The 94,563-nt window shown below is 47.3% G+C and carries 81 protein-coding genes, 1 tRNA gene, 1 rRNA gene, 1 other RNA gene and 2 riboswitches; of the genes, 17 read left to right on the top strand and 67 right to left on the bottom strand.

Annotated elements, in window-relative coordinates; genetic code table 11:
* The 8 genes from KB559_RS20970 to KB559_RS20935 all read right to left on the bottom strand — a co-directional run.
* A 16S ribosomal RNA gene (locus tag KB559_RS20970) occupies window positions 1-342 on the bottom strand; the annotation flags it as partial.
* A gap of 258 nt (window positions 343-600) precedes the next feature.
* On the bottom strand, window positions 601-864 hold the full coding sequence (locus KB559_RS20965) for a pro-sigmaK processing inhibitor BofA family protein (RefSeq protein WP_211024747.1): 264 nt from the start codon (window positions 862-864) through the stop codon (window positions 601-603).
* Between the two features lie 27 nt (window positions 865-891).
* The gene (locus tag KB559_RS20960; RefSeq protein ID WP_247681996.1) at window positions 892-1,170 is read right to left on the bottom strand and encodes a DUF2508 family protein; all 279 of its coding nucleotides are present in this window, start codon (window positions 1,168-1,170) and stop codon (window positions 892-894) included.
* A gap of 143 nt (window positions 1,171-1,313) precedes the next feature.
* Window positions 1,314-1,913 carry a recombination mediator RecR gene (gene recR / locus KB559_RS20955; RefSeq protein WP_211024745.1) on the bottom strand — a complete coding sequence of 200 codons (600 nt, stop codon included), beginning with the start codon at window positions 1,911-1,913 and terminating at the stop codon, window positions 1,314-1,316.
* Window positions 1,914-1,939: 26 nt separating this feature from the next.
* The gene (locus KB559_RS20950) at window positions 1,940-2,251 is read right to left on the bottom strand and encodes a YbaB/EbfC family nucleoid-associated protein (protein WP_211024743.1); all 312 of its coding nucleotides are present in this window, start codon (window positions 2,249-2,251) and stop codon (window positions 1,940-1,942) included.
* A gap of 69 nt (window positions 2,252-2,320) precedes the next feature.
* Complete coding sequence (dnaX, locus tag KB559_RS20945) at window positions 2,321-4,087, bottom strand: DNA polymerase III subunit gamma/tau (RefSeq protein WP_211024756.1); 1,767 nt, start codon at window positions 4,085-4,087, stop codon at window positions 2,321-2,323.
* A 221-nt stretch (window positions 4,088-4,308) separates the two neighbouring features.
* Window positions 4,309-4,576: signal recognition particle sRNA large type (ffs, locus tag KB559_RS20940), an RNA gene on the bottom strand.
* A 76-nt stretch (window positions 4,577-4,652) separates the two neighbouring features.
* Complete coding sequence (locus KB559_RS20935; RefSeq protein ID WP_211024741.1) at window positions 4,653-5,819, bottom strand: hypothetical protein; 1,167 nt, start codon at window positions 5,817-5,819, stop codon at window positions 4,653-4,655.
* A gap of 146 nt (window positions 5,820-5,965) precedes the next feature.
* Here KB559_RS20935 and KB559_RS20930 point away from each other — a divergent pair, with 146 nt between their 5' ends.
* Entirely contained in the window at window positions 5,966-7,225 is a 1,260-nt protein-coding gene (locus KB559_RS20930) for a stalk domain-containing protein (RefSeq protein WP_247681995.1), read from the top strand.
* A gap of 71 nt (window positions 7,226-7,296) precedes the next feature.
* Here the strand turns inward: KB559_RS20930 and rpmE are convergent, their stop codons facing one another.
* From rpmE to rpoE, 8 genes are all read right to left on the bottom strand, one after another.
* Window positions 7,297-7,494 carry a 50S ribosomal protein L31 gene (gene rpmE, locus KB559_RS20925; RefSeq protein ID WP_211024737.1) on the bottom strand — a complete coding sequence of 66 codons (198 nt, stop codon included), beginning with the start codon at window positions 7,492-7,494 and terminating at the stop codon, window positions 7,297-7,299.
* A gap of 128 nt (window positions 7,495-7,622) precedes the next feature.
* The gene (locus KB559_RS20920; protein WP_211024735.1) at window positions 7,623-8,891 is read right to left on the bottom strand and encodes a radical SAM family protein; all 1,269 of its coding nucleotides are present in this window, start codon (window positions 8,889-8,891) and stop codon (window positions 7,623-7,625) included.
* 29 nt (window positions 8,892-8,920) lie between these two features.
* Window positions 8,921-10,276 carry a transcription termination factor Rho gene (gene rho / locus KB559_RS20915; protein ID WP_211024732.1) on the bottom strand — a complete coding sequence of 452 codons (1,356 nt, stop codon included), beginning with the start codon at window positions 10,274-10,276 and terminating at the stop codon, window positions 8,921-8,923.
* A gap of 142 nt (window positions 10,277-10,418) precedes the next feature.
* Window positions 10,419-11,672, bottom strand: coding sequence for a UDP-N-acetylglucosamine 1-carboxyvinyltransferase (locus tag KB559_RS20910; protein WP_211024730.1), 1,254 nt, complete (start codon window positions 11,670-11,672; stop codon window positions 10,419-10,421).
* A 176-nt stretch (window positions 11,673-11,848) separates the two neighbouring features.
* On the bottom strand, window positions 11,849-12,703 hold the full coding sequence (gene fba / locus KB559_RS20905; protein WP_211024728.1) for a class II fructose-1,6-bisphosphate aldolase: 855 nt from the start codon (window positions 12,701-12,703) through the stop codon (window positions 11,849-11,851).
* A gap of 218 nt (window positions 12,704-12,921) precedes the next feature.
* Entirely contained in the window at window positions 12,922-13,299 is a 378-nt protein-coding gene (locus KB559_RS20900) for a response regulator (RefSeq protein ID WP_280520402.1), read from the bottom strand.
* 162 nt (window positions 13,300-13,461) lie between these two features.
* On the bottom strand, window positions 13,462-15,063 hold the full coding sequence (locus KB559_RS20895) for a CTP synthase (RefSeq protein ID WP_211024724.1): 1,602 nt from the start codon (window positions 15,061-15,063) through the stop codon (window positions 13,462-13,464).
* A gap of 252 nt (window positions 15,064-15,315) precedes the next feature.
* Window positions 15,316-15,876, bottom strand: a complete 561-nt coding sequence (gene rpoE / locus KB559_RS20890; RefSeq protein WP_211024722.1) for a DNA-directed RNA polymerase subunit delta — start codon at window positions 15,874-15,876, stop codon at window positions 15,316-15,318.
* Between the two features lie 434 nt (window positions 15,877-16,310).
* Here rpoE and KB559_RS20885 point away from each other — a divergent pair, with 434 nt between their 5' ends.
* Window positions 16,311-17,477 carry a S8 family peptidase gene (locus KB559_RS20885; RefSeq protein WP_211024720.1) on the top strand — a complete coding sequence of 389 codons (1,167 nt, stop codon included), beginning with the start codon at window positions 16,311-16,313 and terminating at the stop codon, window positions 17,475-17,477.
* A gap of 55 nt (window positions 17,478-17,532) precedes the next feature.
* Here the strand turns inward: KB559_RS20885 and argS are convergent, their stop codons facing one another.
* From argS to KB559_RS20855, 6 genes are all read right to left on the bottom strand, one after another.
* Window positions 17,533-19,212 (bottom strand): arginine--tRNA ligase, encoded by a 1,680-nt coding sequence (argS, locus tag KB559_RS20880; protein WP_211024718.1) that lies wholly within the window; start codon window positions 19,210-19,212, stop codon window positions 17,533-17,535.
* A 3-nt stretch (window positions 19,213-19,215) separates the two neighbouring features.
* Complete coding sequence (locus KB559_RS20875) at window positions 19,216-19,635, bottom strand: YwiB family protein (protein WP_211024716.1); 420 nt, start codon at window positions 19,633-19,635, stop codon at window positions 19,216-19,218.
* Window positions 19,636-20,045: 410 nt separating this feature from the next.
* The gene (locus KB559_RS20870) at window positions 20,046-21,218 is read right to left on the bottom strand and encodes a beta propeller repeat protein (protein ID WP_211024713.1); all 1,173 of its coding nucleotides are present in this window, start codon (window positions 21,216-21,218) and stop codon (window positions 20,046-20,048) included.
* Window positions 21,219-21,372: 154 nt separating this feature from the next.
* Window positions 21,373-22,242 carry an agmatinase gene (gene speB / locus KB559_RS20865; RefSeq protein ID WP_211024711.1) on the bottom strand — a complete coding sequence of 290 codons (870 nt, stop codon included), beginning with the start codon at window positions 22,240-22,242 and terminating at the stop codon, window positions 21,373-21,375.
* A gap of 15 nt (window positions 22,243-22,257) precedes the next feature.
* Window positions 22,258-23,085 (bottom strand): polyamine aminopropyltransferase, encoded by an 828-nt coding sequence (speE, locus tag KB559_RS20860; protein WP_211024709.1) that lies wholly within the window; start codon window positions 23,083-23,085, stop codon window positions 22,258-22,260.
* A 184-nt stretch (window positions 23,086-23,269) separates the two neighbouring features.
* On the bottom strand, window positions 23,270-24,310 hold the full coding sequence (locus tag KB559_RS20855) for an NAD(P)/FAD-dependent oxidoreductase (RefSeq protein WP_211024708.1): 1,041 nt from the start codon (window positions 24,308-24,310) through the stop codon (window positions 23,270-23,272).
* A 400-nt stretch (window positions 24,311-24,710) separates the two neighbouring features.
* On the opposite strand from KB559_RS20855, the gene KB559_RS20850 reads away from it, so the two are divergent.
* Window positions 24,711-26,768 (top strand): transglycosylase domain-containing protein, encoded by a 2,058-nt coding sequence (locus KB559_RS20850; RefSeq protein WP_211024706.1) that lies wholly within the window; start codon window positions 24,711-24,713, stop codon window positions 26,766-26,768.
* A 441-nt stretch (window positions 26,769-27,209) separates the two neighbouring features.
* Window positions 27,210-27,887, top strand: a complete 678-nt coding sequence (locus KB559_RS20845; protein ID WP_211024704.1) for a DNA-3-methyladenine glycosylase — start codon at window positions 27,210-27,212, stop codon at window positions 27,885-27,887.
* A gap of 35 nt (window positions 27,888-27,922) precedes the next feature.
* On the opposite strand, the gene KB559_RS20840 is transcribed toward KB559_RS20845, so the two are convergent.
* The 17 genes from KB559_RS20840 to KB559_RS20760 form a co-directional block, all read right to left on the bottom strand.
* Window positions 27,923-28,987: a protein-glutamate methylesterase/protein-glutamine glutaminase gene (locus KB559_RS20840; protein WP_211024702.1), complete on the bottom strand. Its 1,065-nt coding sequence runs from the start codon at window positions 28,985-28,987 to the stop codon at window positions 27,923-27,925.
* A 33-nt stretch (window positions 28,988-29,020) separates the two neighbouring features.
* Window positions 29,021-29,815, bottom strand: coding sequence for a CheR family methyltransferase (locus KB559_RS20835; protein ID WP_211024700.1), 795 nt, complete (start codon window positions 29,813-29,815; stop codon window positions 29,021-29,023).
* Window positions 29,816-29,837: 22 nt separating this feature from the next.
* Complete coding sequence (locus KB559_RS20830) at window positions 29,838-31,907, bottom strand: chemotaxis protein CheA (RefSeq protein ID WP_211024698.1); 2,070 nt, start codon at window positions 31,905-31,907, stop codon at window positions 29,838-29,840.
* Window positions 31,908-31,921: 14 nt separating this feature from the next.
* Window positions 31,922-32,350 (bottom strand): chemotaxis protein CheW, encoded by a 429-nt coding sequence (locus KB559_RS20825; RefSeq protein WP_211024696.1) that lies wholly within the window; start codon window positions 32,348-32,350, stop codon window positions 31,922-31,924.
* Between the two features lie 23 nt (window positions 32,351-32,373).
* Window positions 32,374-34,332, bottom strand: coding sequence for a methyl-accepting chemotaxis protein (locus KB559_RS20820; RefSeq protein WP_211024694.1), 1,959 nt, complete (start codon window positions 34,330-34,332; stop codon window positions 32,374-32,376).
* A gap of 43 nt (window positions 34,333-34,375) precedes the next feature.
* Window positions 34,376-35,953 carry a methyl-accepting chemotaxis protein gene (locus KB559_RS20815; RefSeq protein ID WP_247681994.1) on the bottom strand — a complete coding sequence of 526 codons (1,578 nt, stop codon included), beginning with the start codon at window positions 35,951-35,953 and terminating at the stop codon, window positions 34,376-34,378.
* Window positions 35,954-36,116: 163 nt separating this feature from the next.
* Entirely contained in the window at window positions 36,117-36,479 is a 363-nt protein-coding gene (locus tag KB559_RS20810; protein ID WP_211024690.1) for a response regulator, read from the bottom strand.
* Between the two features lie 11 nt (window positions 36,480-36,490).
* Window positions 36,491-36,943 carry a chemotaxis protein CheX gene (locus tag KB559_RS20805; RefSeq protein WP_211024688.1) on the bottom strand — a complete coding sequence of 151 codons (453 nt, stop codon included), beginning with the start codon at window positions 36,941-36,943 and terminating at the stop codon, window positions 36,491-36,493.
* Between the two features lie 301 nt (window positions 36,944-37,244).
* Complete coding sequence (locus tag KB559_RS20800; RefSeq protein WP_211024686.1) at window positions 37,245-38,078, bottom strand: carbohydrate ABC transporter permease; 834 nt, start codon at window positions 38,076-38,078, stop codon at window positions 37,245-37,247.
* Entirely contained in the window at window positions 38,075-38,956 is an 882-nt protein-coding gene (locus tag KB559_RS20795) for a carbohydrate ABC transporter permease (protein WP_211024684.1), read from the bottom strand. The genes KB559_RS20800 and KB559_RS20795 overlap by 4 nt, the downstream gene beginning before the upstream one ends.
* A gap of 95 nt (window positions 38,957-39,051) precedes the next feature.
* A complete protein-coding gene (locus KB559_RS20790; RefSeq protein ID WP_211024682.1) occupies window positions 39,052-40,347 on the bottom strand; it encodes an ABC transporter substrate-binding protein in 1,296 nt (431 codons plus the stop codon).
* Window positions 40,348-40,541: 194 nt separating this feature from the next.
* Entirely contained in the window at window positions 40,542-42,065 is a 1,524-nt protein-coding gene (locus KB559_RS20785) for a glycoside hydrolase family 31 protein (RefSeq protein ID WP_211024680.1), read from the bottom strand.
* Window positions 42,066-42,151: 86 nt separating this feature from the next.
* Entirely contained in the window at window positions 42,152-42,439 is a 288-nt protein-coding gene (locus KB559_RS20780; protein WP_211024678.1) for a helix-turn-helix domain-containing protein, read from the bottom strand.
* Window positions 42,406-43,725, bottom strand: a complete 1,320-nt coding sequence (locus KB559_RS20775) for a response regulator (RefSeq protein WP_211024675.1) — start codon at window positions 43,723-43,725, stop codon at window positions 42,406-42,408. The genes KB559_RS20780 and KB559_RS20775 overlap by 34 nt, the downstream gene beginning before the upstream one ends.
* Before the next feature lies 1 nt (window position 43,726).
* Window positions 43,727-45,496: a sensor histidine kinase gene (locus tag KB559_RS25515; RefSeq protein ID WP_211024673.1), complete on the bottom strand. Its 1,770-nt coding sequence runs from the start codon at window positions 45,494-45,496 to the stop codon at window positions 43,727-43,729.
* 128 nt (window positions 45,497-45,624) lie between these two features.
* On the bottom strand, window positions 45,625-46,290 hold the full coding sequence (locus KB559_RS20765; RefSeq protein ID WP_211024671.1) for a response regulator transcription factor: 666 nt from the start codon (window positions 46,288-46,290) through the stop codon (window positions 45,625-45,627).
* A gap of 32 nt (window positions 46,291-46,322) precedes the next feature.
* On the bottom strand, window positions 46,323-49,064 hold the full coding sequence (locus KB559_RS20760) for a PAS domain-containing sensor histidine kinase (protein WP_211024669.1): 2,742 nt from the start codon (window positions 49,062-49,064) through the stop codon (window positions 46,323-46,325).
* Window positions 49,065-49,314: 250 nt separating this feature from the next.
* On the opposite strand from KB559_RS20760, the gene KB559_RS20755 reads away from it, so the two are divergent.
* The 3 genes from KB559_RS20755 to KB559_RS20745 all read left to right on the top strand — a co-directional run bounded on the left by KB559_RS20755 (window position 49,315) and on the right by KB559_RS20745 (window position 53,587).
* Window positions 49,315-49,698, top strand: a complete 384-nt coding sequence (locus tag KB559_RS20755; protein WP_211024667.1) for an ArsR/SmtB family transcription factor — start codon at window positions 49,315-49,317, stop codon at window positions 49,696-49,698.
* A complete protein-coding gene (locus KB559_RS20750) occupies window positions 49,691-51,976 on the top strand; it encodes a heavy metal translocating P-type ATPase (protein ID WP_211024665.1) in 2,286 nt (761 codons plus the stop codon). Before KB559_RS20755 ends, KB559_RS20750 begins: the two co-directional genes overlap by 8 nt.
* A gap of 453 nt (window positions 51,977-52,429) precedes the next feature.
* Entirely contained in the window at window positions 52,430-53,587 is a 1,158-nt protein-coding gene (locus tag KB559_RS20745) for a copper amine oxidase N-terminal domain-containing protein (RefSeq protein ID WP_211024663.1), read from the top strand.
* 97 nt (window positions 53,588-53,684) lie between these two features.
* On the opposite strand, the gene KB559_RS20740 is transcribed toward KB559_RS20745, so the two are convergent.
* Window positions 53,685-54,209, bottom strand: coding sequence for a YwhD family protein (locus tag KB559_RS20740; protein ID WP_211024661.1), 525 nt, complete (start codon window positions 54,207-54,209; stop codon window positions 53,685-53,687).
* 189 nt (window positions 54,210-54,398) lie between these two features.
* Here KB559_RS20740 and KB559_RS20735 point away from each other — a divergent pair, with 189 nt between their 5' ends.
* From KB559_RS20735 to KB559_RS20710, 6 genes are all read left to right on the top strand, one after another.
* Entirely contained in the window at window positions 54,399-56,396 is a 1,998-nt protein-coding gene (locus KB559_RS20735) for a M1 family metallopeptidase (RefSeq protein ID WP_211024659.1), read from the top strand.
* Window positions 56,397-56,463: 67 nt separating this feature from the next.
* On the top strand, window positions 56,464-57,294 hold the full coding sequence (locus KB559_RS20730; protein ID WP_211024657.1) for a hypothetical protein: 831 nt from the start codon (window positions 56,464-56,466) through the stop codon (window positions 57,292-57,294).
* 221 nt (window positions 57,295-57,515) lie between these two features.
* Window positions 57,516-57,650: riboswitch (cyclic di-AMP (ydaO/yuaA leader) on the top strand.
* 2 nt (window positions 57,651-57,652) lie between these two features.
* Window positions 57,653-58,144: a C40 family peptidase gene (locus KB559_RS20725; protein WP_211024655.1), complete on the top strand. Its 492-nt coding sequence runs from the start codon at window positions 57,653-57,655 to the stop codon at window positions 58,142-58,144.
* Between the two features lie 262 nt (window positions 58,145-58,406).
* A riboswitch (cyclic di-AMP (ydaO/yuaA leader) is annotated at window positions 58,407-58,543 on the top strand.
* Between the two features lie 4 nt (window positions 58,544-58,547).
* Window positions 58,548-59,021: a C40 family peptidase gene (locus KB559_RS20720; RefSeq protein ID WP_244861681.1), complete on the top strand. Its 474-nt coding sequence runs from the start codon at window positions 58,548-58,550 to the stop codon at window positions 59,019-59,021.
* 404 nt (window positions 59,022-59,425) lie between these two features.
* Window positions 59,426-59,929, top strand: coding sequence for a GNAT family N-acetyltransferase (locus tag KB559_RS20715; protein WP_211024652.1), 504 nt, complete (start codon window positions 59,426-59,428; stop codon window positions 59,927-59,929).
* A 162-nt stretch (window positions 59,930-60,091) separates the two neighbouring features.
* Complete coding sequence (locus tag KB559_RS20710) at window positions 60,092-60,454, top strand: c-type cytochrome (protein WP_211024650.1); 363 nt, start codon at window positions 60,092-60,094, stop codon at window positions 60,452-60,454.
* Between the two features lie 103 nt (window positions 60,455-60,557).
* On the opposite strand, the gene KB559_RS20705 is transcribed toward KB559_RS20710, so the two are convergent.
* Together KB559_RS20705 and KB559_RS20700 are read right to left on the bottom strand one after the other, a co-directional pair.
* Window positions 60,558-60,857 carry a 4a-hydroxytetrahydrobiopterin dehydratase gene (locus tag KB559_RS20705; protein ID WP_211024648.1) on the bottom strand — a complete coding sequence of 100 codons (300 nt, stop codon included), beginning with the start codon at window positions 60,855-60,857 and terminating at the stop codon, window positions 60,558-60,560.
* Between the two features lie 236 nt (window positions 60,858-61,093).
* Complete coding sequence (locus KB559_RS20700) at window positions 61,094-61,387, bottom strand: hypothetical protein (protein ID WP_211024752.1); 294 nt, start codon at window positions 61,385-61,387, stop codon at window positions 61,094-61,096.
* Window positions 61,388-61,584: 197 nt separating this feature from the next.
* On the opposite strand from KB559_RS20700, the gene motA reads away from it, so the two are divergent.
* Together motA and motB are read left to right on the top strand one after the other, a co-directional pair.
* The gene (gene motA / locus KB559_RS20695) at window positions 61,585-62,388 is read left to right on the top strand and encodes a flagellar motor stator protein MotA (protein WP_211024646.1); all 804 of its coding nucleotides are present in this window, start codon (window positions 61,585-61,587) and stop codon (window positions 62,386-62,388) included.
* Complete coding sequence (motB, locus tag KB559_RS20690) at window positions 62,372-63,178, top strand: flagellar motor protein MotB (protein ID WP_211024644.1); 807 nt, start codon at window positions 62,372-62,374, stop codon at window positions 63,176-63,178. Before motA ends, motB begins: the two co-directional genes overlap by 17 nt.
* A gap of 72 nt (window positions 63,179-63,250) precedes the next feature.
* Here motB and rluF read toward each other — a convergent pair whose 3' ends face one another.
* Together rluF and KB559_RS20680 are read right to left on the bottom strand one after the other, a co-directional pair.
* The gene (rluF, locus tag KB559_RS20685) at window positions 63,251-63,955 is read right to left on the bottom strand and encodes a 23S rRNA pseudouridine(2604) synthase RluF (RefSeq protein ID WP_211024642.1); all 705 of its coding nucleotides are present in this window, start codon (window positions 63,953-63,955) and stop codon (window positions 63,251-63,253) included.
* 20 nt (window positions 63,956-63,975) lie between these two features.
* Window positions 63,976-65,868 carry an ATP-binding protein gene (locus tag KB559_RS20680; RefSeq protein ID WP_211024640.1) on the bottom strand — a complete coding sequence of 631 codons (1,893 nt, stop codon included), beginning with the start codon at window positions 65,866-65,868 and terminating at the stop codon, window positions 63,976-63,978.
* A 332-nt stretch (window positions 65,869-66,200) separates the two neighbouring features.
* Here KB559_RS20680 and tadA point away from each other — a divergent pair, with 332 nt between their 5' ends.
* Entirely contained in the window at window positions 66,201-66,695 is a 495-nt protein-coding gene (tadA, locus tag KB559_RS20675) for a tRNA adenosine(34) deaminase TadA (protein ID WP_211024638.1), read from the top strand.
* A gap of 122 nt (window positions 66,696-66,817) precedes the next feature.
* On the opposite strand, the gene KB559_RS20670 is transcribed toward tadA, so the two are convergent.
* The 14 genes from KB559_RS20670 to KB559_RS20605 all read right to left on the bottom strand — a co-directional run bounded on the left by KB559_RS20670 (window position 66,818) and on the right by KB559_RS20605 (window position 84,022).
* Window positions 66,818-67,891 (bottom strand): DUF6612 family protein, encoded by a 1,074-nt coding sequence (locus KB559_RS20670; RefSeq protein ID WP_211024636.1) that lies wholly within the window; start codon window positions 67,889-67,891, stop codon window positions 66,818-66,820.
* Between the two features lie 97 nt (window positions 67,892-67,988).
* A complete protein-coding gene (locus KB559_RS20665; protein WP_247681992.1) occupies window positions 67,989-68,963 on the bottom strand; it encodes a YitT family protein in 975 nt (324 codons plus the stop codon).
* A 149-nt stretch (window positions 68,964-69,112) separates the two neighbouring features.
* Complete coding sequence (locus KB559_RS20660; protein WP_211024634.1) at window positions 69,113-69,265, bottom strand: small acid-soluble spore protein P; 153 nt, start codon at window positions 69,263-69,265, stop codon at window positions 69,113-69,115.
* A 542-nt stretch (window positions 69,266-69,807) separates the two neighbouring features.
* Window positions 69,808-71,553: a DUF2326 domain-containing protein gene (locus KB559_RS20655; protein ID WP_211024632.1), complete on the bottom strand. Its 1,746-nt coding sequence runs from the start codon at window positions 71,551-71,553 to the stop codon at window positions 69,808-69,810.
* The gene (locus KB559_RS20650; protein WP_247681991.1) at window positions 71,550-71,957 is read right to left on the bottom strand and encodes a hypothetical protein; all 408 of its coding nucleotides are present in this window, start codon (window positions 71,955-71,957) and stop codon (window positions 71,550-71,552) included. Before KB559_RS20650 ends, KB559_RS20655 begins: the two co-directional genes overlap by 4 nt.
* Window positions 71,958-71,962: 5 nt before the next feature.
* A complete protein-coding gene (locus KB559_RS20645; RefSeq protein WP_211024629.1) occupies window positions 71,963-73,426 on the bottom strand; it encodes a metallophosphoesterase family protein in 1,464 nt (487 codons plus the stop codon).
* A gap of 405 nt (window positions 73,427-73,831) precedes the next feature.
* Window positions 73,832-74,056, bottom strand: a complete 225-nt coding sequence (locus KB559_RS20640; protein ID WP_211024626.1) for a hypothetical protein — start codon at window positions 74,054-74,056, stop codon at window positions 73,832-73,834.
* A gap of 17 nt (window positions 74,057-74,073) precedes the next feature.
* Entirely contained in the window at window positions 74,074-74,394 is a 321-nt protein-coding gene (locus KB559_RS20635) for a hypothetical protein (RefSeq protein WP_211024624.1), read from the bottom strand.
* A 25-nt stretch (window positions 74,395-74,419) separates the two neighbouring features.
* Window positions 74,420-75,109: a hypothetical protein gene (locus KB559_RS20630; protein WP_211024622.1), complete on the bottom strand. Its 690-nt coding sequence runs from the start codon at window positions 75,107-75,109 to the stop codon at window positions 74,420-74,422.
* 42 nt (window positions 75,110-75,151) lie between these two features.
* The gene (locus tag KB559_RS20625) at window positions 75,152-75,799 is read right to left on the bottom strand and encodes a hypothetical protein (RefSeq protein ID WP_211024620.1); all 648 of its coding nucleotides are present in this window, start codon (window positions 75,797-75,799) and stop codon (window positions 75,152-75,154) included.
* A 303-nt stretch (window positions 75,800-76,102) separates the two neighbouring features.
* On the bottom strand, window positions 76,103-78,172 hold the full coding sequence (locus KB559_RS20620) for a DEAD/DEAH box helicase family protein (protein WP_211024618.1): 2,070 nt from the start codon (window positions 78,170-78,172) through the stop codon (window positions 76,103-76,105).
* Window positions 78,165-78,368: a hypothetical protein gene (locus KB559_RS20615; protein ID WP_211024616.1), complete on the bottom strand. Its 204-nt coding sequence runs from the start codon at window positions 78,366-78,368 to the stop codon at window positions 78,165-78,167. The genes KB559_RS20620 and KB559_RS20615 overlap by 8 nt, the downstream gene beginning before the upstream one ends.
* A gap of 330 nt (window positions 78,369-78,698) precedes the next feature.
* Complete coding sequence (locus KB559_RS20610; RefSeq protein WP_211024614.1) at window positions 78,699-81,746, bottom strand: hypothetical protein; 3,048 nt, start codon at window positions 81,744-81,746, stop codon at window positions 78,699-78,701.
* A gap of 1,778 nt (window positions 81,747-83,524) precedes the next feature.
* A complete protein-coding gene (locus KB559_RS20605; protein WP_211024612.1) occupies window positions 83,525-84,022 on the bottom strand; it encodes a hypothetical protein in 498 nt (165 codons plus the stop codon).
* Window positions 84,023-84,157: 135 nt separating this feature from the next.
* Here KB559_RS20605 and KB559_RS20600 point away from each other — a divergent pair, with 135 nt between their 5' ends.
* Window positions 84,158-84,517, top strand: a complete 360-nt coding sequence (locus KB559_RS20600) for a helix-turn-helix domain-containing protein (protein WP_211024610.1) — start codon at window positions 84,158-84,160, stop codon at window positions 84,515-84,517.
* Between the two features lie 147 nt (window positions 84,518-84,664).
* Here the strand turns inward: KB559_RS20600 and KB559_RS20595 are convergent, their stop codons facing one another.
* The 9 genes from KB559_RS20595 to KB559_RS20555 form a co-directional block, all read right to left on the bottom strand.
* Window positions 84,665-85,717, bottom strand: a complete 1,053-nt coding sequence (locus KB559_RS20595; RefSeq protein ID WP_211024608.1) for a tyrosine-type recombinase/integrase — start codon at window positions 85,715-85,717, stop codon at window positions 84,665-84,667.
* Between the two features lie 133 nt (window positions 85,718-85,850).
* Window positions 85,851-85,939 (bottom strand) — tRNA-Ser (locus tag KB559_RS20590).
* A 62-nt stretch (window positions 85,940-86,001) separates the two neighbouring features.
* Window positions 86,002-87,285, bottom strand: coding sequence for a serine--tRNA ligase (gene serS / locus KB559_RS20585; RefSeq protein ID WP_211024606.1), 1,284 nt, complete (start codon window positions 87,283-87,285; stop codon window positions 86,002-86,004).
* A gap of 148 nt (window positions 87,286-87,433) precedes the next feature.
* Complete coding sequence (pdxT, locus tag KB559_RS20580) at window positions 87,434-88,018, bottom strand: pyridoxal 5'-phosphate synthase glutaminase subunit PdxT (protein WP_211024604.1); 585 nt, start codon at window positions 88,016-88,018, stop codon at window positions 87,434-87,436.
* A gap of 70 nt (window positions 88,019-88,088) precedes the next feature.
* Window positions 88,089-88,970 (bottom strand): pyridoxal 5'-phosphate synthase lyase subunit PdxS, encoded by an 882-nt coding sequence (pdxS, locus tag KB559_RS20575; protein ID WP_211024602.1) that lies wholly within the window; start codon window positions 88,968-88,970, stop codon window positions 88,089-88,091.
* Between the two features lie 86 nt (window positions 88,971-89,056).
* Window positions 89,057-90,478, bottom strand: coding sequence for a D-alanyl-D-alanine carboxypeptidase family protein (locus KB559_RS20570; RefSeq protein WP_211024600.1), 1,422 nt, complete (start codon window positions 90,476-90,478; stop codon window positions 89,057-89,059).
* Window positions 90,479-90,616: 138 nt separating this feature from the next.
* Window positions 90,617-92,074: an IMP dehydrogenase gene (gene guaB, locus KB559_RS20565; protein ID WP_211024598.1), complete on the bottom strand. Its 1,458-nt coding sequence runs from the start codon at window positions 92,072-92,074 to the stop codon at window positions 90,617-90,619.
* Window positions 92,075-92,403: 329 nt separating this feature from the next.
* The gene (gene clpP, locus KB559_RS20560; RefSeq protein WP_211024596.1) at window positions 92,404-93,000 is read right to left on the bottom strand and encodes an ATP-dependent Clp endopeptidase proteolytic subunit ClpP; all 597 of its coding nucleotides are present in this window, start codon (window positions 92,998-93,000) and stop codon (window positions 92,404-92,406) included.
* A 17-nt stretch (window positions 93,001-93,017) separates the two neighbouring features.
* Complete coding sequence (locus tag KB559_RS20555) at window positions 93,018-93,818, bottom strand: RNA polymerase sigma factor (RefSeq protein ID WP_211024594.1); 801 nt, start codon at window positions 93,816-93,818, stop codon at window positions 93,018-93,020.
* Window positions 93,819-94,563 lie beyond the last annotated feature (745 nt).

Below are 94,563 nucleotides of genomic sequence, written 5' to 3'. Positions count from 1 at the left end.
CCGTGTCTCAGTCCCAGTGTGGCCGTTCACCCTCTCAGGTCGGCTACGCATCGTCGCCTTGGTGAGCCGTTACCCCACCAACTAGCTAATGCGCCGCAGGCCCATCCGTAAGTGACAGATTGCTCCGTCTTTCATTATTCCACCATGCGATGAAATAAATTATCCGGTATTAGCTACCGTTTCCGGTAGTTATCCCAGTCTTACGGGCAGGTTGCCTACGTGTTACTCACCCGTCCGCCGCTAACCATCAGGAGTGCAAGCACTCCATCAAGTCCGCTCGACTTGCATGTATTAGGCACGCCGCCAGCGTTCGTCCTGAGCCAGGATCAAACTCTCCAATAAAGTGTTTGACTTGCTCATTTTGAAACTGACGAGAAAATTAATTCTCTATTTAATACTCACTCGTTGTTCAGTTTTCAAAGATCAACTTCGTTTATTTCGTCGCCATTTTGTCTCAGCAGCGACCTTTATAATATATCATGTGCTTGCTTTCAAAGTCAAGGCTTTTTTTATTTTAATTTATTTCGTTGTATCCGTAAGCACTTGTCCATCGAAGAAGCGATTTATAATGTACCATATAAAACAAACAGGAGTCAACTGTCATATCATGGTTAATTTTAACCCAAGCAACAGCCCTACACCTGGCAGCCCTAAAACAAGTACCGTAGCTATGGTCGCCGGGTTAAGCGGAATATACACTTCCGTCATTAAACCGGAGAAATTCACTACATAGATCCCCAATGCAGCAAGGACAATATGCAGACCTAATCGGGTAAGCCATGCGAAGCCAAGCCGCCTTGAGACAGCAATATACAGTAATAAGAGCAAAGAAACGACCAATATTCCTGTCAGCACGATTTTCACGCCTTACGCACACCTTTCTTTTCACAATTAAAAATAAGGTCCGTACTTAAAGACATCCCATTCTACTTTCGCCTGCTTAGCCATCTTCAATTGAATCTGATATCTGCGCTCCGCCGCTTCCAGCAAATAAATCGCCACATCCACCTCATCATCTCCAAGCGCCTCTTGAAAAGCCCAGCTGGCCCTTTCCCACTCCGCACGAGCTCTGCAAATCTCTTTATAAAGATACTCTTTGTATTCCTGCTCTTGATCAGACTGCCGGGATGACTTCGTCCGATTTTCGAGCCGGGCTCCCCATATCTTCAATTGTCGCTCGCCCCCTCCATCCGATTTATTAATGTGTATCGGGGAAAGGACAAACTTAGAACTCTCGGTTGGCGATTAAAAGAGAAAAAGAACCCCGAGCCGCATTCCTGCGATTCAGGGTTCTTCCAATATCACTTCATAATTTAATGCAGTTCACGCCGTCCTTCCAACGCTTTAGAAAGCGTCACTTCATCTGCATACTCCAGATCGCCGCCGACAGGCAAGCCGTGCGCAATCCGGGTCACTCGAAGCTCGAACGGTTTCACTAACCTTGAAATATACATGGCCGTAGCCTCCCCCTCAATATTCGGGTTCGTGGCCAAAATAAGTTCTTTCACTCGTTCATCACTCAAACGGTTCAACAGTTCCTTCAGCCGGATATCGTCCGGACCAAGACCTTCCATGGGAGAGATCGCTCCCTGAAGCACATGATAATAGCCATCGAACTCTTTCGTCCGCTCCATCGCAACCAAATCCTTGGACTCCTGCACTACACAGATGACGGAAGGATCGCGCGTTTTGTCCTGACAAATCCGGCACGGGTCCGTATCCGTAATATTGCAACAGACGGAGCAGTAATGAAGATTGCGTTTCACGCTGACCAAAGCCTTGGCAAAATCGATGACATCATCCTCTTTCATGCGCAGCACATGAAACGCCAGCCTTGCGGCCGTCTTCGGACCGATACCGGGCAAGCGAGTAAACGCGTCGATCAGCTTTGCGATCGGTTCGGGATAATACAATGGGAGTGTTCTCCTTCAGTCTAAAATTAGAACAGGCCTGGAATTTTCATTCCGCCCGTAAATTTGCCCATATCTTGATTAGCGAGTTCTTCCGCTTTATTAAGCGCGTCGTTTACGGCAGTAAGCACCAGATCTTGAAGCATTTCAATATCATCCGGATCAACGACTTCCGGTTTAATCGTCAGAGACAGCACTTTTTTATGTCCATTAACTTCAACCGTTACAACACCGCCGCCCGCGCTGCCTTCGATTTTCTTGTCGCCCAGCTCTTCCTGTGCTTTGAGCATTTGTTCCTGCATCTTTTTCACTTGTTTCATCATTTGGTTCATATTGTTCACTAGGCCCACATCTCCTTAAATAGTGTTTGCATTCATTATAATCGTTCAGCACCAAATCAAAAAGCCGTTTTACTCCTTGATGACTACAAGGTCTTCGCCAAACAGCTGAAGGGCTTCATCAACCCACGGCTCTTTGCTTCCTCCCCCCGTATCCTCGGGAGGCGGTTCAAGCTCAAAAGGCTCACTCGTTGATTTGGCGGCCCCTTGTATCGCTTCATTCCAATCCTTCAGCATCATCGTTACCAGACGACATGGATGCCCCAATTGACGCTCCATAACCTGCTCGATCAGCTGTTTATTGGCCGGTTTTTCAGTCGTTTCGCGGTGAATGTCGTTCTTAAAAGCAACCAACACCGCATCCTCCGATACGGAAACGGGTTCCCCGTTCACAAACCAGGCATGAATGGTCACTTTCGCGTCCTTCACCGCCTGCAAAATCTGGTTCCACTTCCCCTGAACCGCCATAAACTCCTGGCTGTTCCGCTGTGCAACGTACCGGTCCAATCCCGAAGGAAGCTTGGCTGCGGAAGAGATCCTAGGTGCCTGACTTCGAGTCGCGGGACGTCCGCCGGAATTACCCGACCGGTCCGCTCCCGCAGAGCCCAATCCACCCTGGAGCGCCTGTTCCAGCTTACGTTCCAACTCGGCGAGTTGTCCTCTAAGCTGCTGTACTTCAGAAGCGGAGGCTCCTGCAGCATGGGCCGGGTTTTCCTGACTCTGTGTGACAGATTCGCGTACCGAACCGTCCTCCTTCGGCAGGCTGCACAACTTGAGCAGAGCTACTTCGAACAAGGTTTGGGGTTGAGCCGCATACTTCATTTCGGTTTGGTAATGATTCAGCGTGTCGATAATCCGAAACAATTGGGACCGGGAAAATAGTCTCGCCGTATCCTTGAAGTCCTGCGCATCTAGCACCCGTTCGGTCAGCTTGTCCGCCTCAGGCACCATTTTGATCATCAGCAGGTCCCGGAAATAATAGAGCAGGTTCTCCATGCACTTGTCCGCGCTCTTACCTTCCTGCATGAATCCTTCAATCATCTGCAGCATGCCGCCGATATCGTCTTCAAGAATAGTCGTGGCTAGCGCCGCAAATTGTTTGGAAGGAATCCCCCCCGTCATATCCAACACTTGCTGATAGGATACCCGTCCGTCCGAGAAGGAAGAGATTTGATCCAGTATGCTGAGCGCATCGCGCATACCTCCATCGGACAGTCTCGCAATGTAGTCGATAGCCTCTTCTTCGGCAGCGATTCCCTCCTGCTCACAAATGACCCGGAGTCGTTGAGTTTGCTCGTCCAAAGATACGCGACGGAAATCGAAACGCTGACACCGGGAAATGACCGTGGCCGGGAGACGATGAGGCTCGGTCGTCGCCAGAATAAACATAACATGCGGCGGCGGTTCCTCCAACGTTTTGAGCAGCGCATTGAACGCTTCCGTAGTCAGCATATGAACTTCGTCGATAATATACACTTTCTGCCGCACTTCCGTTGGGGCATACTTCACTTTCTCGCGGAGATCGCGGATTTCGTCGACCCCCCGGTTGGAAGCGGCGTCAATTTCAAGCACGTCCATGACGGCACCCGCGGTAATCCGGCGGCATGCATCGCATTCGTTGCACGGCTCGGGAGCCGGCCCTTTCTCACAGTTGACCGCTTTGGCCAACAGCTTCGCCGCCGTAGTCTTCCCGGTTCCCCGCGGCCCGCTAAAAAGATAAGCATGCGATAGCCTGTTTTCGCGGATCGCGTTCTGCAGCGTGCGGATGATATGCTGTTGCCCTACCATGTCTTGAAACGACTGCGGCCGCCAAGCACGGTACAGTGCGATATGCTCCATCTGCGGCACCTTCTTTCTATCCATAAGCGGTTTGCACCGCTTCCTTATTATACTATACTCCCCGGGCCAGAAAAACTCATATCTCAAAAACAACTCGCCAGAAATGGCTTACGGAGATTCCATTCCCAAACTGTAAGGGAATTCCAATCATCATCAACTTGCCGACAAATAAAAAAGCACCTTTGCCTGACAGCAAAGATGCGTTCTTATTCATTGTAATACCGTGCACCTGTTATTGATCATTGCGATCCAAGCGGCACCTCTACGGCGCAACTCGGGACAGGCTCCCCTCCGGCACAAGAGTGGGACTGCTTATGGCTGCTTCCTTCCGGACCTGACCAGGTTCACAATTACTCATTGCGGAGGACCCGTCCGTCAACGTCTGCCGTAAAGACCGGACCTCACATCGGCAAGACCTCTAACAGGACTTCAACCTCGCTACAGCGGATTGCGAGTTACAGGGCACCGCTACCTCCCCATCTAGCACGGTGAAATTAGTATAGCCCAAGCCCGGCCAAAATGCAACCCACGGAAGAAGTTGCCTGAGGAGCCAAACGGTTCTGCATTATTTACTTGCAGCGTTCTCTTGGTACTTCGCCGCCTGGCTATCAGATTCTTTTACTACCGGCGTTTTCTCGAACGGCTTTGTACTCACCGCCCACACATTGTTTCCTGTTAGCAGAAAGCCGAAGGAAGTCGGATAAATGGCATCAAAATCAGTACCGCCCCCCGGAAAATAAATCTTCTCCCACGTCTTCCCGTCCTTGGAGTAAATAAGCACGGTGTCTTCGTTGGCCCGGCCCGTGCTCATCCAGTCAAAATGGCTTCCGCCGGCGAGATACTCCTTCCCGTTGTAGCCGATCACTTCTAAACGCAGAGGAAGGCCTCCAGAATACTGCTTTGTTTTTGGACTCCATTGAGCTTCTTTAAAGGTAAAGACATTCGTCGTTTTACTCCCGTCCTGGGTGGAGAAGATCATATTCATATATGCGAACAAGAACTGTTTGCCGTCCCAAACCCCGTTATAACCACCCAAAAAGTTAGCCTTATCTCCGGTCCACACTTTACCGTCTTTCGAGACAGCCGACGTGTTTCCGGTAGCCAGGAAGACTTTCCCGTTGGTGACCAGTGAATCCAGCGGGCGTTCACCCGCAATGCTGTTCTCGATCTTTTTGAATTGGGCTGGTTTAAAGGATTGCAAATCTCCGGAAATCAGAATATGATTCGGTCCCGGAAAATAAAACCCGTCCACGTTCTTATCCCGGTCCTGTGCCAGGAAATAATAGTTTCCTCCGCTGTAGATGACATCCTCAAAAGTGTACTCCTTCTTATTGTTGTTGGGAAAAGGAATTTCACTCCGGTCCCAATGAAGGCCGTCCTGGGAAACTGCAAAATATGTATCGTACAGAACAATAAAACGGGCTCCGTCAAAAATCAGTTTCCGCACATTACCGCCGGTTCCGTCATACTGGACCCCTTTTATAATCGTGTACGCTTCCTGAAAGTCCCATTTCAAACCGTCTACGGATTTATAAAGCTCGCCGTAAGGGTCGAAATACAGATAAAAGCTTCCATTAAAAGCAAGCCCGCCCCGCTTATGATTGGAGACGCGGTCATCCACCTCCAACACTTTCTCCTTGTAAAGTTTAGTTTGAGCTTGGGCCGCCTGAACAGGCATAACCAATAATAACGCAGCCGCTATCAGCCCAATTGTCCATTTCTTAAGAATCACAACTTCTCCTCCATTCGCTCTAATCTGTTATAGCGTATATCGGTTCATTGGTCCCAAACATGCAGTCTCTATCATTTTTTGATATATTAATAGAATATATTGGAATTTGCTAGATGAAGGGAGATCTTATGAAACGACTACGCCTTATGAAAACTATCCTGGCCGCCTCCATCGCAACTGGAGGAATTGCCTTTTTACAGCCGTCTCCGACTCAGGCCGCTTCCCCGGTCCAAATTCTGCTCGACGGATACCCCCTATCTTCTAATGGAGATTCTATGGTGGTGAGCGGGACCACGCTGGTTCCATTTCGCTCTATCTCGGAAGCTCTGGGAATTCAAGTGACCTGGAATCAGGCGGCTAAAACGATCAAAGCGGTCAAAGGAGAGGGCTCCGATGCCGTCCACGTCCAATTAACCTTGGGCAGCAAGCAGGCAACAGTGAATGGCACACCTGTACCGCTTGCCGTTGCTCCCCGTTCCGTAGGCGGAAACACGTTAATTCCTTTAAGCTTCTTCAGCCAACAATTCGGCGCCACAGTGGGATGGGACCAGACTACCCGGACTGTGTCCATTACTTCACCTCAGGAGAGAATGTATGTGCTGGGCTTTTATGCACTCGGGTCATATTCGGAAGTAAGCCGGGTCCAGAATCTTGATGCCGTTGCGTTTGGCTGGAGCCGGATCGACGAGAACGGAGTATTCTCCACCACTACTCGGCCTTTTCGCTGGCCTGAAAATGCAGGGGAGGTAACACCGGAAAGCCTCGTCTCCGATGCGTCTACAACTGGAACCACACCTTACTTAATGGTCTATTCCAGCGATGTTAAAGGCGAACTCACCAAAATCGTTGAGAATTCGGAATTCCGTAAGAAGGCGATTGCCGATATTTTGGCGGCTGCCACAGAAACCAAGTTTGAGGGCATTATGCTCGATTTGGAAGGGCTCGGCCTAACCACGGACAAAACATATACTCAAGCCGCCTTCAATGTTTTCGTCAAAGAACTGGCTAGTCAGGCTAAAGCCGCCGGCTTGAAACTCGGCCTTGCGCTGCACCCGTTAAATTCGTCCTATAAAGGCTATGATTACAAGACCTTGGGTAAACTTGCTGACGAAATCGTCATCATGGCCTACGATTACCGGACCGGAACAGGCTATAGCTCAGAAAGCGGAAAACAACCGGAACCCGTCTCCAAGGTAGACGAAGCCATTCGTCTTGCCCTTAAAGAAACAGACAAAGACAAACTAATTCTGGGCTTGAACATGGATAACGAAAATGCGAACTCGGTCAGCATATTGACAGGCCTCGCAAAACGCTACGACTTGAAAGGCATCGCTCTCTGGCGTCTAGGCATTATTAAGGACGACGAATGGAAGAGCTTGGAGCAAAGCATAGAATTTAAACAGTAACAAAAAAATCCCCCGCTCTGAGAGCGGGGGATTTCGCATTTATTGCAGCGGTTAGGCTGCCTACGGTTTTATTAGATGCCGTATTTTTTCTTGAATTTATCCACACGTCCACCAGCATCCAGGAATTTCTGTTTCCCTGTGAAGAAAGGATGGCAGTTGGAGCAAATTTCAACGCGCAGGTCTTGTTTAACGGAACCTGTTTCAAAGGTATTTCCGCAAGCGCAAGTAACTGTAGTCACGTGATATTTGGGTTGAATGGCTTCTTTCATGACTTTCACCTCTTTCCGCCCTGAGCCTCATGCGTGCGCAGAGTTATAATGACACATAAATTTATTATAGCACGGGTATTGTTGCTGCGCAATTGTCTATTTCAGGGTGTTGGCGTGTAGAAGGCTTACTATCCACGCACCTTGACCCGCGCCAATTCCGCAGGCGGGACATGGGTATAAGAGCCGATGATCACATCCGGCAGTTCTTCCTGGAAAATCTCAATCGCCTGCTTCATGCCCAGAATATCTCCCTTGGCTTTGGGAATCAGATCTAGATAGCTCTCAGGGTCGATATTGAGATTACGGAGCTGGATCAGCCGAAGTTTGGTCCGTCGGGCAAACTCCACCATCGCCTCAATCTCTTCCTCCCGGTCGGTTACCCCGGGGAAGATCAGATAGTTGATCGAGGTGTAAACGCCTTGTTCGGAGGCATACTTCAAGGATTTTTCCACGTTGGCCAATGTATAACCGCGCGGCTTGTAATAAGCATTGTAATGATCGTCCAGCGCGCTGATCGTGCTGACCCGCATCAGATCAAGACCCGCATCGACGATACCGCGGATATGGTCGCTAAGTCCGGCATTCGTATTGATATTAATATATCCCATATCCGTCTGCCGGCGTACCTCGCGGATCGATTCAATGATCAGCTTGGCCTGAGTGGAAGGCTCGCCTTCGCAGCCCTGCCCGAAGCTGATGATGGATTCCGGCGTCTTCAGATGCTCAAGCATGATCTCTACCAACTCTTCTACGCGCGGGCGGAAATTCATCCGCGTCTGCGGCGATACAAAACCGCTGTCATCCGGCTGTTCCGAGATGCAACCAAAGCACCCCGCATTACAGGAATAAGAAACCGGAACGGCACCTTCCCAACGATTCAAGAACGTATTCGAGGCGGTCAGACACTCATAACCGAGCGCGCAATTGGATAAATGATCATACAGCCGGTTGTCCGGATACCGTGCCTTCAAGGTCTTTACCTGGTTCTTCAGTTCGAGCGGATCGCAATTGAGCGGATTCCACTTCTCGGGATCATCCGACAGACGAGCGGTTACGTAGAACTGTCCGTCCTTCCAGACGACCGCCGAATATCCGAATAGCGGGAGTTTATAATCCTTGTCCGTCTTAACGTATCCGGGCAGGCAAAGACGCGTAAATCCCTGAGGTAATAATGCGCCTACCGCCTGTACGTTGCCGGGCAGCGGCTTCATTTCCCCTGTATCGGGATCCATTCCGATCGGACGGGTGGATGGCAAACCGACGAGCGTAGCTCCCTCAGGAAGAGGTATAAGCTCGTCTTCCATTATTTCAACGATCATGTCCGCACTACGGGCAAGCCCATAGAGTGAAGGATGATCGTATACTTGTCCTTGTTCATCTGCATATACTAAATACATGGTGTGCTCCTTTTCATGTGTCCAGGCCCTTAAGCGTTGGAACCGTGTCCAGATCCGGAGGTCGATGATACGGTCCGCGCCGGGCGGCGTGTGCCGGTTCCGGTGCCCGTGCTGGTGCTTCCGTTACCCGATGCGGCGTTCCCTGCGGCATCAAAAGAAGCCAGGAATTCAGCGTTCGTCTTGCTGCCCCGCAGCTTTTTCAGGAATCCTTCCACGAAATCGTAGGAATCGTTCATATTTTTGCGAATCGACCAAATCGTATCCAGTTCTTCCTTCGTCAACAAGACCTCTTCGCGACGCGTCCCCGAACGGCGAATATCGATCGCCGGGAAAATACGGCGTTCCGCCAATTTCCGGTCCAAATGAAGCTCCATGTTGCCGGTCCCTTTGAATTCTTCATATATAATATCGTCCATCCGCGAGCCCGTATCCACGAGCGCCGTTGCCAAAATTGTCAAACTGCCGCCTTCCTCCACATTCCGGGCGGAGCCAAAAAAACGCTTAGGCCGATGGAATGCAGCCGGGTCAATCCCCCCGCTGAGCGTACGACCGGATGGCGGAACAACCAGGTTATAGGCACGTGCAAGCCGGGTAATGCTGTCCATCAGAATGACGACATCCTTCTTATGCTCAACTAGACGCAGCGCACGTTGCAGCACGAGTTCCGCTACCTTGATATGGTTCTCCGGCAGCTCGTCAAACGTAGAAGCGATCACTTCCCCTTTGACGGAGCGCTGCATATCGGTAACTTCCTCTGGGCGTTCGTCTATTAACAATACGAATAACTCGATATCGGGACGATTGGTGGAAATGCTATTGGCAATCTCTTTAAGCAGCAGCGTTTTCCCTGCCTTTGGCGGCGCTACGATCAAACCGCGCTGTCCTAGGCCGACGGGGGCGAGTACATCCATAATGCGGGTGGATAAATGAGTTGGGGATGTTTCAAGCACGAGCTTTTCCTGCGGATATAGAGGAGTCAATGCCGGGAAATGCAAGCGTTCGGCAGCAATCGTAGGGTTCTCACCATTCACCGCATTGACCTGCAGCAAGCCGAAATATCGTTCATTTTCCTTAGGGGTCCGGCATTTGCCGGAGACCAAGTCACCGGTTCTTAGATCAAACTTGCGGATTTGCGAGGCGGAGATGTAAATATCCTCCGTACTTGGCAAATAGTTAATCGGTCTCAGGAAGCCGTAACCTTCCGGCAATATCTCCAGAACGCCCTCCATGAACATTAATCCGCTTTGTTCGGCTTGAGCCCTTAAAATGGCAAAAATTAATTCTTTTTTCTTTAACTGGCCGTAATAAGGAATCTGATGCTGCTTCGCGAGCTTGTACAGCTCGGTTAGCTTCATTTCCTCCAAATCGGCAATTTGCAGATCCATGTAAAAACCACCTATTCAATTTTATCGTTTCAAATTAAAATACCCTATCAATTTCGGGGATGAATCTATGAGGAAGTAGTTGCTAGAATTCATTAAGATAGTATTACCCTTTCTCAGGCAACTTATGCCGAAAAAGAAAGAGTTATTCCACCTGACGCCATACGTCTGCTCCGAGTGCACGAAGATTGGTGACCAGGTTATCGTATCCGCGGTCGATCAATTCTACGCCGGATACTTCAGTAACGCCGTCATCCACCGTCAGGCCGGCAATCATCAGCGCCGCGCCCGCACGCAGGTCCGCTGCCTTTACCTTAGCGGCATTAAGCCGTCCGCCTTCGATAATGGCCGAACGCCCCTCGACACGGATTTTGGCGCCCATTCTTACCAGCTCGGGTACATGCTTAAACCGGTTGCTGTATACAAAGTCGCTGAGAACGCTCACGCCCTCGGCCTGGGTCAACAAACTGGTCATTGGTGATTGCATGTCCGTTGGAAACCCGGGATACACTAGAGCTTTCACATCTACATGTTCATATTTCGCCGCGCCTATCACACGGATCGATTCGTCGAGTTCTTCCACGCCAACGCCCATTTCCAGCAGCTTCGCAGTCAAGGCTTCCAAATGCTTTGGAATAACGCCGTCAATAATAACGTCTCCACGCGTTGCCGCGGCGGCAATCATGTAAGTCCCGGCTTGAATGCGGTCCGGGATAATCGAATGCCGACAGCCCTTCAACTCGTTGACGCCTTCAATCCGAATCGTTTCGGTTCCGGCGCCTTTTATGCTTGCGCCCATGGAATTCAATAATGTTGCTACATCTATAATCTCAGGCTCTTTGGCCGCATTTTCGATAATTGTAAGGCCTTTGGCTCTAGTGGCCGCCAGCATAATGTTAATAGTTGCGCCTACGCTGCTTACATCCAGATAAATCTTGGCTCCGCGCAGTTCCTTGGCATGCAAATGAATAGCCCCGTGTTCATTCGTTACGGTAGCTCCTAAAGCTTCAAAACCTTTAATATGCTGATCGATCGGACGAGGTTCGAAATTGCATCCTCCCGGCAATCCAATCGTTGCTTCTTTAAAACGGCCAAGCAGCGCACCCATCATATAATAAGAAGCCCGCAGCTTCTTGACGGGGCCGTTCGGCATAGGAATCGATTTTACATCGGAAGGATCAATTCTCATTTGACTGTCTTCCCATGATACGCGGGCACCCAACTCTTCCAAAATCTCAGAATAAACCGCGACATCACTCAGATGCGGCAAATTATCCAGCACTACTTCGGATTCAGCCAAAATTGCGGCAGGAATAAGCGCTATCGCACTGTTCTTTGCACCGCTGATCGATACTGTGCCGCGCAGCGGCCGTCCGCCGCTGATCATTAATTTCTCCATAAGCTCAAGGGTCCCCCTACGTATAATGCAGCCGTAAAACGGCAAATGACTCTTCCATGACTATAGACTTCGTTATTAGACTTATACAAACTTTTAGGTATGAAAATGGAAAGACACCGTCTAAGCGGTGTGCTCTCCATAATCACCCTATTCAACTGGATTATCCAGCAATACAATTACGCTTTGTTATTGGAACCAAATTCACGGATTTTGCCGATAACTGTTGCTTTGATAGCGTCACGGCCCGGAACGATATATTTACGCGGATCATAAGCATCCGGTTTTGCAGCCAATACTTCGCGAACTGCTTTGGTGAATTCGATTTGGTTCTCGGTATTCACGTTAATTTTGGAAGTACCCAGCGAAATGGATTTTTGAATATCGTGCAACGGAATACCTGTACCGCCATGAAGCACGAGCGGAATATTAACGGCATTGCAGATTTCTTCCATTTCTTTGAACCCAAGGTTTGGTTCGCCATGGTAAGGTCCATGAACGGAGCCAAGTGCAGGGGCCAGAGTATCAATACCAGTTTCTTTCACGATGCGAACGCACTCTTGCAGGTCGGCATACTGGATACCGCCGATTACGTCGTCTTCTTGTCCGCCAACCGTACCAACTTCGGCTTCAACAGAAACGCCTTTAGCGTGAGCATATTCAACAACTTTCTTCGTCATTTCGATGTTCTCATCAATCGGATGATGGGAACCGTCGATCATAACGGAAGTAAAGCCAGCGTCAATCGCTTCTTTACATTTGTCGAAGCTGGAGCCATGGTCAAGGTGAATAGCTACAGGAACGGTAATTTTCATATCATGCAACAAGCCTTCCACCATTTTAACAACGGTGTAGAAACCGCTCATATGGCGTGCAGCGCCTTCGGATACGCCGAGGATTACTGGCGATTTTTCTTCTTCTGCTGCAGCAAGGATCGCTTGCGTCCACTCGAGGTTGTTGATGTTAAATTGACCTACTGCGTATTTCCCCTCAAGCGCTTTGTTCAACATGTCTGTCATAGATACTAATGGCATGGGTTTCAATCCTCCTAAGGATGTTGGATTATCTTTCTTAGCCGACATTCACACAGTTTTTATTATACCACACCTTGACAAAATTACTAATAGAGGTTGTCCAAAAGATCATCTTTCCATGACGAAGCAGATCATGAAGAGAAATCCCTGACTTTTGAACTCGAAATAATAGAGGTTGTCCAAAAAAAAGAACCCCGAAACGGGGTCCTTTAAAGGCGCTAAAGAACGGGACTGCTTTTCAGTTGCATGTTCACCGCTACGCGCATTTCATCGATGTCAAAAGGTTTGGTGAAGTGCATCAATGCTCCGAGTTCGGTCGCTTCCTTGATCATATCCAACTCGCCATAGGCCGTCATCATAATGACCTTGATGTCCGGGTTGACCTCCTTAATATGCTTGAGGATTTCAAGCCCGTCCATGCCCGGAATCTTCATATCGAGCAGCACCAGATCAGGCGAATCGCTGCGGACAATTTCCAAGGCCAGTTTGCCGTTGGCAGCCTGGTAAGTTTTATACCCCTCGCTACTGAACACTTCCATCAATAAAATACGTATCCCATTTTGATCATCGACAATCAACACCTTCTTCTCTTCCACAGAAAACCCTCCTACGAGTCCACCCTTGAAATTCATGTATTGTAATAATTCGCCTTCATTTTGGAAATCCCTTCTAAATTGGAAAAAAGAGACTCAAAAAACATGTTCGAATTTATACAATAAAAAATATCGGCGGCTATGGAAGAAATCACAAGGCTAGGTTTAGGACAAATGAGCGATCGATGCTTTTACGAATTCCCGGAACAGTGGTTGCGGACGGTTCGGACGGGAAGTGAATTCCGGATGGAACTGAACGGCCAGGAACCAAGGGTGGCCCGGAAGTTCGACGATTTCTACGAGGCGTCCGTCCGGCGAAGTACCGGAAATACGCAGGCCTGCCGCTTCAATCGTTTCACGATAAGCATTATTGAATTCATACCGGTGACGGTGTCTTTCATATACCAATTCATCATCATAGCACTGCATAGCGAGGGAGCCTGGCTGAAGTTTGCATGGATACAATCCAAGACGCATCGTGCCGCCCAAATCCTCGATATCTTTTTGCTCAGGAAGCAAATCAATGACCGGATATTCGGTGGAAGGATTGATCTCCGAGCTGTTGGCGCCTTCCAGACTTGCCATGGAACGTGCATATTCAATTACCGCTACCTGCATACCAAGGCAAATACCGAAGAACGGAATGTTCTGCTCGCGCGCATAACGGATCGTCGAAATTTTGCCCTCGATACCGCGGTCTCCGAAACCGCCCGGAACGAGAATCCCGCCGATACCTTGCAGTTTTTCGTGTACGTTTTCGTCCGTAACTTCCTCCGCGTTGACCCAACGGATTTTCACATCCGCATTCGCATCAAACCCGGCATGGGAAAGAGATTCAACAACACTCAAATAAGCATCGTGCAAAGCGACGTATTTACCGACGATAGCGATTTCCACGGTTTTGTCCAGCTTGCTGATCCGTTCGACAAGACCTTCCCACTCGCTCATATTCGGCGCCGGTGTGGTCAGCTTCAAATGGTTTACGACGATCTCATCGAGACCTTCGTCACGCAGATTCAAAGGCACTTCGTACAACGTATCGGCATCGCGGCATTCCACGACCGCATTAGGATCGATGTCGCAGAAGAGCGCGATTTTCGCTTTCATATCGTCCGAGAGCTCATGCTCGGTCCGGCATACGATCACGTTCGGCTGAATACCGATGCTGCGAAGCTCTTTAACGCTGTGTTGGGTTGGTTTAGTTTTCACTTCACCGGCTGCCTTAATATAAGGAATCAAGGTAACGTGAATGTACATCACATTCTCGCGGCCGATATCGCTCTTGATCTGACGAATCGCTTCAAGAAAAGGAAGACTCTCGATATCGCCGACGGTACCCCCGATTTCCGTAATGACTACATCGGAACCCGCTTCACGTCCGGCACGAAATACCCGCTCTTTAATTTCATTGGTAATGTGAGGGATGACTTGAACTGTTCCACCCAAATATTCCCCGCGGCGTTCTTTGCCGATGACGGAGGAATAAATTTTACCGGTCGTTACATTGCTGTTCTTGGACAGGTTAATGTCGATAAACCGCTCATAGTGGCCCAAATCCAGGTCCGTCTCCGCACCATCGTCGGTTACGAAAACTTCCCCGTGCTGGTAAGGGCTCATTGTCCCCGGATCCACGTTGAGGTATGGGTCGAATTTCTGGATCGTTACCTTTAGACCTCTGTTCTTAAGCAGTCTGCCGAGCGATGCTGCCGTGATCCCTTTTCCCAATGAGGATACGACCCCGCCTGTCACGAAAATATATTTTGCCACAGTTCAAAAACCTCCTAAATTAGTACGGGTTCCATGATCAATATAGCGTAACCCATTCCGAGGAAAAACATAGCGAAATGGGCATAAAAAAACAAAAAAGTGACACCCGAACAGGTCGGGGCACTTTTTGAATGAATAACGTATTTATAGGTTTGAATCATAAGCCCATGCAATAGTTTACCCGTTACCCAACCCTCTGTCAAGTAAAGGGCTAAAGGCAAAACGGTGAATATCCATCCCGGGCCGGTTTATTTAGTCGTTGTCTTCGTCATCGCCAAAATCTTCTTCTTCGGCTTCTTCCGAATCCTCGTCTTCCTCATCCAGTTCTTCATCATCCAGGATAGAGTCGTCCTCTACATCTTCAACGTCCTCTTCCTCATCCTCGGAGAACAGGTCGTCTTCAGAATCTTCGTCAACGGCATCGTAATCATCATCGTCATCCGCCGTAAACGTATCTTCTTCTTCCACGAAATCATCGTCATCCAAATCGTCATCGTCATCATTAATAATACGAGGACGTTTGGAGTTGCCCACCGGATCTTCGGCGCGTTCAATCGGATACCAGCGTTTAAGGCCCCATAGATTGGTGCCTACGCAAGCAAAACGACCATCGATATTGATTTCCGTATACAGCTGCGCAATCGCGTTGTTAATCTCTTCCTCGGACATGCCGCGGACTTTTGCCACCTCAGTCATCAGGTCGCGGTAATAATACGGCGTATTCGCCGCTTTCAGGATCATAAAGGCCAAGTCGACCATCGGAATCTCATTCACTTTTTCCGGGTCAATTTTCAAATTGAGCGGGGTACTCACGTAACGGACACTTCCTCTCACGCAATGTTCACATAAAGACTGATTTCCTAACTAACATATCCATATCACAAAATAGTAAACCTTATTTGCCATTAAAAAGCAAGTTTTAAGTTGTGCCTAAAGCGTGTCGCCATTGCCCCGATCCCCCCGAAAAAATAAAAAGAGACGGGGACTCTCGTCCGCCGCCTCCCGACTGTATCCACTTCAAACGGGAGCTCCCGGCTCCCTTTCGAAGGATATTGAAAGCCTGAAAGGCCTTCCTCTTATCCTATGTCCAGATTCCAGCTTTGACACGGTCTGTGAGGGCCCAACTTAATAAAATCCTCCGTACGCAAATGCTGCCCATTTTATAGGAGCAGGGCCCCTTTCCCATTCCTGTCGCAGGGTGTTGTCATACTATACTTCAACACGCTTCGTCAGGAGGGATACCCTTAATGGACTACTCCAGCTTCCTGCGGTATTTAAATGATCACATCGACACCTCCGGAAAAAGCGGCCGCCATATCATCCGCTTTACGCATCCGGCGCTATTTGCCGAATTTGTAGCACAACTGCGAGGGCGGCGACGCCAAAACCCGGCTTTACGGCGGGTTCGCACCTCTTCCTTGCTTCAGGCGCTGTTCTGCCCCCTGTCCTTTCGAGACGCGGGAGCCTGGGGACGATTTGGCCTGCTCATCGAGGAGGACGTCAGGGTAGCTGTCCACTCCGCCGTGATGCCGAGCAAGGAGCCTTCCACAGGAACCCCTTGGGGGGTCCGGAAAATCGGAGCTCCGGACGCCTGGTCCGTCTCAACCGGCAATCAGGTCCGGATCGGAGTCATTGATACGGGCGTCGATTTCAATCACCCCGATCTCCGGAGTTCGCTCGCCAGAGGCGTCAATCTCTTGAACAAGATGAGTCTACCCTTCGATGATAACGGCCATGGCACGCACATCGCCGGGACCATCGCCGCCTCGGGCGGTTCCAAAAGCATGATGGGCGTAGCTCCCCGTTCCCTGATCTATCCCGTAAAGGCGTTTGATCACAACGGCTCCGCCTATGTATCGGATATTATCCTGGGCATTGACTGGTGCGTCCAGAACCGCATGAACATTATTAATATGAGCTTTGGCATGAAGAGCAAAAGCCAGTCCTTGCAGAACACCGTTCGCCGGGCCTACAATGCCGGAATTGTTGTCGTCGCCTCCTCGGGCAATGACAAAAAAAGCAAGAGCGCCGATTACCCGGCCAGATATGCCCATACCATTTCGGTCGGAGCTACCGGCAGGGACGGACGAATTGCGTCCTTCAGCAATCACGGCCCCCGCATCGATATTTACGCGCCGGGGGAGAAGATCAAATCTTGCTGGCTAGGCGGAGGCTACCGGGAAATGAACGGCACCTCCATGGCGACTTCACACGTCAGCGGCTCGATTGCCCTGCTCTTGGCCTACCGCCCGGGCTTGTCTCCGGGGGAGATCAAAAAGTGGCTGCGCCGTACGGCCCGCCCCGTATACGCTCCGACGTCCAAGATGAAACTCGGCGCAGGAGAGGTCAACGCCGCCCGCCTATTGCGCGGCAAACCGGTAGTAGCCAGCAAAAAACCGTCAGGGAAGTCCTAATTCCCTGACGGTTTTTTAATAAATTCGCGGTCCTGCATACGCGTGATGTTAATGACTACATCCGTTCCGGCGCAGACACGCCGATCAGCTTCAGCACGTTCGCGATGACTGTGCGAACGGCACCCAGCAGTACGAGACGCGCTGCGGTTTGCTCCGCGTCTTCCGTAATGACGCGTTCCGCTCTGTAATAGCTGTGGAGCATGGCGGAAATCTCATACACATAGCGCACGAGACGATGCGGAGCATAATTCTCGGCTGCAACGCCGATCTCTTCAGGCAGTTCGCCCATTTTCCGCAGCAAATCGTATTCGTGTTCCGCCGTCAATTTTTGCAGGTTCACACTCTCCGGCGAAGGAATCGCCACGCCTTGTTCTTCCGCCTGACGGAAAATGCTGCAAATCCGGGCGTGAGCATATTGCACGTAATACACCGGATTTTCATTGGATGTCGAAATCGCCAGATCCATATCGAAATCAAGATGCGAGTCCATGCTGCGCATCGTAAAGAAATAACGAATGGCGTCGACGCCGACTTCGTCCATCAAATCAACCATCGTTACCGCTTTACCGGTCCGTTTCGACATTTTCACCTTCTCGCCGTCCTGGAACAGGCTGACCATCTGGGCGATCAATACCGTCAATTTCTCCGGATCCTTACCGAGAGCCTGCATGGCCGCCTTCACGCGGGGAATATAACCATGATGGTCGGCGCCCCAGATGTTGATCATCCGGTCATAGCCGCGTTCGTATTTATTCCGGTGGTAGGCAATATCCGGCGTCAAATACGTATAGGTTCCATCGTTCTTAACGAGAACGCGGTCCTTGTCGTCTCCGTATTCGGTCGTCCGCAGCCAGGTCGCACCTTCCTGCTCATAAGTCTGGCCCTTATCGCCCAACTCCTTCAGCGAGGCCTCGACTTGGCCGTCCTCATACAGCGAAGTTTCGCTGAACCAGATGTCAAAACCGACGCGGAAACGGCCGAGATCGCGCTGGATCTTCGCCAATTCCTTCTCCAATCCGTATTTCCGCAGGAATGCCTCGCGCTCTTCCGGAGACTGCGACAGCAACGTGTCGCCTTTCTCTGCAACGAGCTCCTTGGCAAAGCCTTTAATATCCTCGCCGTGGTAGCCGTCCTCCGGCATCTCCGCATCCTGGCCCAGCTCTTGCAAGTAACGGGCCTCGATCGATTTGCTCAGATTGGCCACCTGATTGCCCGCATCATTAATATAGTACTCCCGGGTAACTTCATAACCGGCAAAATCAAGCACGTTGCAAAGCACATCACCGACAGCGGCGCCGCGGGCATGTCCCAAGTGCAGGCTGCCCGTCGGGTTGGCGCTGACGAATTCGACTTCAACCTTCTGCCCGTTACCAACACCAATGCGGCCGTAATTCTCTCCCTGCGCGTACACCTGCTCCACTACCGGGTAGAGATAGCTTTTGCCGAGCGTAAAGTTGATAAAGCCCGGTCCCGCGATTTCGGCTTTCTCGATGCCGGCTTTGGCGTTATCCAGATGACTGAGGATTTCCTCCGCAATCTGCCGCGGGTTTTTCTTCGCGATTCGGGACAACTGCATCGCCGCGTTCGTAGCGAAGTCGCCGTGTGCCTTGTCTTTAGGCACTTCCAGCACGATAGCCGGTATTTCTTCGCGCTGCGCCAGCCCGGCGCCGACAATCGCTTCAATGACGGCATCCTTCAGGGCCTGGTTGATTTGTTCCAATGGATTTTGACTCATGATTTAAACTTCCTCCCGTATATGTAAACTAATGGCGAAATGTCCCGACAATTCTTCATGCACAAATAAATCGTATTCCCAAGCAATATGGCCAAAGGCTCCGTTAAGCCGCGTCTCCAGCGTTCGCGTGTGCGTGGACAGGTTGAACTTCGTAAACGGAGAACGGTAAAATCCGGGCAGCTTGCGCCCGACCTGAAACGTCTGCTCCGACTCCACTTCGCCGTGACGCATGATTTTCAGCTCGCCACCGGAGATTTTGACCATCGTTCGCGTCGTTCCCCCGGTCGGTCCTTGCTCGGGTTCTTCATATTTAATGTAGGCCGTATCCCCCCGGACAAAAACCTCTCCCGTCACTTCCTGAAGAGTTTCTTCTCCGTTCTGGCGGCTAGTGATCACTATTTTGGCTCTGCTCTGATCCGGCATGTCCCAAATCCCCAATCTATATATTACATTGTTTCCTATTGTACTACTATATCCAGTTCAATGTTTCAATTCAATACGGGTAAGGTTTCGCTCCAGTGAGGAGAAAAAAGAAACCCGGTCAGAAACCGGGCTCTCTCCATGCGCTTTGCTTAATACATCCTATATATGAATGTTTCACGTTACTTGCCGTATAAATACGTGTTCAAAAAGTCGACTTTTTAGCACCGAGAAGGTTGGATGAAGGCGGGACTGAGGAGCGGAGCGTAGGCATAACCTACGTGAGCACCTCAAATGTTTCCGAAGGAAACATACTTCGAAAGCATCCTCTTGGCCCGCCTGAATTCAAGATTCGATGTCGGTTAAGGATCCTGAAATGCTTCGTGATCAAAAGGTGACTTTTTGAACAACCTCTATAAATCAAACTTGATATTCCAGCTAACCCCGCCGTCTTTGGTAAAATAGATCGCCGCATCATCCGGATTGGTGACGACGAGCCAGCCGCTCTTCTTGGCCGGGAAGTCAATTTTAGCGTCAAATCCGGCAATCGTTGCCGGGACGTTGCTCCAGGTTTTACCTCCATTCAATGAGCGTCCCAAGCCGACCTTCCCCCCGGCCGGAGAACCGCCAGCCAGGTAAGCGGCCCCGTCCGAGATGACCAGATTTCCGGGATGTCCGCCGGGATTGGCCGGTCCCCGCTCCGCTACGGCCTTCCCCGAGCCGGGTGCCGGTCCGCCGCCGGCGGTGCTTTGCGCGATGACGCGGGCCCAGTTCTTCCAGTTATCCGCGCTGGCATAAAGGGAATAGGAAACCTGCGACATGCCGGATTCCCCGCGCACAAGCGCCCATACCTGTTCTCCGCTGCTATAAATTTCACCGCCGATGCCTCCCGAGACGACTAGCGACTCACGCCAATGGCGTCCGCCATCCACGGTCTTCATCAGTTGGATTCCTCCGCCGGGCTTCACCGTCATGGCCCATCCCCGCTTAAGGCCTCCATCTGCAGGAAACAGCGCAGCCCGTGTATTAGCGGGTGTCGGAATCCGGGCCCAAGCGTTTCCGCCATTTTTGGTCACATAGACCGCGTTCCTTGTATACCCGACTACAGTCTCGGCATTATGAACATCAATTCGTTGCAAGGATTGCCCTGCAGTATAAACGTTAGCCCACTTCGAGCCCCCGTCTTTGGTACGGATCAAGTTGAAATTCTGTGATTTTCCCGCCCGGGCCAAAGCCCAGCCCTTCACATTGTCCGAAAAATCGATCTGCTCAAACTGCCACTGCCCCATATAAATCTCCTGCCAATGGCAGCCGCTGTCCGACGTCCCGATCAAAAAACCGTTCCCGGCTGCACGTCCTGTCGATGTACTCAAAAAATCAATGTCGCTGAATTTCAGTGGATCCTGATCGGCACCCGCTCTTTGCCGCTTCAGGTTTTGCAGTAATCCGTGATCACCCTGCCCGCACTTCCCTTCCTCGGCTGCAACGGCTTTTGTCGGCGATAAACCTGGGGTAGTCCCTATGCCCAGGATCAAGCCAACGCATAGCACCGGAAGAAGCCAAAACCGGACTTGTTGTTTGTTCATACTTCGACACCTCCGTTACCTTACTATTACCCGTTTCGGCGAAAAATGGGACAGCCCGTGTTCCGGAGAAAATGAAAAAGCACCGCCCCCCGCTAATTAGGCTTACGGGAGGTGGTGCCCAAGTTTATATTTCGAAATCGTTCCGAAGCTTCGATTACTTCACAAATCCAAGCAGCATTTCGCGGATCAGCTTCGCCGCCACGATTTGCGTTTGCTCGGTCGGATCATAGATCGGAGCGACCTCCACGAGGTCGCAGCCGACAACATTCACGTCGGAGCCCGCGATCAGATGCACGGCCTCAAGCAATTCCTTCGAGGTAATGCCGCCGGCTTCCGCCGTTCCTGTGCCGGGAGCGCAGGACGGGTCGAGCACGTCGATGTCGATCGTCACGTAGACCGGACGGTGTCCGAGCTTCGGCAGCGCGCTCTTCAGAGGAGCAGCCACATCGAACGGATAGAAGTTGATATTTTCGCGTCCGTATAGGAACTCTTCTTTGGAGCCCGAACGGATGCCGAATTGGTAGATGTTCTTGCCGCCCATCAATTCGGCCGCTTTACGTACCGGCGTCGAGTGGGACAGCGGCTCGCCCTCGTAATGTTCGCGCAAGTCGGCATGCGCGTCGATATGGATCAGAGCCAGATCCGGATACTTCTCATACATCGCCTGAATAACCGGCCAAGTAACAAGATGCTCGCCGCCGAGACCGATCGGGAATTTATCGTCGGCCAGCAAACCGCGGACATACTCGCCGATCACTTCCAGGCTGCGCCCGGCGTTGCCGAACGGCAGCAGGAGATCGCCTGCATCAAAATAAGTGGCATCCAGAATGCTCTTGTCCAGATAAGGGCTGTATTCTTCCAGTCCTACCGAGGCTTGACGAATACGGGCCGGACCGAACCGGGAACCCGGACGGTAGCTGACCGTGAAATCCATCGGCATCCCGTAGATTACCGCTTTGGAGGACGCATAGTCCTCGGAACTACAAATAAATACGTTGCCTGAATAAGCTTGATCCAGTTTCATTCTTTTTCTCTCCCTCTATTTCACAAGATCTTCCACGAATTTCGGCAGCACGAAGGCTGCTTTATGCAAACGTGGCGTATAGTATTTCGTATCGAGATCCGGGATTTTCGTCTCGTCGACCTCGAGCGGATCATACTTTTTGCTGCCCATGGTGAACGTCCACAAACCGCTAGGATAAGTAGGGATGTTGGCACCATATACGCGGACGATCGGGAAGATTTCTTTGACGTCCTTGTTGACCTTTTGAATCAGGTCGGCCTTGAACCAAGGATTGTCCGTTTGCGCAACGAAAATGCCGTCTTCCTTCAACGCTTCGTGGATGCCCTGGTAGAATCCGCGTTCAAACAGCGGAGCCGCCGGGCCCACCGGTTCGGTCGAGTCGACCATGATCACGTCGTATTTGTTCTTGCTTTCGATAATATGCATATATCCGTCGTTCACCTGAACTTCAACCCGGGGGTTGTCCAGTTCGCCGGCGATTTCCGGTAAGTATTTTTTCGAATATTCGATTACTTTTCCGTCAATTTCAACGAGAACGGCCTTTTCCACCTGGGGATGCTTGATCACTTCGCGGATCACCCCGCCATCGCCGCCGCCTACGACAAGCACGTGCTTAGGATTCGGATGGGTAAACAGCGCCGGATGGGCCACCATCTCATGATAAACAAACTCGTCCTTAACCGTCGTCATCACCATACCGTCGAGCACGAGCATCCGCCCGAATTCTTCGGTATCGATCATCGCCAGGTCTTGAAAATCCGTCTTCTCCGTCACTAATGTCTCACGAATCTTTGCTGTGATGCCGAAGACGGGTGTTTGCTTCTCCGTATACCACAATTCCATCGTACAACCCTTCTTTCCGCCAGAATAGTGTTTGAATCATCGTTCACCCATACCAAACAAAATTGATAATAACACAGTTGGTGTTCGCTGTGCGAGTGATTTGCCGCCAAATGTTCCCGCTAATTTACGCAATAAAAAACGGCTGGCTCCCTATTATCGGAAGCTTCACCGTTTCTATACCCAATTATGCATCCTCCACCACGCCCAAAGCGCGATTCTTCTCTTTAAATCGGCTGTTGTGGGAGGAAACGTAGGCTACCTTATCGGCATCCGGCTCCATGTACAGCTTGGCGCTGTTCACGGCTAAGGCTGCATCCGTAAAGGACCCGGCGATCAGCCGGACCTTGGTCTCATAGTCGACGAAATCGCCGGCCGCAAACACTCCCGGAATGTTGGTCGCCATTGTCCCCGAGACCTCCGCCGTCCACTCGCCCATGTTCAGCCCCCATTCCCGAATCGGGCCAAAGTCGCTGCGCATTCCGTGATTGACGATAACGGCATCCACATCGATCGTTTCCTCGAAGTTTCCGTCGACGTGAGAGATCGTGACTTGCCCGATCGTTTCGCCGTCCTGGCTGTGCAGTTTATCGACGAGGCAAGAAGTCAGCACATCCACGGAAGAAGCCCGCATCCGGGCTACGTTCCGTTCATGTCCGCCGAACTCCTCGCGGCGGTGAACGATCGTGACCCGGGCCGCGATGCTCTCCAGCTCGTTGGCCCAATCCACCGCTGAATCTCCTCCGCCGGAAATGAGCACCTTCTTCCCGCGGAATACCTCCAGTTCCTGCACCGTATAATGAAGATTCGTCACTTCATATCGGTCGGCTCCTTCAATTTCGAGCTTGGCCATTTTCCGGATCCCGTATCCGATCGCCATGATCACCGTGCGCGTCCAATGCCGCTGGCCCGATTCCGTAGTCAGGATAAACGTGCCGTCCTCCTGCTTCTGAAGCCGGCTCACCTGCTCGCCCAGCACGATCGTCGGATCGAAGGTTTTTGCTTGCTGTACCAATTGCTTGATCAGCGTCCCGCAAAGTGTCGGCGTTACGCCGCCTACGTCCCAGATCATTTTCTCGGGATAGATCAGCATGCGTCCGCCCAGCTCCGGGTTCGCATCGATCAGCTTCGTCTTGAGGTCCCGCATCCCGCTGTAAAAAGCGGAATACATTCCCGCGGGTCCTCCCCCAATGATAGTCACGTCATATAGATCCAAAGGTCTCGACATCTTATATTCCTCCAGTGCAAATTTGCTCCTAGTTACGTCCATCGCTGCTTCGCCTGTCATCATGAGACCAGCTCGGCCATGCCGAATTGGGCACGGTGCAGGCGGCTGTTGGCTCCTCCGGCTTCCATAAGCTCATAATGAGTCCCTTCCTCGGCGATTCCCTGCTCGGGGACCTACCCCTCCTAAAAAACGCCATATAGTAATTAATTAACATTCTAATTGATAATGATTATCATCGTCAACTAAATATCGCCCTATCGTCCTACTACCCTTCATGAATAACCTTAATAATCTGTCCCATACTAGAATTATCCAGCGTTAAGCATGCTGCGAGTTTTTACGACATATCCGGCATTTTCCTTTATTCATCCAAGCCGGGATTCAAACGAGGAGGACCCTTATGCATAAACTTGTCCGCAGCCAGCGCAAACCGCGGCGCAGCCGTCTTCTGAGGCTGTTGAAATATACGTTGTACACAAGCCTGTTTGGTGCGGCGCTTTTTGGTTTTACCCTGTTGTATTTATCGCAATCTGGTCTTCCTCCGGCGGATTCGGCTAAAAATTCGCAGCTTATTGATCTTAAAGGGCAGGCCGTTACTGTATTTTCCAGCAGCGAGCGCAACCGGCAGCCTGTGGGGTTAAATGAAATATCCCCTTGGCTGATCAAAGCGACTTTGGCGGTGGAGGACCGGAAATTTTACGATCACTTCGGCTTCGATATCAAAGGAATGTTAAGAGCGATGTTCGTCAATTTGAAGGAGATGGATAAGGTACAAGGGGCCAGCACCCTGAGTCAACAGTTGGCGCGGAATCTCTATCTTTCGCACGAACGCACGTGGTCGCGCAAGCTTAAAGAGGCCAAACTCACGACACAGTTGGAAATGAAATATAGCAAAGATGAAATTTTGAATATGTATCTTAATGAAATTTACTACGGACGGGGAGCGTACGGTATTGAGGCAGCCTCGCAAATGTATTTCGGCAAACCGGCAAAGGAGCTGGGCTTAGCTGAGAGTGCCATCCTGGCCGGCATTCCGAAAGGTCCCACCTATTATTCTCCCTACAACCATATGAAGAACGCCAAGGACCGTCAAAAAATCGTCCTGTCGGCCATGGTCCAGACGGGGTCGATTACTCAGAAGCAGGCCGATGAAGCTTATAATCGTTTGCTGTCCTTCAACTCTCCGCAACAGCGGACCCGTACCGACGCGGCTCCTTATTTCCGGGACTATATCCGGAATATTGTGGTGCATGATCTGGGTTTTGAAGAGAGTCTGCTGGAGCATGGCGGACTTCGCATCTACACGACGCTGGATATGGATGCCCAGCGGGCGGCGGAGGCGGCTGTTGCCTCGGAGCTACAAAACAGTCCGGATCTGGAGGCGGCTCTCGTCTCCATTGATCCAAGGAACGGGTATGTCAAAGCTCTTGTGGGCGGAGTGAATTACGGAACGAGCCAGTATAACCACGTATTCGCGACAACCCGGCAGCCTGGCTCCAGCTTCAAGCCGATCATGTATCTTACAGCCCTGGCTTCAAAAAAAATGACGCCCGTCAGCACATTCAACAGCCAGCCTACGCTGTTCCACTATGACGATAACCGCAAAACCTACAGTCCCAAAAACTATGGGGACAAATACCTTGGCGAAATCGATATGCGCAAGGCGATTGCGGCGTCGGACAATATTTATGCGGTAAACACGATTCTGACGGTGGGAGCAGACCAGGTCATCGAGCTGGGCAAAAAAATGGGAATCACGAGCCCCATGGAGGCCGTCCCTTCTTTGGCTCTGGGCACTTCTCCGGTCAGCCCTTTCGAAATGGCTACCGTTTTTTCCGTGATCAGCAATCAAGGGAAAAAGGTCACGCCCGTCGCCGTGCTAAAAATTACGGACGAAGAAGGGCATACGCTCTATAAAGCTCCGCAAGCGAAGGAGCAGGAGCAAGTGATCGAGCCGGCCGCCGCCTATGTGCTGACACAGCTCATGGAGAGCGTGTTCGAAATCGGCGGCACCGGCAACCGGGTATCGGCCGAGATCAAACGGCCGGTGGCCGGTAAGACCGGGACGACCAGCACGGATGCGTGGCTGGTCGGGTTTACGCCGGAGCTGTCGACGGCCGTTTGGGTCGGTTACGACAAGGGCAAGACGCTTGGCACGGCCGAGTCGCGTAAAGCGGCACCGATCTTCGCCAATTTTATGGAGAAAGCGCTGGAAAAGGTGCCGCCGAAAATTTTTCCGATGCCAAGCGGCGTGGTGAGCGTGTACATCGACTCCGCCACCGGCAAGCTGGCCACGGCCGATTGTCCGGACAAGAAGCTGGAGGTGTTCGTGCAGGGCACGGAACCGACCGAGTTCTGTACGGCACACGGCGAACAGCCGGCCGAGCCGCTGCCGGTAGAAGAGAAGCCGGAGAGCCATTCCTGGTGGAGCGATCTGAAGCGTTGGTGGATGGAGTGATAAAGTAAGGGGCTTATCATGAAACGGGGTTGACCGTGACCGTATGAATGACCGAGCACCGCACGCCGGGATCGCGTGCGGTGCAGTTTCTAACGAACTCAGCGAACCTTATTTGTCAAAATTACAGCGGTTTGAGATTCTAACGAACCCCAGTAGCCTTAATTCGCGGATTTAGCAGAATTCTTTTGCTAAATTCACCTAATAGCGCCGCTGGAGTTCGTTAGATCTATTTTGCGGCCATTTCTTCGTCAATAAGCGCTGTACGGTTCGTTAGTAGACGGAATTGCGCGGCGAGCTGTCAGGGCCTCTTTTGCCTTGCGTTCCCAAAAGCGGTTTATATATTATTAGGGTAAAACTGACGAGGGTTGAACGCCAATTCTGGAGTCTCTTTAGCCAATACTCCGGAACCGGAATGGCAAAAATCCGAGGAGGTCTAAGTTCATGCAATCCATTTCTAATAACTTCAGCGCGGGGGAACTGCTCCCGCTGTCCTTCTATGCCCGCTCGGCGTTGGAGACGGCTCCCCTGTTGTTGGGGCAAACGCTCGTCCATGAGACCGAGGAAGGTGAAATCCGCTGCCGGATCGTCGAGACGGAGAGCTATGGCGGCATCGAGGATAAGGGAAGCCATGCCTACGGCGGCCGGAGGACGGGCCGGACGGAGATCATGTTTGCCGAGGGCGGAGCCGCCTATATTTATTTGATTTACGGCATGTACCACTGCCTAAATGTGGTCACGGGGCCCCGGGACGATCCGCAGGCCGTCCTGATTCGGGCCGTGGAGCCGCTGACGCAGCAGGACGAGGCGCTCATGCGCCTCCACCGCGGCTCCCGCGCGCGCCGGCCAGCCGACTTGTCGGGGGGTCCCGGCAAACTGTGCCGGGCCCTCCTGATAGACAAGTCGCTGAACGGCGTGCTGCTGCACAGCAGCGCCAGCCCGCTGCGGCTGGAAGCGGGCGCTCCTCCCCCGGCGCCGGGCGACCAGCAGCCCGCCATCATCGCCGCGCCGCGCATCAACATCGCCTATGCGGCGGAGTACGCCGACATGCCATGGCGGTTTTATTACCGAGACAATCCTTATGTCTCGGTGATCGACAAAGAAAGGGGCATTCCCTATTAACCAGGGAATGCCCCTATTCTCCATAAGCCAGCCAATCAAGCCTTGGTCAGCTGCCGGATCTTGGCGGCGATGACCGTTACCGGCACGACATGGTCGACGCAGTTCAGGCTGATCGCCGCCCGCGGCATGCCGAATACAACACAACTGTCCTGAGCCTCCGCGATCGTGGACTCGGCCCCCTGCCGCTTGGCCTGCGCCATCGCCTTCGCACCGTCGCTGCCCATGCCGGTCATCAGCACATAGTGCTTTTTCAAGTCCGGCAAAGCGGAAACGGAATCAAACATGACATCGACCGAAGGACGGTGTCCGTTTTGAGGAGGTTCCTGATGCAAGGCGATCCGAACCCCATCCCTCTTTTTGGTCAAAGTCATATGGAATCCGCCGGGTGCAATATACGCAGTCCCTCCCTGTACGAGTTGGCCATCCTCCGCCTCCACGACACGTATCCGACACAAGTTGTTTAAGCGTTGCGCCAGTGACAAAGTGAACTTGGGCGGCATGTGCTGAACAACGAGCACAGGATACGGAAAATCAGCCGGCAATCCGGTCAGCACGGTCTCCAAAGCCTTCGGCCCTCCCGTCGAAGTACCGATCGCCACAATTTGGCGGAATTCCTTGGCCGCTTCGGGCACAGCACGCTTCGGCTCCCATACGGTCTGCGGAGCCCCGCCTCGACGAGCGGCGATCAGCACCGAAAGCGGGGTGCGGGCCGCCGCCTTGATTTTGCCGATGATCTCTTCCCTGGCTCCGGTCAGACCGGTGCCCACCGATCCCGACGGCTTCGCTATAAAGTCAACCGCACCGCTCTGCAGCGCGGTGATGGTTTCCTCCGCTCCCTCCTTCGTCAGGGAACTGAGCATGACCACCCGCGTAGGCAGCTCCTCCATGATTTTGCCCAACGCTTCGATTCCGTTCATTTCCGGCATTTCGATATCCATCGTCACTACGTCCGGCCGCAGCTCCTTGACCAGCTTGACACCTTCAACGCCGTTGCGGGCGGTACCGACGACCTGGATATTCTCATCCTCTTCCACCAGTCGAACGATCATTCTGCGCATAAACAGCGAATCGTCAACGACCAGTACTTTGATTTTCTCCATGACCGGTATCTTCCTTTTATATGTTTTGTAAATTTACTGTTTCTTTCTGTAAAAAAAGGTCTCCGTCGCTTCAAGCCCATACTGCTGAGGTTGAAAAATCTGTTCCGTTCCCCCTATGAACAAGTAGCCGCCGGGTCTCAGAGCTTGGCTGAACTTCGTGAAAATCGCTTCCTTGGCTTCATCGGTGAAATAGATCAGCACATTCCGGCAAACGATCAAATCGAAGCCCGTCTCATAACGGTCGGCAAGCAGATTATGCCGCTTGAACTGTACGCATCGCTTGATTTGGTCCGAGATCTGATATCGCTCGCCCTGCTTAGTAAAATAGTTACTCAGATGCACCTTCGGTACATCTTTTACCGCAGCCGCCGCATAATTCCCGATTTGGGCCCGATCAATCACGTGTTGGTCCAAATCCGTGGCTAGCAGCCGGATATCTCTCAGTTCCAGGAATTCGGACAGCAGCATGGCTATAGAATACGGCTCTTCTCCCGTCGAACAGGCGGCGCTCCAGCATTTCGGCTTGGGACTGAGTTTCATAAGCTCGGGAAATACCTTATCCCTCAGCACATCCCACCGCTGCGGATTCCGGAAAAACTCCGACACATTGATGGTCATCTGGTCCAGAAACTCAGCATATAAGTCAGGCTGGCTTGAAAATGCATTATAAAAATCAACAAAGCTGGCAAAGCCTCTTCTTTCGCGCAAACTGTTCAATCTGCGCTTCATTTGCGGTTCTTTATATAAAGCCAAATCAATGCCGGATTTTGTCTTCACTAGTTGGACAAACCGCGCAAAATCCTGATTAGGCTGCAGAGAGGTCAACATACCTCATTTCGCCTCCTTTTAACTAAGACACGGTTTTACCGCCCATTTTTGCAATGATACCCGCGATCTCCATAATCAGGGCCACGCTTCCGTCGCCAAGAATCGTTCCGCCGGCAATTCCGGTCACTTTGCCAATGTAAGAACCTAGCGACTTGATTACGATTTCCTGGTTGCCGATCAGTTCGTCCACCACCAAAGCCAGACGCTTCTCGGCCGAGCCGACGATGACCAGGGAAATATTCTGTTTGGCCGCCGATGACTTCGGCAGTTGAAAATATTCATGAATCCAGGCTACCGGAATCACCTGGTTGCGGAGCAGGATCACCGATTGTCCCCGCACCGTAACGATGTCTTCCCGAGTCACTCTCACGATTTCCGATATATTGCTCATAGGTATAATGAAAGTTTGAGCCGCAAGCTTTACAAGCAATCCTTCTATGATCGCCAGGGTCAGCGGCAATTTGATTTTGAAGGTTGTCCCTTTACCGACCGTCGTATGAATTTCGATCAGGCCGTTCAATTTCTCGATATGACTCTTAACGATGTCCATTCCAACGCCCCGCCCGGAGACTTCGCTGACGACCGCTGCGGTGGAGAAACCCGGGCTGAAAATCAAATCGACCGACTCCATCTCCGACAAATAGGAAGCCTCCTCGGGAGAAATGACCCCTTTGGCAATGGCGGAAGCCCGGATCTTCTCCGCATGAATCCCGGCCCCGTCGTCTTCCACGTAGATGACGACCTGGTTATCTTCATGAGCCGCCCGGATGGTCAATGTACCTTTGGCCGGCTTGCCGTTTGCCGTTCGTACTCCAGGGTCTTCAATCCCATGGTCCACAGCATTTCGGATTAAGTGAATCAACGGATCGGCAATTTCCTCGATCAGCGTCCGGTCCAACTCGGTGTCTTTTCCCTCTATCACCAATTCGATCTCCTTGCCAAGATCACGTGACAAGTCCCGGATCATCCGTGGAAACCGATTAAAAAGCTGTTCGATCGGAAGCATCCGCGTTTTCATCACACTCTCCTGCAAATCTCCGATAATACGCGACAAATGATCGGAAATATGACCGAGCTCTTCCACCGAATCATCCGTAAAACGTCTTCTCTGGGTGCGTTCGACCTGATGAATCCGGGTTTGGTCAATCACCAGCTCACCGACCAGATTCATCAGATGCTCCAGGCGTTCGACGCTCACCCGAATCGTCTGCGATTTGGCTTTGCCGGACGTCTGGCCCGAACCCTCCTCCGGACCTGCCGTTTTCACGGCCGTCTGCACAGTTGAAGGCTGGACAAGCTCGATTTCCTCGGAGGAAACGGCCTCAACCAATACGGCTTCCACATCCATTAGCGCCAAAGTAAAGGCCTCCAGTTCCTCCTGCCCCCGGTCGCCCGCATGGAGATAAAGGATCTCTGTCGCTCCCTCGGCCTGCTCCTCCAGCTCTTCCAAATCAGGTTGGGTATACAATACTTCCCCTAACTCAGCAAGGCTGGACTGGATGACAAACGCCCTTGCCCCCTTGATCGGACAGGAGCTTGAAATCCGTACGGAAATCCAATTGACCTGACGGCCCTGATCCAGACATTCGCTTGCCTTAAGCCGGTAATTGAGTGCCAATACCGGTTTTGCTTTTGCTGCATCGGTCTCCGCGTAACCGGTGATCTCCTCGGTCTCCGGAAGTTCTACCGTTTCCGCCGCCTCGGCATCTTCGGTTCCGTTAGCAAAGCTCTGAAGCTGCCGGACACAGGCCGAAATATCGATTCCCGTTCCGCCTCCGCCATCCACGATATCAAGCTTCAATAGCTTCAAGTGATCCAGAGCTTGAAACAATCGATCGATTAAAACTCCGGTTACCGTTCTTTTCCCGCTTCGCACCAGGTCCAGCAGTTGCTCCATCTCATGCGTCAATTGCTTCATGATATCAAAGCCCATGGCCGCCGAGGAACCTTTCAACGTATGGGCTGCGCGAAACAGGGCCTGCACGATTCGGGAGGAGTCCTCCTCCCGTTCCAGCTTCAGAATCTCCTCATCCATCAGTTGAAGCTGTTCTTCCAGCTCCTCCAGAAATACTTCTCTATATTCAGACAGCACGCCGGTAAGCCTCCTTATTCATGCAAAAGAACTTCGTCCAGTCTCAAGATGCCGACCAACCCGCTCTCCGCAAGCCCGATTCCCGTAAAAAAGCTTCCCTGTACGCCCCCAACCCGCTCGGGAGGAGGCTGAATATCCGTAAATGTCGTCACCTTATTCACCCGGTCCACGATGATGCCGACCGCCTCTTCCTGGTGATGAATGACGACGATCCGGCTGCTCTTGGTGTACTCCGCCTCTTCACTGCCGAACAGACACCGCAGGCTGATTACAGGAACAATCCGGCCGCGCAAATTGATAACGCCTTTGACGTATTCCGTTACGTTAGGAATGGCCGTGATCTCCTGAATTTTGATGATTTCATGTATATCCTGAATGCGAATGGCGTACTGCTCTTGTTCAATTCCAAACTCAATATACTGTTCCTGGCTGCTTGCCTGCATGTCCACTCCCGCCTCCCGCATGATTAAATTTTGAATGCCGCAACCATGCGGTTTAACTCTTCGGCAAGCTCGGCCAATGCCCCGGCCGTCGATGCCGTTTCCTCACTGCTCGCCGCCGTTTCTTGCGTCGCAGCCGAGATGCTTTCAATCGCGGCCACCACATCGCTGGCTTGAGCAGCCTGCTCCTCGCTCGCTGCGGCAATCTCCATGACCCGGCTAGCCGACTCGCTTACCATCGTTGAGATATTGCCGAAAGCCTCTCCGGATTTCTCGGTAGAGAGCACGCCCGCTTCCACGGCTTTAACCGTTTCCGTTGTATTATTCTGCATGCCCTTAATAATGCTTGTAATCTGTTTCGTGGCTTCTCCGCTTCGCTCCGCCAATTTCCGCACCTCATCCGCCACGACGGCAAATCCCCGGCCCTGATCCCCGGCTCTCGCCGCTTCAATAGCCGCATTCAAAGCCAACAGGTTCGTCTGCTCCGCGATGTCGTCTATAACCTCGATGATCTCACCTATACGCGTGGAATCTTGCTCCAAGCGGAGAACCTGACGACTTACCGTACTCATTTCTTCTACGGAGCGTCCAACAACCGCCCCTCCTTCATCGGCGACGTTAGCGGTTTTATTCGCCAATTCCGAAGCCGACGACGCGCTGGCAGCCACCGAGTTGATCGCGCTGGACAGCTCCTTGAACAATTCATTAATCGTTTGTACGGCATAAGCCTGATCTCCGCTGCCCGAAGCCAGTTCTTCGGAGCCTGCGGAAATTTGCTGAGAAGCCGCAGCAACCTGGGAAGCATTCAAGCTGACTTTTCCAAGCATAGTTCTCATGCTTTGCGAAATTTCATGGAATCCCCGGCCCAACACGCCAATTTCGTCATGTCTGCGCAAGATCGGTTCCGGCAACTCCTTGGTGAAATCCCCGCGAGCCATGTGCTCTCCGACCTCTACGGCTTGTTTAAGCGGTTTTACGATACTTCCGGTCAGCAACACGATGATGACCCCTAAAATAAGCAGGGTGACGACACCCGCGGCAATAATGGATGTTAGCAGCTTGTCCGAATCAGCCGTAACTTCCTTCATCGGCACTACCGTAGCTACCGACCACGGGGTTTCCGTATTGCCGATTGAGATCGGGGTATAAAGGAGGTAGTTCCCCTCCCAATTCCCCGTATAAGTGCTCCCTTGGGAAATGGATTTCATAATATCCTCGGAATTGGCAGTTTGAAATGCCTCGTCCATTTTCTTGCCAATTACGCTTCTGTCCGGATTGGTGACAATCGTTCCTTGGTTCGAGTAAATATGAGCGAAACCGGTAGTGTAGAGCTTGAACTGATCCATCATCTTCTGGAGATACTCCAGTTCGATATCCATACCGATCACCCCAACTACTGAACCGTTCTCCCTGATCGGGACAACCATCGACGTCATCATGACATCCTTCCCGTTAATTTGGTAATTGTACGGATCCAGAATCGTTTCCTTGCCCTGGCTCTTAACAGTTGCATAAAATCCGTCTTCGCCTTCAATATCATCCGCTGTAAGCGTGCTTAGCTCTAATCCATGATCCGTGCGCTTCCAATAAGGAAGCCATCTTCCATCCTCGTTGGAGCCCGGAGCGTTCCGGTATAATCCGTCTTTGCCATCAAAGGCATTAGGTTCCCAGATCGCCCATACCCCTATATAGGAAGGATTATTATCTATCACATTTTTAAGGATGGTATTGACCGTGTTCCGATTCGTCGTACCGCTCTGCTTCAAACTCTCCGTGGTTTCGGCCAAACTGCGGGCCACCCCGATGGCTTTGTCAAATTCCAGCTGAACGTTGGCTCCGATTTTTTCGCCTGAGATTTGCGAAAGCGAGATAGCCGTATCCATGGCTTCATTTTTGGTAGTTATTCCAATGACGGTCAGCATGCTTCCGAGGAGAATAACGATCGACCCGAGAATCGTGACCAGCATACGCGTCCGTAACTTCATAGAAAACCCGGTTTTTTTTAACTTCACATTTGCCCCCACCTAGTTATGAATTCACTTTAAACACTGAAATAGAATGATTCAATTCTTCCGCCAGTCCGGCAAGGGACTGAGCGGCCGAAGCCGTTTCTTCGCAGCTTGCCGCCGACTCCTCGGTTACCGCCGATATATTCTCCACCGCCGACATCACCTCAGCCGACTGGGCTGCCTGTTGCTGGCTGGCCGCTGCAATTTCGGTTACTTTGCTTGCAGACTCGCCGACCTTGTTGATAATGTTCTCAAAGGCTTCGCCCGTCTGCTTGGAAAGTGCAACCCCGTCGCGGGTAGCCTTCACGCTTTGACGCGTATTTTCCTGCATGCCCTTAATAATATCGGTGATCTGTTTCGTAGCCTCGCCGCTACGTTCCGCCAGCTTCCGAACTTCATCGGCTACAACAGCAAACCCTCTACCTTGATCCCCCGCCCGCGCAGCCTCAATCGCCGCATTCAGGGCAAGCAGGTTCGTCTGCTCCGCAATATCGTCAATCACTTCGATAATTTCGCCGATCCGGTTTGAATCCTCTTCCAGTTTCGTCACATGCACATTGACCAGGTTCATGCCTTCCACGGACGAGCGAACGACTTTTCCGCCTTGCTCGGCAATGTCCATCGTATCCTCGGAAATATCCGATGCCTGTTCGGCAATCCGGGCAACCGCGTGCGTTGCGGCCGTCAATTCCTGGAATAATTCGTTAATCGTTTGCGCCGCATGAGCCTGACCGGAGCTTCCTCCCGCAATCTCTTCCGTACTGGCCGAAATTTGCTGGGCTGCAGCCGAGACCCCCTCTGCGGTGGTAACTACACCGCCGACGATGCCCCGCAGGCTCAAAATCATCTCATTCGTCGAGGATGCAAGCTGACCAATCTCGTCCTTAGAAGTAATCTCCGCCGTTTCCGTCAGATCGCCTTTCGCTACTTTACCAACCAAATTAACGACTCTATGCAGCGGATTAGCGATACTGCGGGATAAAAACACAGCGAAGACTATACTGAGCAATACCGATATTACAAGCACTATGAAAGTGGTATTCCGCGAATCGAGATATACCTGATTTCCCTGGGCGCTACGTTCGTCCGCCAGCTTTACGTTCAAGGTAACCAATTCTTGAAGGAGATCCATGACCGTATCGCCATGCTTATCCATATCACCCTTCAGCAGTGCATGAAATTCCTCTGTCTTGCCTTCATAGATCAGGTTTCTAGCCTTGTTCAAATCTTGTTTGAAAATCTCCCAATCCGGACCAAAGGACTCCAAGAGGTCTTCTTCCGCGCTGGTCAACTTCGTGCTTTGGTACTGATCGATATTTGTTTCGACTTCATTAATGAAGCTGTCAATTTTCTGATTATACTCGTCTCGGTCTTCCTTGCTGTCGGCCAAGGATTGCATGTCGCGGATATTCACTCGGATTCTTTGATATAATCCCAGAGCATCGGACATATCCCGAACCGGAACCAAATTGTTGTCATACATGTCGGACATACTGTCGTTCAATTTATCTATACTGCTTAGTCCAAAGTAGCCTATGAACACCAGAAAAATGGCCATAAGCAGAAATCCAAAATATAGTTTTACTGAAATTTTCATATTGCGAAACCAGCTCATGATTACCCCTCGCTATCCCTGTCTTTAATTTGTTCCAGCTCTGCCTCAAGATGCTCCAAAATCAGTTCCAGTTCTTCTCCCGATAAGCTATCCTCATGATGAAATTTAATGAACTTCACTTGTTTAACCGCCCTCATTTTCGATCTTAAGCTCCTAATGTCTTTCTTATGGATTCCAGAACTCGTTCCTCTTGAAACGGTTTGACTATAAAATCTCTGGCACCGGCTTGTAGAGACTGCACTACCATCGATTGCTGCCCCATCGCCGAGCACATGATTATCTTTGCATTAGGGTCGAGCTGCTTAATCAGTCTTACAGCCTCTACCCCCTCCATAACCGGCATAGTGATGTCCATCGTCACGAGGTCTGGCGATAATGTTTTGTATTTTTCCACCGCCTCCAGCCCGTTTTCGGCTTCACCCACGATCTCATATCCTTGTTTACTCAAAATGTTTTTTAGCATCAAGCGCATAAAAGCTGCGTCATCAACAACCAAAATTTTATGCATGACCTTCCTCCTTAACCTTGCAACAGTAGGATCGTGTTGACCGGGCCTACGGCTTCCAAATGAACGGTCACCCGAATCCCGCGTTTAAATCCGTATAATTGAAGCTGCCCCACCATCACCGTCGGAGGGGTGATGTCAATGTGTTTGCCCCGGTTTGACAGAAGCGTCGATGTATTTCCGGCGATCATATTCGCCATTTCACCGACGAAGCTGTGAAGCATCTCTCCCTCCAGAGGCATGCCGCACATATTCTCGCTAAGCTTGGTGAAGATTCGGCTTTCTCCTTCTATAACCAGGCGTCCCTCCATATCTCCTACGATCCCTATCAATACGCCGACATCGCTTTGTATCAAAGTTTGATCGAACAAATTAGGCGCATCAACCCGCGTGGGACAGCTAAATATATGCTTTATCGATTCAATGGCGCTGTTCAGCAAGTCCGTTGCTCCTTCATACTTTTGCACTAAGCACAACCCTTTCTTCTGTGATGAATGTCCTATTTTTATGGTACCCTCATGATACACGCGCGTGAGGCAATCGTAACCGAAAAAGTCTTGCGTGAGCCCGCAAAAAAATTGCGGAATTTTGTAGAATGTTGTTAATTTCTGTCGAAAAACAAAAAAAAGACCACCTGTTGGCGTCAAGAATGACGATAAGGCGGCCTTCTTTCTATTGATTTTGTCCCTGAAATCTGTATCGCACAAAACCAGGACGATTTACCTAGATGTATAAGTTCAACTTTTCCTCCATCAGAGTTTGGATATGCTAACCTTTTACAGCCCCGGCAACTACACCATCGATAATGCTCTTCTGCATAATTAAGAAGAAGATGACCAGCGGCAGTGTAGATAGCACAAGCATCGGGAAGAATGACGTCCAATCCGTGGAAAACGGACCGACGTTTTTATAGACCTCCTGAAGCAAGACTGCCTTTCTGGGATCCTGCAGAAACAGAAGGGGCGTTAAGAAGTCGTTCCAGATTGCCAGCGCGTCCAGAATGGCTACCGTAGAAACAATCGGTTTAAGGAGCGGGAATATGATGCTCAAAAAGGTTCTGAACGTGCCGTAACCATCGATCGCCGCCGCTTCTTCCAGTTCTATGGGCACTGTATTGATAAAGCCCCGGAATAAAAATATGGACAGCGGCAGGTTAATACAAAATACATCAATCAATATGACACCGGGAAGCGTGTTCATCAAATGCAGGCCCGCGATAATTTTATACAGCGGAATGATTGCGATTTGAAAAGGGATGATGAGTCCGACCATAAATATAGAGAACATCCATTTAAATATTAATCTGTTGCTCCTTGCAATAACGTAAGCAGCCATGGAAGAAATCAGAATAAGAATTATTACGGCAATTCCGGTGATTAATAAATTGTTTGTGAACGCTCTCGGGTAGTTCATAGCCGTAAACGCTTCGATATAATTACCGAAATTCCACGTTGTTGGCAGACCAAGCGGTCTTGCGGTGGCTTCTGCCGGTGTTTTGAAGGTGGTTACCAACAGATAGTATATTGGGAGCAGCATCACCGCTCCAATGATGGCATAAAGGCAATTAAAAGTAACATTCTTGAATTTTTGTGTCCGGATCATGCGATTCTCTCCTCCCATTTGTTCAAGAAGAAGGTGATGATTTGAGTTAGTGCAAATACGATGACGAAGAAAACGACGGCAAAGGCCGATGCATACGCGGTCCGTCCGGAATTAAACCCTTCTCGGATCAGCGTTGTCATGATGGTCTCTGTTGCATAGCCTGGACCGCCTTTTGTCATTGCAAAGACGACGTCAAACACCTTCAATCCGCCGATCAGACTCATTAAAATATTGAACGAAGCGGCGGGATACAAAAGAGGGAGCGTAACTTTACGGAACGTTTGAAGTTTGCCTGCACCATCTATTTCGGCGGCTTCATAAAGCGAGCCATCGATACTCTTCAGATTGGCGATATAGATGACCATACTCCAACCCGTCCACTGCCACACCTGTGTGGCCAGCACGGAAAAGAGCGCGATCTTGCCGTTTCCAAGCCAGTTGACCGGAGTGCCTCCAAAAAACTGAATAATATTGTTTAACAAACCATAATCGGCCGATGTCATAATGTATTGAAACAAAAATCCCACAACTAAAATACTGAGCACCGCCGGCAAGAAAAAGATCGATTTGACCATATTGGCCATAATCCCTTTTCGATTCAGCAGGACAGCAAACAAGATGGCGAATCCATTCTGAAGCACCGTGATCACTAATGCATAAGTAATTGAATGTTTAATAGCCGCTATATTCTTGGTATCTGCAAACAGACTTGCATAGTTATCCAATCCGACAAAATTAAAATTCGGTTTATATACGGACCAGTTTGTCAGGCTGTAACCGAAGCTCATAAGCGACGGTACAATAAACAGTAGAAGAAAACCGATAAAGGCCGGGAGTATCATCAAAAGAAAAACCCTGTCTCTTCGCTTTGTATTCACTGGTGTCTCTCCTCCCCAATTCGGACTAGAGAGAAATAAAAACCGGGGAGCTCATAATCAAGCAGCCGGTTTTTATCTCCCACAGGGTCCCTTTTCTATTTCAACGAATCACGCATGACCTGATTAACTTGATCCGCGTCTTCAAGCGCTTGTTTGATCGTCTTAACTCCGGCAACTACTTCCTGCAGCGACTTTCCGTATCCTTCCACGACAGGATTGCCCGACACCCAAGCTGCTGTCCATGGAGCATACACATTGCCGGCTTTAAAGGCTTCTTCGCAGTCCGCATAAATTTCTCCCAAATCCACTTCTACGCCCTTCAAGAAAGAACTTCCTGCGTTATCTTTAATCAAAGCTTGCTGCGCTTCAGGAGTGGCCGTTAAATCAAGAATCTGGAGCACCTCAGCCTTGTGCTGGGTCTTGGCGTTGACGGCAAATGCGGATCCTGGCCCGCCTACAAGCCAACCCGGTCCTTCTTCCGATCCGGGAATCGGGAACATTCCAAGCTCAAAATCCGGGCTTTTCTCCATAATCGTTCCCACAGCCCAAGGGCCGCTTTCCCACATAGCTGCTTTACCCGTAGCAAACTCATCCAATGCCTGATCATAGCTCAATCCGAGCATATCCGGAGTCAGAATACCTTCCGTAATCATCCGCGACCAATTTTCAACGTACGGCAACCATGCCTCCGAAAGCTTGGCTTCTCCGTTGTTGAATTTCTCGTCAAAATCTTTGTTGTCAGGATTAGAGTAGAAGTCATTATTCACAAGTCCGATGCTTTGTTTCATCATAGGTTCCCAAGACTGGGCACCCATGATCTGAGACTTGATTCCTTTAGCCGCTAAATCTTTATGGATCTGAATGAACTGGTCGAACGACTTCGGCACCTCGATCCCTTGTTCCTTGAAGATTTTCTTATTGTAGAAAATACCTTCATACCAGCTTTGAAGCGGCGTAGCATAAACCTTACCGTTTACGGAGTAGGGTGCGAGACCGGCATCCGCATATTTGGAAGTAAAGCTCTCATTGGTCAGATCCATGAGAAAGCCCGCGTTTGCCAAAAGGCGGGTTTCGCCGCCCACTTCGATAATGTCCGGTCCTTGCCCAGCCTGGAGCTGGGAGTTCAGGACGTTGTTGAAGTTGTCGAGAGCAACAAATTCAAAAACGATCTTAATGTTAGGAAGCTTCTCATCCAGCATTTTCAAATACGTTGCCCGTGAGGATTCGGCGTTGTATGCCATAATTCTAATCTCCACCGGTTTGTCCGCATCCTTGCTCTTATCGGCAGAATTGGAGGCGTCATTTCCTCCGTTTTCACTGTTTCCGCAGCCTGCGATCAAGGCCGGGACCAACGTTAGAGCGAGCAGCATCGATAGCCATTTCTTTTTCATGTGATGTTATCCCCCTTTATTTACTACTTGGTTTCTATAATTATCATATCAGCGAGTCTACATGGCTCGAAGAGACTGTATTCCGTTTGTATATGACAAAGTTATTGAATTTCACCCGGATAGAGGGGGGAATTTCCAGTCATTTGAAAGCGATTGCACAATATTACGCTGTACGCAAAACTTCTATAACTTTATTACTTTTGAGGATTATTCTGAAGTTCAAGTACAATCGGCATTCCTGCTTGCGGTGTAAGTACCCGGACTTCCCCTTCGCTTACAATCGTGTTTCCTTCAAATAGCCAGCGCCCCCGGGGAATGCTCACCTCCCGGCTAGCTTTACCCTTCTCGTAAATCGGTGCGACAAGCGTATGACTGCCGAGCATAAACTGATCCGTTACTCTCTCGAATCCTTCCCCTGGGAATTGATACTCCATGAAGCGCAGCATAGGTTCCCCGCTGCTCACCGCCGCTTTAAAGCTGTCTTCTCTCTGAGACTCATATTGACTTCGGAGTTCCAAGTGGCGATGAATGATCTGAAGATGATCCGGTGACAACACCCGCCATGGGGCTGCAGAGAATTGTATTGCAGGCATCAGACAAGCAATCTCGCTGTGACGACAGAATAGTTCTTCATCAAGACCGCTGTCTTCAAGTTGTTGGAAGTTCAAATACTCCCCGCCCCCTACCATATCGGGACACGAGAATGGATGGCCCGTTATGCCTTGAAGCAGGCTGTCAGGGATCAATGCAGCAATCCCTTTATTTCCCCAGCCATGCTCTTTATCGCATAACCGCTGGAATAAGGAATATCCTCCGGCCCGAAAGGTGACCCGGTACTCGTTCAAGGCATATTTTTGCCCGTATTCCGCCCACAATCTGGATTGCTCGTTTGGAGTCACATTTCCGAAGGTCAGGTGACCTTCCCGATAATAGATGCTATCCCCGGCATCGAACTTGAATCCGTCTACTCCGATCTCCTGCAACGCCTGCAGCTGGCGGTCGAACCAGGCTACCGCTTCCGGGTTGGAGAAATCGAGAACAGCCGAGTATCCATTCCACCATTCGCATATATACGGCTTTCCTTCTGCAGTTTTGATCAGCAAACCTTTGTCACGCGCTTCCCGGTAGGCAACCGTATCCGGTGTAATAAACGGACAAACCCAGAGCATGACCGAGAATCCCATATCGTGCAGCTTGTTTATAAACTTGGCCGGATCGGGGAATTTACCGGAATGGAAACTCCAATCGCCGTAATATTCGCTCCATCCGTCATCAATCATAAGTACACCGGGTTCAAACCCGTTTTGAACGATGCTGTTCGCATAATGCAGCAAATCCTTCTCATTCTGGTGAAACGTAAGCTCTATCCAACTGTTAAAAATCGGCTTATCCAGAAGCGCCCGGGAAAGATTTACCGGTTTAAACGGGAAATGTCTCTCCATAGCGGCAAGATAAGCCCCTCGCAGCGTGCCAAATCCGCCTTCGCACCGAACATCATCCGGAACAACGATATTTCCCCGATCAAAATGAATAGGAAATCCCGCGTCCTTCCATATATATCTTCCCTTGGACGACACGAACAACGGCATCGCCTGGTTTGGAGTCCGGTTTGGATCAAGCTGAATCTCCAAATTATCCTCCGGACCCACGGGCATCCGAGTTCCGTCGCTTACACAACCGCCATACCAATATTCGTTCTCAAGCATTTGAATAATCATAAAAAGCCTCCCCCCATTTCTGACCTTAGATTACAGGAGGGGAAGCCTTAAAACAATGAAGCGTCTTCTGTTTTTCTAGCACTTTATTACTGATTTTCCGCCCGGTATTCATTCGGGGTCATACCCGTATTTTTCTTAAATAACTTAGAAAAATAGCTTGGATTGTCATACCCCACCATATAGGCGATTTCATAGCTTTTACAATCTGTCGTTCGCAGAAGTTCCTTGGATTTGTTCAGCCGGATCTCGGTCAGATAGGCCCACAAATTCCACCCGGTTTCCCGCTTAAACAGATAGCTGAAATAATTTTTACTTACCGATAATTCCGTGCATATTTCCTCTAAAGAGAGGTTCCGGTCGTAATTCTCACCCAAATAGCGAATACCACCTCAACAAGCGCGCTGTATCGAGGCTTTGCAGTCTGAGAACGATTTGGTGAAAGAAGCTGAAGAATTCTGTTCATAAAACGGCTCATTTCATCCGCTGTAGAGATATCCGATATGTCCCTATAACTTAAAAGGCGAATTTCATGATACTCGTCAGTAAGCCGATTCTCTTTGATCAACTTCTCCCGGATCGCACAGAATGCGTTGTAGTTGAAGTCAATAAACAGGTGAAGCGAGGCCGGATCCGATTTACAAGACAGCAATAGTACTTCTTCTATAATGCGTGCAGCTTCCTCAGCATCATTCAGGTTCAGCGCTTCGGCCAACCGTTTAGTATATGCCAATAAATCTACCTGCTGGAACGTCGTTTCAATCATATTATATCCGTAGCCCAGAACCTCTTCATCTCCGATATAAGAACTGAAACGGCTCAGCTGAGCCAATCGGCGGTACAGATGCGGCAGCTCGTCCAACCGAGATCCCCGGGGGCTAAAGCACACATGAATCTTCATATGAATTTCCTCGGCAAAAAGGTCGATCATCTTCGAGGCACAAGCAGACAACGACTCCTTCGAGCAATCGCCGCTCAGAATGGCTGTCCAGGCGTAATCTTTATAGTCGAATAGTACGCAGTGACCAAACTCCCCCATCACGGCGGACATCCGCTCCATGATAAAGGCCATCTGTGCATCCAGCTGCAACCCGTTTTCGATATAATCGTTCATGGATTGTTCCGTGAGATTAAAGCTGAATAACGTATAAGATGATAAATTCAAATTTAGACTGCTCGTACTTTTTCCGGCAGCCAGCGGATTTACCCCTGTGCTCATATATCGATAAATGACCTGTTTGTCATGCGCCACCCGATTTTTTACCGCGTTTTTCTCCGCAATTATCTTATCGCTGATTTTGGCAATGATTTTTTTGAGGGTCTGCTCCAGTTCGAACTCATCTACTGGCTTTAAGATATAATTGGAGCATCCCAGCTCAATCGCCCTTTTAACGTAATCAAAATCCGCGTAGGCGCTGATCAGAATAAATTCCGCCCCCGGATTCGTAACCCGGGCTTTTTTTATAAATTCCAATCCGTTTAAGTTAGGCATTTTGATATCGGTAATGATAATATTGGGATCCTCCTGATGGCACAGGTTCAGGGCTTCCAATCCGTTCTGAGCCGTACCGACAATACGGATGCCGAGACTATCCCAATCCAGAATATTTTCCATCATCTTAATAGACAACACTTCATCATCTACAATGATCGCTGATAGCACTTTAACCCTCTTTTCGCTTCGGTATCGTAATTACGATACTCGTATTCATACCTTCTCTGGACAGCATTTTAACCCCCGCTTGCATTCCATAACAGCTCTTTAGTCTTTGATTCAGATTCAGCAAGCCGATGCTTTGATTCTGTTTGTAAGTATCCTGGTTAGACAGCATACTATTGATACGTTCGACTTCAACGGAATCGACAGCAGCACCGTCATTCGTTATCGCTATATAAATTTCGCTCCCGGCGTCTTCCACCACGATCGAGAGATGTCCTTCCTTCCGATCCTCAAAGCCATGCTCAATCGCATTTTCGACTAACGGCTGAATCATCAGTTTCGGGACAAGGAAATGATCCAGTTGTTCATCGCAACTCATACTGTATTTAATCAGGCCGTTAAACCGAATGTTTTGCAAAATGATGTAATTCTCCGTATAGCTTAGTTCCTGCTTCAACTCCACCAGTTCATACGGATTATAAACGGAATAGGACAGTATTTTCCCCAGAAGCGTAGTCGCTTTAGAGATGGATTCGGTATCGCCGCATACCGCCATTGCCTTTATGGATTGCAGGACATTATTTAAAAAGTGCGGATTGATTTGATGCTGCAACACCTTTAGCTGTTCCGTAGCGAGACGTCTTTGTTCCTCAACGACTTCGTCCGTCAATTGGTTAATGTTCTTTAGCATATGGTCGGCCGTCTCAGCTATCAAGTTGATTTCCTTACTCCTGGATTCCTTGAAAGAGACATCCCTGCGTCCCGAGGCGATCTGATTGAATCGTTGCAGTAAGCTTTGCATGGGATTCAGGATGGATTTGGATATCAATCCCGACAACAAAACCACCAGCATGCAAGCGATTACAACCATGGCTATAACAACGGTCGTATTGGTTGAACGCAGCTCCTCCACTTCGTTTAGCGGCATAATGCCCAGAATAGCCCAACCGGAAACTAGCGAGGTTTCATTAACGACTAAATAGGATACCGGATGATCCCCGCTCTTGGCAACTATAAAAGACTTCTTCCCCTTCCTCAACCCCTCGCTAATTTCTTCCTTCTGCATGGTTGAGAGATGGCTGTTGTTTGCAAAATGGACCGGGTTAATACCATCATAAATGGCGATTTGCATATTTCCTTGTCCGTTCTTATCCGATAAAATCGGGTCCAGATTAAAGTCCGTCATTAAAAAGGTGCGCTCGGCTGCATAATATTGATTAGCGTTAATAATGGGCGTAATTACGGACACGGTCTTGCGGTTCCGATAATTAAGCAGGTAGTCAGTCGGGTGGAAATTAGTAAAGCGTATATATTTATCCTCCATATATGCCGCCTTATAGAACCAGTCTTGCTGATCAAAACGATACCCGCGGACCGGCGAGCTCCCGTAGTAATACAAATACTCGTGATTATTTCCAATAATCAAGGCGTTGGTGATGTTGCCCAACACATCAAGCTGCTTGATCTTGGAGGCAACCTCCCGCTGGTTGTAGAGCTCGACAGAGTAATCTATTTCCTGGACACTGTTTCGGTAGGTAACCGCATTAATAATGTCCTGATCATTCGCCACGATTTTGGACACCGTAATCAGCTGATCCAAATGATTATCGATCAACGATAGGTTCGCCTTCACCACTTTGTTGATAGAATCATAGCTTTGCTTCTGATAGCTGGAAATATTGTAATTTAGAATCAAACTGCCAAAGACGACGATCAAGGCTATAAATACGATGGAAAAGCTGAAGATCATCTGCTGGCGCAAAGAAAATTTCACGCGTCGGCCTCCCCCTGCCACACTTTAAAACCAATGGAATCCCATTATTCTAGCATATTTATTACCCGTCATCTGTAACCTTCCCATAGAAAAAGGGCCCCAAACCGGGGCCTGAAATCAATAATATATTAGACCGGCGGATTCGAAAAGTCCGAATCGGACAGCAATCCCATCGTCTTTGCCTTCATGGCGGCTTCAATTCGCGATTTAACGCCCAGCTTGTGGAACAAGCTCGTTAAGCTGTATTCCAGGGATCGCTGACTTACCAGAAGATTTTCGGCGATGGCCTTATTGCTTTTGCCTCTGGCTATTTGCTTTAAAATATCATATTCCTTGCCCGTCACCACACCTGTTTCCAGGCCGCTCGTCTTCTCGGTCTCCTGCGCGGAGACTCTTCTCATTTGCCGGACCAGGGACAACGGCAGCACCGCCTCACCCCTTAAGGCGCATCGTACCGCGGTCACAAGCTGCTCTTTGCTCGCCGTTTTCAGGACGAATCCCGAAATCCCCGCTTCCATCATGAGATTAAAATGGTTGGTAAACTCAAATCCCGTATAAATCAATATTACGGCCTCCGGCCTGATCGCAATGATTTGCTTGGCCAAGTCAATTCCGTTCATTTTCGGCATATGAAGATCGAGCAGCATCAAGTCGTAATGGTTTTGACGGACGAGCTCCAGCGCCTTCTCTACCGTCTCGGCGTTTGCCACAACCATATCTCCTTCCTGTTCAAGCAGTACCTTGGTGCCTGCCATGACCGAAGGATGATCATCCACCAGCAAAATATGGACCATCACTGAACACCCCTTCTTCCAGTCTTCTTTAGCTACCGGGCAGGAATAGAAATCCTTATGGACAATCCTTCTTCCGGTGTTGAGAGAAACTCAATCTGTCCATCCATTCCGCGAACCCGCTCTTTCATCCCATAGATCCCCATACTGTTAAACGTATTGATCGTTGTTCCCACATCCATCCCGACGCCGTTATCTTCGTATTCCAAATAAATCTGATCGTTGCCGGAATACATTTTAATGGTTACCCGGGACGCATTGGAGTGCTTCGCCGCGTTAGCCAACATTTCCTGAACGATCCGGTACAAGCCGATAATGATATCATCGTGGATGGCATAGCCGAGATCGGAGTAGTCGAAGTGGATCGCGTAGTTCGTACGCAACTGCGCAAATTCGAACAGCGTTTCCAGGGACCGCTCCAGGCCTTCTTCTTTAAGCAGCGGAGGTCTTAACTCATTGCAAGTAATCCTGATCTGGTAAATGACGTCAAGCAACCCCTGCTCGATTTCTGCCAACTGCCGCTGATATTGGACGGGCAGCCCGGTATCCAGGGTGAGCTGATTCAACCTGTGATACCAGACAATCTGCTCTTGCAGCGCCGCATCATGAAGATCCTGGGACAACCGCTTTCGCTCATTTTCGGACAGATGAAATATGAATCTCAGCAACCACTGCGGCATCACCCGCCCCGAGGCTAATAGGTCCACATTCCTTTTTAAATCCTCAATAACACGGAAGTTATCATACAAAACGCTAACATAACGCGATAGCGTCTCAAGCCAAACCCTCGGGGCCTGTTCGATTAACCGGGCTGTGCTCTCTCCTACGCAAAGAATGCTGTTCTCCCCGTTGACTTCCCCGATTTTGACATAGTGCCCCTCGAGCGTATCGAACAGTCTGCATAAAGGGAGCCTGTCGGGGCCATGCTCCCGGATGCTCTGCAGCACTTCATCGGGAACTTCCGGACAGCCATGCGTCACGACCACCTGTCCTTCGGAATCCGCCCTTAACAGGGTGACCTTACTGGTGCCGAGCACCTGCCGGACTTCCCTCACCAGCCTGCTGTTTAACTCATCTACCTTGACCACGCCGAAAAGATCGGATGAAAATTGGTCCAGACTGGTTTGCAGCCGGAAATAACGGTCTTCGCTCTGCCGGAGCAGCTGCTCGGCGTTCCACCGCTCCACCTCGGCCTTTTTTCGAGAAGTGATGTCCCAAGACAAAGTCATGGCGGCTCTCTCGAGATGGGAGAGCGCTATGGTTACCGCTTCAACCTCAATCACATCACCGTTCAGACAAACTACTTTATGTTGGGACGTCGGGGCACCTCCCAACTCAAAGATGGCATGAGCTCCTTGGGTTGCCGCGTTCTCCTCGTAATTCCCCCTTGCCACAACGTCCCAGGCGGTGAGTCCGATAATCTCGCTCTCATCCTTCGCACCGTAAAGAGCGGCGCTTGCGGGGTTGGCATAGGTAATGATGCTGTCCTGATGAAGAAGAATCGAAATCGGGGCTAGTTCCACGAGCTGGCGGTTTAATTCCTCGCTTGCCAGCAATGCGCGTTCCGCCTGCTTCCGCGAGGTAATATCCTCAAAAACAATCTCCACCGTCGAGTTCGACGCATCGAATATTCCGACCACCCGCGCCTCGACCTTTTCCCCGTCCGTCCGAACCAGTGTAATTTCCTCCGGGGGTAGAGTGCCTTTCTCCATCACATTTCTAAACAGGTCTCTGCAACGCTCCATATCCTCCTCGATGACCCAATCCCATGGAGTCGTCCCGACCACACTGGCAAGCTCGGCACCTAGGATTTGCATTCCGGCAGGGTTTACGAAGACTATAATGCCGTTGTGGCATAATGCGATCGCTACAGGAGACAACTCTACGAGCCTGCGATACCTCTCCATGCTTTCTTTTAGGGCAACCTCGATCTTCTTGCGTTCGGTAATATCGTAAAAGACGTGTACGGTCGAATCCGTATGCGCATCATAAATACCTGATACCTCGGCATGGATCAATTGACCGTTTTGTCCGATCACCTGATATTCAACCGGTTCTCCAGATTCCTCCTGCACAATGGCGCGGATTCTGTTTCTGGCTTTACTCCATTCGTGCGGGGGAAGGATTCGGAAGATTTCCTGACCGATCATCTCTTCCAGCGTATCGAAGCCCATTAATTGCAGGCCGGCAGGGTTAGCATAAAGGAACCGCTCATTTCTCTGCACAATCGTCGGGTGGGGAACGAGTTCGATCAGCCTGGAAAATCTGTCCTCGCTCTCCTTAAGCTCCCGCTCTGCCTTTTTCTTGTCGGTGATATCCAGCACCATGCCGTCCAAACGGATTAATTGACCGTGCTCGTTGATGCTCGGAATAACTTGGACTTCCACCCAACGGGTCCCCCCGTCGGCGTGAATAATCCGATACTCACTGGAGTCGGATACGCCTTTGCGCAAACCGGCAGCCAATTCACTGAAATGACTGGCATCTTCCGGATGAACGATTTTTTCCCAGGCCATTTTGCTCCTGAAATTCTCCGGTGTAAACCCTGTAATCTTCATAAATGCTCTGGACGTAAAGATGACCCTTTTTTGCCGGTCGTCATAAGACCAGGTACCCACATCTATATTGTGCAGCATATTTTCAAGCAGACTGATCCGTTGGCCCGCGTCCTCCAGCTCTTTGCGAACCCGACCGAGGCATTTTTGAAAGAATCCGATTACCGCTAACAAAGCAATTAAAAAAATTAGGGTAATGATTACGTAGATTAGGCTGTTCAAGTTGGCCTCCCCCTTACTACCAAGATGACTTACACTCCGACGGGACAACTAACTTTTCGTTACTTATAAATTGTTTATCGGCCTGAACCCCTGAATTGCTAAGATTGCCGAAGAATAAAAACAATAACAAATTTTGGACTGTTTATGGACATTCAAGTGAGCATTTGAATATGATGAGGGAAAGTCGTATAATGGCCTTAAACAATCAAACACTCATTTGAATATCAATAAAATAGAGAGGAGGAGACTTATGGGATCAGATCTGGAAACGATTGAAGAGATTTGCGAGCATGGTTGCGGCGATTCGGCCCGTACGGACCAACTTCGTGAATCTTTGCAAGAAGACGACATCATGGGCATGGTACAAATCTTCAAAGCATTATCCGACCCCAATCGGATGAAGATCGCCTATTTGCTGCTCCGGGGACAGGAATGCTGCGTGTGCGATATCGCCGCTGTATTAGGCAGTTCGGTCGCCACCGCCTCCCACCATCTCCGCCAGCTAAAGCTCATGGAAATCGCAAAATCCCGCAAGGATGGGAAGAATGTATTCTATTCGCTGAAAGACCATCATATCGAGACGCTCATTACGATGACGCTGGAGCATCAAAAGGAGAGGAACGAGCATGAATAACCAGGACTCCGCCCCGAAGACAGCCGGGTTGCCGAATGGGGATTCCCGCAGGGAATATAAGGTTCAGGGCTTGTCCTGCGCCAATTGCGCACGCGAAATGCAGGAAGAGATTCAAAAGCTGGATCACGGGAAAGATGCCGCTTTGCTGTTTAACAGCAGCCGCCTGCTGGTCCGGCCGGAAGTGGATTTGCAACGGGTACAACGAATATTGAGCGGAGACGGTGCCTCATTGGTAACTCCATCTACAGCCGGCGGCACCGATAAGGGAAGTGGGACTACGGCAAAGGCCGGTCACAAGCACTCAGGACATGACCACAAACACGGACATGAGCATGGGGACGAACATGGGCATGAGCATGAAAATGCGGATAGTCACGGACACAGCCATGGACATAGTCATGGCGAAGGTGAAGGCCGAATCGGCCAATGGCTGCTGACCATCTCGGCCGTGCTCTACGCCGCTACGTTCATTCTCGATACCCGGATTCCCGGGAACGCCATTATCCTGATGTACATTGTTTCTATTGTACTAAGCGGCTACTCCACCTTTATACGGGGGCTCCGCAATCTGTTCCGTCTTAAATTCAACATGGATACCCTGATGACCGTCGCGCTGGTCGGTGCCTCTCTGATCGGTGAATGGAAGGAAGCGACGCTTGTCGCGATTCTGTTCGGTTTGAATGAGCTTCTGGAAGGGTACGGGATGAGCCGGGCCCGCAAATCGATGGAAGCGCTGCTGGATGCGGCCCCGAAACAGGCTGTCCTTGTACAGGACGGACGCGAGGTGACGGTTCCGATCACACAGCTTCGGATCGGAGACCTTGTGCTGGTCCGTCCCGGCGAGAAGATCCCTTCGGATGGCTCCGTTCTGGAGGGACATAGCGCAGTGAATGAGGCGGCAATTACGGGCGAATCGATCCCGGTGCCGAAAAAGCCGGGGGCATCCGTCTTTGGCGGGAGCGTCAATGCCGAGGGATTGCTGAAGATAAGAGTCGAGGCAGCTTACGAAGACTCCTCGCTGGCTAAAATTATGCACCTGGTGCAGGAAGCCCAGGATACCAAGACACCGACCGAACTGTTTATCGATAAGTTCGCCAAGTATTATACACCGGCCATTATGGCCATTGCCGCGCTTGTCATCCTTGTGCCTCCGCTGCTTTTCGGCCAGCCTTGGATGAAATGGCTCTACGAAGGACTTGCGATCCTGATCGTCGGCTGCCCTTGCTCGCTGGTGCTCTCGTCGCCGATTGCGCTGGTCAGCGGCATGACCCGCAGCGCCCGGAACGGCGTGCTCGTCAAGGGCGGGATTCATCTGGAGCAGCTCGGGAAGATCAATGCCATCGCTTTTGACAAAACCGGCACTCTGACCATGGGCCGTCCCGCCGTCATCCGCGAGGTCGTGTACGATTCGGAACGGTTCTACCGCATCGCGGGAGCCATGGAGACCGGCTCGCTGCATCCCCTCGCCGAGGCGATCGTGCGGCAGGTTGAAGCCGGCGGTCTTGCCAGAGCTGCGCTGCCGAAGCCTTCCGGGCTGACGACGCTCCCCGGCGTCGGTCTGTCCGGAGACATCGACGGCACGCAGTACTGGGTCGGCAGCGAGGAAGTACTCGAGCTGCTCGCCCTGCCGGCGGCCGACCGGAGCCAGGTCGCGGGAGACCTGGCCCGCCTGAAGGAGGACGGCCTCACCGTCGTGCTGGCGGCCGATAGCCGCCGCGTGCTCGGCCTGTTCGGCCTCGCCGATGAGCTCCGTCCGGAGAGTCCGGACGTCATCGCGCGGCTGCACCGCAGCGGCATCGCCCACACCGTCATGCTGACGGGGGACCATGCCGGTTCCGCCCGGGCGGTCGCCGCCAAAGCCGGCGTCACCGACTGGTACGCGGGCCTGCTCCCGGAGCAAAAGGTCGAGCGGATTCGCGAGCTTTCCGCCAAGTGGAATGTCGCGATGGTCGGCGACGGCATCAACGACGCGCCCGCGCTTGCCGCTTCAAGCCTCGGCATCGCCATGGGTAAAGGAACGGACAGCGCGGTGGAAACCGCCGATATTGTCCTGATGCAGGATCACCTCGGCAAGCTGCCGGGCGCCATTTCCGTCGCGAGACAGGCCAGCCGAATCATCCGCTGGAATATCGGCATCTCCCTGACGCTGAAGCTGATCGCCTTGCTCTTAACCATTCCCGGCTGGCTGACGCTATGGATTGCCGTCATGTCGGACATGGGCGCGACGATCCTCGTAACCTTGCTTGGACTGACCGTCCTGCTGGGCAAAGATAAGTAGGGGAGTTTAGTTCTCATCCAACAACGACTAAGACTTCTCCCTCAACTAAACGTCCCATTAAGCATTCTCAGCACCAAGCAGATTAATTAACTGGAAAACCTACAGTTAATTTTCATCAACTCCACTAATTTTCTTATTTAGCTGGAAATCCTGCAGTTAATTCAGGCCCGAAGTGCAAATTTGCAGCTTTGGGGCCCAAATAACTGTAGGTTTTCCAGTTATTTATTTCTTTTTCGGTTTTTCCAGCAAATTAGCTGTAGGAAATCCATCTATTGGGCATGCAAATGAAGTGCCTTTATGTGACTTCCAGGATCTTAACGTCATAGGTACACCAGGCAATAGGCCATGGACCTTAGATGTTGGGACCGTTCCGTTATTTTCCAATTTTATCTATAAAACCACAACTTTTCCTAGGCCTGAGGCGTTCATATAGTTGTAAAGGAGGCTTTTCAAATGAAAAACTCAAAATCGACCGTCGCAAAGGCTGCAGCTGTCGCTCTAATCCTAACAGTCACGATGACTTCGGGAAGCATTCCCCGCCTGGCGCCACAGTCCGCGGCAGCCGCAACCGACTCCGTCAATCAAAAAACTACCCGAGCGCTGGAGCATAAGCCCTTCAAACAATCCCGGCAACTTTATATTCCTTTGAGAGATGCGGCATATCTCTTCGATCTTCAGCTCACCTACAACCATGCAACTAAGGCGTTAGAACTCACCGGGGTCACCCAGTATGCCAAATTGAAGGCGGGCAGCGCAAGCGCCACCGGCAAAAATAACGTCACCGTATCCCTTGGAGCTCCCGTACTAATTAAGCAAGGCGTCACCTATGTACCGGCTTCTCTTTTTGCGAAACTGTTCGGAATTTCAATCACGCTGTCCGGCAAACAGGAAATCACTTATGTTTATTCCTCTAAGTACGTCATGGCCCAAGCCGGAGACAAGCTATTCTGGCTAAACCGTGAAAAAGGCGTATTATACGCAGGCTCCAGTGGCCAACTCCCCGTCCGAACCGGCACCATTCAAGTCGAACACCCCGATTGGCTGGCTATGGATGCCCATAAAATCAACGATTCCACCTATGTGGTGAACATTTATAATAGTTACGGAGAGCCGCACATCTTTGATGGACGGTATCGTGCTATATTGCATAACGGCTCCATCGTCCGTCAGACGAGCATGTCTTATGGCGGGCCTTCTTCTATTAATCTGGAAAAAGACGTACTAACGTATGACGGCAAAATCATCCTCAATGACGGCCAGGTCGCCGAACTCGTCACACCCGACGGAAAGCTCGCCGAGAGCATTGATCTCGAGAAGTTCGGTGGCCCGGATGACGTCTACAGTCTGGAAGCCATAGAAGCCGACTTTTTGCTGATCCGTCCTTACTCTACGGGGACTCTGCTGCTGGTTGACCGAAGCTCGGGCAAGACAAAGTCCATCTATCTCGACCTGCTGGACAAGGACGTCATCGACCGGATCCAAAACGATGAATTCGGTATTGGCGACGGGTTGAAGTATATCAGCCGAACCGGGGACCAATTGAAATTTAAATGGCATCTTTCTTATTTCGGTTCCGAAGCGGTTACGATGACCTACGATCTTTCCAAGTAAAAATCATTCTTACAAAAAAAACAGCGGTACAACGCGCAACTGCGCGTGTACCGCTGTTTGATCGTACCCGGCCATCCCCGGGTGGAACTATTAACTCTTAAGATTCCAATGACGTTTTCAGTTCATCCGAAGAACGGTCCCACCATTCCTGGTTTGTCTCGATCAGCAGCTTCTTAAGAGCGCCTCTTTGCTCAGCGGACAAACCATCCAAAATGAACCGGCGTTTCAACGCGTAGTCCATTTTGTTGACGTGATCGGCAAGAATTTTCCATCCGCGGCGTGCTTCAGTATCGATCCACATTTCGCAGGCTGTCATCCCGCCGTAAAATTGGCCCTCGGGAGAACGGTCAACCGCGACCCAAACGACCCAAACTTGGCGACCGGCCGGTACATCTTCACGGTTCATCGAGAATTTGATACCTTTCTCCACCTTGCTCTTGGCGTGCATCGCACCGATATCGATATAAGCCTCATCCCCGTCGATAATGACCGGAGACATGCTGTTCAGGTCGATGGAGCCGGCGCCAAAGCCCTTATGCTTACTCTTCTCCTCATTGCCGATAATGTTCAGGGCGAATATCTTCTTGCCCGTCTTCTGCGAATTCGAATTGTTGTTGTCCATGAGTCCCTCCCATTGTTACCTATCTGAATTTAATTAAATTTCTATTCCAAGCGGAGTTAAACCGCCGATTTCGCTTCAGCCGAAAGGGCTGTTTTAACCCTTGGCAGTTTAATTTAATTTTAGCTAATAATCTCCCAAATGCAAACATATACATGCTGTAGATGCTTGTCAACGGGAGGTATCCATTGTATGACCCGACGAACTTTATTCTTCGGCATTTCCATTCTTGCCCTGTGCCTCATCGCCGGCACTATCCGGTATACCCTGAGTATGGGCCCTTCAACACAGACTTCCTTCGCACCCAAAAAGGTCAAGCCCCAGGCAATCGCTCAAAAAAGCGGGCCCGTGCTTCCCCAGTCCGAAAGCATTCAACAGCCGACTGCGGAGATTCTGAGCGACCGAATTTCAGAGTACCATATTCAGGTCCAGCTTAATGAACAGGACAACACACTGACAGGCACGGAAACGCTGACCTGGACGCATCCCGGCAAAAAGGCCGTCAATGAACTTTATTTTCATCTATATCCCAATGCTTTTGCTTCCGCAAATTCTACCTTTATGAAGGAATCCGGCGGTAAGCTGCGCAGCGACGTCATGCCCAAGGACGGATGGGGAGCCATGGAGTTGACCGAGATCCGGACAACGGACGGTATATCCTTGCTTCACCGGGTTCAATTCGTTCAGCCGGATGACGGGAATACGCATGACCGGACACTTGCCAAGGTCCGCCTGCCGGTAACGGTCCGCGGCGGCGAGAGCATTACGTTGAAGATCAACTTCACCGTGAAGCTGCCTAAAATCTTCGCCCGGATGGGCGCATCCGGCGATTTCGTCATGGCAGGTCAATGGTTTCCGAAGCTAAGTGTGTACGAACCCGCCGGAACGCGCGGCCGAACGGCTGAGGGCTGGAATCTGCATCAGTATCACGGTAATTCGGAATTTTACTCGGATTTTGGTATCTACAGTGTAAACATTAATGTTCCCGAGACGTACACCGTGGCTGCGACCGGCTTCCAGACGAAGCCTGCAGTCCTGAAAGACGGCCGCAAAACGGTTCAATATTACGCCGATGATGTTCATGATTTCGCCTGGTCCGCCTCCCCCGATTTCATTTATGCCGAAGAGCCATTTTCCTCGGCGGAGGTTCCCGGCGTCCGAATCAAGCTCTATCTGGATCCCGCGCACAAGGATTTAAAGGAGCGTTATTTTTATGCGGCCAAGGTGGCCCTCATGAATTTCAGTAAATGGTACGGACGGTATCCTTACTCTACCTTGTCCGTAGTTGTTCCTCCTATTGAAGGGAATGGTGCGGGAGGTATGGAGTATCCTACCCTCGTCACCGCCTTCGGAGCGGGCAGCGACTCGCCGGGATACGATGAATTGGAGCGGACGGTCATCCACGAAATCGGACACCAGTTCTTCTATGGCATGGTCGCGAACAATGAATTCGAAGAGGCTTGGCTGGACGAAGCTTTTACCTCCTACGCTGAAGATAAACTGATGGAGCAAGAGTTCGGAATCGCGCCAAATCTGCCGATTCAGGCTGCGCTGATATCCTCTCCGGCTACTCTGACACAACCCGCCTGGAAATACGGATCGGGAGATACCTATGCCAAGAACGCTTATTATCGCGGCAAACTGGTCTTGTTGGATATCGAACGCCAAGTCGGGGCGAAGACCATGAAGCGCATTCTCTACAACTATGCCCAGAAGTACAAATTCAAGCATCCGACTACGGCCGATTTTCAACGGGTTGTCGAGCAGACGACCGGACGGAGCTGGAAGTCATATTTTAATCAATATATATATGATGGTAAAATGGCTGATTTCTCGGTAGACCGCATTACCGTAACTCCTGTAACCAAGGATGGGAGCACGATTTACGAGTCTGAGGTGGAAATCAGCCGCAAGGGAGGAACGGCCTCCAAAATACCGCTGCTCTTCAGCTTCAAGGATGGCCATACGATCCACAAGGTGTGGAATGGCGATGGCGATCGCGTTCAGATGAAGCTGCAATATAAAGAACCCCTGGAATGGGTCCGTTTGGATCCCGAGTATTCCTTGGTGCTTGAGAACAAGCATATCAACAACTTTATTAAGGCCGAGGTCAAGGAACCTGTCAGCACACGTGCTTCTTTAAGCATCACCAAACTGCTGGAATCCCTGCTTGGCACTCTGGTCTGGTAGGCTGGACGAACAAGAATAAGGCTTATTCATAGCAGTAATGCCCACAAAACTTTTAGGAGGGAAAGTTATGACCTATGTACGAAATGGATGGGGGCTTGTCAGGAGCCAGTTTCCCTCTGTGATCATCCTGTTCCTGTACCAGCTGCTCTGGGGGCTGTTTCTGTACCGTCTGATCCATTCGGCGGTTGTGGCCGTACTGTCCAGGTACCCGGATACGCCCCCGAATGAATTGAACCGGATTCTATACTTGATCGAAGGGCAATTCGAATTAAAGCACAATCCGGAGATTCATCAGTATTTCTGGCTGCTAATCGGGATGATTGTTCTCCGTCTATTGCTGACGCCGCTGTTCCAGGCGGGTATTCTCTACGGTCTGGTTCCCCCCGAGACCCGGGCGTCCGGCCTTCCCTTCTTCCGGGGAATGAAGGAATTCTGGAAGCCCGTCACTCTCTTCTTTCTGTTGGAGCTCGCGCTGCTCTCCCTGCCGGGAATTTGGATCGTCCCGGATTTATACGCCCTCTTGCCCCGTCTCCTTACGTCAGGCGACAGGCTCGCTCCCCTTTTGACCCTTTGTGGATATTTGCTGGGGTGGGTGGTTTACGGTTGGCTTGTCCGGCAAATCCTGCTGTTCGCCCAGTTCGGGTATCTGTTTAAGGCCGGCGTCTGGGGCTCCCTGATGCTGAGCATGAGGTATCTATTGCCGGGGATCGCCATTTCCCTTATTCTCGGAGCTGCCGGCGCCGCCTTGTTCCTTTTGTTCGGAACGGCCTCCTGGATTTGGACAGGACTGATTGCTTTAATTCTGCAACAAACCTATCCTTTCATTCGCAGTCTATTTCAAATTTGGACTCTAACCTCTCAATATCAGCTTTGGCATACCAAATCACAAAAAAGTTAAATTTTTTTCATCTTTGTCCTTCCTTGTGCCACAAGGCCTCCGAGCTTATTCGGGGGTCTTGTCCTGCGTTTTCCCCTCTCAAACTCGCTAAATAACCATTGCCAAAATATACTGGCCTTTGTTACAATAACAACAGCACAATTTCAGTAACAGTTTTGTAATTATTTTTGTCACTATTAGCAGGAGTCTTCTGCTGGGTGTCGAATAAGTAAGTAGTCAGGTGTAAATTACAGCCGAATTCCCTTCACGGGGAACGGGGGAACCACTTTGGGTGAATTGATCTCGCAAGAGAGGGATCATAGGGGACCTTCAACCGAATCCTTAAGCTAACCTCGTAGGCATTGGAAGGAGCATTTCCTTGAAAAAACAGTTAACCGCAGCAGCCGTAAGTCTTGCAATACTTTTCTCCATCGGAACTGGTAGCGCTTTCGCAGATTCCAAATTGGACACCACGATTGAAAAAGCTCTGGGAAGCGATTATGTTTCCGGCGGAACTACCACCTCTGGCTTTGACTGTTCCGGATTCACTATGTATGTCTTTTCGAAAATCGGAATTAAATTGCCGCACCAATCAGGCTCCCAGTACAAGATGGGAACCGCTGTAGAGAAGAAAGAACTGATCGCTGGCGATCTGGTGTTCTTCAACACTTCAGGCAAAGGTGTGTCTCATGTTGGTGTTTACGTCGGTGACGGCAAGTTTGCTCATGCTTCCTCCTCCAAAGGAGTTATCATCAGCAAATTGAGCGATAAATATTATGTCGAGCGCTATGTTGGCGCCAAGCGCATTATGAGCACTGATAAGTTCGAAGAAGTTACAAGCGATACTCAAGATCATGATGATGTAGAATAGTAACGATGAAGCCCGCAGAGATTCTTTATGGATCGCAATCTGCGGGTTTTTTCTTTTATTTAAACCGTCGTCCTAGGAAACATTACCCGGAGAGGACGGGATATACAGGACAAATTAACTTATTTATTCAAAAATAACAAAACAAACTTGCAAACCCGCGTTGATGTTTGGTAAAATGACCAGAGTAAATGGTAACAACTTTGTAATCACTGTTGTAACGTCGTAATCACTGTTGTAACGTCGTAATTTTTCGGGTGCATTCAACAAAGACTAGCCGAATTCCCGGCACCCGGGAAACGGGGGAACCACATTGGGTGAATTGATTTCGTTACATAGGGATCATAGGGAACCTTCAACCGAATCCTCAAGCTAACCTCGCAGGCCTTGGAAGGAGTTTAACATCTTGAGAAAGACATTCGCAGCAGCAGCAACGAGTTTAGCTATTTTGTTCACCATGGGGACAGGAAGTGCCTTTGCGGACACCACATTGACCAGCGTCGTTAAATCCGTGTACGGAACACCTTACAAATACGGAGGCGTCACGACCAACGGTTTTGACTGTTCCGGATTTACAAGATACGTGTTCAAGAAAATGGGCGTTGATCTTGCCCGCGTCTCTACCGCTCAGTACAAGCAAGGTACCCCGGTGGCCAAGAGCCAGTTGAAAGCGGGAGACCTCGTATTCTTCAACACCCTGGGCAAAGGTAAAGTGTCCCATGTGGGCGTCTACCTGGGAGACGGAAAATTCGCTCATGCCTCTTCTTCCAAAGGAATCAGAACAGACAAATTAAGCAACACTTACTATAAAACACGTTATGTCGGGGCAAAAAGAATTTTGAGCGCAGACAGCTATTCCAGCTTTGCCAAAGAATCCTGATCACCCCTGATAGGTTGAGGCCCTCACCTCAACAGCTCGCTTGACCGCACTTGATTCTTGCCGGAATCAACGCGGTCTTTTTTCTTTCCTTCATCTTATTCATATAACGAAGGAATCGATCAAAAGGTTTCTTGGATAAAACCCATTCCAAAAATATTTTTTCCGTTCTCGTTCTCTAACACTCCATATCCTATCTTCCCTATATCCAAAATTTACCCGTTATGCGGATGCCTAAACAGGAAATTTTTAATTTACGCATTTTTTTTGCCTGCCTTCGATTTCTGGCCCCTCTTCCTCCACAAAGCCTTTACAACCAATAAAAATCCCGTTAGAGTGAGGTTAAAAAGAACTACAGCCATATGGGTAGCCGCATAGGCATTCCTATCGTTTAAGGAGGCGCAAAAATGGAAAAACCAATCGCACCATTTCGAATCGTACCCATGGAAGAAAGCCATGGCGCAGATATCAGTACTTGGCGTTACGATTCTCCCTACGATATTTATAGCTGGCTTCCCTGGGAACAGATGAAGGCGCTCGATGTGGAATTTGGGAATCCCGTTTTAAGGGCCCAGCAGTACGTCTCTTTGCTGGATCAGCAGGAGGAGCTTGCCGGATTCGCCCAGTACTTTCCTATGGAGGGCGTTACACGGCTTGGCATCGGTATGAGACCTGATTTATGCGGCCACGGGCTGGGTAAGACCTTTGTGCTGACAATCGTCGAGGAGGCCCAGCGGAGAAAGCCTAAGGATGTAATTGACCTGGAAGTGCTCACATGGAACACACGGGCGATCCGGGCTTACCAGAAGTCCGGCTTCGTGATTACCGATCTGTACGAGAAAATGACTCCTGGCGGCATTTCCAAGCCATATTACTGCATGGTGTTTCGCGGAAAACCCTCCGAGGCGTAAAAAAACATCCCCTTAATGAGACGTCTATGATTAATCGTACATGATTTTAACGTATTTTTCGTATACTACAAATAATTCGTTACTTTTTTTGACACAAATGCTATGATCACGGGGCATGTTCAGCTATAATGGAAGGTAGCTTACATAGGAGGGACGATTGAAATGCAGAAGTGGATCATGAGCGGAATACTCATCGTGGCGTGCGCCTTCGCAGCCGTGTTAATGTTTACATTACCCGGCAAAGATCAGGTGGCCCAGGAAGAAAAGCCGCAAATGCCTGCGGTTACTGTAAGCGCAGAGCAAGCCGAAGCTACGGTTAAAGCCAACTGTATTTCCTGTCACGGGACTGATTTGCAAGGCGGAGCCGGTCCGAATCTGCAAAAAATTGGATCCGAGCTGTCGGCGGAACAGTTGTACGGCATAATTACTAAAGGAAAAGGCGGAGGCATGATGCCTTCCTTCAAAGATAAATTGAAGGACGAGGAAATCGCCAACGTTGCTATGTGGCTTGCGGAAAAGAAATAACAAACAAAAACAAAGACGCGCCCGCCGGGACTTATTAGTCCCGGCGGGCGCTTTTCTAATCATTCACATTCCTGAGCTTGGATTCCTGCTATCCCTATAGGGCCTAGCCAGCCGTTCGGGCTTTCTCGAAGGCTTCGTTATATTGTTGCGCTTCTTTAATATCTACGGCCGTTATCCCGCCCTCTTCCCAAGATGTCAAACGAAGCGTCACCGTTTTGTGGTCGATGGTAATAAAAGGGTGATGATTAAAGGCTTCCGAAATAGCGGCTACCTCATCGACAAACGCAATCCCCTTCATAAAATTGGAGAACGTGTATTTGCGAGTAATCCAGCGACCTTCCTCCAGTTCCCAGCCTTCCAGCTTTTCCAAATGCGCTTCTACTTCTTGCGGTGTAAACGGCATTCTTCTTCCTCCCCGTTCTAAAAACTTCCACTCCTATGTAATCCTGCAGTTTAGGATTCAATACTCGGCAGCATTAGCTCTGTCCCCGCATCTGTTTATTGTATTCTTCTCTACTGCAGATCATGCGAATGAGAGTTCTCGATTCTGCCGCCATGACAGCGGCATTCCTCATTACTTCCAAGATTATATTTTACCACGGCTCTATCCGATAATCCAAAAACTTGTGGAAACTTCGGTCAGACCAGCTTGACGGAGGTTAGCTCTTCCTCTCCGATCAGGAAGTTAATCCGGTGCCCTTCGGGGTCATGGATGACTACAGCGCTTCCTACGGGAATTACCGGCTCGGTGCCAAGAGCAAAGAACAGATCCTCAGCCAACGCCTCCTGAACCTCCTGTCTCTCTTCATCGGAGAGCCCGTGCCACTCCAAAGCCTCCATTTCAAAAAATTTATAGCTATCTGGAATACGGCCTACCGCCGCTGTCAAATCCTTCAAAATAAATTCATAATCTCTTCCGTGCTTTACGCCCACAGCCAAACGGCTCCCTTCATCTTTGTCATTTCGGTCTTCTTTCTTATTATAACGGAAAAAACACCTTAAAAAAAAAGGGATTTCTGTCGATAAAAAAGATAAACCGTTTTTCGGATTGACTGGTAACGTCCGATGTCCCCAGCAAGGATGCGGGAGACAGAAAAATGGAATCAATTATCTCAAGGACGAGGTGTGCAATGGAAATATCAACAATTATTGGACTTATTCTCGGTTTTGTTGCCCTTATCTTAGGTATGTTCTTGAAGGGTGCGCCTATTGAAAGTCTGGTCTCCAACCCTGCGGCTTTTGTTATTATCCTTGTGGGGACGGCCGCCACGCTGTTTGTGGCATTTCCGCTTTCCGAGGTTAAAAAATTCCCTGTGCTGATTAAACTGACGATGGTTAAACCCAAAATGATCAGCAAAGCTGAATTGATCACTTTGTTTATGGAATGGGCCACGATCACACGCCGGGAAGGTCTCCTTGCCTTGGAGGCCAAGGTGGAAGAAATCGATGATGACTTCCTTCGCGGTGGCATGCGCATGATTATTGACGGCAACGACCAGGACTTCGTCCAGGACGTGCTTACGGAGGATATCGCCGCTACCGAGGAGCGACATAGAGCGGGCGCGCAAATTTTCTCCCAGGCCGGGATGTACGCGCCTACCCTCGGGGTACTCGGTGCCGTCGTCGGTCTGATCGCTGCGTTATCCGATATGAGTGATATCGCGAAATTATCCCATGCGATTTCTGGCGCTTTTATCGCTACCGTGTTCGGTATCTTTACCGGTTATGTGATGTGGCATCCGATTGCCAATAAGTTAAAACGTCTCTCCAAGAAAGAGATGGAAATACGCCTGATGATGGTCGAAGGTCTGCTATCCATCCAATCCGGCGTATCGACGATCGCGATCCAACAAAAACTGGCCGTATTCTTGACCCCTGCGGAGCGTGCGCAAATTTTAGAAAAGGGGGCGGGTGAAGGTGAGCAAAAAGAATAAGAAGCATCAGGAACACGAAGAACATGCTGACGAGAGCTGGCTGTTGCCTTATTCCGACTTGATGACTCTTCTTCTTGCATTGTTTATCGTTTTGTTCGGAATGAGTACGGTTGATGCTCAGAAATTCCAAGAGATGAGCGAAGCGTTTCAAAGCGTGCTTACCGGCGGTTCCGGGATTCTGGAACAGAACTCGATGAGCAGCAATACGAAGAATTCCATTAGCGAAAATGAGATTCCCAAGCCTTCTTCCGATGGTCTGATGAAAAAGAAGAGCGAGCTCATGCGTAAAGAGCAGGAGAACCTCGAATCCCTTAAGAAGCAGCTTGATACGTACATCAAAAATAACGGGTTGACCGACCAGCTGGATACTAAACTCAATCAATCGCAGTTGATGGTTACGATCAGCGACAACGCGCTCTTCCCTTCCGGAGAAGCGGAGGTCAAGCCCAATGCGCGGATCCTGGCCAAGGCCATCTCGGCCATGCTTCAGGAATTCCCGGACTATGAGGTGATCGTTTCCGGTCATACCGATAATGTCCCGATCTCAAATCATGAGTTCCCTTCCAACTGGGACCTAAGCTCGGTCCGGGCCCTGAATTTTATGAAAATCTTGCTGCTGAACGAGCAGCTTGATCCTAAGAAATTCAGCGCTATCGGTTATGGCGAATATCATCCGGTCTCCAGTAATGAAAACAACGTCGGACGTGCCAAGAACCGCCGTGTCGAAGTATCGATTATCCGGAAATATCAGGACGGCGATCAGCAAATCGGCATGCCGGCAACGCACTAAAGGTTACTAGGCAGGATGAACAACAAAAGGGCAGCCCTACAGGGCTGCCCTTCGTGTTTTAACGCTCTATTGTTATGTCAGTGTATATCCCAGAGTCTCGCCCAGTTCCTGCTTCTCTTGCTCGGTCAGATCGCGCCAGGTTCCGATCTTCTGATGGCCCAATTGAATATTCATGATCCGGATCCGCTGCAGCTTCCGTACTTCATAGCCGAGGGCACTGCACATCCGGCGAATCTGCCGGTTTTTGCCTTCCGTCAGAATAAGCCGGAACACCCGATCCGTCATCCGGGTAATTTTACAAGGCAAGGTCATCTCGCCCAGAATCTTAACCCCTTCTCCCATGGCTTTCAGAAATGATGGCGTAATAGGCTTGTCCACAGTGACGATATATTCCTTCTCATGCTTTCCTTCAGCACGTAGAATTTTGTTGACGATATCGCCGTCGCTGGTAAGCAGGATCAACCCTTCGGAATCCTTATCCAGACGACCGATCGGAAAAATACGCTTATCGTGGCCGACAAAATCAACGATATTTCCGCGTATATGCCGCTCGGTCGTACTTGTAATGCCCACTGGCTTGTTCAGGGCAATGTATACATGCTGATCCAGCTTCTCCTTAAGGGGCTTTCCGTTAATGCGGACATCGTCCCCATCTTCCGCCTGGCTGCCAAGCAGGGCCGTCTCCCCGTTGATGGTTACCTTTCCGGACTCCACCAGCCTGTCCGCCTCACGTCTGGAGCAATATCCTGTCTCACTGATAAATTTATTGATTCTCACTTCATTGGTCACCCTTCGCGCTAAACTCTTCCTGCCGTACTATCTTCCGACCTGCTTACCTCAACCACCCTCGGCAAGGTAATCGTTACTACTGTACCTTTCCCAACCTCGCTGTCGATCGACATGTTCCCCTTATGCCCTTCGATAATTCGTTGCGTTACCATCAGACCGAGGCCGGTTCCTTTTTCTTTGTTGGTATAAAACGGTTCCCCGAGTTTATCCAGCCTTTCCTTCGATATCCCTTCGCCCTCGTCAATGACTTGAATAACAGCTTCCCGTTCGTTCTCGCCATCAAGGCAAAGCGTAATGGTTCCCCCGTTAGGCATGGCTTCCATGGCGTTCTTCAATACATTGATGAACACCTGCTTTAATTGGTTCTCTTCACAGTGTACCAGAATGGGGGCCGACGAGAAATGGGCCTTAAATTCAATATTATGTAGGTGAGCTTCACTGTCCAACAGAGAGATAACATCCCCCAAGGTGAAACGGACATCCTTGGTCTCGTACTGTACCGCCTGCGGCTTGGCGAGAATCAAAAATTCGCTCACGATCAGATTGATTCGATCCAATTCGGATAACATAATATCCGTATGCATTTGATTGATCATTTTAGTCCGTTGCTGCATTTGCAGAAACCCGCGTAGCGTCGTAAGCGGATTACGGATTTCATGGGCCACCCCGGCAGCCAATTGTCCGACAGTCGTTAATTTTTCCGAGCGGCGAAGCAGCTCCTCCATTTTATTATGCTCCGTCATATCCCGGGAGATGCTGATAAAAGCTACAATAAGTCCGTCTTCATCATACACCGGAGACTCGCTAATGCTGACATGCACTTCGGTACCGTCTTTGCGAAGCCTTACCGTCTCCGTCAGGACAAAGGGCCGGCCTTGTCCGACTTCCTTAGACCACCCCGCCTGTTCATCCGCCTTCGAAGGGGGAATAAACTCCAGCCTGGAGCCCACGATCTCTTCGCTGGTCCAACCGAACAGCTCCTCAAAGGCCGAATTCACCCGCAGGATGCTTCCGTCCAAATCCGTTACATGGATGGCATCCGCAGTTTGGTTAATAATCGACTCCAAATGCTCCTTCATTTGCCGATTTTCTTCATTCTTCTGCTTTAATACCGTCATGTAATGGCCCATGCTATCCGCCATCGTATCAATTTGCCGGACTAATTGGCCCAGCTCATCTTTTCTGTTGGTCTGTATGCGGGTATCAAAATCTCCCGTAGTGAGACGACCGACCTTAATGAGAATTTCCTGTATAGGCCGAATAAGTTCCCCTGCCAAAATATAACTTGAAAAGATAACGATTTGCAGTAAAACGAGGGAAATGGACAGCTGGCTCCACATATGTTTGGAGATTGCCGACGAAATCGGCTCATAACTGGAAATAATCCGGATCACATAGGGCTTTTGGTATAGTGGCTGTATGGGAATAAAACTATCCACAACCCTCTGACCCTCAATCTTGGTCTCAAATAACAAGGGGGTATTCTGCTGTAAAGCCTTGTGGGCCCTTTCGGCAACGAGAGTATCGTTCTTATATCGATAAGTCCCGAACATTAACGTTTGACCACTCTCAAAAATACTCGGATTAATTCCCGTTATTTCAAGCAGGTCGCTGTTGGCCTGCATCGATTCTTGTGTGATTAACTCCGGACTCGTCATACTTAGCGTATCTTCAATGAATTTCCGGTCTATTCCCGGACCTGTACCGTTCTTGATATGTTCGTACACGGAACGGCTTTGCTCGACAGCTACAGCGATCTGTTTAGCGATCAGGATCATATTGGCTTCGCTGTCTTTGCGCAGATTATCCCGGGTCGTAAAGAAGCTGAGAACGATATTTATCGTAAGCAGCGTTACCGCGAAAACGGTCATAATCAGGGAAAGCTTGATCTTAATCGACAAAATGCCTCCTCCCCCTTCGTCAATATTTGGGGATATTTGGAATGGTTCGACACTATTCTCATCATACCTGTAACGATAAGTTTTGCAAAGACGTTGAATTTCCCAGATCTATTCCCTACAATAAGTAAAAATACCTATTTATCGCCGGTATAACTTTAAGGAAAATAAGTTATGCACATATTATAAACATATCAACAATCCAAAAGTCGGATATGTGAATAAGCTTGGGGATAAAACCGGGGTTGTCCACAGTGTTGTCCACAACATGTTAACAACGAATATTTGTTCGTCGAACAACCTGTGTCTAAACTACCAAAGGAGCTGATCTATTTATGCCGCTTCCCTTTATTCCGGAACCGCCCCCTTCAACTCAATCTCACGAGTACTGGATGCAAGAGGCCATTAATGAAGCCCGGAAGGCGGAAGCCATCGGAGAAGTACCTATCGGTGCGGTAATCGTCTTCGGCGACCAAGTTGTCGGACGAGGCCATAATTTAAGGGAGAGTACCAAAGACGGCACCGCGCATGCCGAAATGATCGCTATCCGCGAAGCCAGCGAAACGCTGGATGCCTGGCGTCTGCTCCATTGTCGGTTATATGTTACTCTGGAGCCGTGTCCCATGTGTTCCGGTGCAATCGTGCAGTGCCGCATTCCTCAAGTTATCTATGGCGCACCCGACCCCAAAGCGGGTTGTGCGGGCACCCTCATGAATTTACTGCAGGAGCCGCGTTTTAATCACCGGACAGAGGTCATTCGGGATGTACTGCAAGAGGAATGCTCTTCGCTGCTTACTCAATTTTTCCGGAAGCTCCGGAAAAAGCCGTAGTATTATCCACAGCCTCACACCTGTCCACAGCCTCATACCCTCGTATGGTGTCTATTTATGATTACAAGCAAAAAACGTGCGAATCCAAGGATTCGCACGTTTTTCTCATTGAGGGCGCAATATTAATAGCCGAGGCCGCCCATTTCCTCTTCAAATTGCTCCATTGTGATCGTATCCGTCGGAATACCGATCGTGAACGCCGGCTTCTCGTTGATTTTGCTGAACGTGCTCTTCGCTTGCAGCGCCAGTTTCATCTTTTGATTCGTTTCCGGATCATTGATTTCAACGTCCATATTCATATCCGTATAAGATGGATAGTTATCTTTATCGATCGCCGTGTTTACGGTGAACGTGTTGATCTTCAAATAATCCTTCATCTCATCCAATGCTTTGCCAAGCTCATCCTGGTTGCCTTCTTGCAGCTCTTTTTTCAACTCTTCAATATCGCTAGGCTCCAGGTTCATCAAGGTACGATATTCCTCTTTGCCGATAATATCGAGTACTTTCGGCAACGCTTTGTTGATCAGAATCGTCAATGCTTCCTTAACATTGTCATTAGTCACGCTGAACTGAACGATTTGCTTCGCTTTGTAGCCGTCCGGAAGCTCTACATCCTTCGACTCCACATTTTTGAAGTAGGTTGCCGAGTCATATTCGGCCAGAACCGCGCTGGATACTTCCCCTGCGAGCTTTTGCGATTTCTCCGGATTGAACATCTCCGGATTGAATTCCTCGCCGCTTTGCTCAGCCAATTCCTTCAGGTCCATGACCAGGAACTTCCCAACTACGCTCTCCGGCATAGGGAGGAACGGAATGTTCGGGATCTTGATGAACATTTTCTCTTTCGTCATTACGAATGGAATCGTAATCGTCGTGGACATATCGCCGGTCAATTTGACCTCCAGCGTAGCCTCTGTTTGCATTGGATCCTTTTGATAAATCTGATTCACATTGATTTCCGCATTCTTCAACATAGAGAACACAGCGCCGATTTCCGCGTTTGCAGAAGATCCTGCATCAAATGTCAGATCGACAATTTTAATCTGATTGGTAGATACATAAGAATCCATTTTCAGTGCCTGAATTGCAGCGCTCCCCAGCGCCTCTTTAGGCTCCTTTTTGGCATTACAGCCGGACAGCACCAGAACCGCCGACATCATCAATACCAAAACCGACATAAACAACTTTCTTGACATTACAAACTCCTCTCCGTCATAAAAAGACATGCAAAAATACAAACCCTTCCATATCATAAACCATTTTCATGTAAGCGGAAACCCATTTCTGAAAAATTTAGTGAATTGCATTTTTCTTGAAACGTCCGCCTTTCACATCATGGATATTTCCTACAGCCAGAAATGCATTTTCATCAAAATGGTTTACAATTTCCTTAAGCTTGGCTTCCTCCAAACGAGTAACCACGCAAAAAATCACTTTTTTCGGATCGCCGGAAAAACCGCCTTCACCGGATAAATAAGTAACGCTACGACCTAAACGATTTACAATAGCATCGCCGATTTCATCGATCTGGTCGCTGATGATCCATGCCGACTTCGATTCGTTCAAACCGTCTACGACGATATCTATCGTCTTATAAGCGATATAATAGGCCAACAGGGAGAATAAAGCACGTTCCCAACCGAATACGAATCCGGCGCTGAGCAAAATGAAAAAGTTAAAGAACATAATAATTTCTCCGACGGAGAACGGGGATTTGCGCGAAATCAGGATGGCTACAATCTCGGTACCGTCCAGCGAACCGCCGAACCGGATCACGATACCTGTGCCCAGACCCAGTAAAATGCCACCAAACACGAAAGCCAACAAGGTGTCCGTGACAAATGGTTCTACCGGATGCAGCAGGGCTGTGCCGATCGACATGACAGTAATACCAACCAAAGTAGAAATCGCAAAGGTTTTGCCGATTTGTTTGTATCCGACAATCAGGAAAGGGAGGTTAAAGAGGAATAGAAAAATACCCAGTGGTAATTTGGACAAATAGGAGGACATCACAGAAATACCGGTAACACCGCCATCCGTAATCTTATTCGGAACAAGGAATAGCTCCAGGGCAACCGAAACCAATATTGCGCCGATAATAATGAAGATGAACCTGAGCACAATGCTGCCCACGCTCCGTTGTTTATGTTGGCGCGGCTCCGGTTTGGTAAAGGACTCTGGGGAAGGGATGTTAGACTCTACAAGGTTCAATCGCATCACGATCCTTTCAAAATAAGTATAGCTTTTCTCTCCATCTCTCCGTTTCATAAACCATCGGTTAAACAAAATTATCCCTATCTTTATTATGACATTTTATGAGCTTTATGTCTTGCTTAATTCAAAATTGGTATAAAATTGCCCGGGGCCGGTACACAAATAACCCGGCACGTTATGCCGGGTTACCTCTTTTCAACGAATTAGCTTCCTTCCGGGTTGTTATGGCTGACATGATTAGCCGTCTTGACCTTTTTCGAACCGGACAACGGTTCCGGACCTCCATGTCCCCGCTCCCGGTTTCGGTTCGTATCCGGTTGTGTTCCGGGTGTAGTATAAGTCTTTGGCTTGCTCACCAGAAACTCCCCCTTCATATAGAATGCATTACGGTATTTAACCTGCAACATTGAACCCCGGTTTATACTGTTAAATTCATCTATAGTAAGAACCCCAAGGGTAGCCGCAAAAAATAAAAAGAGGGCGACTCATCGCCCTCTTAACTGTATTCATTATTAAAGGATATAACTGGCGGAGAGGATGGGATTCGAACCCATGTGGAGTTGCCCCCTAACGGTTTTCAAGACCGCCCCTCGTTGTTAAATCCCGCCATCCTTTATCATGACTAGGTTTATTGCACTTTATTGTTGAACAGCTTAAACGGTCTGATTAAAACGTTTATTTTGATGCGTGACCGTTAGACAAGTACATCTTATTAGTTTTCAAAGCATGAGTCAAGTTATCCGTTGCAGAGCGTTCTATAAATGCTTTATACCCAGTGGTTTTCAGCCGACTACAAACAATAATATCTAGTGCATTTAGCCAATAATTTGATGCATAATATTTTGACACTTAGAAAAGCCCATTCCATCAATGGAGTGGCTTATATATATATATTTATTTAGTACTTAAAACCGAAAAATCTATTTTCGTCAGCACTTCTGTCTAATTCTGCAATTACTAAATTTTCCTTCATAAACTCATCAACATCTTCTTCCAACAATTCATCAACATTTATTGTAACAAAATATTGTCCCTTTTGATTTGTCTTTAGAACTTTATTAATGTATCTCAGTAGTCTTGGTTTCACTACAATATCTGGTTTAGAGTAAGACCCATCATGAAGCAAGAAATTAATTGCCTTCTGTCTCTCTGTTCGATATAAAAACCAAGTTAAATCAAACATATTAATTTTCATGTATTGTCTTCCGTGTGATTTTTCATCAGGAATTGAGCAATTGATTTTAATTCTGCCAGTAGCGGCATTGCCCCTCCCGGAATTTTCATACTCAAAAATTAAAACCCCGGATTGATTATAGGTCACGCTCATCAGAGTAGTAAAAATATTCTGTAAATATTCAATATGTTCCTCGTAAGAAAGGAATTCATCATTTCTTATTGAAGTGATTCTCAATTTTTCAGATTCCAATAAATTTATATTGTCATTAATTCTATTACGTTGGTTATATTCTGAGATTTTTACTCTTATTTCAGCTAACTCCAATTGTTTTCTTTCCACTTCATTAATCATAGTAGTTATATCATCAACTAAGTTGTCATTCCTTAGTAATTCAGCAGACTTCTTTAATGCTATTTCAATTTCATGTTTCTTCTGATTCAAGTCCTTTATTTTCAATACTAGGTTATCAATTTTATTACTAAAGTATTTCCCTCTATTATCCACCATAAAATTATAAAACGACTCAATTTCTTTATAGTTCTTATGAATACTATCAGGAAAATAACCTACAAGTTGGTTGTAAAAAGGCGCAATATCTTTTAATCTCTTGATATCTTTAGTTTTAGCTTCCAAATTCTCGATATTCTTCTCAAACTGTTGTTTTATATGCTCGGATTCAAATATTTTATTCTGAATTTTATTTAATTCTGTTTTTAATTCAGAGTACTTTAAAGAATTTGCCTCATAGTGTCCAGTTATATCAAAAGATTTAATAGAATTTTTCATAGTAGTAATTTCATTTTCCAAAGTATTTTCATTTAATATTAGTGAATTAATATTGGTTCCGCTTTCGATATATTTTATTTGTTGTTTAAGCTTGTCCATCTCTTTCTTGATTACATTGATCTCCGTCTCCGAATTATAAGGCAGTCCAAAAAGATAGGACAAGTAAGAATAGGTTTTAGTCGCCTCTCGCCCAGTCAATATAATATCATTAAAGCCTCTTTTTTCATCTCTAATAATGTATTCTCTTAATGATGAAAAACTAGTGAAGTCCAGCACTTCATTAATGAAGACCAGTTCATGAATAAGTTGTCTGTATTCCTTTGTTGAATGAATATGCCATTTACTAATGTCATATGAAATTTCACTTCTAATGCTATATCCTTTTTTTGGCGAATTGAACAGTCTTGCTAAGAAAATAGTATCCGCATTCACTATCGTCTTCAGAACTATCATGATATCTTTCTCGATAAGTATTTCATTATTCTCATATTGCTTTGATATAGATTTTCCAAGTAACATCTCGATGCATTCAACCATTGTTGTTTTACCAACACCATTTGTTTCATCATCAGTTGTTCGTTTTTCACCCAAAATAATATTCAAACCAATTGTGTTAAATTTATATTTTTTTAAAACCTTTTCATCCCTACGACTATAAACTATTAATTCCTCTAGAATCATTTTATATTCCTCTTTATCATGTTTTGATTAACAACTATAAGACTCAATGAATATAATAATGCTAAAGATAAATACAAAATTCTCTCCATGTTTAGATTTAGGATTATATCCCTCTCACGAGTATACATTAGAAATAATTCGTCTATATGTTGTTCTTTTTCTAGAAGTTCGTATAAAGTTTTTGAGGTGAATAATACATTTTCCTCAATTATTTGATGTTTTGAAACTAAAAAATAATCAAGTTCATAATAATCTAAAGTTTCCATTTCTCTCTGCTTCCTTTCTGTCAGAGCAGATTTTAAATCTATTATATTAAACAATGAATCTACAAATTCTTTTTGCCTAAATTGACTAAACAAAATAGATTGCGGCTTTACTCTGTAGCTAACTTGTGCTGCTGACATTTTCATTAAGTATTTACCTCAACTTTATTTTTCGTTTCATTAAATATGCCACAATCATAAATAACCCAAGCTACTAAAATCCTGATGTATCTTTTTGCTTGATTGGGAGTGTAGGGTAATTGCCTCATTTGGGGACTGTTATATAATAATTCAACAATTTCCCTGAATATTTCGTCACCATTCGAATGTTTGTTATGTATCCCCATGTAAGCATCAATTATTATCTCTGAAACTATCTCCTTTTTTTCCAATTCGATGTAGGATGTGGTACTCATAATTTCATCAATTGCAGAAAAGTATATTGTGTAGCCTAAGAATAGTTGTTCAAAAGTATCGCTACAGTTCATTTTTTCAAATTTACGTTCAATTTGCTCTTGTTTCATTTTATATTTTTCAACACTCCCCTTTTTTTGGGGATGTTGATGAAGATCGATAATAAAACGTTTGAATTCATCCTCGTTAAAATCATCTGCTGTGAACCCCTCATCTGTTGAAGATGTAAGGTCAGGCTTTTTCTGAAATCTTATAAGGTCATAGCAAAGTGTACCTGTCTTCGCTTTTCGACCAACATCATTATTTATCTTCCAATAAGAATTATCTTGACTCCAAGAGTGATATTGAATTTCAGCTTTTGCATTACTGGTGCTTATCTTCGCTGTCACAAATCCACCATTGGCATAAGAGTCCACCAATCCAGCTCCACTGACAATATGTAAAATCTGATTATTCCCATTAGCTTCAATATCATAGTTCGCTTGATGAACATGCCCCGAGAGGTATAAGTCAATACGGTAGTCATCAAAATTATTTTGTAATGCCTTTTTATCTGTATCAGACATACATTCTATAGTATGATGCCCAATCGCAATATTTAACTTTGAACTATCTCCTTCTAACTTATTCAAACAAGCAAGTAGCTTTTGTTTGGCCACTAATAATGTTTTTTCTTCATTTGCTGTATAAGCTACTAGGCAAGTGTTAATATGCACAATATTGCATTTTTCACTATTCCTAATAAAATGAACTTCATTTTTGGGGTACTCTTCACCTATTAACTGTTTGTAAAACTTAAAAAAACCATTAAAACTCTTATAGATTGTATTTCTCGGACTCGCCGTTGCTATCGCTTTATCCAGTTGGTCAGACGGGTCTCCACTCTTAATATTCTTAATACCTTCTATCATTAGACCTCTTACATCATCTCTTTTTAAATCATGATTTCCAGGAACAATATAAACTTTTTCCTTAGAAATCTTCATGCTATCAATTAAGCTATTTAAAAACTCAGTTATATCGGGCGTGAATTTACCACCTTTATGAGTTAAATCCCCTGTAACAATTAACATGTCGAAATTAATTGTATTAGATAATTCAGATATATAAGTAACTAGTTCTCTTCTCATCTTTTCTGAGTCATAATTTTTAAAATGAAGATGAAGATCAGAAATATGTACAAAATTAACCTCCATAATCTCCCTCTTTTCGCATAATATCTATTTACTTTATAAACAGTTCATTACTAACTTTTTAACAATTATTATCCTTTTTTCCAAACAAAAAATGATCCTTAGGAACTAGCACATATTCAGGATTTGAGGAAATTATATCATACTACTCAGATAATTGGATAAATTTTCAACAGAATGTGGTTACAAAAAGAGACAGTCATGGTGACTGTCTCTTTTACATATTAATATAGCGGTCTACTTTCCTGATCGTATCACCCTATTACACACCTCTAACAGTCTTTTACGCAGTAAGATCATGTCCAGAGTCCGGAGTGTTCACCAGCATTTTCGGCTCATTAATAGATTACAATTAAAAGTATCTCAATCATATTGTACTTGTAGGCTCTATTATTATTTCGTTACCCACTAACCAAAACTTCCTCCACCAAAGTCATCATCATTATTCCCTTTTATTTTCTCAATAAGTTCTTTTAATTCACCTCGATACATTGTGAGCATCATTGCAGTATTAAAGGCAGTTATTACTATTGTTAGAGGCTTAATAGTACCTTCAAATACCCAAGAAGTAATAACTCCACCTATTAAAGATATATTGGCACATACCATTATCATCCTTATTCGTTTAAACAATGAAACCCTTCCTGCCACTATTCATCTTCGTCGTCATCTTCCTGCAACGCACTTATTGACTCTTCTTGATATTCTTTTGATTGTAAATGGAATGGCTGTATCCTATCGTGATGATACTTTCTATTTACCAACCCTTGAATTAGTTCATTCTGTCCCAGCATGTCTAGCATCTTATCCTGGTCTATAAGTTTACGTTCGATTTTCCACATCAATCTCTCTATTGAAATTAATCGTTCATTATTATAGGATAGCGTAGAATTGACTCTATTATTAAACATACTAACACTCTCTAAAAGCTGATCTAGCTTTTTCTGTAGTAGCACCTGCTCTTCAACCAAATTCTTCTCACCTCTGTGATTAGTTCTAATGATTGTTACTTTTGATTAGTTGCTTAAAAGTCTCAACAATTTTCAGATCATTACCAAATAAATATTGCTTACCGCATTGTGTGCATTCTGCTCCTTGCACATCTACACTTAAAATACCTTCCACTCCAACATCAAGTTCCAATAATTTGTTTCGAACGTCTGAACAGTTACAAAAGACACACTCGATTATGTTGAGCAAACCTACATTATAGTCAGACTTGAGCATTCTGATTTTATACAATTCTTTTTGACGTTCATATTCTTGCTTTCCTAAAACAGCCTTTTTCAGCTCATCAACTTTCTCCTGTTTTTCTGTATTGCCCAGCTTTTTCTCATTTTTATCGAACACTTCATCTATGACCTTTATGATAATCTCAATAGCTCTAATCTCTCTTTCATTGATATATTCCTCACCACAGCTATCACATTTTTTCGCGACTAATTTAACACTTCTAAATCGCTCGCCCTTATTAGGTATTGAAATCTCGGTAAACTGATTTAAAACTTCGTTACTGTGACAAAAAACACAAAATGTAATAGTAGATTTACCACCAATAGAATTTTCTTCAATGAACTTAGCTTTCAATTCCTCATTTTTCTCTCTTGCCCGCTCCCATATCCTAGGTAAGTTTCTCTCGAAATTATCCTCAATCCTTTTACGCCTTCTATCCTTATCCTCAGGCATTGCCCTACTCCCTCTTCTAAATAAAATATCGATTCCATTTAGTTAGATACGTTTAAAGAAAGTATGCTTCCGTTCCTTCACCAACTCAATTGTTTCATTGTTATTGAAATACTCCTTTACTTCTAAGCTCCCAAATAATTCAACAACGATGTGAATATTAAGATTATTTCTCAATGCATTATCGATGAAAAAACGACGGACCGTTCCATTCCTTTCCACCAGTTGGCTGATACGATTTACCCATCTAATAGCTAGATACTCACAATAACATGTATTAACTCTATTGATATAATCAATAGTAGTCATGCCGTGCATACCGGCTATATAGTCTACAATTCTATTCCATTTTTCTAATGTTACACCATGCCTATCCCCGTAACGTTCGAACCAAATAAATGGATTCATTGAGCTTTTTGAAGCGTTAATTGAACGATGAAGTGGAATTATATTGGCATAGGTAGTACCGCCGATGCCGTGTCTCCTTACAATCCCCCCCCATTGGACCGGTACAAAATGGTCGTAATGAATATTGGACTCTTTATCTGTTAATGCGCAACGATTATTAAAAGTGTAGGAGATACGCTCTTTTTGTCTAGACCTCAAAGTATTAGGTATTTGCTTTAAACGTTGCTCTCTTAACTTATTTGAACTGTTTATTCTTTTACCTTGTTCTTGGTTATCATGCTTCATATTGTCGTTATCCCTCTTTTAAGGTTTATATAATCATGTCAGACACTACATTATCAGAACAGAAAGTTGCTGTCAATTTTTTCTATGAATGCCAAATAAAGTACTGATCGTAGGAGAAAGACTTCGAGTTCCTGACGCGCACAAAAGCTTCGCTTTTGTTGCTTGTCACGATTCGAACGCTTCGCTTTTCGAATCGTCTGGATACTAAGCAATACTTCATTAAAGAAACAGTATTAACATGCTACATCATTTAAACATATAAAAAGTTGACCCCACTTTCTTCTAATATAGAAGTAAATGAGGTCAATATTTGTTTCCAATTAATCTTTCATAATTAGCAATAGTAGTAATCATTTTTGTTCCACGTTTATCAAAAGGATCAGAGTATATGACATAACCAAATTCGCGAAAAATGCGGTCTATAATTCCTCGATCTTTTTCCCAATGATTATTCTTAGAGAGCCACTTTCTAAACTCTTCGCCCAGCCCACTTTTTTTGTCCACTTCAGATAGTTTGAACGTTGAAGAATTGAAGAATGTAGTATTCTTTTTCACCCAATTATCAATATCTTCAGCAAACTGCCTAATTCTTTCACCAATACCATAAAGTGTTTCGTCTTGAACATGGTAAGTATCTAATTGTGCTTGTCCACCCATGTAATTTCCATTAATCTCACTTAATAGGATTTGAGCTTCTTCTAAAACAGGATTATGTTTTGTGTCATCAAAAGCTAGGAAAATACGAATTTCATTTTCATCTTGAATTTTCCTTAATGCTGTCCTGTGAATAATCTGAAGTATTTCAGCGTAAAGTTCTCCTCTATAAATCCTCTCAAGCTTTTCATCTTTAAACCAGTTATAATCATCTGTCTCGTTATTAATTGATAAATCAACCTCTTTACCATACAAACTAATAGCAATTGCTTTGTAATGGTCAGGATTTCTACGAGGAAGAGAAGGCAAGTATAATTCTGTAACATCTCTCAATTGATTCTTTCCAGTTGTATTTAGTAAGTTCAGTGGACTTGATTCTTCAGTATCATTCTTTCCAAAGTATTGAGTAGCAAACTCAGGTGAAATTGTGCCTAGTTTAATGTAAGTATCTAGGTCTGACTTCAAAGGAAGAAGAAATAAATTTTCGTGCTGGTTCTTTAGTTCTCCCACTCTAATCCCTATTGCTTTTTGTGTTGGTTGCCCCTTCTTACTCCTACTCCAATTTGAGGTGTTTATTATATCCTGAGTAATTGTCAGCCTAGAGTAGTCATTATAATTTTTTATTGGCATAAATTCAAAGTCCTTGTATTGCTTTTTGTTTAATTGGCAAGTTCCATCTAATATCAATGTATTCAATCCTAGCTTAGTATAATCTACTCGTTCAGCGTAATGAATCTTTCTACCAACCTTATTCCGATCTTGATATTCATCTATCCTTGCAACTTCATTACGAAACAGCATTTTTTTGAATGCTTTAAGCTTTTCCATATCAAGAACATCATAGCCAACTGCTTTTTCTTCAATTTGAGCTAATGTAGCTATTAGGTTTAGTATTCTTTTAGTATTTCGCTCATTTTTAGGGACTAATGCCATTGAAATTGTGCCAGTGTTTTCAGCTAATTCATTAGCAATCAGATGAATTATAAGTGATTTGATTGATTGGCTCTTATATGAATCAAATTCCAAGCATCCACTTAATCTGTCAAACCATTCAACTGCATTGTGTTCTTTGCCCAGATCAAAAATGCTATTATTGATGAAGTCAGGTTTTTCATCAATGATTAATAATCTATTCCATCGGTTAGTGATTAGCTCCTCAATTACTGGAGATTCCTCTGTAAACAAATCCATTGAATATTGCTGAAATAATCTATACTCCTGAGCATTTTCGTAGCCAAGAGCCAATCTCTTTAATCTTGCATGAGTAATAATAACTATTTGATAATATGGAATGTATTGTCCTGCTTCATGCTTATTATCCTTGTCTATCCTTAGGACACAATTCTTATCAAAGTCTCGTAATTCACTATAAATTTCATCTGCCATATTATTTTCTCTTACAGCTACTAGTACTGGAACCTTAAATTTCTCACTTTCACTAACTAACCACTTGAGAAAGGAAATTAATACTGTTGTCTTTCCATGGCCCATACTGGCATTACAAACCCATGAAACAGAATTCTGTTTGATCTGTTTAACATCCGATGGATTTTTAACTCCAATATATTCTTTGAATTGCCCTTTATATTCATTAACAAATCTCAAATAAATATTCGCGATATCGAAGAAAGCCGCCTGATGTATATTCCCTTTATGATCTTCACTTAAATAACCCATCATCTTCTCTATAACTTCAGTATTATCAGAAACTTTATTCATCAATTTTCACCTCACTTCTTTTTACAAACTGTTTTAGTCTATTTTGTAGCTCATTTGAAATTACATATGACTCATCGTGAAGCCATCTGGACAAATGTTCTCTGGAAACTCCTACACTATGGGCAATGAAAGTCGTTGGCGTTCCAAATCCCTGCTTTAATCTGAATAATGCTTCTCGTAATTCCTTGTCATTCATATAAATCATCTCTCTTTCATGAGTATGTGAACCTGTGATATGACCAGTAAAATAAAACCCCTCCGATTTCTCGGAGGGGTTCACTTTATATAGTGTCATGTAGTTGGTCGATTGCATTTTTCGGCAAATTCTTGTTAAAAGGCTACTCAAAGCCTTTTATTTTTATCAATCTCAGAATGCAAAAGATTTTAAAGGTTTATAAGACTTTTAAAATCTATTAAAGCTTTACACGCACAAAATATGATTCCTTTGAAAGTGTTTAAAACAATTTTATATCTATAAACACGGCAATGCAGCTCCCCTTATTTCTCCCCATTGTTTAAATAAGCATTAATTCAAGTCAATCCTCGTTCCGTTGAGCTTTATGCCATGTGGAGTGAGTTCTATATAATTATCGGAATTTACTTCAAGCATAATCTTCGTATTAGATTTAAGTTTGAGGGTGTCGCCATTAGATTCGAGGATAACTCCGTCTACACCATTACGATTAAACCAAAGTCTACGCTCATTTCCGTTAGTTGCTTTATAGCTTAATTTGAATGCATCATTATCCTTGATAATGTAACCAACCTCGTTATCATTTAATGCATTGCTACCTAAACCCATTTTAATTGTAGGTATTCCATTGAGACTTCCTGTAGGATTATCGAGATAAAGAGCCATTTTCTCTTCATCGATACTTGTACCATTTCCTGAAATAAACTTGATAAACTGATCTTTTACCCAAACATAATCCTGCTTGTTTCTGTCTTCCATTGTCCTTACTTCATTAACTGTAAGCTTGGAAATAAATGATCCATCTGGAAGTTCCAACGGCCCTTCATCATCATCTCCGATAATAATAAGTCTTTTCGCTCTAAGAGTTCCATCTTTACCAATCCAAAACCTTGGCTCCCCATTGACATCAATGGCTATACCTTCATTGGCATTCAACCTGATTTGTTCCCCATGTTGACCATTGATCGTAATACCTTCCAGCCAATCCAATATGATTGCGTCCCCAAGTTTACCATCGAGAATTCTAAGCTTCCTTGTGCTCAATTCATCTGCGAACAGATTGCCTTCAAGGTCAACATAAAAGCGTTTCTCCCAAACTGGATTTCCAGCAGTGCCGACATTCTTCTCAATCTTGATTCCCTCTGTGGCATTGAGTGTCGTTCGGTTCATCATGTTACCTCGCGTAACCACGATGCCATTCAGAGCGTCTATAACAGTGTTGTTGTAGTTTCTCCCTAACTGCAATGAAGACTTCTCCAAGAAGTCTGCAAGCTTCGATCTCGCGCTCTCATATGCCTTGTAGAAGTTCTCCCACTTCTGATGAAACTCTAATCTTGTAGATCGAAGTTCAGTGACAATATGAGTCGTCTTGTTCATGTCGGCAAAGATAGGAGTCATGTAAGTGGTCAAAGCGTTATATGAAGCAGTCAAATCATTTCCTGCGGATTGCAGTTGATTTTTTGCGTCATCAAGCTCATAGTATGAAGAGTCTCTGTCATTATAAATAGTGTTTACATAGTCGTTAATTTGCTCTTTTAGGGTCACGTATTGTTTAGTAATACCTTTATATTGGTTAGCTAAAGTAATCTTCTCTGTGGACACGATTACATCGTCAATGATAATGGAATCCAAAACTGAGAAGTCAATGTTGAGTGCATCGCTATCCAACAGTACATCACCAAGCTTTGTTTCAATCCGCAAACGCTTCGCAACTAAGTCTTCTGCAATGAGTGTTCCATCCTCGTATGTGGAATTGCCAATCGAAGCATAAACCTTGTTTACCCACCTGTTCTTTTCCCACTTTTGCAAAGCTAATCCATTGGTCGCGTTTAAAACAGATCGATACTTCCCATCGCTTCGCAACGCAATAAAGCCATATTCACCAATAACAACGTTATTGTAGAATTGGCCCATATTCAGTCCAGAATAGAATTGTGCGTCCTCAATCTTATTGCGAAGATTTTTCTCTTCATCATAATATGTTTTGAATTTTAGAATGAATTCTGCACGATCAGGAACTTCACTCGTCTGTTCTGTTTTAGGAGAATTCACATTAATGTTAAGAGGTGCTTGTGTCACGATGTCGATGTACTGAGACATATAGTTCAGTAAATCGAAGTAGCCGTTTGTGAGTGGTGTTGTGGAATAAAGATCAATTGTACTAGGAGATTTAGATAAGAACTGAGCTTCCATATCGAAGATATCGTCACGCTGAGAACGCTTATATTCCTCTGCTTGCTCGAGCATTCTATGGTATCCTGCTTCGATCTTATAAAGCTCAGTGATAATCTGCATCTTTTCTAGCGTGGTAAGCTTGTTATCCATCACGATATCTTTGAAATCACCGATATCCAAGTAATTGTTTTCTGCATCCAGAATGGTTTTGCCGATATCATTAACAATCTTAATGTTCTCAGCAACAAGATCATGAGTGTAGAGTGTTCCTTCACTTGGGTCTGCCCACGTGATCTTTTCCCATCCGTCAGGATGTTTGTTTAAATCAGTTGTTGCTCTGTCGATCACAAATCCTTCTCTGTCATCAACTTTTACTCTTGTTATATCGTTGAAAGACCAGAGTCCGAATACGTCAGGATTCTCATTAACCAAACCAAGCTTTGTTACAAGTCTTCCGTTGCGATCAAAGATTTCACCTTTCGATCCTCGGAATATCAAAACGCCATCTTCGTCTTCAAGTGCCAGATTCGTACCCATAAAAACTTTTCCGTAGATTCGCTCACCAACGATACAATGCTTCTTCTGTTTATGATAAAACTCTTTGAAAACGTCGAAGCTGAATATCCTCATATCATTTGGCTCTGTAATCTGATGCGTTAAATGCAATTGCACTCCATTTTTACTAACTCTATACACATACAGCATCCCACCAATACCTTCAAAGCTTATTTGATTATATGTATCCTTATATACACTCTCCAATTTATTCCCTTGCAATAGATACTTATATGAAATTTCATGAGCTTCTTTTGTGCGAATCCCTGCTGAAATGACGTTGAGCGCACCCACAGGCAAATCAGTAACAACAACTGGAATAAAATCATTATAAGGAGATAGCTGAGTTACCTTGGTCTGCTCTCCAACATACTCTGCAACAACAATATCTATAGCTTCATTTGTATAACTTTGATATATCAAGTTACGTAATGAGTGTATATTTCTATATCTTTGAGACCTATACTCCTCCATAACTTTGTAACAGTATTCTAACTCTCCACTACAGAAAATAATAGAATTATCAATATGAAATAGCTTCTGTGCTGCTGTTCCTGCCCTATAAATCACTCCATCAATTGTTACTGATACCGCAGAATCCGCAGAAATAAATACTTGATCTCTTGTCTGAAACACTAAAGCATTGCTCAAAATTATCACTCCTCAAAAGAAAATAAACCCACGATCATGGAATCTCGTGAGTTTGCGCTACTTATTACGTGCCTTGATTGTCATTGTCACTACCTCGTATATATCGACAATAAGATTCTAACGATTTTGTGTTTCCCGTTGTCAATCGACTATTCCTTTAGTAATCAATTTAATTTTTGTCTTTAATTCATCAGAAATTAGATACGAATCATTGTTCATCCATCTGGATATATGTTCTCTCGACACCCCACATTTACTTGCAATAAAGGCAATTGGCGTTCCGTACCTGTTCTGAATCTGCAATACTGATGCTCGCAATTCTTGGTCATTCATCTCTATCATCTCTCCTCTTTGACTTAATGATGCTGTGATCTGTCCAACAAAAAATAAAACCCTCGAGATATCTTCTCGAAGGTGTCTCACTTCTAATACTGATTAATAGGGATATAGTTCTATCACTTTGGCAGTGAACGAGTTTTAAAGGTTTGAAAGGTTCAAAACTCATTAAAAGTTCTTTTAAACCTTTAAACGGGATTGAAACTTCCTCAATCTTCTCGATATCTCAGATTAGTAATAGCACAGAATATGAATTGTTAAGAAGTATCAATAAAGGGGCCACTCGGCTACACTTTAAAAGTGCAAAACCCAAAAGCAACAAATTTCGCACCCTTTATAAATAGAATATATAATATACTATATAAGTAATATATAATATAAATAACATATCTATTTATAAGGGGTGCAGAATTTGTTACTTTTAGGTTTTTTACTTTTTTTAAATACCGAGAAAGTAACGACCATCGTTTTTGGCGTCCTTGCGCTATCCCAGATCAATTTTATCCCGCGACCCACCAACTATTCCCTTTAGATCGTTCTGAGTCTCTATGCCCCCTTTCCATTCGCCTGAGAGCCAAACAATAATGTCCATGACCAGTGCCATGGACTCATATGATCGAGTACACTTTATCCATAACTAATCGAAGAGGTTCCGAATACTATTGCAATTTTCCAGGAAAGGCAGACGCCTATATAGGACTCATATTGCTGGAAAGACCTGAAACCCCTCCAAAGCATCGAGTCAAAGCCAGTATAACTTAACTAGATTTACGATAGAGCCTTATCGTGGTAACGAGCGAGGTTTTAGAGAATGAACCGCTCGTAGAATCGAGGTCGGAAGTCTGGATATATGTGTTCGGCTCTTCTGAAATGGAGGAAAGTGGTTTTCATCTGTAAACCATCCCCCCGGCCTTCATTAAGTCTTTTCACATAATTTCAGTTATGGGAAAGGCTGCTGGGGATGGGCTTGGTTAGAAAATTAAAAATGAAATTCGAAGTGATTTCAAACAAGTAAATATTTGAGTTTTCTAATTGTATAAAGGAATCGATTATCTCTTTCGTATCGCAAAAAAATTTATAGGGAAGTCTGCGTTGTATTGTTCTGTGAGTGGGTTAAGCAAAAACGTACAATGAGCCCCTGAGTTATGCTTAACAGTTTTATCTCTCTATATATATCTATATGACAACGCACAAAAATCACACGTTCAAAACAAATTTTGTACTGCTAATTTGAATTAATGTTGTAATAAATAATTATTTCTACTTATTATAAGATGAGAAAATTGTTACTTTTGACTTTTCAATTTTTCAATGCATTAGAATGTACTATCCACCCACTCTGAGTCACTCCGCGTTCATGGACTTATATGATCGAGTTCACTTTGTTCAACTGCTTGTTGTCATAAAATGGTCTTATTTACTTTCAATATATAATGTAAAACTTATTTCTGACGAAGCATATCTACATCAGCGAATTTCAATGTATAGTAATTGTCTTTGTTTATGTACTCATCAACTATAAAGGCTTCATCTGGTTCTAATCCGACATTTGGCAAGCTTACATATTGCGTGTCAATGATACTCATATCCTTATCATAAACAACCAATCCGATATGACCGTCAAGAGTCCAGCGGGAATTGTTAGTCAATTTAGCTTTTGCCTTATCATTCCTATTGATTCCTCTGTCAATGATGAAATCGTCGATCTGCAAAAATCCAAATAAGTAATCACTTGATTGCTCTTTTTGTTCATTTTTTATTTTCGATTCTTCCTGCAACTGTTCATACTGCTTCTGCAATTCTTCTCCTTTTCCTTTAGTGTATTTCTCTCCTGTTACTTGCTCATACAATTCAGCAAATTCTTTTTCCTCTTCGGACATGCCACCGCAAGCTGTGAGTGCTAACGATAATAAAATAGGTAATATAAGTGTCTTCTTCATAATATGTCTCCCTGTGGAATATGTACAAAGATATAATATCGTTTATATACGAATAATTCAACATAATATCTGTTCTAGTTATCTGTAAGTAAACCATTAACTCTTCTACGCTTTTTGTGAAGGGGGATTGGATTTATGTCTTCTGATCTAATTAAACTTATTGGTGAACGTATTAGGACTTTGCGTAAAGAAAAGGAATATACACAAGAGTATTTATCGGAAAAAAGCGGAATACATGTTACATATATATCAGATATTGAGCGTGGCGAACGAAACATTTCAATGGAAACACTGGAAAAGGTAATTATCGCTTTAGAAATAAGGCCCGTTGAGGTATTTAGATTTGAAGGTATTGAGGGCATTGAGGAAAGGGCTAATAAGCAAGAATTAATTGAAGCACTTAACTCGCTATTGGCTGGGAGAAAGATTGAGGAAGTGAAGCTAGTACTTCGTCTTGCTAAGGAAGTGCTGGGAACATACGATAAGCTCAAATAACAAATCACCCATTCACTATTTGGTCGAATGGGTGATACTTCAGTTAAACTAAATTAAATTACCTCAACACTTTCACAAGCTTTACATTCCGCTATAATCTTGTTCTACGAGCCTTTTATAAAAATATGCCCATAGTCAACCAATATGCTATCGTTCGGTTCCCCCATTCATGAATTTCTCATACTGCTCACGAACATCTGTAGTATCCTGATTAACATAGCGATTAACCATTTCCATAGAAGAATGTCCAAGCAATCTACGTAATGAAAATGGGTCGCCTGTTGCCTTTATATAACGAGTCGCAAAAGTATGTCGGAAAGTGTGGGGGCTAATGCGAACGCCTGTAATTTTAGCCTTCTTACCAATGAAACTGATACATCTAGTTGCCCAATTCTTATCTAAGGGTTGACCAAACTCGTTAAGAAACAAGTTTGGAGCTTCTGCGTTATTTTTATGCCACGCAAGGTAGATAAACAGTAGCTCTTGTGTTCGCACCCCAAAGTACACTATCCGTGCCTTTCTGGTTTTAGCTGATTCAGCCCTAACAGATGCGGAGCGATTTTGTAGATCAACTTCCTCTACAAAAATTCTCATGCACTCCCCAATACGAACACCTGTATCAAGCAGAAATGACATTAATAATGCATCACGAAGTCCAGTGAAAGTTGTTAATTCACAGCAATTGAACAGCTTCCGTTCCTGTACTTTTGAAATCACTTGAAAGTCTTCCTCTGGCACTTTCAACAGTTCCACATTTTCAAACGGAGATTCTTTAATTATTCTTTCGCTCATACCCCAATTGAACATCGCCTTAATTGTCCTCAGTCTAATGTTTATTGTAGAAGGCTTTAACTTCTGCACCGTCAACATATGGGAAATCCAAGAACGAATCACGTCTCTATTAGGTACAAAGTTATCAAGACCGCTGTACTCTGATGCCAAGAAGCGGCGAAACCAGTTCATGTGCTTCCTATAGTCCTCTAAGGTGCGTTCTGCCGCCCCTGCTGCCTGCCGTGCGACATAATAGCGCTTAAACAGCTTGTCCAGTGTCAACGTCTCTGAATGAGGTTTTTCGGTTTCTTGAAGTGTAGGGCGGGGCGCTTCTAAGACCGAAGGAGTAAGGCGGTCTAATAACCGCTGAGGTAAATTGTTCTTCCTTTGCCCGCGTTTATGCGGTGTTTTTCCATTGATTATACTCATATTCCGTACCTCCCGTTAGAGTTTTCTCTAACGGTCACGAACACAAAAAAACGCACTAGACCGCTGTTCAACAGTCAAGTGCGTTTTAGCCATAATCACCGCAATGCCTTATACGGCGCTAATTTGTAATAACTGGCGGAGAGGATGGGATTCGAACCCATGTGGAGTTGCCCCCTAACGGTTTTCAAGACCGCCCCGTTATGACCGCTTCGGTACCTCTCCAAAAAGTGAATCTGATTCGAGTAACAAATCAGATTCTATCACAGACCATAAACGATATCAAGCTATTTCCGCTTGGAAATAACCTGTAAATTACCCATGTAAGGACGCAGCACTTCCGGAATCTCTACGCTTCCGTCTTCAAGCTGGTAATTTTCCAAAATGGCGGCTACCGTACGTCCAACCGCTAATCCGGATCCATTCAGCGTATGCACGAATTCCGGCTTGGCCTTCGGCTCCGGACGGAAACGAATATTAGCCCGGCGTGCCTGGAAGTCCTCCACATTGGAACACGACGAGATCTCGCGGTATACGCCGCTTTCCGGCAGCCATACCTCGAGGTCATAGGTCTTCGCAGCCGTAAAACCAAGATCGCCTGTACACAGTGCAAGAACGCGGTAAGGCAGGTTCAACAGCTGAAGGACCCGCTCCGCATTGGCCGTCATTTGCTCCAGCTCATCATAAGAGGTTTCGGGATGAACGATTTTGATCATCTCGACCTTATTGAACTGGTGCTGGCGGATAAGGCCTCGCGTATCCCGGCCTGCCGCACCGGCTTCGGAACGGAAGCAAGAGCTGTAGGCTACATACTTGCGGGGCAAGTCTTCCGTGCTCAGAATCTCGTCACGATGATAGTTCGTGACCGGCACCTCAGCCGTCGGAATAAGATAATAGTCGCTTTCCGTCAGCTTAAAGAGATCCTCTTCAAACTTCGGCAGCTGTCCGGTCCCGTATAGGCTGTCCCGATTCACAATATATGGTGGCAGCATTTCCTCATAGCCGTGGTCATTACTGTGCAAATCCATCATAAAGCTGATCAGCGCACGCTCGAGACGCGCACCCAAGCCTTTGTAAAAAGTAAACCGGGATCCGGTCACCTTCGCTCCGGCTTCAAAATCAAGAATGCCGAGTTCTCCAGCAACGTCCCAATGCGCTTTAGGCGCGAAGTCAAATTTTCTTGGCTCGCTCCAACGACGGATCTCTACATTCTCTTCCTCTGAAGCACCAACCGGTACGCTGCTGCTAGGGATGTTCGGAATGTTCATCGTCAGCTCATCGATTTTGACTTCAAGCTCCCGGACTTCATCGTCCAACTGCTTGATCCGGTCGCCTACCTCTCTCATTTCCAAAATGAGCTCATCTGCGTTTTCTTTATTTTTCTTCCGCTGTGCCACTTCTGCAGACACGGTATTACGGCGGTTTTTAAGCGCTTCGCTCTCTTGAAGCAACTCCCGGCGCTTCTCGTCAAGCTTCGGGAAGCCAGAGATCAAATCCAAGGATTTGCCCCGGTTCTTCAGCGCCTCTTCGACACGCGCATAATCATTTCGCAATATTTTAACATCCAACATGGGTAGTCCCTCCTAGAATCATCCCACCTGCAGCCATGCCGGCGTTCTACGCTAGAACATGACCGCCGGGATCGCAGGAAAACATACATTAATTTAAGAAAGAAAACAACCTTAACCCTTGGAAAAGAGTCAAGGTTTTCCTATAGCTTTAATTCACGACTGCTTTGTTCGTCTTAATCATCTCTAAAAAGTAGCCGTGTAGGGAGTAGTCGTCCGTCAATTCCGGATGAAAGGAAGAAACCAGTAAATGTCCCTGACGGGCCGTTACGATCTCATCCTTATACGTGGACAACACCTCTACATCCTTCCCGACCTCCGTTATGAGCGGAGCACGGATAAACACCGCACGAAGAGGCTTCTCCAGCCCCTTTACGTCCAGATCGGTCTCAAAGCTCTCCCGTTGACGCCCAAAGGCGTTACGGGAGACTCTGATATTCATCAGTTCGAGATGCGCTTCTTCCCCGCCTTCGATTTCCTTGGCCATGACGATCAGCCCTGCGCAAGTTCCGAATACCGGCTTACCTTTCTCCGCAAAGTAACGGATCGCTTCGATAAAACCGTATTTGCGCATCAGCTTCCCGATGGTTGTGCTTTCCCCGCCAGGAATAATCAGCCCTTCAAGCTCGTCCAGCTGTTCGGGATGCTTCACGACAACGCCCTCGGCGCCTGCACTCTCAATACTTCGTATATGCTCTGCAACAGCGCCCTGAAGCGCCAATACGCCTACCTTCATCCTTTTACCCTTCTTCCCTTGCCCAGGCTGTCTGACCCTATCTCTGCGCGTTAAACACTAAGCGCTATGATTACCAGCCGCGATCCGACATCCGTTCAGCCGCGGTCAATTTCGAAATCTCGATGCCTTTCATCGGTGTGCCCAAGTTTTTGGACACTTCGGCAATCAATTTATAATCGGTGAAATGCGTCGTAGCTTCCACAATAGCGCGGGCGAATTTCTCCGGGCTGTCGGATTTAAAAATCCCCGACCCGACAAATACGCCGTCCGCACCTAAATGCATCATCAGAGCAGCATCCGCCGGAGTGGCCACACCGCCCGCGGCGAAATTAACAACCGGCAATTTGCCGTTCTCATGAACCTCGAGCAGCAGGTCATAAGCTACGCCCAGGTTTTTTGCTTCGGCATACAGCTCGTCCTTAGACATATTCTTCACTTTGCGGATTTGGCTGTTGATCAAACGCATATGGCGAACAGCCTCCACGATATTACCTGTTCCCGGTTCTCCTTTGGTACGGATCATGGATGCTCCCTCGCTGATCCGGCGCAAGGCTTCGCCCAGATCCTTAGCTCCACAAACAAATGGAACAGTAAAATCACGTTTATCGATATGGAACACTTCATCTGCCGGAGTCAATACTTCACTTTCATCCAAATAGTCTACCCCGAGAGATTCCAGAACTTTCGCTTCGACATAATGTCCGATCCGCGCTTTAGCCATAACAGGAATGGACACTACCTTCATAACCTCTTCTACAATAGTAGGGTCCGCCATGCGGGCTACCCCGCCTGCTGCACGAATATCTGAAGGAACCCGCTCCAATGCCATAACGGCAGTTGCCCCAGCGGCTTCAGCGATCTTAGCTTGTTCGGCATTCATGACGTCCATGATGACGCCGCCCTTTTGCATCTCAGCCATGCCTCTTTTTACTCGCGATGTTCCAGTTTCCATATCCATGCCCCCCGATAATAATCTAACTTGATATTTTACAATATTCCCCTCAAATATACAACCCGTATAGTCGGAATACTAATTTGCTAGAACAGGTTTTTGATACCGTTGAACAAATCGCGGAAGAAGTCGCCGATAGCGCGCATAAACAGCTTGAACCAGCCTGCTTTCTCAGCGTCTTCAGCTGTAATCAGGTTCACTGTTTTCTCCAGCGTCTGATCCATGCCCGCAGGTTTAAACGAATACTTAACCGTTCCCACGCTAGTGCCCTGCTTCAACGGTGCCGTCAAGGTCTCGTTACCCAATGTAACTGTAGCTTGAACTCCGCTAATGTCTGCGCCCTTAGGAATAACAAAGCTAACGCCTTGGTCGCTGACGACTGGCACAGAGGTATTCTTCGCCTTTTTCACCGTAACGGTTTCCGTACCTGCTACCGTCGATTTGGGCGGAATGATTTGCTTGGTTTCAAAGTTGTTAAAACCGAAATCGAGAACTTTGCGGGTTTCTACGAAACGGGCCTTCTCTGTTTTTGTTCCCATAACTACGCTGATCAAACGCATACCGTTCCGTTCGGCCGTCCCGGTAAAGCAATTGCCGGCATTTGCCGTATGTCCCGTTTTCAGACCGTCAAGGCCCTCATAGGCAAACTGCTTAAAATTAGTTACATCTTTATTGGCTTCCAGCATCCAATTCAAGTTCGACATAGGCGCTTTATCGCGCTCCCGAAACTTTTTGCTTTGAATCGTGGTAAAACGGGTAAAATCAGGGTGATCGGTTACGATATATTTGGCAAGAATCGCTGCATCCATGGCCGACATTACGGTCTCTTTGCCGTCTTGCGTTCTGAATTCTGCAGGCATATCGGCAATGTCCAATCCGGTCGAATTGGCGAAATGCGCAGTTTTCATTCCCATTCTCTTGGCTTCATCATTCATCATTTTAACAAAAGCTTGTTCTGAACCGGCAACATGTTCCGCTAGCGCTACCGTTGCGTCATTCGCGGATGCCATAGCCATCGCCGTATACAATTCTTCTATAGTATGTTGATCTCCTTCAGCAAGAAAGATCCGGGAACCGACGGTGTTAGCGGCATTCTTTTGAACCGTTACTACATCGTCCCAGTTAAATTTGCCTTGCTTGACGAGATCCGCAACGATATATTCCGTCATCATTTTCGTCATACTTGCCGGAGGAAGAGGCTGGTTTCCATTAATATTGAGAAGGACCTGTCCCGAGACCGGCTCCAGCAAAATCGCGGAGCTTACTTGCAGATCCAGGGATTCGGCGGATGGAATTTGAGTAGCCCCAGCTTGTACTGAAGCAGGTTTGGTAGAAGTGGTAGATTCGGTCTGCTCTCCCTCAGCCAGCGCCATCGCCGGGACCAGAGAGAAGCACAGCATATTCAGCAACAGAACGGACGCTACCCCTTTACGGAGTAATTTCCGTTTTGATTTCGAAGTTGTGCGGTTGTTTTCTTTCAGTTTCAATGTTCTTAAAGCTCCTCTCATATTCTCGTTCATTTGCTTTATCTATTCTATCACAGGGCCTACCGCAAAAAAAGACAGGTAGGGCCTATTTCGCCCTGCCTGTCTTGGTATATATTGGCGCCTGCCTTCTCCCATGTCCGTAAACCGGAGCTTGGAATCTTAGAGAGAGTAGTTTGGCGCTTCTTTTGTAATTTGTACGTCGTGCGGATGGCTTTCCCGGAGACCAGCACCGGTAATCCGTACAAACTGCGTATCATTGCGCAGCTCGTCCAATGTTTTGGTACCGCAATATCCCATACCGGAGCGCAAACCGCCGATCAGTTGGGTAATCGTGTCGGAGAGCGGGCCTTTATAGGCCACGCGGCCTTCGATTCCTTCCGGAACCAGCTTCTTATCGTCATCCTGGAAGTAACGGTCCTTACTGCCTTGTTTCATGGCAGCCAGGGAGCCCATACCTCTATACACTTTGTAGCGACGTCCTTGGTAGATCTCAGAGTCGCCAGGGCTTTCTTCGGTGCCGGCAAACAAGCTGCCGAGCATAACCGCGTGAGCGCCTGCGGCAATCGCTTTTGTAATCTCGCCGGAATATTTAATTCCGCCGTCCGCGATGATCGGCACGCCGTATTCGCGGGCTACCGTTGCGCAGTCATATACAGCCGTAACTTGCGGTACGCCAATACCTGCGATAACGCGAGTCGTACAAATGGAGCCTGGGCCGATCCCGACTTTGACTACAGAAGCGCCGGCTTCAATCAAAGCCCGGGTCGCTTCGCCAGTTGCGACATTGCCCGCGATAATGGTGAGATCCGGGTAACGTTTACGCAGTTCGGCTACGGCTTCCAGAATATTAATATGATGGCCATGCGCGGAGTCGACCGTAATTACGTCTACTCCGGCTTTTACAAGAGCTTCAGTCCGGTCAAAGGTGTCCTTGGAAATCCCGACAGCCGCACCTACAAGCAGTCTGCCTTGGGCATCTTTGGCTGCGTTCGGGAATTGAATTGCTTTTTCAATATCTTTAATGGTGATAAGGCCCTTCAACACATTATTCTCATCCACCAAAGGCAGCTTCTCGATTTTGTGTTGTTGAAGGATTACTTCGGCCTCCTGCAAGGTCGTGCCAACCGGAGCGGTTACCAGGTTCTCGTGAGTCATGACTTCGCTGATTTTAATGCTGTAGTCATGAACAAAACGCAGGTCACGGTTGGTCAAAATCCCGATCAGTTTATGCTCGTCATCCACGATCGGCACGCCGGAAATCCGGAATTTGCCCATGACGGCCTCTGCATCAGAAACAAGGTGATCCGCCGACAACGAGAACGGATTCGTGATAACGCCGCTCTCCGAGCGTTTAACCCGGTCCACTTCCTCCGCTTGTTGCTCGATCGGCATATTCTTGTGAATAATCCCGATACCGCCCTCACGCGCCATAGCGATCGCCAGCGCCGCCTCAGTTACCGTATCCATTCCTGCGCTGATCAGTGGCAGATTGAGCTTCACCTTGTCGCTCAGTTTTGTGGACACGTCCACCTCTTTTGGCAATACTTCCGACTTGCGAGGAACGAGCAATACATCGTCAAATGTAAGGCCTTCCTTATCAAATTTACTTTCCCACACCTTTGGTTTTCCTCCTTGTTTATGATCGGTTTCCGGTCTAATTTCCTTATAAATCAAGGCCGAATGGTTACTTACGAAAATATATTATTGCCATCTTAGCAAAGGGCCTATAGGCTGTCAAGGATAAGCCTGTGGAAATACGAATCGCCTTTTCAGCGCACACTACTGTCTCTTGGGAATGCACATTCTATCTTGAGCGTATATATTCGATTTGAAAATAAACTGCCCTAAACCACCGAATCCCATTCCCGACGAGGTATTACGCATATGAAAAAACCGTTATCCCCTGGATAACGGTTCAGTTTGGCCGGGCTTATGACCGGATATGCTTATTTTACAGCTTTCGGATTTTGAATGACTTGATCGAGGATCCCGTAAGCTTTTGCTTCCTCTGCCGTCATAAAATAATCCCGGTCCATATCCTGAGCAATCCGTTCAATCGGTTGACCTGTTCGCTCGGCGGCGATTTGATTCAAGCGTTCTCTGGTCCGGATAATCCGTCTGGCACTGATTTCGATGTCGCTGGCTTGGCCTTGCGCCCCTCCATGCGGCTGATGAATCATCACTTCACTGTTAGGAAGCGCAAATCGTTTGCCATGGGCACCGGACATGAGCAGAATGGCGGCAAAGGAAGCAGCCATACCCGAACATATCGTTTGAACATCGGGCTTCACATATTGCATCGTATCGTAGATCGCAAAGCCCGCAGAAGTAGATCCGCCAGGACTGTTTATATAAAAATGGATGTCCTTTTCAGGATCCTCCGCGGCGAGAAATAACATTTGCGCCGTGATGCTGTTGGCCACCTGATCATCAATCGCAGTGCCCAAGAACACAATCCGGTCCTTCAACAAACGAGAGTAAATGTCATAGGACCTTTCTCCATGCCCCGTTTGCTCAATAACATAAGGAATTACCGTGCTCATACCTATACCTCCTATTTTTAGGCGGCCAATTGCATATAGAGGTTGTGAATGCTCGGCGAATGGGTGCGGATCTGTGGACGCTCGGCTTTTTGCCGGGCATGCAACAAGGAAACAACGGCTTCTTTAGGCGCGGAATCATTCATCAGCATAACCATAGCAGTGGTGTTCTGCTGGCGAAAAGCTTCCAGATAAGCATAAGTCATCAACTCATCGGTCTCCGACTTATCTCCTTCGGTCGCTCTCTCCTTGGTTCTCTCCTTGGCTCCATCCTTGGCTCGATACCCTTTGTCGTCGTTATTCACTGCTACGGCCATCTTTAGCTTCGTTCGGGCCCGGTGTAGAGCTGCCTTTACCGCACCTTCCGTAGAGCCTATAAGCTTGGCTGCTTCCGCTGCACTATATTTCAAAATATCGATCAGCAGCAAAGCCGTACGCTGTGCAGGGACCAGCGTCTGCACCAGAGTTTCCATAGCCGTATAAATCTCTAGAGGACTTATCTGGGGCACATGTAACTCGTCTTCCAGCGGTTCACGCACGGTCGATACCATTCTCTTACGGCTACGGTCAATCCATGCGTTACGGGCTATTCGGTATAAATATGCGCGTGTAATTTGTTCGTCATCCTTCCCACCTAACAAAGCTGACCATACCTTGAGCCAGGTATCCTGAGCCAGATCGTCGCCCTCCCAAGGTGAACCCGCTAAGGAACGGCAGTATAGACGAAGTGCCTGCTGGTGCGCTCCTATCCACTCCGATATATCCGACAGACCCTTTCGATCCGCAGTCGCCGACAGACCTTCCTCTATTTCGTTATGCATCTTGGCTCACCTCCTGAAGATCTTCCTCGATCTCATTGTTATAAACGAAAAAACGCATCTTGTAGATACGGTAGGATATGCAAAAATTAATTTAAAGCGCACTAATTAGCCCAGCGTATGGTTTGGCTGCATGAAGGCCGAAGTCGCTCGTTTTACAACCCGTTACTCAGTCGCTTTATATCAATAAACATGCTGATAATCGGGCACATTTACTAATCTGACTTTGTTGATCTTCACATGTGATCTACACATGTGATCTATACATTGTTAATTTATACATTCCTCAACCTCAAATTGCAAAACTGCACATTTTGCAAACTTTGCATAAACTAACCTTACTTAAAATAACCTTACTTAAAATAACCTTACTAAAACCTCACTTAAACTAATCTTACTCAAATCTCACTTAAACCAACCTTATTTAAATTAACTGTAATTGCTACATCTAATTTTACTCCATTAGCTTTCCGGTCTAAATTAACTGCAAAAAGTACAGCTATTTCAGCGAATTTAGACCATTCCGAGTGAAAACCGCAGAATTAACTGTAGATTTTACAGTTATTTGTCTCAAACAAGCTCATCTTGCGAAAATAACTGCAGGTTTTACAGCTAAGTTGCTGTTGAGATAGTCCTAAATAGCAAAAAAGCACCGCCGAGGTTATCGGCAGTGCTCTTCTTCATTGCTTGGCGGCGTCCTACTCTCCCAGGACCCTTCGGTCCAAGTACCATCGGCGCTGGAGGGCTT

The organism is Paenibacillus sp. Marseille-P2973, from assembly GCF_018101095.1.
Taxonomy (GTDB): domain Bacteria; phylum Bacillota; class Bacilli; order Paenibacillales; family Paenibacillaceae; genus Fontibacillus; species Fontibacillus vini.
Note: the sequence above shows the minus strand (reverse complement) of the source record. Positions and strands in the feature narration are given on the sequence as shown.

Coding starts and splice junctions, on each gene's coding strand:
- dnaX (WP_211024756.1), bottom strand. CDS start 4,087: ATGGAGCATATCGCACTGTACCGTGCTTGGCGGCCGCAGTCGTTTCAA.
- KB559_RS20930 (WP_247681995.1), top strand. CDS start 5,966: ATGAAAACTATCCTGGCCGCCTCCATCGCAACTGGAGGAATTGCCTTT.
- rpmE (WP_211024737.1), bottom strand. CDS start 7,494: ATGAAAGAAGCCATTCAACCCAAATATCACGTGACTACAGTTACTTGC.
- KB559_RS20920 (WP_211024735.1), bottom strand. CDS start 8,891: ATGTATTTAGTATATGCAGATGAACAAGGACAAGTATACGATCATCCT.
- rho (WP_211024732.1), bottom strand. CDS start 10,276: ATGGATCTGCAAATTGCCGATTTGGAGGAAATGAAGCTAACCGAGCTG.
- KB559_RS20910 (WP_211024730.1), bottom strand. CDS start 11,672: ATGGAGAAATTAATGATCAGCGGCGGACGGCCGCTGCGCGGCACAGTA.
- fba (WP_211024728.1), bottom strand. CDS start 12,703: ATGCCATTAGTATCTATGACAGACATGTTGAACAAAGCGCTTGAGGGG.
- KB559_RS20885 (WP_211024720.1), top strand. CDS start 16,311: ATGGACTACTCCAGCTTCCTGCGGTATTTAAATGATCACATCGACACC.
- argS (WP_211024718.1), bottom strand. CDS start 19,212: ATGAGTCAAAATCCATTGGAACAAATCAACCAGGCCCTGAAGGATGCC.
- KB559_RS20875 (WP_211024716.1), bottom strand. CDS start 19,635: ATGCCGGATCAGAGCAGAGCCAAAATAGTGATCACTAGCCGCCAGAAC.
- KB559_RS20870 (WP_211024713.1), bottom strand. CDS start 21,218: ATGAACAAACAACAAGTCCGGTTTTGGCTTCTTCCGGTGCTATGCGTT.
- speB (WP_211024711.1), bottom strand. CDS start 22,242: ATGAAACTGGATCAAGCTTATTCAGGCAACGTATTTATTTGTAGTTCC.
- speE (WP_211024709.1), bottom strand. CDS start 23,085: ATGGAATTGTGGTATACGGAGAAGCAAACACCCGTCTTCGGCATCACA.
- KB559_RS20855 (WP_211024708.1), bottom strand. CDS start 24,310: ATGTCGAGACCTTTGGATCTATATGACGTGACTATCATTGGGGGAGGA.
- KB559_RS20850 (WP_211024706.1), top strand. CDS start 24,711: ATGCATAAACTTGTCCGCAGCCAGCGCAAACCGCGGCGCAGCCGTCTT.
- KB559_RS20845 (WP_211024704.1), top strand. CDS start 27,210: ATGCAATCCATTTCTAATAACTTCAGCGCGGGGGAACTGCTCCCGCTG.
- KB559_RS20840 (WP_211024702.1), bottom strand. CDS start 28,987: ATGGAGAAAATCAAAGTACTGGTCGTTGACGATTCGCTGTTTATGCGC.
- KB559_RS20835 (WP_211024700.1), bottom strand. CDS start 29,815: ATGTTGACCTCTCTGCAGCCTAATCAGGATTTTGCGCGGTTTGTCCAA.
- KB559_RS20825 (WP_211024696.1), bottom strand. CDS start 32,350: ATGCAGGCAAGCAGCCAGGAACAGTATATTGAGTTTGGAATTGAACAA.
- KB559_RS20820 (WP_211024694.1), bottom strand. CDS start 34,332: ATGAAGTTACGGACGCGTATGCTGGTCACGATTCTCGGGTCGATCGTT.
- KB559_RS20815 (WP_247681994.1), bottom strand. CDS start 35,953: ATGAAAATTTCAGTAAAACTATATTTTGGATTTCTGCTTATGGCCATT.
- KB559_RS20810 (WP_211024690.1), bottom strand. CDS start 36,479: ATGCATAAAATTTTGGTTGTTGATGACGCAGCTTTTATGCGCTTGATG.
- KB559_RS20800 (WP_211024686.1), bottom strand. CDS start 38,078: ATGATCCGGACACAAAAATTCAAGAATGTTACTTTTAATTGCCTTTAT.
- KB559_RS20790 (WP_211024682.1), bottom strand. CDS start 40,347: ATGAAAAAGAAATGGCTATCGATGCTGCTCGCTCTAACGTTGGTCCCG.
- KB559_RS20785 (WP_211024680.1), bottom strand. CDS start 42,065: ATGATTATTCAAATGCTTGAGAACGAATATTGGTATGGCGGTTGTGTA.
- KB559_RS20765 (WP_211024671.1), bottom strand. CDS start 46,290: ATGGTCCATATTTTGCTGGTGGATGATCATCCTTCGGTCATGGCAGGC.
- KB559_RS20755 (WP_211024667.1), top strand. CDS start 49,315: ATGGGATCAGATCTGGAAACGATTGAAGAGATTTGCGAGCATGGTTGC.
- KB559_RS20750 (WP_211024665.1), top strand. CDS start 49,691: ATGAATAACCAGGACTCCGCCCCGAAGACAGCCGGGTTGCCGAATGGG.
- KB559_RS20745 (WP_211024663.1), top strand. CDS start 52,430: ATGAAAAACTCAAAATCGACCGTCGCAAAGGCTGCAGCTGTCGCTCTA.
- KB559_RS20740 (WP_211024661.1), bottom strand. CDS start 54,209: ATGGACAACAACAATTCGAATTCGCAGAAGACGGGCAAGAAGATATTC.
- KB559_RS20735 (WP_211024659.1), top strand. CDS start 54,399: ATGACCCGACGAACTTTATTCTTCGGCATTTCCATTCTTGCCCTGTGC.
- KB559_RS20730 (WP_211024657.1), top strand. CDS start 56,464: ATGACCTATGTACGAAATGGATGGGGGCTTGTCAGGAGCCAGTTTCCC.
- KB559_RS20715 (WP_211024652.1), top strand. CDS start 59,426: ATGGAAAAACCAATCGCACCATTTCGAATCGTACCCATGGAAGAAAGC.
- KB559_RS20710 (WP_211024650.1), top strand. CDS start 60,092: ATGCAGAAGTGGATCATGAGCGGAATACTCATCGTGGCGTGCGCCTTC.
- KB559_RS20705 (WP_211024648.1), bottom strand. CDS start 60,857: ATGCCGTTTACACCGCAAGAAGTAGAAGCGCATTTGGAAAAGCTGGAA.
- motA (WP_211024646.1), top strand. CDS start 61,585: ATGGAAATATCAACAATTATTGGACTTATTCTCGGTTTTGTTGCCCTT.
- tadA (WP_211024638.1), top strand. CDS start 66,201: ATGCCGCTTCCCTTTATTCCGGAACCGCCCCCTTCAACTCAATCTCAC.
- KB559_RS20670 (WP_211024636.1), bottom strand. CDS start 67,891: ATGTCAAGAAAGTTGTTTATGTCGGTTTTGGTATTGATGATGTCGGCG.
- KB559_RS20665 (WP_247681992.1), bottom strand. CDS start 68,963: ATGAAACGGAGAGATGGAGAGAAAAGCTATACTTATTTTGAAAGGATC.
- KB559_RS20655 (WP_211024632.1), bottom strand. CDS start 71,553: ATGATTCTAGAGGAATTAATAGTTTATAGTCGTAGGGATGAAAAGGTT.
- KB559_RS20650 (WP_247681991.1), bottom strand. CDS start 71,957: ATGTCAGCAGCACAAGTTAGCTACAGAGTAAAGCCGCAATCTATTTTG.
- KB559_RS20645 (WP_211024629.1), bottom strand. CDS start 73,426: ATGGAGGTTAATTTTGTACATATTTCTGATCTTCATCTTCATTTTAAA.
- KB559_RS20630 (WP_211024622.1), bottom strand. CDS start 75,109: ATGCCTGAGGATAAGGATAGAAGGCGTAAAAGGATTGAGGATAATTTC.
- KB559_RS20625 (WP_211024620.1), bottom strand. CDS start 75,799: ATGAAGCATGATAACCAAGAACAAGGTAAAAGAATAAACAGTTCAAAT.
- KB559_RS20620 (WP_211024618.1), bottom strand. CDS start 78,172: ATGAATAAAGTTTCTGATAATACTGAAGTTATAGAGAAGATGATGGGT.
- KB559_RS20615 (WP_211024616.1), bottom strand. CDS start 78,368: ATGAATGACAAGGAATTACGAGAAGCATTATTCAGATTAAAGCAGGGA.
- KB559_RS20605 (WP_211024612.1), bottom strand. CDS start 84,022: ATGAAGAAGACACTTATATTACCTATTTTATTATCGTTAGCACTCACA.
- KB559_RS20600 (WP_211024610.1), top strand. CDS start 84,158: ATGTCTTCTGATCTAATTAAACTTATTGGTGAACGTATTAGGACTTTG.
- KB559_RS20595 (WP_211024608.1), bottom strand. CDS start 85,717: ATGAGTATAATCAATGGAAAAACACCGCATAAACGCGGGCAAAGGAAG.
- serS (WP_211024606.1), bottom strand. CDS start 87,285: ATGTTGGATGTTAAAATATTGCGAAATGATTATGCGCGTGTCGAAGAG.
- pdxT (WP_211024604.1), bottom strand. CDS start 88,018: ATGAAGGTAGGCGTATTGGCGCTTCAGGGCGCTGTTGCAGAGCATATA.
- pdxS (WP_211024602.1), bottom strand. CDS start 88,970: ATGGAAACTGGAACATCGCGAGTAAAAAGAGGCATGGCTGAGATGCAA.
- KB559_RS20570 (WP_211024600.1), bottom strand. CDS start 90,478: ATGAGAGGAGCTTTAAGAACATTGAAACTGAAAGAAAACAACCGCACA.
- clpP (WP_211024596.1), bottom strand. CDS start 93,000: ATGAGCACGGTAATTCCTTATGTTATTGAGCAAACGGGGCATGGAGAA.
- KB559_RS20555 (WP_211024594.1), bottom strand. CDS start 93,818: ATGCATAACGAAATAGAGGAAGGTCTGTCGGCGACTGCGGATCGAAAG.